Origin of the sequence: Nocardia suismassiliense (assembly GCF_900269665.1) — a bacterium.
GTDB classification, from domain to species: Bacteria; Actinomycetota; Actinomycetes; order Mycobacteriales; family Mycobacteriaceae; genus Nocardia; species Nocardia suismassiliense.
On the sequence record NZ_LT985361.1, the window covers coordinates 2,408,330 to 2,518,693 of the forward strand.

General features: G+C 66.7%; 118 protein-coding genes and 2 tRNA genes (1 of these 120 running past the window's edge). 68 read left to right on the plus strand and 52 right to left on the minus strand.

All coding sequences use genetic code 11. The features are described from left to right. Nucleotides 1-2: 2 nt before the first annotated feature. The 6 genes from DBO33_RS10725 to DBO33_RS10750 form a co-directional block, all read right to left on the minus strand. Complete coding sequence (locus DBO33_RS10725; protein WP_107654889.1) at nt 3-440, minus strand: ESX secretion-associated protein EspG; 438 nt, start codon at nt 438-440, stop codon at nt 3-5. A 156-nt stretch (nt 441-596) separates the two neighbouring features. Beyond that, the gene (locus DBO33_RS10730) at nt 597-1,808 is read right to left on the minus strand and encodes a hypothetical protein (RefSeq protein WP_107654890.1); all 1,212 of its coding nucleotides are present in this window, start codon (nt 1,806-1,808) and stop codon (nt 597-599) included. Beyond that, nucleotides 1,805-2,284 (minus strand): hypothetical protein, encoded by a 480-nt coding sequence (locus DBO33_RS10735; protein ID WP_234390777.1) that lies wholly within the window; start codon nt 2,282-2,284, stop codon nt 1,805-1,807. The genes DBO33_RS10730 and DBO33_RS10735 overlap by 4 nt, the downstream gene beginning before the upstream one ends. 39 nt (nt 2,285-2,323) lie before the next feature. Continuing rightward, nucleotides 2,324-2,905 carry a DUF3558 domain-containing protein gene (locus tag DBO33_RS10740; RefSeq protein ID WP_107654891.1) on the minus strand — a complete coding sequence of 194 codons (582 nt, stop codon included), beginning with the start codon at nt 2,903-2,905 and terminating at the stop codon, nt 2,324-2,326. 228 nt (nt 2,906-3,133) lie between these two features. After that, the gene (locus tag DBO33_RS10745; protein WP_107654892.1) at nt 3,134-3,340 is read right to left on the minus strand and encodes a DUF397 domain-containing protein; all 207 of its coding nucleotides are present in this window, start codon (nt 3,338-3,340) and stop codon (nt 3,134-3,136) included. Beyond that, the gene (locus DBO33_RS10750) at nt 3,337-4,272 is read right to left on the minus strand and encodes a helix-turn-helix domain-containing protein (RefSeq protein WP_234390778.1); all 936 of its coding nucleotides are present in this window, start codon (nt 4,270-4,272) and stop codon (nt 3,337-3,339) included. Before DBO33_RS10750 ends, DBO33_RS10745 begins: the two co-directional genes overlap by 4 nt. A 201-nt stretch (nt 4,273-4,473) precedes the next feature. Here DBO33_RS10750 and DBO33_RS10755 point away from each other — a divergent pair, with 201 nt between their 5' ends. From DBO33_RS10755 to DBO33_RS10780, 6 genes are all read left to right on the plus strand, one after another. Further along, nucleotides 4,474-4,932, plus strand: coding sequence for a DNA-directed RNA polymerase subunit beta (locus tag DBO33_RS10755; RefSeq protein ID WP_107654894.1), 459 nt, complete (start codon nt 4,474-4,476; stop codon nt 4,930-4,932). Between the two features lie 153 nt (nt 4,933-5,085). Beyond that, nucleotides 5,086-5,511, plus strand: coding sequence for a DUF4254 domain-containing protein (locus DBO33_RS10760; RefSeq protein WP_199856580.1), 426 nt, complete (start codon nt 5,086-5,088; stop codon nt 5,509-5,511). Between the two features lie 170 nt (nt 5,512-5,681). Beyond that, nucleotides 5,682-6,821 (plus strand): DUF3558 family protein, encoded by a 1,140-nt coding sequence (locus DBO33_RS10765; protein ID WP_159080202.1) that lies wholly within the window; start codon nt 5,682-5,684, stop codon nt 6,819-6,821. A gap of 185 nt (nt 6,822-7,006) precedes the next feature. Next, nucleotides 7,007-8,038 carry a heat-inducible transcriptional repressor HrcA gene (gene hrcA, locus DBO33_RS10770; RefSeq protein ID WP_107660156.1) on the plus strand — a complete coding sequence of 344 codons (1,032 nt, stop codon included), beginning with the start codon at nt 7,007-7,009 and terminating at the stop codon, nt 8,036-8,038. Nucleotides 8,039-8,179: 141 nt separating this feature from the next. Next, nucleotides 8,180-9,331 (plus strand): molecular chaperone DnaJ, encoded by a 1,152-nt coding sequence (gene dnaJ / locus DBO33_RS10775; protein ID WP_107654897.1) that lies wholly within the window; start codon nt 8,180-8,182, stop codon nt 9,329-9,331. Beyond that, nucleotides 9,332-10,072: a 16S rRNA (uracil(1498)-N(3))-methyltransferase gene (locus DBO33_RS10780; protein WP_107654898.1), complete on the plus strand. Its 741-nt coding sequence runs from the start codon at nt 9,332-9,334 to the stop codon at nt 10,070-10,072. A gap of 9 nt (nt 10,073-10,081) precedes the next feature. Here the strand turns inward: DBO33_RS10780 and DBO33_RS10785 are convergent, their stop codons facing one another. Next, complete coding sequence (locus DBO33_RS10785) at nt 10,082-11,299, minus strand: MFS transporter (protein WP_107654899.1); 1,218 nt, start codon at nt 11,297-11,299, stop codon at nt 10,082-10,084. Between the two features lie 141 nt (nt 11,300-11,440). Here DBO33_RS10785 and DBO33_RS10790 point away from each other — a divergent pair, with 141 nt between their 5' ends. The 6 genes from DBO33_RS10790 (at nt 11,441) to era (ending at nt 16,876) form a co-directional block, all read left to right on the plus strand. Beyond that, nucleotides 11,441-12,376, plus strand: a complete 936-nt coding sequence (locus DBO33_RS10790) for a LysR family transcriptional regulator (RefSeq protein WP_107654900.1) — start codon at nt 11,441-11,443, stop codon at nt 12,374-12,376. A gap of 129 nt (nt 12,377-12,505) precedes the next feature. Continuing rightward, the gene (locus tag DBO33_RS10795) at nt 12,506-13,597 is read left to right on the plus strand and encodes a PhoH family protein (RefSeq protein ID WP_407670608.1); all 1,092 of its coding nucleotides are present in this window, start codon (nt 12,506-12,508) and stop codon (nt 13,595-13,597) included. 85 nt (nt 13,598-13,682) lie between these two features. Next, nucleotides 13,683-14,237 carry an rRNA maturation RNase YbeY gene (gene ybeY, locus DBO33_RS10800; RefSeq protein WP_014982750.1) on the plus strand — a complete coding sequence of 185 codons (555 nt, stop codon included), beginning with the start codon at nt 13,683-13,685 and terminating at the stop codon, nt 14,235-14,237. Further along, the gene (locus DBO33_RS10805) at nt 14,234-15,592 is read left to right on the plus strand and encodes a hemolysin family protein (RefSeq protein WP_107654901.1); all 1,359 of its coding nucleotides are present in this window, start codon (nt 14,234-14,236) and stop codon (nt 15,590-15,592) included. Before ybeY ends, DBO33_RS10805 begins: the two co-directional genes overlap by 4 nt. After that, complete coding sequence (locus DBO33_RS10810) at nt 15,589-15,966, plus strand: cytidine/deoxycytidylate deaminase family protein (RefSeq protein WP_107654902.1); 378 nt, start codon at nt 15,589-15,591, stop codon at nt 15,964-15,966. The genes DBO33_RS10805 and DBO33_RS10810 overlap by 4 nt, the downstream gene beginning before the upstream one ends. Next, nucleotides 15,959-16,876, plus strand: a complete 918-nt coding sequence (gene era / locus DBO33_RS10815) for a GTPase Era (RefSeq protein WP_107654903.1) — start codon at nt 15,959-15,961, stop codon at nt 16,874-16,876. Before DBO33_RS10810 ends, era begins: the two co-directional genes overlap by 8 nt. A gap of 34 nt (nt 16,877-16,910) precedes the next feature. Here the strand turns inward: era and DBO33_RS10820 are convergent, their stop codons facing one another. After that, nucleotides 16,911-20,015, minus strand: coding sequence for an NACHT domain-containing protein (locus tag DBO33_RS10820; RefSeq protein WP_159080203.1), 3,105 nt, complete (start codon nt 20,013-20,015; stop codon nt 16,911-16,913). A gap of 335 nt (nt 20,016-20,350) precedes the next feature. Here DBO33_RS10820 and DBO33_RS10825 point away from each other — a divergent pair, with 335 nt between their 5' ends. Together DBO33_RS10825 and DBO33_RS10830 are read left to right on the plus strand one after the other, a co-directional pair. Continuing rightward, nucleotides 20,351-20,947 (plus strand): hypothetical protein, encoded by a 597-nt coding sequence (locus DBO33_RS10825; protein WP_107654905.1) that lies wholly within the window; start codon nt 20,351-20,353, stop codon nt 20,945-20,947. Continuing rightward, nucleotides 20,914-21,195, plus strand: coding sequence for a hypothetical protein (locus DBO33_RS10830; RefSeq protein WP_107654906.1), 282 nt, complete (start codon nt 20,914-20,916; stop codon nt 21,193-21,195). Before DBO33_RS10825 ends, DBO33_RS10830 begins: the two co-directional genes overlap by 34 nt. A gap of 306 nt (nt 21,196-21,501) precedes the next feature. On the opposite strand, the gene DBO33_RS10835 is transcribed toward DBO33_RS10830, so the two are convergent. Next, a complete protein-coding gene (locus DBO33_RS10835) occupies nt 21,502-22,947 on the minus strand; it encodes an amidase (RefSeq protein ID WP_107654907.1) in 1,446 nt (481 codons plus the stop codon). Between the two features lie 159 nt (nt 22,948-23,106). Between DBO33_RS10835 and DBO33_RS10840 the strand changes: the two genes are divergently transcribed. Beyond that, nucleotides 23,107-23,973, plus strand: coding sequence for an alpha/beta fold hydrolase (locus DBO33_RS10840; protein WP_107654908.1), 867 nt, complete (start codon nt 23,107-23,109; stop codon nt 23,971-23,973). Further along, nucleotides 23,960-24,559 (plus strand): TetR/AcrR family transcriptional regulator, encoded by a 600-nt coding sequence (locus tag DBO33_RS10845; protein WP_107654909.1) that lies wholly within the window; start codon nt 23,960-23,962, stop codon nt 24,557-24,559. Before DBO33_RS10840 ends, DBO33_RS10845 begins: the two co-directional genes overlap by 14 nt. A gap of 24 nt (nt 24,560-24,583) precedes the next feature. Here the strand turns inward: DBO33_RS10845 and DBO33_RS10850 are convergent, their stop codons facing one another. After that, the gene (locus DBO33_RS10850; protein ID WP_159080204.1) at nt 24,584-24,964 is read right to left on the minus strand and encodes an Aca2/YdiL-like domain-containing protein; all 381 of its coding nucleotides are present in this window, start codon (nt 24,962-24,964) and stop codon (nt 24,584-24,586) included. A 141-nt stretch (nt 24,965-25,105) separates the two neighbouring features. On the opposite strand from DBO33_RS10850, the gene recO reads away from it, so the two are divergent. Genes recO through DBO33_RS10865 form a run of 3 tightly spaced genes read left to right on the plus strand, consistent with a single transcriptional unit; the run spans nt 25,106 to nt 27,152 of the window. Next, nucleotides 25,106-25,858, plus strand: a complete 753-nt coding sequence (gene recO / locus DBO33_RS10855; protein WP_107654911.1) for a DNA repair protein RecO — start codon at nt 25,106-25,108, stop codon at nt 25,856-25,858. Nucleotides 25,859-25,908: 50 nt separating this feature from the next. After that, the gene (locus DBO33_RS10860) at nt 25,909-26,727 is read left to right on the plus strand and encodes an isoprenyl transferase (RefSeq protein ID WP_199856949.1); all 819 of its coding nucleotides are present in this window, start codon (nt 25,909-25,911) and stop codon (nt 26,725-26,727) included. Beyond that, entirely contained in the window at nt 26,724-27,152 is a 429-nt protein-coding gene (locus DBO33_RS10865) for a YbjN domain-containing protein (protein WP_107654913.1), read from the plus strand. The genes DBO33_RS10860 and DBO33_RS10865 overlap by 4 nt, the downstream gene beginning before the upstream one ends. Nucleotides 27,153-27,284: 132 nt before the next feature. Here the strand turns inward: DBO33_RS10865 and DBO33_RS10870 are convergent, their stop codons facing one another. Beyond that, nucleotides 27,285-27,710, minus strand: a complete 426-nt coding sequence (locus tag DBO33_RS10870; RefSeq protein ID WP_107654914.1) for a hypothetical protein — start codon at nt 27,708-27,710, stop codon at nt 27,285-27,287. A gap of 281 nt (nt 27,711-27,991) precedes the next feature. On the opposite strand from DBO33_RS10870, the gene DBO33_RS10875 reads away from it, so the two are divergent. Next, nucleotides 27,992-28,267 (plus strand): YggT family protein, encoded by a 276-nt coding sequence (locus DBO33_RS10875; RefSeq protein ID WP_107654915.1) that lies wholly within the window; start codon nt 27,992-27,994, stop codon nt 28,265-28,267. A 54-nt stretch (nt 28,268-28,321) separates the two neighbouring features. Here DBO33_RS10875 and DBO33_RS10880 read toward each other — a convergent pair whose 3' ends face one another. Further along, the gene (locus tag DBO33_RS10880) at nt 28,322-28,927 is read right to left on the minus strand and encodes a TetR/AcrR family transcriptional regulator (RefSeq protein ID WP_107654916.1); all 606 of its coding nucleotides are present in this window, start codon (nt 28,925-28,927) and stop codon (nt 28,322-28,324) included. 102 nt (nt 28,928-29,029) lie between these two features. Here DBO33_RS10880 and DBO33_RS10885 point away from each other — a divergent pair, with 102 nt between their 5' ends. Further along, the gene (locus DBO33_RS10885) at nt 29,030-30,004 is read left to right on the plus strand and encodes a YhgE/Pip domain-containing protein (protein WP_107654917.1); all 975 of its coding nucleotides are present in this window, start codon (nt 29,030-29,032) and stop codon (nt 30,002-30,004) included. Between the two features lie 93 nt (nt 30,005-30,097). Here the strand turns inward: DBO33_RS10885 and DBO33_RS10890 are convergent, their stop codons facing one another. The 3 genes from DBO33_RS10890 to DBO33_RS10900 form a co-directional block, all read right to left on the minus strand. After that, nucleotides 30,098-31,072: a hypothetical protein gene (locus tag DBO33_RS10890; protein WP_159080205.1), complete on the minus strand. Its 975-nt coding sequence runs from the start codon at nt 31,070-31,072 to the stop codon at nt 30,098-30,100. Between the two features lie 125 nt (nt 31,073-31,197). Continuing rightward, a complete protein-coding gene (locus DBO33_RS10895; protein WP_107654919.1) occupies nt 31,198-31,644 on the minus strand; it encodes a Fur family transcriptional regulator in 447 nt (148 codons plus the stop codon). 3 nt (nt 31,645-31,647) lie between these two features. Then, nucleotides 31,648-31,998 (minus strand): ArsR/SmtB family transcription factor, encoded by a 351-nt coding sequence (locus tag DBO33_RS10900; protein ID WP_107654920.1) that lies wholly within the window; start codon nt 31,996-31,998, stop codon nt 31,648-31,650. 223 nt (nt 31,999-32,221) lie between these two features. On the opposite strand from DBO33_RS10900, the gene DBO33_RS10905 reads away from it, so the two are divergent. Beyond that, nucleotides 32,222-33,613 carry a glycine--tRNA ligase gene (locus DBO33_RS10905; protein ID WP_107654921.1) on the plus strand — a complete coding sequence of 464 codons (1,392 nt, stop codon included), beginning with the start codon at nt 32,222-32,224 and terminating at the stop codon, nt 33,611-33,613. A gap of 85 nt (nt 33,614-33,698) precedes the next feature. Here the strand turns inward: DBO33_RS10905 and DBO33_RS10910 are convergent, their stop codons facing one another. Together DBO33_RS10910 and DBO33_RS10915 are read right to left on the minus strand one after the other, a co-directional pair. After that, nucleotides 33,699-34,151, minus strand: coding sequence for a DUF1707 SHOCT-like domain-containing protein (locus DBO33_RS10910; RefSeq protein ID WP_234390779.1), 453 nt, complete (start codon nt 34,149-34,151; stop codon nt 33,699-33,701). A 43-nt stretch (nt 34,152-34,194) separates the two neighbouring features. Then, the gene (locus tag DBO33_RS10915) at nt 34,195-34,920 is read right to left on the minus strand and encodes a DUF899 domain-containing protein (RefSeq protein ID WP_107654923.1); all 726 of its coding nucleotides are present in this window, start codon (nt 34,918-34,920) and stop codon (nt 34,195-34,197) included. A gap of 231 nt (nt 34,921-35,151) precedes the next feature. On the opposite strand from DBO33_RS10915, the gene DBO33_RS10920 reads away from it, so the two are divergent. Beyond that, nucleotides 35,152-36,072, plus strand: a complete 921-nt coding sequence (locus DBO33_RS10920; RefSeq protein ID WP_107654924.1) for an NADP-dependent oxidoreductase — start codon at nt 35,152-35,154, stop codon at nt 36,070-36,072. 9 nt (nt 36,073-36,081) lie between these two features. Here the strand turns inward: DBO33_RS10920 and DBO33_RS10925 are convergent, their stop codons facing one another. Next, nucleotides 36,082-36,690 carry a TenA family protein gene (locus DBO33_RS10925; protein ID WP_107654925.1) on the minus strand — a complete coding sequence of 203 codons (609 nt, stop codon included), beginning with the start codon at nt 36,688-36,690 and terminating at the stop codon, nt 36,082-36,084. Nucleotides 36,691-36,752: 62 nt separating this feature from the next. Between DBO33_RS10925 and DBO33_RS10930 the strand changes: the two genes are divergently transcribed. Beyond that, on the plus strand, nt 36,753-38,024 hold the full coding sequence (locus tag DBO33_RS10930) for a phthiocerol/phthiodiolone dimycocerosyl transferase family protein (protein WP_234390780.1): 1,272 nt from the start codon (nt 36,753-36,755) through the stop codon (nt 38,022-38,024). Nucleotides 38,025-38,177: 153 nt separating this feature from the next. After that, complete coding sequence (locus DBO33_RS10935; RefSeq protein WP_159080206.1) at nt 38,178-39,629, plus strand: molybdopterin-dependent oxidoreductase; 1,452 nt, start codon at nt 38,178-38,180, stop codon at nt 39,627-39,629. 21 nt (nt 39,630-39,650) lie between these two features. Here the strand turns inward: DBO33_RS10935 and DBO33_RS10940 are convergent, their stop codons facing one another. Continuing rightward, a complete protein-coding gene (locus DBO33_RS10940; protein ID WP_107654927.1) occupies nt 39,651-40,469 on the minus strand; it encodes a MerR family transcriptional regulator in 819 nt (272 codons plus the stop codon). A gap of 48 nt (nt 40,470-40,517) precedes the next feature. Next, nucleotides 40,518-42,497: a TPM domain-containing protein gene (locus DBO33_RS10945; RefSeq protein WP_107654928.1), complete on the minus strand. Its 1,980-nt coding sequence runs from the start codon at nt 42,495-42,497 to the stop codon at nt 40,518-40,520. 195 nt (nt 42,498-42,692) lie between these two features. Here DBO33_RS10945 and DBO33_RS10950 point away from each other — a divergent pair, with 195 nt between their 5' ends. The 4 genes from DBO33_RS10950 to dnaG all read left to right on the plus strand — a co-directional run bounded on the left by DBO33_RS10950 (nt 42,693) and on the right by dnaG (nt 47,592). After that, complete coding sequence (locus DBO33_RS10950; RefSeq protein ID WP_107660159.1) at nt 42,693-43,370, plus strand: MBL fold metallo-hydrolase; 678 nt, start codon at nt 42,693-42,695, stop codon at nt 43,368-43,370. A 63-nt stretch (nt 43,371-43,433) separates the two neighbouring features. Then, complete coding sequence (locus DBO33_RS10955; RefSeq protein ID WP_107654929.1) at nt 43,434-44,114, plus strand: YdcF family protein; 681 nt, start codon at nt 43,434-43,436, stop codon at nt 44,112-44,114. Continuing rightward, nucleotides 44,114-45,373, plus strand: a complete 1,260-nt coding sequence (locus DBO33_RS10960) for a deoxyguanosinetriphosphate triphosphohydrolase (RefSeq protein WP_107654930.1) — start codon at nt 44,114-44,116, stop codon at nt 45,371-45,373. Before DBO33_RS10955 ends, DBO33_RS10960 begins: the two co-directional genes overlap by 1 nt. A 293-nt stretch (nt 45,374-45,666) precedes the next feature. Next, on the plus strand, nt 45,667-47,592 hold the full coding sequence (gene dnaG / locus DBO33_RS10965; protein WP_107654931.1) for a DNA primase: 1,926 nt from the start codon (nt 45,667-45,669) through the stop codon (nt 47,590-47,592). An 86-nt stretch (nt 47,593-47,678) separates the two neighbouring features. Here dnaG and DBO33_RS10970 read toward each other — a convergent pair whose 3' ends face one another. The 3 genes from DBO33_RS10970 to DBO33_RS42675 form a co-directional block, all read right to left on the minus strand. After that, a complete protein-coding gene (locus tag DBO33_RS10970) occupies nt 47,679-48,089 on the minus strand; it encodes a hypothetical protein (protein ID WP_107654932.1) in 411 nt (136 codons plus the stop codon). 183 nt (nt 48,090-48,272) lie between these two features. Then, entirely contained in the window at nt 48,273-48,518 is a 246-nt protein-coding gene (locus DBO33_RS10975; protein ID WP_107654933.1) for a hypothetical protein, read from the minus strand. Between the two features lie 94 nt (nt 48,519-48,612). After that, a complete protein-coding gene (locus DBO33_RS42675; RefSeq protein WP_159080207.1) occupies nt 48,613-48,753 on the minus strand; it encodes a hypothetical protein in 141 nt (46 codons plus the stop codon). Nucleotides 48,754-48,933: 180 nt separating this feature from the next. On the opposite strand from DBO33_RS42675, the gene DBO33_RS10980 reads away from it, so the two are divergent. From DBO33_RS10980 to DBO33_RS10995, 4 genes are all read left to right on the plus strand, one after another. Then, nucleotides 48,934-49,830: an endonuclease/exonuclease/phosphatase family protein gene (locus DBO33_RS10980; RefSeq protein ID WP_159080208.1), complete on the plus strand. Its 897-nt coding sequence runs from the start codon at nt 48,934-48,936 to the stop codon at nt 49,828-49,830. A gap of 78 nt (nt 49,831-49,908) precedes the next feature. Next, nucleotides 49,909-49,981, plus strand: a tRNA-Asn gene (locus tag DBO33_RS10985). A gap of 302 nt (nt 49,982-50,283) precedes the next feature. Next, nucleotides 50,284-50,895, plus strand: a complete 612-nt coding sequence (locus tag DBO33_RS42680) for a hypothetical protein (RefSeq protein WP_159080209.1) — start codon at nt 50,284-50,286, stop codon at nt 50,893-50,895. Nucleotides 50,896-51,098: 203 nt separating this feature from the next. After that, on the plus strand, nt 51,099-51,569 hold the full coding sequence (locus DBO33_RS10995; RefSeq protein WP_107654936.1) for a GntR family transcriptional regulator: 471 nt from the start codon (nt 51,099-51,101) through the stop codon (nt 51,567-51,569). Between the two features lie 65 nt (nt 51,570-51,634). Here the strand turns inward: DBO33_RS10995 and DBO33_RS11000 are convergent, their stop codons facing one another. After that, complete coding sequence (locus tag DBO33_RS11000; protein ID WP_107654937.1) at nt 51,635-52,753, minus strand: MFS transporter; 1,119 nt, start codon at nt 52,751-52,753, stop codon at nt 51,635-51,637. 115 nt (nt 52,754-52,868) lie between these two features. On the opposite strand from DBO33_RS11000, the gene DBO33_RS11005 reads away from it, so the two are divergent. Then, nucleotides 52,869-53,603, plus strand: coding sequence for an AraC family transcriptional regulator (locus tag DBO33_RS11005; protein WP_107654938.1), 735 nt, complete (start codon nt 52,869-52,871; stop codon nt 53,601-53,603). A gap of 70 nt (nt 53,604-53,673) precedes the next feature. Here DBO33_RS11005 and DBO33_RS11010 read toward each other — a convergent pair whose 3' ends face one another. Continuing rightward, nucleotides 53,674-54,690 carry a crotonase/enoyl-CoA hydratase family protein gene (locus DBO33_RS11010; protein ID WP_107654939.1) on the minus strand — a complete coding sequence of 339 codons (1,017 nt, stop codon included), beginning with the start codon at nt 54,688-54,690 and terminating at the stop codon, nt 53,674-53,676. 87 nt (nt 54,691-54,777) lie between these two features. Here DBO33_RS11010 and DBO33_RS11015 point away from each other — a divergent pair, with 87 nt between their 5' ends. Further along, nucleotides 54,778-56,412, plus strand: a complete 1,635-nt coding sequence (locus DBO33_RS11015; protein ID WP_107654940.1) for an acyl-CoA dehydrogenase family protein — start codon at nt 54,778-54,780, stop codon at nt 56,410-56,412. Between the two features lie 16 nt (nt 56,413-56,428). Here DBO33_RS11015 and DBO33_RS11020 read toward each other — a convergent pair whose 3' ends face one another. The 3 genes from DBO33_RS11020 to DBO33_RS11030 form a co-directional block, all read right to left on the minus strand. Continuing rightward, nucleotides 56,429-57,154, minus strand: a complete 726-nt coding sequence (locus DBO33_RS11020; protein ID WP_107660160.1) for a PaaX family transcriptional regulator C-terminal domain-containing protein — start codon at nt 57,152-57,154, stop codon at nt 56,429-56,431. 167 nt (nt 57,155-57,321) lie between these two features. Beyond that, nucleotides 57,322-57,654, minus strand: coding sequence for a histone-like nucleoid-structuring protein Lsr2 (locus DBO33_RS11025; protein ID WP_040733052.1), 333 nt, complete (start codon nt 57,652-57,654; stop codon nt 57,322-57,324). A gap of 122 nt (nt 57,655-57,776) precedes the next feature. Further along, the gene (locus DBO33_RS11030; protein WP_107654941.1) at nt 57,777-58,649 is read right to left on the minus strand and encodes a LysR family transcriptional regulator ArgP; all 873 of its coding nucleotides are present in this window, start codon (nt 58,647-58,649) and stop codon (nt 57,777-57,779) included. 73 nt (nt 58,650-58,722) lie between these two features. Between DBO33_RS11030 and DBO33_RS11035 the strand changes: the two genes are divergently transcribed. Continuing rightward, nucleotides 58,723-59,355, plus strand: coding sequence for a LysE/ArgO family amino acid transporter (locus tag DBO33_RS11035; RefSeq protein WP_107654942.1), 633 nt, complete (start codon nt 58,723-58,725; stop codon nt 59,353-59,355). A 214-nt stretch (nt 59,356-59,569) separates the two neighbouring features. Further along, complete coding sequence (gene mbp1 / locus DBO33_RS11040) at nt 59,570-59,821, plus strand: microaggregate-binding protein 1 (protein ID WP_107654943.1); 252 nt, start codon at nt 59,570-59,572, stop codon at nt 59,819-59,821. Nucleotides 59,822-59,872: 51 nt separating this feature from the next. Here mbp1 and DBO33_RS11045 read toward each other — a convergent pair whose 3' ends face one another. Further along, nucleotides 59,873-60,901: an FAD-dependent oxidoreductase gene (locus DBO33_RS11045; protein ID WP_107654944.1), complete on the minus strand. Its 1,029-nt coding sequence runs from the start codon at nt 60,899-60,901 to the stop codon at nt 59,873-59,875. A 72-nt stretch (nt 60,902-60,973) separates the two neighbouring features. Continuing rightward, nucleotides 60,974-62,188, minus strand: coding sequence for a lipase family protein (locus tag DBO33_RS11050; protein ID WP_107660161.1), 1,215 nt, complete (start codon nt 62,186-62,188; stop codon nt 60,974-60,976). Nucleotides 62,189-62,424: 236 nt separating this feature from the next. Between DBO33_RS11050 and DBO33_RS11055 the strand changes: the two genes are divergently transcribed. Then, on the plus strand, nt 62,425-63,444 hold the full coding sequence (locus DBO33_RS11055) for a YdcF family protein (protein WP_234391348.1): 1,020 nt from the start codon (nt 62,425-62,427) through the stop codon (nt 63,442-63,444). Here DBO33_RS11055 and DBO33_RS11060 read toward each other — a convergent pair. Next, a complete protein-coding gene (locus DBO33_RS11060) occupies nt 63,432-64,193 on the minus strand; it encodes a glucose 1-dehydrogenase (RefSeq protein ID WP_107654946.1) in 762 nt (253 codons plus the stop codon). The genes DBO33_RS11055 and DBO33_RS11060 overlap by 13 nt on opposite strands. 242 nt (nt 64,194-64,435) lie before the next feature. Here DBO33_RS11060 and DBO33_RS11065 point away from each other — a divergent pair, with 242 nt between their 5' ends. Continuing rightward, the gene (locus DBO33_RS11065) at nt 64,436-65,332 is read left to right on the plus strand and encodes an alpha/beta fold hydrolase (RefSeq protein WP_107654947.1); all 897 of its coding nucleotides are present in this window, start codon (nt 64,436-64,438) and stop codon (nt 65,330-65,332) included. Nucleotides 65,333-65,386: 54 nt separating this feature from the next. On the opposite strand, the gene DBO33_RS11070 is transcribed toward DBO33_RS11065, so the two are convergent. Further along, nucleotides 65,387-66,778 carry a WS/DGAT/MGAT family O-acyltransferase gene (locus DBO33_RS11070; protein WP_107654948.1) on the minus strand — a complete coding sequence of 464 codons (1,392 nt, stop codon included), beginning with the start codon at nt 66,776-66,778 and terminating at the stop codon, nt 65,387-65,389. Nucleotides 66,779-67,028: 250 nt separating this feature from the next. Between DBO33_RS11070 and DBO33_RS11075 the strand changes: the two genes are divergently transcribed. Genes DBO33_RS11075 through DBO33_RS11085 form a run of 3 tightly spaced genes read left to right on the plus strand, consistent with a single transcriptional unit; the run spans nt 67,029 to nt 70,866 of the window. Further along, nucleotides 67,029-67,928 carry a metal-dependent hydrolase gene (locus DBO33_RS11075; RefSeq protein WP_107654949.1) on the plus strand — a complete coding sequence of 300 codons (900 nt, stop codon included), beginning with the start codon at nt 67,029-67,031 and terminating at the stop codon, nt 67,926-67,928. A gap of 22 nt (nt 67,929-67,950) precedes the next feature. Continuing rightward, nucleotides 67,951-69,057, plus strand: coding sequence for a PDR/VanB family oxidoreductase (locus tag DBO33_RS11080; protein ID WP_107654950.1), 1,107 nt, complete (start codon nt 67,951-67,953; stop codon nt 69,055-69,057). Between the two features lie 30 nt (nt 69,058-69,087). Further along, complete coding sequence (locus DBO33_RS11085) at nt 69,088-70,866, plus strand: SDR family oxidoreductase (protein WP_107654951.1); 1,779 nt, start codon at nt 69,088-69,090, stop codon at nt 70,864-70,866. Here the strand turns inward: DBO33_RS11085 and DBO33_RS11090 are convergent. Both DBO33_RS11090 and DBO33_RS43535 read right to left on the minus strand, forming a co-directional pair. Continuing rightward, nucleotides 70,863-71,378 (minus strand): glycine-rich domain-containing protein, encoded by a 516-nt coding sequence (locus tag DBO33_RS11090; protein ID WP_234390781.1) that lies wholly within the window; start codon nt 71,376-71,378, stop codon nt 70,863-70,865. The two genes, DBO33_RS11085 and DBO33_RS11090, sit on opposite strands and share 4 nt — an antisense overlap. Before the next feature lie 311 nt (nt 71,379-71,689). Next, nucleotides 71,690-71,872 carry a hypothetical protein gene (locus DBO33_RS43535; protein ID WP_199856581.1) on the minus strand — a complete coding sequence of 61 codons (183 nt, stop codon included), beginning with the start codon at nt 71,870-71,872 and terminating at the stop codon, nt 71,690-71,692. Between the two features lie 44 nt (nt 71,873-71,916). Between DBO33_RS43535 and DBO33_RS11100 the strand changes: the two genes are divergently transcribed. Together DBO33_RS11100 and DBO33_RS42685 are read left to right on the plus strand one after the other, a co-directional pair. Further along, a complete protein-coding gene (locus DBO33_RS11100) occupies nt 71,917-72,924 on the plus strand; it encodes a zinc-binding dehydrogenase (protein WP_107660163.1) in 1,008 nt (335 codons plus the stop codon). A 55-nt stretch (nt 72,925-72,979) separates the two neighbouring features. Beyond that, entirely contained in the window at nt 72,980-73,147 is a 168-nt protein-coding gene (locus DBO33_RS42685) for a hypothetical protein (RefSeq protein ID WP_159080210.1), read from the plus strand. Here the strand turns inward: DBO33_RS42685 and DBO33_RS11105 are convergent. Continuing rightward, nucleotides 73,135-73,575, minus strand: coding sequence for a nitroreductase family deazaflavin-dependent oxidoreductase (locus DBO33_RS11105; protein ID WP_107654953.1), 441 nt, complete (start codon nt 73,573-73,575; stop codon nt 73,135-73,137). The two genes, DBO33_RS42685 and DBO33_RS11105, sit on opposite strands and share 13 nt — an antisense overlap. 118 nt (nt 73,576-73,693) lie before the next feature. Between DBO33_RS11105 and DBO33_RS11110 the strand changes: the two genes are divergently transcribed. Next, nucleotides 73,694-73,767, plus strand: a tRNA-Ile gene (locus DBO33_RS11110). 372 nt (nt 73,768-74,139) lie between these two features. Next, nucleotides 74,140-74,385, plus strand: a complete 246-nt coding sequence (locus DBO33_RS11115) for a hypothetical protein (protein WP_159080211.1) — start codon at nt 74,140-74,142, stop codon at nt 74,383-74,385. A 52-nt stretch (nt 74,386-74,437) separates the two neighbouring features. Here the strand turns inward: DBO33_RS11115 and DBO33_RS42690 are convergent, their stop codons facing one another. Further along, on the minus strand, nt 74,438-75,127 hold the full coding sequence (locus DBO33_RS42690) for a hypothetical protein (RefSeq protein ID WP_159080212.1): 690 nt from the start codon (nt 75,125-75,127) through the stop codon (nt 74,438-74,440). Between the two features lie 723 nt (nt 75,128-75,850). Between DBO33_RS42690 and DBO33_RS11125 the strand changes: the two genes are divergently transcribed. Continuing rightward, entirely contained in the window at nt 75,851-77,044 is a 1,194-nt protein-coding gene (locus DBO33_RS11125) for a lipase family protein (protein ID WP_234390782.1), read from the plus strand. 3 nt (nt 77,045-77,047) lie between these two features. Here DBO33_RS11125 and DBO33_RS11130 read toward each other — a convergent pair whose 3' ends face one another. Next, nucleotides 77,048-77,488, minus strand: coding sequence for a hypothetical protein (locus DBO33_RS11130; RefSeq protein ID WP_107654957.1), 441 nt, complete (start codon nt 77,486-77,488; stop codon nt 77,048-77,050). A 145-nt stretch (nt 77,489-77,633) separates the two neighbouring features. Between DBO33_RS11130 and DBO33_RS11135 the strand changes: the two genes are divergently transcribed. Beyond that, on the plus strand, nt 77,634-78,197 hold the full coding sequence (locus DBO33_RS11135; protein ID WP_107654958.1) for a YdeI/OmpD-associated family protein: 564 nt from the start codon (nt 77,634-77,636) through the stop codon (nt 78,195-78,197). A 2-nt stretch (nt 78,198-78,199) separates the two neighbouring features. Here the strand turns inward: DBO33_RS11135 and DBO33_RS11140 are convergent, their stop codons facing one another. Then, on the minus strand, nt 78,200-78,844 hold the full coding sequence (locus DBO33_RS11140; protein WP_107654959.1) for an NAD(P)H-dependent oxidoreductase: 645 nt from the start codon (nt 78,842-78,844) through the stop codon (nt 78,200-78,202). A 50-nt stretch (nt 78,845-78,894) separates the two neighbouring features. Here DBO33_RS11140 and DBO33_RS11145 point away from each other — a divergent pair, with 50 nt between their 5' ends. Together DBO33_RS11145 and DBO33_RS11150 are read left to right on the plus strand one after the other, a co-directional pair. Beyond that, a complete protein-coding gene (locus tag DBO33_RS11145) occupies nt 78,895-79,251 on the plus strand; it encodes a MerR family transcriptional regulator (RefSeq protein ID WP_107654960.1) in 357 nt (118 codons plus the stop codon). 137 nt (nt 79,252-79,388) lie between these two features. Further along, nucleotides 79,389-79,895: a flavin reductase family protein gene (locus DBO33_RS11150; RefSeq protein WP_107654961.1), complete on the plus strand. Its 507-nt coding sequence runs from the start codon at nt 79,389-79,391 to the stop codon at nt 79,893-79,895. 3 nt (nt 79,896-79,898) lie between these two features. Here the strand turns inward: DBO33_RS11150 and DBO33_RS11155 are convergent, their stop codons facing one another. Both DBO33_RS11155 and DBO33_RS11160 read right to left on the minus strand, forming a co-directional pair. Then, nucleotides 79,899-80,738, minus strand: a complete 840-nt coding sequence (locus tag DBO33_RS11155; protein ID WP_107654962.1) for an RNA polymerase sigma factor SigF — start codon at nt 80,736-80,738, stop codon at nt 79,899-79,901. Continuing rightward, nucleotides 80,728-81,078 (minus strand): anti-sigma factor, encoded by a 351-nt coding sequence (locus DBO33_RS11160; protein ID WP_159080213.1) that lies wholly within the window; start codon nt 81,076-81,078, stop codon nt 80,728-80,730. Before DBO33_RS11160 ends, DBO33_RS11155 begins: the two co-directional genes overlap by 11 nt. A gap of 303 nt (nt 81,079-81,381) precedes the next feature. On the opposite strand from DBO33_RS11160, the gene DBO33_RS11165 reads away from it, so the two are divergent. The 3 genes from DBO33_RS11165 to DBO33_RS11175 all read left to right on the plus strand — a co-directional run bounded on the left by DBO33_RS11165 (nt 81,382) and on the right by DBO33_RS11175 (nt 83,744). Then, nucleotides 81,382-82,176, plus strand: coding sequence for a GAF and ANTAR domain-containing protein (locus DBO33_RS11165; protein ID WP_107654964.1), 795 nt, complete (start codon nt 81,382-81,384; stop codon nt 82,174-82,176). Next, nucleotides 82,173-82,958 carry an ANTAR domain-containing protein gene (locus tag DBO33_RS11170; RefSeq protein WP_159080214.1) on the plus strand — a complete coding sequence of 262 codons (786 nt, stop codon included), beginning with the start codon at nt 82,173-82,175 and terminating at the stop codon, nt 82,956-82,958. The genes DBO33_RS11165 and DBO33_RS11170 overlap by 4 nt, the downstream gene beginning before the upstream one ends. Nucleotides 82,959-83,060: 102 nt before the next feature. Next, nucleotides 83,061-83,744, plus strand: a complete 684-nt coding sequence (locus DBO33_RS11175; protein WP_107660164.1) for a PAS and ANTAR domain-containing protein — start codon at nt 83,061-83,063, stop codon at nt 83,742-83,744. A 3-nt stretch (nt 83,745-83,747) separates the two neighbouring features. Here DBO33_RS11175 and DBO33_RS11180 read toward each other — a convergent pair whose 3' ends face one another. Then, the gene (locus DBO33_RS11180; RefSeq protein WP_107660165.1) at nt 83,748-84,641 is read right to left on the minus strand and encodes an STAS domain-containing protein; all 894 of its coding nucleotides are present in this window, start codon (nt 84,639-84,641) and stop codon (nt 83,748-83,750) included. A 219-nt stretch (nt 84,642-84,860) separates the two neighbouring features. On the opposite strand from DBO33_RS11180, the gene DBO33_RS11185 reads away from it, so the two are divergent. Next, the gene (locus DBO33_RS11185) at nt 84,861-85,700 is read left to right on the plus strand and encodes an SDR family oxidoreductase (protein WP_107654966.1); all 840 of its coding nucleotides are present in this window, start codon (nt 84,861-84,863) and stop codon (nt 85,698-85,700) included. Nucleotides 85,701-85,778: 78 nt separating this feature from the next. On the opposite strand, the gene DBO33_RS11190 is transcribed toward DBO33_RS11185, so the two are convergent. From DBO33_RS11190 to DBO33_RS42695, 5 genes are read right to left on the minus strand one after another with little or no spacing between them, the layout of a single operon-like run. Further along, entirely contained in the window at nt 85,779-86,507 is a 729-nt protein-coding gene (locus DBO33_RS11190) for a GAF and ANTAR domain-containing protein (protein ID WP_107654967.1), read from the minus strand. A 15-nt stretch (nt 86,508-86,522) separates the two neighbouring features. Next, a complete protein-coding gene (locus DBO33_RS11195) occupies nt 86,523-87,410 on the minus strand; it encodes a GAF domain-containing protein (protein ID WP_107654968.1) in 888 nt (295 codons plus the stop codon). 35 nt (nt 87,411-87,445) lie between these two features. Continuing rightward, a complete protein-coding gene (locus DBO33_RS11200) occupies nt 87,446-89,356 on the minus strand; it encodes a CheR family methyltransferase (RefSeq protein ID WP_199856582.1) in 1,911 nt (636 codons plus the stop codon). Next, the gene (locus tag DBO33_RS11205; RefSeq protein ID WP_107654969.1) at nt 89,353-89,940 is read right to left on the minus strand and encodes a chemotaxis protein CheB; all 588 of its coding nucleotides are present in this window, start codon (nt 89,938-89,940) and stop codon (nt 89,353-89,355) included. Before DBO33_RS11205 ends, DBO33_RS11200 begins: the two co-directional genes overlap by 4 nt. Then, a complete protein-coding gene (locus tag DBO33_RS42695; protein ID WP_159080215.1) occupies nt 89,937-90,104 on the minus strand; it encodes a hypothetical protein in 168 nt (55 codons plus the stop codon). Before DBO33_RS42695 ends, DBO33_RS11205 begins: the two co-directional genes overlap by 4 nt. 222 nt (nt 90,105-90,326) lie before the next feature. Between DBO33_RS42695 and DBO33_RS11210 the strand changes: the two genes are divergently transcribed. After that, the gene (locus tag DBO33_RS11210) at nt 90,327-90,500 is read left to right on the plus strand and encodes a CsbD family protein (RefSeq protein ID WP_107654970.1); all 174 of its coding nucleotides are present in this window, start codon (nt 90,327-90,329) and stop codon (nt 90,498-90,500) included. An 89-nt stretch (nt 90,501-90,589) separates the two neighbouring features. Here the strand turns inward: DBO33_RS11210 and DBO33_RS11215 are convergent, their stop codons facing one another. Beyond that, complete coding sequence (locus tag DBO33_RS11215) at nt 90,590-91,009, minus strand: MarR family winged helix-turn-helix transcriptional regulator (protein ID WP_107654971.1); 420 nt, start codon at nt 91,007-91,009, stop codon at nt 90,590-90,592. Beyond that, on the minus strand, nt 90,999-92,375 hold the full coding sequence (locus tag DBO33_RS11220) for an MFS transporter (RefSeq protein ID WP_407670506.1): 1,377 nt from the start codon (nt 92,373-92,375) through the stop codon (nt 90,999-91,001). The genes DBO33_RS11215 and DBO33_RS11220 overlap by 11 nt, the downstream gene beginning before the upstream one ends. Nucleotides 92,376-92,456: 81 nt before the next feature. On the opposite strand from DBO33_RS11220, the gene DBO33_RS11225 reads away from it, so the two are divergent. After that, nucleotides 92,457-92,999 (plus strand): ATPase, encoded by a 543-nt coding sequence (locus DBO33_RS11225; protein WP_199856583.1) that lies wholly within the window; start codon nt 92,457-92,459, stop codon nt 92,997-92,999. A 50-nt stretch (nt 93,000-93,049) separates the two neighbouring features. Further along, entirely contained in the window at nt 93,050-94,306 is a 1,257-nt protein-coding gene (locus tag DBO33_RS11230) for a vWA domain-containing protein (RefSeq protein ID WP_107654972.1), read from the plus strand. Nucleotide 94,307: 1 nt separating this feature from the next. Here DBO33_RS11230 and DBO33_RS11235 read toward each other — a convergent pair whose 3' ends face one another. Next, nucleotides 94,308-94,826 (minus strand): PadR family transcriptional regulator, encoded by a 519-nt coding sequence (locus DBO33_RS11235; protein ID WP_107660169.1) that lies wholly within the window; start codon nt 94,824-94,826, stop codon nt 94,308-94,310. 98 nt (nt 94,827-94,924) lie between these two features. Here DBO33_RS11235 and DBO33_RS11240 point away from each other — a divergent pair, with 98 nt between their 5' ends. Together DBO33_RS11240 and DBO33_RS11245 are read left to right on the plus strand one after the other, a co-directional pair. Then, nucleotides 94,925-95,479 (plus strand): DUF3159 domain-containing protein, encoded by a 555-nt coding sequence (locus DBO33_RS11240; protein ID WP_107660170.1) that lies wholly within the window; start codon nt 94,925-94,927, stop codon nt 95,477-95,479. Between the two features lie 18 nt (nt 95,480-95,497). Next, the gene (locus DBO33_RS11245) at nt 95,498-96,802 is read left to right on the plus strand and encodes a carotenoid oxygenase family protein (protein ID WP_107654973.1); all 1,305 of its coding nucleotides are present in this window, start codon (nt 95,498-95,500) and stop codon (nt 96,800-96,802) included. Between the two features lie 27 nt (nt 96,803-96,829). Here the strand turns inward: DBO33_RS11245 and DBO33_RS11250 are convergent, their stop codons facing one another. Continuing rightward, nucleotides 96,830-97,108, minus strand: coding sequence for a hypothetical protein (locus DBO33_RS11250; protein WP_107654974.1), 279 nt, complete (start codon nt 97,106-97,108; stop codon nt 96,830-96,832). 228 nt (nt 97,109-97,336) lie between these two features. On the opposite strand from DBO33_RS11250, the gene DBO33_RS11255 reads away from it, so the two are divergent. The 6 genes from DBO33_RS11255 (at nt 97,337) to DBO33_RS11280 (ending at nt 103,831) form a co-directional block, all read left to right on the plus strand. Continuing rightward, nucleotides 97,337-97,630: a hypothetical protein gene (locus DBO33_RS11255; protein WP_107654975.1), complete on the plus strand. Its 294-nt coding sequence runs from the start codon at nt 97,337-97,339 to the stop codon at nt 97,628-97,630. An 80-nt stretch (nt 97,631-97,710) separates the two neighbouring features. Further along, nucleotides 97,711-99,102, plus strand: coding sequence for a DUF1254 domain-containing protein (locus tag DBO33_RS11260; RefSeq protein ID WP_107654976.1), 1,392 nt, complete (start codon nt 97,711-97,713; stop codon nt 99,100-99,102). Between the two features lie 224 nt (nt 99,103-99,326). Beyond that, the gene (locus tag DBO33_RS11265; RefSeq protein ID WP_107660171.1) at nt 99,327-100,589 is read left to right on the plus strand and encodes an epoxide hydrolase family protein; all 1,263 of its coding nucleotides are present in this window, start codon (nt 99,327-99,329) and stop codon (nt 100,587-100,589) included. Between the two features lies 1 nt (nt 100,590). Then, a complete protein-coding gene (locus DBO33_RS11270) occupies nt 100,591-101,730 on the plus strand; it encodes a winged helix DNA-binding domain-containing protein (protein WP_107654977.1) in 1,140 nt (379 codons plus the stop codon). Between the two features lie 118 nt (nt 101,731-101,848). After that, on the plus strand, nt 101,849-103,078 hold the full coding sequence (locus DBO33_RS11275; protein ID WP_107660172.1) for a cytochrome P450: 1,230 nt from the start codon (nt 101,849-101,851) through the stop codon (nt 103,076-103,078). A 27-nt stretch (nt 103,079-103,105) separates the two neighbouring features. Beyond that, complete coding sequence (locus tag DBO33_RS11280) at nt 103,106-103,831, plus strand: TetR/AcrR family transcriptional regulator (protein WP_107654978.1); 726 nt, start codon at nt 103,106-103,108, stop codon at nt 103,829-103,831. Between the two features lie 2 nt (nt 103,832-103,833). Here the strand turns inward: DBO33_RS11280 and DBO33_RS11285 are convergent, their stop codons facing one another. Next, on the minus strand, nt 103,834-105,645 hold the full coding sequence (locus DBO33_RS11285; RefSeq protein WP_107654979.1) for a TerD family protein: 1,812 nt from the start codon (nt 105,643-105,645) through the stop codon (nt 103,834-103,836). Between the two features lie 132 nt (nt 105,646-105,777). Then, on the minus strand, nt 105,778-108,015 hold the full coding sequence (pabB, locus tag DBO33_RS11290) for an aminodeoxychorismate synthase component I (RefSeq protein WP_107654980.1): 2,238 nt from the start codon (nt 108,013-108,015) through the stop codon (nt 105,778-105,780). Between the two features lie 80 nt (nt 108,016-108,095). On the opposite strand from pabB, the gene DBO33_RS11295 reads away from it, so the two are divergent. The 3 genes from DBO33_RS11295 to DBO33_RS11305 all read left to right on the plus strand — a co-directional run. After that, complete coding sequence (locus tag DBO33_RS11295; RefSeq protein ID WP_107654981.1) at nt 108,096-109,160, plus strand: phosphotransferase family protein; 1,065 nt, start codon at nt 108,096-108,098, stop codon at nt 109,158-109,160. Nucleotides 109,161-109,231: 71 nt separating this feature from the next. Beyond that, nucleotides 109,232-109,762, plus strand: coding sequence for a DinB family protein (locus DBO33_RS11300; protein ID WP_107654982.1), 531 nt, complete (start codon nt 109,232-109,234; stop codon nt 109,760-109,762). A 144-nt stretch (nt 109,763-109,906) separates the two neighbouring features. After that, nucleotides 109,907-110,364: the 5' portion of an NDMA-dependent alcohol dehydrogenase gene (locus tag DBO33_RS11305; protein ID WP_107654983.1), read on the plus strand. It continues 673 nt past the right edge of the window; only the first 458 of its 1,131 coding nucleotides appear in the window; it begins with the start codon at nt 109,907-109,909; its stop codon lies off the right edge, out of view.

Sequence of the window (110,364 nt, forward strand, 5' to 3'; positions counted from 1 at the left end):
CGTCAGATGGGAATAGGGGGCGGGGCGGGGAGGGCCTGGACGGTGCGTGCGGCAAGGCTTTCCGGGCGGAACATGCGGACGCGAATCGGGCCGTGCTCGGTAGCGGTGCCCGCCTGCATCAAGGTGACGGCGTGATAGGCGTTGCGGGCACCGATGATTCGGTACTCGCGTAGGTCATCTCGGCCGGTGCTCTTCTTGTGTTTGCTTGTGCCGCCGAGGATTTCGATCCGCACGTCGGACGTGCCCAAGGTATGCAGCGCTAGCTGGATCTCCTCCAGCTCGTCGGCGGTATAGCGGTCGCGGACGGCGTGCCGGTGTGCCGCGAACTCGTCACGCAATGCGAACCGGCTCGTGTAGCGCAGCGGGCCGGGGAACCGATCATGGGCATCGGAATACCAGAGTGCAGCGAAATCATCTGGTTCCCAAGTCCATTCAGTCATCTCGGTCCGATCTTCTCTGTGCTCGTTCTGTCGTGAGTGTCGTGAGCGGCCGCTCGCACCACCGAACTGCTCTCGGCGAGTACCGCCACGCGAACTGGACAAGGCGGCGACGAGACGCGAGGTTCCGCCGTCCCGTTCAGTGCGGTGTCGTGGGGTCTAAGTGGTGTTGTCGCCGCCGATTACGCCGCCGGGAATCGTTCTCGGGAGCTCGCCGAGCAGTTCGTCGGTGTTCTCCTGGGTGATCAGATAGTCGGGGATCTTGTGTTCGGAGTCGTCCTCGGACTGACCACCGCGCGCGCCCATGCCCGGAGCGCCCATGCCGGGGGTACCGCTCGCGCCACGGGTGGCGGCCGCGGCTGCTGCCGCCGGGGTGGACGTGGTGCCGGGAACGGCGGGACTGCCGGAGATGCTGCGGCCGGGTTGCGGGGTCTTCGAACTAGGCGAACCCGGACTGCTGGGGCTGCCGGTTCTGCTGGGACTGCCGGGACTACTCGGGGAGTAAGGCGTCCCGGTGCCCGTCGGCGCGGTCTTCGCCGGATCGGTGGAGCTGGGATTGCTCGGTGTCGGCGTGGTCGTCGGGTTGCTGCCGGCCGGTGTGGTCTGAGTGCCTGCCGGGTTCGTCGAGGCAGGTGTGGTCTGCTCAGCCTTCGGGTTGTCCGCCGACTTCGGGTCCTGGGTCGACGGCTCGTCCGGCTTGCCATCGCCATCTTTGTCGCCGGGAACGGTGGAGTTGTTCGAAGCCGGGTCGGTGGTAGTCGACGTGGGTTGGTTCGGCTGACCGCCGGTGCCGTCCTGGCTCTGGTACCCGCCGGGTGGCGGGGCAGGGATGTCGACGGCCTTGGTCGGACTGGTCGGCGTGGGTAGCACCGGAATCTTGCCGTCCATTTGGCTGAACGGTTGCACGTAGTGCTCGTTCATCGCGACCCGAGCCTTTTGCGTCTCTTCGTTCTGGTCGCGCTGCAGGTCCCAGCGGTGCGGTGGCCATGCCCACGAGGTCCATGTGACGACCACGGGATCCGGAATTGCCTTCTTGGTGTTGACAATTGCGGTGGCGGCGTCGCGGACACGGGTGTGCAACTCGGCCAGCGCGGGGGTCAACTGCTGGGCGTCAGTGGTGTAGCTCTGAATCGATTCCTTCGACTTGTCGGCAGCTGGGCCGGACCAAGCTTGGTCGATCGACTTCTGGATCGAGCGGGCGAAGGTTTCCACCCCCTGTTCCCAGAGTTGGTGCACCTGCCAGTACTTCTCCGCCTGATTGATTGCGTCGGTGGTATCGAGGGGCTCGAAGGCATCCTTGATGTCCGGGTGTTCCCAGCTGTCGGTGTGCTCGCCGCCGCCGGGGATTCGTGTCGGCTCGTATCCACTCATCGGCCGGTCCCATCAGGCAGCAGATAGGGACCAGCCGGCAGCTGAGCGGGCGGCCGCTGAGGCAGAGTTTCGTTCAGTCGATTGAACTCGCTGGCAAAGCTACTGTCTGCCTGCATCATTCGTTCCCTGACCACTCGATGGACTTCCTGAATGTCCTCGGCGATCTTGTAATGCATCTCCATGATCGCAAACACGCTGTTGCCGTCCTTGGCGCCGTTCGCCTTCTCCTTGAACCGTTCGACAAGCGTGCTTCCCGACACCATCTGTTGGTTTGTCTCGCCGAGACCCCACGTCGACTGCCTCGAGACGCCATCCATGATCCGTTGAATGTTCTGGATAGCGTCTTTGAAGTATTGGCAATCGCGGTCGATGTAGACGAAGTCTTCTGGCTTCAACTCGATGGCCAGTCGCCCCTCCCGCGCCTCGTTGAGGATGTTAGCCATCGGCCGCACCTGTGGATTGCCATCGTCGCTCATGTCGTTCCTTCCCTCCCAACGAGTCCGATCAAGGAGCGGTCATACAGTGGTAGGCATTGTGGGCACAACCTTCTCGGCCAATGCTCGGGTGAGTTGGCAGGTGTCGATACTGCCGGTGTTCTTGCGAGATGGCGGATTGCTCAGGTTGAACTCGAGGCTGCCACCTTTCATCTCCACGTTCAGCGTGCACGCGGCATCGGGATGGTCATCCACTTGCCGTGACTGGATTGCCCGACGGCCACTGACAGTAGATTCTCGGGCGTCACGGAAGTTCTTGTCGCGCACCATATCGACGGTGAGATTCGTCGTCTGGATTGTTGCCGCGTATCCATCCGTTTGGATCCAGGCGCAACCACGCCATTTGACTCCACCTGAGGCGTTGGAATCATCCTTGTCTTTGCCGCGAAGGTTCTCCGAGTCCAGCACAGTTTGCGGTATCGCTGTGCAGGGGTCGTAGCCGCCAGGTACGTTGGCAGTAAGCCCAGGTTTGGAGTCGGAAGGGGTGCTCCCGCTGCTTGTTGGAGTGTCGCCCCCACCGTTAGAGGGTCCACATCCCGCCAACACAAACACGGCACCAAGAACGAGACCGGACACCTTCCACGAGAGAAACCTGCTCGTCATCGGATCCTTCGCCCGCCGGTGCTCGAATCGATCGCGCGGGACCGGACCGGCTTCTCCGCCCCCCGCTTCAGCTCATGCTGACGCTACCGATGGGTCTACCTGCGTGCAAGCGAGTCGCGTCGCAGGTCGGCACCCGTCGGAGGCGGGTCGGTCAGTACTGCCCGAGGTCGGGCCCGGGACCTCGCACAGAGCGAAGTCCCGGCCCCAGCTCACATCCTCGGCACACCCTTACCGCAGATCGAACACTCCACCGGCAACACCGGCGATGAAGACCCCCCACTCACCGGAGCTGAAAACAAGCGCAGCCCCGTTCGGATTCTTCGAGTCACGAACGCCGACCTCTTCGCCGCCGAGAAAGGCGACCTCGACGCAGTCCTGACTGGGGCTGCTGTAACTGCTCTTGAACCAGCAGGCTGTCGACAGATCTGTTCTCACTTCGCGTACTCCTTCGCGATCTGGTGGATGAGCGTACGACTGCGGGACTCATCCAATGCAGAACGTCGCAAGTCGATACATGCCTGCTGATACTGCTGCACCTCGTCGGTCTTCTCGAGGTAGAGCGCTCCGGTGTGGCCCTGCAGGTAGACAACAGGCGGCTCGGTCAGATGTGCCGTTGGGTGCCTTGGGAATTCGAGCAGCACGAACGGCCCTACCGCCAAGCCGCCGTACGCCTCCGCACTGAGCGGAACCACCCGCACGCAGACGTTCGGCAGCTCGCCGACTCGAGCGAGATGGTGGAGCTGATCAATCATCACCTCCGGACCACTGATGGCCCGACGCAGGACGCATTCGTCCACGATGGCGTCGACGGTCAACGGATTTTCGGCTTCGGTCAGCCGCACCTTGCGCCGAGTGAACAGTTCGATCCGCTGTTCGACTTCCTCGGTGGGCATGGTGGGTGAATCCACCCCGATCATCGCCCGCCGATATTCTTCGGTCTGCAGCAACCCCGGCAGCAGCACCGTCTGATACGAAACAACCCTCTTCGCAGCCTCTTCCAACCCGACGAACAAATCGAAATGCTTCGGCACGGCATCCCCGAACGCATGCCACCATCCGATGCGATGCGATTCTTCCGCCAATCCGAGCAGCATCGTCGTCACGTCCTCGGGTGCACCGTGCACCTCGCACAACCGCTGGATGAACAACGGATTCAACCGCACGGGTTGCCCGGTCTCCATCCGCCACAGTGTTTGTTTGCCAACGCCTATCGCCAGGCGCGCGATTTCCGCGCTGACGCCTGAATTCTCCCGGAGTTCGCGCAGCTGACGTGCCAGCATGCGCCGAGGGAGGGTGGATCCGGTGGGGGTCACGGCAATTCCCTTTCGTAGCCTCACTATTGGCCAGGTATGCAACTGGAACCGCATGGACGGGAATCCTTGGAACCTTGCGAATTTTCCCCTGGTTCCACTACTGGGAACGTTCCCGCCGATCATTTCCGGTGCTCTACTGAACGCGCGCCCCGGTCCGTGTCATCGAATACTTGAAACCCTATCGGCGAGAGCGGGTTCAGGTCCACTCGGAACCGGGGGCACCAACCGATCGATCGAGGTGAATCGAGGTGCGATATGCATGACCCAACGTTCAGAGACACCCCTTTTTCGCGCTGTGCCTATTACCGCCGCACCTGCGGGCTACCCGCCGGAATCCAACCGGAAGCAGGCCGGATCATCGTCAAGGTCGGCCTGGTCGGCGCGATCACCATGCCCGCCCGGCTCGGCCAGCGCGTCCGGGACGACATGCTGTTCCGCGGCTGCCCGGTCGGCCCGATATTGGCCCATATCCGTTCCCGCCGTTGGACTTTCCTGTGTCGGCCCGACGTGCCCGATGACACCCGTCTCTTCACCGAACTATTCCGGCTCGACGTCGCCATCGTGCCGTTCGGCGGTGAGATCGCCCTTCCGTCCCCAGCGGATTCGCACACCCCGTCTCGGGCCTGGGTCGTGCTGCCGCGGGACACCTTCCGCCCGTCCTGCGCGGTCATCATCGACTACCTGCGCGCCTGCACCAAGAGGCCTGCCCGTTGACTGCGCAGCCCACGAAAATCCCAGCGCCCCAAACACACTGCGTGCGAACACCGCACCCATTGTTGGATCCTCACACCCCTTCTGTGAGCCGCACACGGTGCAGCTTCTACAAAGGGTGTGCAATACAGCCCACGCACCGGGGGAGGTAATCGCGTGAATGGTTCGTTGCCGACGAGAAGCCAAGTGCTGCGCGCATGCCGCGGCGAGCACACCGTCGACCATCCGTTGTTACGCGCGGTTCGGGAGTTGACCGCGCTGCACGAACACCGGCTGTCCATCCCGCACGAATCCGCCTGCCATATAGACGAATATCGTGCCCGGGAAGTCCGTGCCATTGATCGCTGGGTCACCGCGCACCTCCCCGTCGCACACGGCGGTGCCTATGTGCACACCGAAACCCTCGGCGCGATCCTCGATCGCCTCGCTCGGCTCACCGCGAGTGCCTACGCGTCCCTGGCCGGCGAATCCGAGTGGGAGCTCTGGTTCGCCTGGGAACGCCTCGCCGAACTAGCGGTCGGCTACGAGGACCTGATCACCGAACTGACTGCGGGCCGCCGCCGTCTGCCTACGGGGCGCTGATCATGAGTTTTGTTCGTGTGACGTGTTTTCCGACACTGATTAGGTCACGATTCACCGGGTATTCGAGAACCGATAAGGGAGCCGCCGCAATTGGGTTAACCTGCCGTGGATCGTTCGATAAGCCGAGGGAGTTGCCGTTGATCTCAGGCGGCAGACGGGGCTGGGCGGCCATGGCAGCACTGGCCACGGTCGTCCTCATGGTGTGCGCGTGCGGCACCATCTCCACCGAGGCGAAGGTGCGCCCCAGCGCCGAACCCACCGCCCCGAAAGCAGCGAAAGCGCAGGCGGGAACGCCGGGTTCGCAAGAACTGGCCGCCATCGCGCCCGGCACGGCCGACCTCATGGCACGCATCCGCGCCACCGATCCGTGCGCACTGCTGAATCGCGAATTCGCTGAGCGCTTAGGCCTTTTCCAGCGTTACGACCGCAGCCCCGGATTGGAACGTGGCGGCGGTTGGACCGGCTGCGGATTGATACTCGATGCCCCCGATGATGCTTATTATTCGTTCAATCTGGAACTGGACAAGCTCTACACCTCGTCTCAGCGGGCGGCGGACCGGACCGAGCAGGTCAACGGCCGCACCGTGTACCGCAGCGCGAGCAGCGACGACAGACCCGAGGCGTACGGCTGCGACTACCGAATCCCCGCCGGGGACACCGGATTCGCGCACCATCTGAGCGTCGCCAAGATGACCGGGCCGACGAAAACGCCGGTGCCATGGTCCCAGCCCTGCCAGTTCGTCAGGGAATACCTCGCCGCGACGATCGACGGCCTCACGGCTTTGCCGCCCCATGTCATCGACGAACCTGCCGGACGTTCACTGCGACAGCGCAACCCGTGCGGGGCCACCTCGCAGATCGCTGCCCAGTTCACCGGCTGGCAGCTGACCTCGGTCGGCTGGACCAAGGCCTACAAGTGCGCGATCACCCTCGTTCAGACCGGCGGCGCCCACCGCGCCACCGTCGAGGTCTCCTTCGATCAGAGCAACGAGCAGATGGTCAAGACCGGCGAGGTCAACCGCCTGCCCTCCGGCCTCGACGGGGGACAGGCCATCCAGTACGCGCGCCACACGAATGTCGAGGGACTTACCGGCACCGAACTCCGCACGGTCCAGTCCACCGATCCCACGCGGGAAAACTCCACCTGTGCAATCACCCTGAATTACCGCCGCGCCGACCCACCCACCGCCAGCAACGCGCACCTCCTGCGCGTCTCGGTCAACCTCGCCCCGGCCACCCCACCCTTCCCCTTCGATGCCTGCACCCAGGTCGTGCAAGTCGCGCCCACGGTCCTGCGCGCGATCCCGTGACCCGAACGCCCACCGGCTTCACCGCAGTTCAGCCCTCCACCGGTGGCGCGCAAGCGGCGATTCGGGTATAGGCAATTAGACTGGTTAACCAGACGGACCGGGATTCGCAGGAAGTTGTGCGATGTGCGGGTTCGCCGATGGCCTACGGCGGCGTACCCGAAGACGGAAGCGAGGAGGTGGGGCCGATGTCGAGCACCGAGGACAGGCGGTTCGAGGTCCTGCGCGCGATCGTCGCGGATTATGTCGCGACCAAGGAGCCGATCGGGTCGAAGAGCCTGGTGGAACGGCACAATCTGGGTGTCTCCAGTGCAACAGTGCGCAACGACATGGCGGTGTTGGAGGCCGAGGGCTACATCACGCAGCCACACACCAGTTCCGGGCGCATCCCCACCGACAAGGGCTACCGGCAGTTCGTGGATCGCATCGCCGAGGTGAAGCCGCTGTCCGGGGCGGAGCGACGGGCGATCATGGAGTTCCTGGAGTCGGGGGTCGACCTCGACGACGTGCTCCGTCGCGGCGTGCGACTGCTGGCCCAGCTGACCAGGCAGGTCGCGGTCGTCCAGTATCCGTCGGTGTCCGCGTCGACGGTGCGGCACATCGAAGTTGTCGCGTTGAATCCCGCGCGCCTGCTGCTCGTGGTGATCACCGACACCGGCCGCGTCGACCAGCGACTCGTCGAGCTCGGCGCGCTGATCAACGACGATGACCTGGCCGCACTGCGCGGCATGCTCGGCGGCGCGATGGACGGCAAGCGGCTGGCCGCGGCGTCGGCGGCGGTGGCCGAACTGCCCGAGCAGGCGCCGCCGCGGTTGCGCGATGTGCTGATCCGGGTGTCGACGGTGCTGGTGGAGACGCTGGTGGAGCATCCGGAGGAACGGCTGGTGCTCGGCGGCACTGCCAACCTGACCCGCAACGCTGCCGACTTCGGGTTCCCCGGCTCGCTGCGTGACGTGCTGGAGGCGCTGGAGGAGCAGGTCATCGTGCTCAAACTGCTGGCCGCCGCGCAGCAGCCCGGCACCGTGACGGTGCGCATCGGCGAGGAGACCCAGGTCGAGCAGATGCGCGGTACCTCGGTGGTGTCGACCGGCTACGGCACGTCGGGGGCGATCCTCGGCGGCATGGGTGTGCTCGGCCCCACTCGGATGGACTATCCGGGCACCATCGCCTCGGTCGCGGCCGTTGCCCGCTACATCGGTGAGGTCCTCGCCGAACGCTGACGGCTCCGATGCCGCTGATACGCTCGTAGTTCCGGCCGGATAAAGTTGAGTGCATCCGACTAATGCTGTCGATCAGCATGCGGTTGGAGCGGTGAAGCACCGTCGGCACTGTCGAGAACGACCAAGGACTAGAGAACTCAAGTGGCACGGGACTACTACGGACTGCTCGGCGTCGCGAAGAACGCGACCGACCAGGAGATCAAGCGCGCCTATCGCAAGCTGGCGCGGGAGCTCCATCCCGACATCAACCCCGATGAGACGGCGCAGGCCAGGTTCAAGGAAGTGTCTGCCGCCTACGAGGTGCTGTCGGATCCGGAGAAGCGACGCATCGTCGACCTCGGCGGCGACCCGCTGGAGTCCGGTGGTGGCGGTGGCGGGTTCTCGGGCGCCGGTTTCGGCGGCCTCGGGGACGTGTTCGAGGCGTTCTTCGGCGGCATGAACGCCTCGGGTGGCGCGCGCAAGCCGCGTGGCCGGGTGCAGCCCGGCGCGGACTCGCTGCTGCGGACCCGGCTCAGCCTGGCCGAATGCGCCGTCGGCGTGACCAAGCATCTCACCGTGGACACCGCGATCCTCTGCGACGTGTGCACCGGCGCGGGCACCAACGGCAAATCCAAGCCGGTGCGCTGCGAAACGTGTGGCGGCGCAGGCGAAGTGCAGTCCGTGCAGCGATCTTTCCTCGGCCAGGTGCTGACCTCGCGCCCCTGCCCGACCTGCCGCGGCGCCGGCGAGACCATCCCCGATCCGTGCCACAAGTGTGGCGGCGACGGCCGGGTGCGCGCCCGTCGCGAGATCGCCGCGCCGATCCCGGCCGGTGTCGCGAACGGCATGCGGGTGCGGCTCGCCGCGCAGGGCGAGGTGGGTCCCGGTGGCGGGCACGCCGGTGACCTGTACGTCGAGATCGTCGAGCAGCCGCACGACGTCTTCGTCCGCGACGGCGACGACCTGCACTGCACCATCCGCGTGCCGATGGTCGACGCCGCGCTGGGCACCACCGTGGTGATCGACACCATCCTGGACGGCCCCACCGAGCTGACCATCGCGCCGGGCACCCAGCCGGGCGAGGTCTCGGTGCTGCGCGGCCACGGCATGCCGCGGCTGCGGTCCGGCGCGCGTGGCGACCTGCTCGCGCACCTGGACATCGTGATCCCCGCCAAGCTGGACAGCAAGCAGACCGACCTGCTGCGCAAGTACAAGGGCATGCGCCCGAGCGAGCGCGCCGAGGTCATGTCCACCCAGTCCGAGCACAACAGCGGCCTGTTCGCCAGGCTGCGGGCCTCGTTCAGCGGACGATAATTGGCCGCGACGGTCTTCTACCTCGACGAGGTGCCCGAGCCGGGCGCCGTCGCCGTGCTCGACGGCCCGGAGGGCAGGCATGCCGCCACGGTGCGCCGCATCCGGGTCGGCGAGCCGATCACCCTGTCGGACGGGCGCGGCGTGCTCGCCGAATCGGAAGTCGTTGCGGCGCAGCGTGACCGGCTGGACCTGCGGGTTTTGAATCGTACTGTCGCGCAAGCTGTCTCGCCGCGCGTGACGGTCGTGCAAGCGCTACCGAAGTCGGACCGCTCGGAGCTGGCCGTCGAGCTGATGACCGAGGCGGGCGCCGACACCATCGTCCCGTGGCGGGCCGCCCGGTGCATCGCGAACTGGGAAGGCAAGGCGGGCAAGGCCGTTGACAAATGGCGCGCCGCCGCACGCTCGGCCGCCCGGCAATCTCGCCGCGCCTATATCCCCGAGGTCGCCGATCTGCATCGCACTCGCGACCTCCTCGAGCTGATCCGTAAAGCCAAGGCGGACGGTGCAATCGTCGCCGCGCTGCACGAATCCGGCGCAGGCCGTTTCACCGAACTCTCTTTCGCGGACGTGCCCGAAGTAGTGCTGATCGTCGGACCCGAAGGCGGCCTCGACAACTCCGAGCTGTCTGCACTGTCCGAGGCCGGCGCCGACCTCGTCCTGCTCGGCCCCACCGTGCTTCGCACCTCCACCGCGGCAGCCGTCGCCCTGGGTGCCCTCGGCGCCCTGACGCCTCGCTGGTAGCGAACGACATCAGGCCGCTGCACGGAGGTGCTGAGTCCGAAACGCCAAGGTGGACACCAGGATCAACGCCACCGTCAGCAGACCGGCAACGCACACGACCAGTCCCGCCCACCCGTGGTGGGTATAGGCGATACCCACGGCACCACCGACAACACCGCTGCCCACATAGAACGAGAACAGATACAGCGACGAAGCAGCGCCACGATTCCCGGACGCCAGCACGCCGACCCAAGCACTCGCTACCGTGTGCGCGCCGAAAAAGCCTGCCGTGCACAGGGCCATGCCGAGGATGAGAGTCACCAGGTTGTCGGGCACAGTCAAGACCAATCCCACGCCCATGAGCAGCACCGTGCCGGCGAGCACCCGATGACGGCCGACACGATCGGCGAGCCGCCCGGCAACCGTCGCGACCGCAGTGCCCGCGAAATAGAGCAGAAACACCAAACCCGCTACCGCATCGGGCAATTCGAACGGCGGCTGCGTCAGCCGGTAGCCGAGAAAGTTGTAGAGCGAGACGAAACCACCGACCAGCACCAGCGCCAGCGCGAACAGCGCGAGCAGCCCGCGATGGCGTAGCTGAAGGGCGAGATCGCCCAGCACAGTACGGATTCCGGCGGGCCGGGCGACGAAACCACGCGACGGCGGCAGACTACGGACGAACCACACCGTGCACACCGCGGCGGCTACCGAGATGACCGCCTCGGCCCAGCGCCAGGAGCCGAGACCGAGCACGAACCCCGGAATCACCCGCCCGACCAGCCCGCCCATGCTGGTACCCGCGATATAGACCCCCATCGCGGCCCCGAGCCCCGACGTGCCGATCTCCTCCGCGAGATAGGCCATCGCCACGGCAGGTACCCCGGCCAAGGTGAGCCCTTGCAGCGCTCGCCCGGTCAACAGCACCTCCAGCGACGGGCTGAACGGTAGCAACAGGCCGATCACCGCCGAACTGACCGCGGACGCCATCATCACGCGGGTGCGGCCGATCCGCGAGGACAGCGCGCTCACCGGAATGATCGCCAGCGCGAGAAACGCGGTGGTGAGCGAGACCGCAAGCGCCGCATGGGCCGGGGTCGCGCCGAAGGCGGCGGACAGGCTGGGCAGCAGGGCCTGTGCGCTGTACATCGTCGCGAAGGTGGCCAGCCCCGCCGCGAACAGCGCGGTGGTGATCCGCCGCTCGTGTGCCGTGCGGCCTGCGGCGGCGGGCCCGGTCTTCGTCGAGGTCATGGCTTTCAGGATCGCGAGCGAACCCTTCCGAAGGGAAATGAATAATAATGGTCGAGTTGATGCGCTGAGCGCATATAGGGAGAGCAGCCCATGCCGCTCTCGGCTGTGCTGTGACACGTGTCACCGGAAAGGGTGGGGCCCGTGCTGAGCGAAGACCTCGAATGGTTCATCACGCTCGCCGAACTGGAACGGGTCGGCGCGGCCGCCGAACGCCTGCACCTCGCCCAGCCGACCCTGTCCCGCATGCTCGGCAGACTGGAGCGCAGGCTCGGCGTAGAGCTGTTCGACCGCCGCGGCAAACGCATCATCCTCAACGAGTTCGGCCGCATCTATTACGAACAGGCACGCCGCGCGCAATCCGAACTCGACACCGCAGCCAAGTCCATCGCCGATCTGAACAGTCCCGCCAACGGTGTTGTGCGCCTGTCTTTTCTACATTCCTTCGGCGGCTGGCTCGTCCCGCAACTGGTCGGCGAATTCCGCCGCGGCTCGGCCAGAATCACTTTCGCATTGCGCCAAGGACCCGCCGAAATGGTGGCCACCGATGTGTTCGACGGAACCTCCGATCTCGGTATCGTCTCGCCGCGCCCGAGCGTGGCGGGCATCGGCTGGCGCGGCCTGCTGCGGCAGCGGCTCGCGCTGGCCGTGCCCGCCGATCACCGGCTGGCCGGCCGTAGGCAAGTACGCCTCGCCGAGGTCGCCGACGAGGACTTCATCGCCATGCATTCCGGCTACGGAATGCGCCGTATCGTCGACGAACTGTGTGCCGCAGCCGATCTTCGCCCGCGCATCGCCTTCGAGGCCAGTGATCTTGTCACCGTCGCGGGCCTGGTCGCCGCAGGTCTCGGCGTCGGGGTGCTGCCGGAGGAGGATCTCGGCCCGGCGAGCTCGGCCCGGGTGGCCGCCGCGAAGGTGGACGGACGGCTGGCCGGGCCGGTGCTGATCCCGCTGGCGGACGCGGGTGCCACCCGGGAGGTCGGTGTGGTGTGGTCGGCCGCGACGTCCGCGCCTGGGGCGGCGCGACGCTTTCGTGATTTCGCCGAGGGTTGGGCCGAGCGCCGCGGGGGAATCCCGTGAAGACCCGGTCCCTCCGTTAGCGGCTTATTCACTGGGCGGTGTCGGTGGGGCGCGTTAAACTTTCATCAACACAGCAGCACGTCGAGACCGGAAAGCAGGCTGTAGCCACTTTTGAGAACACAAGGCGAGATCGGCGACCCGACGACATCCGCAACAGGTATCGGCGCCGACGAAACCAGCTCGGGTCCCGCAGCACGCACCGTGCGTTCCAGTATCGAACTCGCTCCCGAATCCGTGTTCCCGTTCCTCGGTTCGGCCGACCAGAACCTGCGTGAACTCGAAGAGCTGCTCGACGCGGACATCCACGTCCGCGGCAACTCCGTCACTCTCACCGGCAAGGCGGCCGATGTCGCCCTCGCCGAGCGGGTGATCGAACAGCTCGTCGCGCTCACCGGCCGGAACCGCGTGGTGACCCCGGAAGCGGTGCGGCACACCGTGTCGATGCTCACCGAGGGCTCCTCCGAGTCCCCGGCCGAGGTGCTCAGCCTGGACATCCTGTCCCGGCGCGGCAAGACCGTGCGGCCCAAGACGCTGAACCAGAAGCGCTACGTCGACGCGATCGACGCCAACACCATCGTGTTCGGCATCGGCCCCGCGGGCACCGGCAAGACGTATCTGGCGATGGCCAAGGCCGTGCAGGCGTTGCAGACCAAGCAGGTCACCCGGATCATCCTCACCCGTCCCGCGGTGGAGGCGGGGGAGCGGCTCGGCTTCCTGCCCGGCACGCTCAACGAGAAGATCGACCCGTACCTGCGCCCGCTCTACGACGCGCTGCACGACATGATGGACCCCGAAGCCATTCCGAAGTTGATGGCGGCCGGTGTCATCGAGGTCGCGCCGCTGGCGTACATGCGTGGCCGCACGCTCAACGACTCGTTCATCGTGCTCGACGAGGCGCAGAACACCACGGCCGAGCAGATGAAGATGTTCCTCACCCGCCTCGGCTTCGGTTCGAAGATCGTGGTGACCGGCGACGTCAGCCAGGTCGACCTGCCGACCGGCGCGCGGTCCGGTCTGCGCGCGGCCAGCGAGATCCTCACCGACATCGACGACATCCACTTCTCGTACCTGACCAGCAGTGACGTGGTCCGGCACCGGCTGGTCGCGGACATCGTCGACGCCTACGACCGCGCCGAGTCGGAGACCAGGCCGCAGGTCGGCCCGCACTATCCGGGCAACCGGGCCCAGCGTCGCGCCGCCAGCCGCGGCGACCGGCGCTGAGCCGCGTGCTCGACCCCGTCCGGCTGACATCCCGCGACGCCGGGTGTCAGCCGGACGGCAGCATGCCGTGACATAGGCTGACCGGGTGAGTATCGAGATCGCCAACGAGTCGGGTATCGACGTACCCGAAGAAGATCTGGTCAGTGTCGCGCGCTTCGTGATCACCCGGATGGATGTGCACCCCGCCGCGGAACTGTCGATGGTGCTCGTCGATCTCGACACCATGGCAGACCTGCACATGCGCTGGATGGACCTACCCGGCCCGACCGACGTGATGTCCTTCCCGATGGACGAACTCGAGCCGGGCGGGCGCCCCGACAGCCCCGAACCGGGCCCGTCCATGCTCGGCGACATCGTGCTGTGCCCCGAGTTCGCCGCGGGCCAAGCCCGCAAGGCCGGCCACTCGCTCGACCACGAACTCGCGCTGCTCACCGTGCACGGCGTGCTCCACCTGCTCGGCTACGACCACGCCGAGCCGGAGGAGGAGAAGGAGATGTTCGCGCTGCAGGCCCGACTGCTCGAAGAGTGGTACGAGAGCCTGCGCGAAGCACAGCGGCGGGCCGAACTAGCCGCCCGCGACGCCAGGCTGCTGGGGAAGGCGGGCTTCACCACACCTGGTGACGCATTAGGACCCGCGTGAGTTCGCTGACCCTGATAACTTTTGCCGTCCTGCTCGTCCCGGTCGGCGGCGTATTCGCGGGCGTCGACTCGGCATTGAACACCATCTCGCCGGCCCGCGTCGACGATATGGTGCGGGCCGATCGGCCCGGCGCCGTACGGCTCAGCAAGATCGTCGCCGACCGCGCCCGCTACGTGAATCTCATGGTGCTGCTGCGCATTCTGTGCGAAATCGGCGCTACCGTGCTGCTCGCCGCAGCGTTGATCGCGGTCTGGGAAGACAATTGGGCGCTGCTGGTCACCGCCGCGGTGATGGTGCTGGTGTCCTATGTGGTGATCGGGGTCGGCCCCCGTACCCTCGGCCGCCAGCACGCCTACTCGATCGCCTTGGCCGCCGCACTGCCGTTGCAGTTCATCGGCGCGCTGCTCGGCCCGCTCAGCCGGGTGCTCATCCTGCTCGGTAACGCGATCACGCCGGGTAAGGGCTTCCGCAACGGCCCCTTCGCCTCCGAGATCGAGCTGCGCGAAGTGGTCGAGATGGCCAGCGAGCGCGGCGTGGTGGCCGACGACGAACGCCGAATGATCCAGTCCGTCTTCGAACTCGGCGACACCGCCGCCCGCGCGGTGATGGTGCCGCGTACCGAGATGGTCTGGATCGAAGCGGACAAGACTGCGGCACAGGCGATGTCGCTCGCGGTGCGATCCGGGCACTCGCGTATTCCGGTGATCGGCGAGAACGTCGACGACATCCTCGGCGTGGTGTACCTGAAAGACCTTGTGCCCTATGCGGAACGGAGTCGCAAGGTGCGGGTGCGCGACGTGATGCGCCCGGCCGTGTTCATGCCCGACTCCAAACCGCTGGACAGCCTGCTCGACGAGATGCAGCGCAGGCGCAACCACATGGCGCTGCTGGTCGACGAGTACGGCGGCATCGCCGGGCTGGTGACCATCGAAGACGTGCTCGAGGAGATCGTCGGCGAGATCGCCGACGAGTACGACACCGACGAGACGCCGCCCATCGAAGACCTCGGCGACGGCCGCTACCGGGTTTCGGCGCGCCTGCCGATCGAAGACCTCGGCGATCTGTACGGGCTCGACATCGAGGAAGAAGACGTCGACACGGTCGGCGGGTTGATGGCGCACGAGCTCGGCCGGGTGCCGCTGCCCGGGTCGAAGGTCGTGGTGCACGGGTTGATGTTGCGTGGCGAGGGCGGCGCGGACACCCGAGGGCGGGTGCGGGTGCACACCGTGGTGGTGCGCAAGGTGACGGACAAGGCGCAGAACGCCGACGGCGAACAGCCGAACGGCACACACAAGGGCAATGGATCGGATCGGGAAGTCCCGGCCGGTCGACACGAGGACGGAGACACCGAATGACCGAATTGGATCCCGAGGACAACAAGTTACTGGTGCTGGCGCGCGGCGCGCTGGGCCGCACCGGCGGCGCCAGCGGCGCGGCGATCCGCGACACCGACGGACGCACCTACGCGGCGGGCGAGGTGAGCCTGACGGCGCTGCGGCTGACCGCGCTGCAGTCGGCGGTCGCGGCCGCGATCTCCAGTGGCGCAGAGGGATTCGAGGCGGCCGTGGTGGTCGGCGGACGGTTGTCCGATTACGGGGTCACGGCGGTGCGCGAAGTGTCGCCCGAAGCCAAGATCATCTTCACCGACCGTGACGGTGCGGTATTCGAGATCGTCGACGACTCGCAGCTCGCCGTCGACGCGGAGTCGGCCGAGGTGCACGGTGGCTGACGGCCAGGGTAACGCCGAATTCCGTTCCGGCTTCGTCTGTTTCGTCGGCCGCCCGAACACCGGCAAGTCGACGCTGACCAATGCCCTGGTCGGCCAGAAGATCGCGATCACCTCCTCGCGCCCGCAGACCACCCGGCACACCATCCGCGGCATCGTGCACCGCGACCACGCCCAGCTCATCCTGGTCGACACCCCCGGCCTGCACCGCCCGCGCACCCTGCTCGGCCAGCGGCTGAACGACCTTGTGCGCGATACGTATTCGGAAGTCGACGTGATCACGCTGTGCGTGCCCGCCGACGAGAAGATCGGTCCCGGCGACAAGTGGATCGTGTCGCAGATCAAGCAGATGGCGCCCAAGACCACCGTGCTCGGCGTGGTCACCAAGATCGACAAGGTGAGCCGGGACCAGATCGCCGAACAACTGCTCGCGCTGTCGAAACTGCTCGGCCCCGACGCCGACGTGGTGCCGGTGTCTGCCGTCAAGGGCGAGCAGATCGAGGTGCTCGTAGACGTCATCGCCTCGAAAATGCCGGAGGGGCCTGCGTTCTACCCCGATGGTGAGCTCACCGACGAGCCGGAGGAGACCCTCATGGCCGAGCTCATTCGTGAGGCGGCGCTGGAAGGTGTCCGGGACGAACTGCCGCACTCGTTGGCGGTGGTGATCGAGGAGATCCTGCCGTACGAGGAGCGGGAGGACATGCTCGATGTGCATGCCATTTTGTATGTGGAGCGTCCCAGTCAGAAGTCGATCATCATCGGTAAGGGTGGGGCTCGGCTCAAAGAGGTCGGGACGAATGCTCGCCAGCAGATCGAGCATATTCTCGGGACGCGGATCTATTTGAACCTGCATGTGAAGGTCGCCAAGGATTGGCAGCGGGATCCGAAGCAGTTGGGGAAGCTGGGGTTCTAGGAGTCGGGCGACGACACGGTGCCGCCCTTCGGCATCACCGCTCCCGTCGTCGCCGCGGCATGGTCGTCACGATCAATCGCCGGGGTGCCTTCGGCTGTGGGATGGCGGCCAGATCGACCCTGCGGCCATCGATCCCGGCACAGTCCCGCAGCGAAATCGTCTCCAGCAGTGGGAAATCGCCGAAGGACGTGAGGTCATCCGGCAGTGTGACCGCAGCCAGCTCCAATGAGCGGAGCTGGGGCAGTGTGGCGGTCAGTGCGGGCAGCTCGTCGACGAGATCACAGTCGGCCAGCGTCAGCCGTTCGAGGTGCAACGCTCCGCCGACTGTGCTGAGTGCGGCGGGTGCGCCCTCGCCGCTGAGACTGAGCTCGCGCAGATCCACGAGGCAGGTCAGGTCGTATTCCGCCGGAACCGGCTCGAGGCCGAGCGATCGCAGCTGAACCGGTAGCGATGCCGTGGTCAACTGCGGCAGCGACTTCCAGCCCACCAGCTGAAGGCGGCGCAGGCCGGTGCATGCTGCCAGCCCGTCCAAGCCGGTGAGCACTGCCTGATGGTCATTGGTGGCCAGCACCAGCTCGCGGAGGTAGCCGAGGTCGCGCGCCGCGGCAAGCGCTCGCAGGTCGTTGGCTCCGGTCAGCCGGAACAACGAGAGAGAAGGGACTGCCGGTAGTCCGTCGGCTGCCAGTGTGCCGATGCTCGAAGGGAATTCGACGATCAAGGATCGAAGGTTGTCGAGCGCAACGGTGGGCTTCCACTGGCGCGGACGAAACAGCCAGAGATCGAGACCGGGCTCCGGCGGGAAGCTGGCGAGTACTTCATCGGCGTATTCGGTCGGGTCGTAGTAGTCCCAGGTGGCGATCAGCTCCTGCCGTATTTCTTCGCGCGTGTCCTCGGTGTAGCCGCCCAGCAACCGCAATGAGGCGGGGCCACCGATGAGTGCTGCCGTCCGCACCGTCGTCATCGCGCTCACGTCGGGAACGTCCTCGAGATTCTTCGGCAGATATCGCAGCAACGGCTCGCCGACCGCAACCAGCGAAGCGGCCTCGTCGAGGTCCTGCGGCGGGACGAGCCCGGCGATCGTCTCGTCCAGCCGCTGGGCCAGTTCGCCCGAGAGTGACTCGATCGTTTCCCAGCACGACGCGGCCAGCAGCCGCAGGTGTCGCTCGTTACGGTCGTCGTCGGTCGCGCGGTCGAGCAGGCCGGTGATCAGCTCCCCGCGCTGGCTGCTGTTGGCGTGGCCGGCCGCCATGATGACCGTGTCGTGCCATACGTCCAGGTGAGCGCGTCCGACGAGATTGCCGATGCGATCTTGCGCGGCGGCCTCCGCTGCCGCGAGGTATTCCTGAAAAGTTCGGTGCACGAAGTCGATTCGGCCGTCGGCAGGGGATCTCAGGATGCCCGATCGATTGAGCAGATAGTCCAATACGTCCCGCGGATCGACCTCCAGATGGCGCATCGACGCGATCTTCGTGGTCACATATTCTGCGGCCCTGTCGATGTCGACTTCGTTGAGATTGTTGTCCGACAAACGCCAGGCCAGATCGCGAAGCACGGTGACCTTGTCGGTCAAGCTGAGCGAAGCCCCCTGCGCACTGGGGATATGCCGCTCCGCATCGCGCCGCTGCACCAGGAGATCGACCGCGATCTGATACAGCTCCATGCGATTGCGCGGGAGCTGTCGCTTACGCCTCAGGTGCAGCGAGCAGAGCATCGCGGCAAGAAGCGGGTTGGCGGCCAACGCCTGCAGATGCGGGCGATCCCGGATACTGGCGATCAGGGCACGTTCGTAGTCGGGTAGTTCCGTCGGTGCGCACGGCAGACGCTGACCACTCTCGCCGACAGCTTGATGCCATTGGCGGATGAAGGCATTCAGGTCCGACTGCGTCATTCGTTCGAGCTCGACCGGTGTGAAATCGGTGCTTTCGAGCCAATCGTGTTGGGCAGCGGCCGGTCTGGAGGTAACGACCATTCTGGTCAGCGGGTAGGCGTTGAGTAGCAGATTGATCCACTGCCGGACCTTGTCGCGATCTGTGGGAACGAGTTCGTCCACGCCGTCGACCAGCAACAGGATCTGGCCGCTCGCCAGTTGACGATCGACCCAGGCCTCGGGCATGTGGCTCGTCAGCGGTCCCGCCGCGTCATCGAGCAGCTCATGCAGCTTGGGCAGCTCGCGAGCGGTGTAGCTGCGCAGCCTGAGCAGCACGGGAACCAGCCCATTCCAGGCGGCGAGGTCGCCGGTGAACGTCGCACGGGCGGCGGTGACCGCCAGCCAGCGCAGCAGCGTTGTCTTGCCCGATCCGGCTTCGCCACGGAGCAGGATTCGCAGCTTTCGGCTCAATGCGGCTTCGACTCGTCCGCCGCCGAGTCCTTGTTCGTCGGCCTGGCGCCTGTCACCGAACCACAAGTAATTCTGGCCGACCACTCGCAGACTGACATAAGCAACGGAAAGTTTTGTCCGCAAAGGCTGTTCGACCGCGAAGCTGAACAGCTCCACCTCGTCCAGGGTCCGGCTGATCAGCTCCAGATACTCGCGGCGAAAGGCCGCGTCCTGGTCGCTGCCGTCCGGTGCGTACAGCGAGCGCTTGGGCAGTCGTTCGAGGACCTGCTCGACCTCTGCGCCCAATCTGTCTACGCGCCTGAGCAACTCGGGCACTGCCCGCTCGACGAACACCGGCAGGTGCCGAACTATCTGGACATAACAGTCGCAACATTCCGCGACGAGCTGGTCGTACAACGCTGTTCCCGCCGCACTGAGCCAAGTCGGCGATTGCACGGTTTCGCGCATCCGCCGAGCCAGCTGCGCCGGATCGGCATTCGACGCGAAGATCGCGGCATCGGACAGATCGGCCTGCTCGAAAGTGTGCACCACCGCCTCGACGACCGCCGTGTGCTCACCCTCATCCATCCCGCGGAACTCATGGGCGAGCATGGGTTCGAGCCGCTCGGCCACCGCATCCGCGATCTGCTCGAACTGTCGCTTGACGCTGCGCTGCGGGCGAAAGCCAGGAATGTGGCGCCGAATCAGTTCGTCCATCTCGGAACGCCGTGCTTGGTCGCTTTGCTGTTTCGCCAGCAGCAACTGCGCCGCCCGCCCCACCAGCGCGGTACCGAGCCTGACCGCAACGAGTTCCGCGCTCATGTGCCCCCTGTCGCAAGGATGCGCTGTCCGATCCACCTCGTAGCCCTCGATGATGCCACCGCCATCCGACACCTCGAGCAAACTGCTGATAATCGGGCCAGGCCCGTTCTTTCGCCACCCAGACGGCAGACGATGGGCACACTGGCCACGACCGAATCGGCGGTCGGTCACCCGTCGCGCCGCTCGAGTGTTCGCGCACCACCCTTCCTAGGTTCGTTGGACGGACCGAAACGTGTCGCCCAGGCCGGTCGGCCGCCACTCTGGAGGCGTATTCCGCCGACGCGACAAGTCGGATGGCTCTATCCGTAAGTCATGTCAGATGGGGAGGATTCGTTATGGGCAATGTCAACGGGGATTCGACGGTCACCGATGTACCTGCCGTGGCCGGTGCGCACACGGCAGCCGGGACCGGTGTGCTGGGAACCAGCAGTACCGGATTCGGTGTTCGTGGCGATGGCCAGGGTCCAGGTGCCGGTGTCGTCGGGGTGAACAATTCAGCGGCCCCCGGTGGCAATGGTGGGTGGTTCGAAAGTGCTGAGGGGGAGGGGGTTCGGGGTTGGTCGAAGAATCCAAATCACGGTGCGGTGGTCGGGGTCAACACCGGCGGTGGCACCGCCGGATTCTTCGAAAGTGCTGAGGGGGAAGGTGTCCGGGGGTGGTCGAAGAACCGGAACCACGGCGCGGTGGTGGGCGTCAACACCGGCGGGGGTGATGCGGGGTTCTTCGAGGGCAATGTGTACGTCACCGGAAATGTCACGGTCAGAGGGGATCTCATGCTCGAAGGTGCGGACTACGCGGAGGCGTTGACCACGACCGACGAAACCGTGGCGGAGGGGCTGGTCGTCGTGCTCGGTGCGGACGGCGAAGTGCACCGTGCACCCGCGACTACGACACGGCCGTGGCAGGCATCGTCTCCGGCGCGGGCGGTGTGAAACCGGCCATCGTGCTCGACCGGCAGGACAACAGCGCGCATATCGCGCTGATGGGCAAGGTGTGGTGTGCGGCCGATGCCGACAGTGCACCTATCCGGCCCGGCGACCTGCTCACCACATCGGCGACACCCGGTCACTGCCGCCGAGTCACCGAGCCCGCGCGCGCATTCGGCGCGGTAATCGGCAAAGCGCTGACCTCGCTGTCCGACGGTCGCGGTTTCGTCCGAGTCCTCGTCAGCCCGCGCTGACGCGGCGGTGAATTTGTCACGGTCGTACTGCGCGAGCCGCCCCGAGAGAGGGTGCGGCTTTTGAATTCGACGGTAGGGCTACGCGGTGGAGCGCGAATCCGCTGGACCCGCGCTGCGCTGGCCTGCGGGGTGTTCTCACTTCGAGGGCGGAGGCGGGGGTGCGTCCGCAGTTAGACAGCCACCATGGTTTAGGCCGCGCCTGTGTGCTGCCATAGCATGGCCGGCGGTGGGCTTCAGCGAGATAGCCACCATGATGTCGGCCGCGCCTGGGCGCAGGTCATGGTCTGACCTGACCGGCGACAGGCTTCAGCGAGACAACCACCACGGGCTGGGGCGTTCGCGTTCCCAGTGCAACTCCGACTCCAGTTGCGCGGCAACTGAAATCAGTAGCGGCTCGGTGGCGGCCGTGCCCATAAGCTGGGCGCCGACCGGCAGTCCTGCCTCGGTGAACCCGGCGGGCACGTTCACGCTCGGCCAGCCGAGGACGTTCCACGGCCAGGTGTAGGGGCAGGCGGCCGTGATCAGGTTGTTGGTGGCGTGCACGCCGATGCCGTCGATGTCCTCGGCGCGCGGGGGAGGTGTCGCGGTGGTGGGCGCGAGGACGAGGTCGTAGTCGTGGAAGAAGCTGCCGATGCGCTTGTGTAGCAAGGGTTCTGCCTGGCGGGCGGCGAACAGGGCGGGTCCGTCGAGGATTCTGCCCAGCCGGGTATTGGCGATCGTGCGCGGATCCACTTGGGCGCCAGGGAATTTCCGATGGGCCGCTCGGATGCCGACCATCGATCGCGGCAGGAATGACGCGCCGATCAGCAAGCCGTAGTGCAGGTCTGCGACGGTGACGGTGTGACCGAGTTTGCGTAGGGTGTCGCCGATGCGTCGCACTGCCGCCGCTACCTCGGGGTCCAGTTTGGTCCTGGTCGCCGTGAACGGAGTACGTAGCGATAGCGCAATACGTAGCCTGCCGGGATCGCGGCCGACGGCTGCGCTTGCGGAAATCGGTGCGGGAGTGTGTAAATCGCCGTCGTGCGGTCCTGCGGCCACGTCGAGCAGCAGGGCAGCGTCGGCGACGGTGCGGGCCAGCGGTCCGTTGACGGTGAGTCCGTAGAACGCTTCGGCGTGCGGCCAGGTGGAGATCCGGCCACGCTGCGGTTTGATGCCGACGAGGTTGGTCCACGACGCGGGGATGCGGATGGAGCCTGCGCCGTCGGAACCCAGTGCGGCAGGGACCAATCCGGCCGCGACGGCCGCCGACGATCCGCCGGAGGAGCCGCCGGGTGTGTGGTCGGCCGACCACGGGTTGCGGGTGTAGCCGAAGGCGGCCGCGCTGGTGAAGGGCAGTTGTCCGAGCTCGCAGGTGTTGGTCTTGCCGACGATCACCGCGCCGGCCGCGCGTAACCGCCGAACCGATTCGGCGTCTTCGGTTTTCGGGGCGAAGCTGCCGCCGCAGCCGAACGCGGTTGGCTCACCGGCGATGTCGGTGTCGTCCTTCACCGCGACCGGCACACCCAGCAGCGGTAGCCGTTCGCCTGCCGCGAGGCGCCGGTCGGCGTCGGCCGCCTCGGCGAGCGCGCGCTCCCGGCGCACGATCCGAAACGCGTTGAGCGTCGATTGCGACGCCTCGATGCGATCGAGAACTGCGCCGACGGCGGCAACGGAGGTGATCGTGCCCTGCGCGAGGGCGGCGGCATGGTCGGCCAGTCCGAGGTCGCCGGTCTGCGTCTCGGAGGCGTGCCGGGTGGGGTCGGGCACCGTCATCGTGAGCTCCGTCTCGTCGTACTTGGAAAAACGGTATCGCGAACCTGGTCAAGCGACTAGTTCACCCTTTGGGTGAATTCCGCAGGACAAGGCTCCGACTATAGACATACATACGGAATGTATGTAAAGGTGATCCCACCGCAACGCTCTGGAGGAACGATGGGAATCAGCACCGAACTCGGCCCCACCCACGAGGTGGACCTGCCCGGCGGCCGCATCCGCTACCACGACACAGGCCAGGGCTCCCCGGTCGTTTTCGTCCACGGCCTGCTCGTCAACTCCGACCTCTGGCGCAACGTCGTCCCCGGCATCGCCGCCGCGGGCCACCGCTGCCTGACCCCCGACTGGCCGCTCGGCGCCCACCAGATCGCGATGCCCGATGCGGACCTCACCCCGTCCGGCGTCGCCGACCTCATCGCCGCCTTCCTCGAACGACTCGACCTGACCGACGTCACCGTGGTCGCCAATGACACCGGCGGCGCGATCACCCAGGTGCTGATGACCCGCCACCCGGCCAGGATCGCCCGCGTGGTGCTCGCCGCGGTCGACAGCTACGAGGGCTTCCTCCCGAAGCCGTTCGCACTGCTGTCCTGGCTGGCGAGGATCCCGGGTTCGATGCGCCCGGTCATCGAGTTGGCGCGCATCCGCGCGCTGCACCAGACGCCACTGGTATTCGGGATGGTCGCCAAGCGCCGGGTGCCGCCGGAGATCGCCGACTCCTATCTGGCGGGCCCACAGCAGTCCGGCGCCGTCCGTAAGGATTTGCGGCTGTTCCTGAAGAACGCGCACCGGCGCTACACGCTGGATGCCGCGTCCCGCTTCCCGTCGGTCGATATCCCGGTGCTGCTGGTGTGGGCGCGCGAGGACAAGATTTTCCCGATGTCGTACGCCGAACGCCTGGCCAGGGACCTGCCGCACGCGACATTGCGGGTCATCGACGACTCGTACACCTTCCTGCCGGAAGATCAGCCCGAGTTGCTCACCGAGTCGATTCTGGAGTTCACTCGGCTGCATGCCACGCCGTAGCCAGGAGGACCGCTCCCGCACCACCAGGGCCGCGCTCGAACAGGCCGGACGTCGCCTGTTCACCGAGCGCGGCTTCGCGGCCACCTCGGCGGAGGAACTCGTCACCGAGGCCGGGGTCACCCGCGGTGCGCTGCACCACCACTACGGCGACAAGCGCGGCCTGTTCCTCGCGGTGCTGGAACAGATCGAGGTGGAGACCACCGAAGAGATCGAAAAAGCCATCGGCGCAGTCGATCCCGACGATGTGATGGCCGGGATGGCCGTGGGCCTCAGCGTTTTTCTGGAGATCTGCCAGCGCCCCGCCATGCTGCGTATCGCGCTCACCGACGCGCCCGCGGTGATGGGCTGGCAGGCCTGGCGGGAATTCGAGAACCAGCACGGCCTCGGCATGATCACCGCGCAGTTGGAACGCGCCCGCGCCGCGGGTCTGATCGCCGACGCCCCCATTCAGGTTCTTGCCCAGTTATTGCTCAGCGCGCTCACCGAGTCGGCCTTGATCGTCGCGCACGCCGACGACCCGGACCGTGCCCGCGCCGAAGCCCAGCAGTCGGTGCTGCTGCTCATCTCCGGCATCGTGCGGACCTGAATCCGCTCGCGCGAAAGTCCCGTTCTACTCCACGAATTGCAGCTCTACCTGCGGTAATTCGACCATGACCCGGGCGCAGACGGCCCGATGCCAGGTGGCCGGATAGCGGGTGTCCGGCTCGTGCCTGCAGTAGTCGTCGTTGGTGCGATAGGTGTGCAGGCGCGGGGAGATCTCGCCGGCGCCGATGGCGTCGACCATCGCCTCGACGACCTGTTCGGTCTCGTCGGCGATCTCGGCCAGCTCGCGGGCCGCCGTGTCCGGGATCTGGAAGGCGCCCCGTTCCCACCGTTCCACGGTGCGTTCGGCGACGGCGAAGAGCCGGGCGCACCAGGGCACCGGCAGACCGAGTAGTTCGCGAGTGGCCCGGAACCCGGCGGCGGTTCCGGTACCAAGTAGGTCGTCCAAATCCGAAAACCCCTCCCCAGCAGTGCGGTAGAGAAAAAGAATAGGTCAGTGCGCCGAGCAGCATGGGGGATTCGTCGGGGAAGTGGCAGAGGTGGTGCCGCGCCTGCCGAAGGCTGTCGGGTCCTCGTGCGAGGATGAGGCGTGCGTTTGTATCGAGATGTGGCGGTGGTGGTACGCCAGCACAAGCTGGGCGAGGCGGACCGCATTGTCACGTTGCTGACGCGCCAGCACGGATTGGTGCGCGCCGTGGCCAAGGGGGTGCGCCGCACCAAATCGAGGTTCGGGGCCAGGCTGGAGCCGTTCGCCTACATCGACGTGCAGCTGCATCCGGGACGCACGCTGGACGTGGTGACCCAGGTGCACACCGTGGAGGCGTTCGCCGCCGACATCATCGACGACTACGGGCGCTACACCACGGCCTGCGCGGTGCTGGAAACCGCCGAACGGCTGGCAGGCGAGGAGCGCGCCCCGGCGCCGCGACTGCACGCGCTTACCGCGAGCGCGTTGCGCGCCATCGCCGCCAAGCAGCGGCCCCACGAGCTGATCCTGGACGCATTCCTGTTGCGCGCCATGGGTTTCGCGGGCTGGGCGCCCGCGCTGGACGAATGCGCCAAGTGCGCGACGCCGGGCCCGCATCGGGCGTTCCATGTCGCGGCCGGGGGAGCGGTGTGCGTGCACTGCCGTCCGCCGGGTGCGGCGACACCGGCCGCGGGGGTGCTCGATCTGCTCGTCGCGCTGCTGCGCGGGGAATGGGCCTACATCGAGACGGTGCCCGACGGGGTGTGCAGGCAGGCCAGCGGCCTGGTCGCCGCGCATCTGCAATGGCACCTGGAACGGCAGTTGCGGACGTTGCCGCTGATCGAGCGGTCGAGCCCGGTGCGTTCGCCCGCCTGATCCCCGGGTGGGCGGAGACCTTCACAAGGCCTCCACAACCATCAGGCAGGATAGGGGCCGTGATCCTCCGCCGAGACTCCTCCACCGCGACCAAGTCGGGCGCACCCCGCACTGTTCGTCCGCCCTCGCAGCACCCCTCGGGCGCGCGTCCGCCGGAAATTCCGGCCGTGCTGGTGCCCAAGCACGTCGCGCTGGTGATGGACGGCAACGGCCGGTGGGCACAGGAACGCGGACTGCCGCGCACCGCGGGCCACGAACGCGGCGAGGCCGTGCTGATGGACACCGTCGAGGGCTGCATCGAGATCGGCGTGAAGTGGCTCTCGGCCTACGCCTTCTCCACCGAGAACTGGCGGCGCAGCCCCGAGGAGGTGCGCTTCCTCATGGGCTTCAATCGCGACGTGATCCGGCGCCGCCGCGACGAGATGAACGAGATGGGCGTGCGGGTGCGCTGGGCCGGGCGGCGACCTCGGTTGTGGCGCAGCGTGATCAACGAACTCGAGGTCGCCGAGGAGCTGACCGAGGACAACACGGTGATGACCCTCACCATGTGCGTCAACTACGGTGGACGCGCCGAAATCGCCGACGCGGCAAGGGAAATCGCGCGTCGGGTGGCGGCGGGGGAGATCGACCCCGAGAAGGTCACCGAGGCGACGCTGGCGAAGTACATGGACGAGCCGGACATGCCGGACGTGGATTTGTTCCTGCGTCCCTCCGGCGAGTTCCGCAGCTCGAACTTCCTCATCTGGCAGTCCGCCTACGCCGAATACGTCTACCAGGACACCCTGTTTCCCGATTTCGACCGGCGCAACCTGTGGGCCGCGTGCCTCGAGTACGCTTCGCGGGACCGCCGCTTCGGCGGCACGAAATGAACGGCGGCGCGGACATGGAATCATCGGTGACCCCGGAACACGAACTGCAAGCCCGCGCAGGCGCCTGCCTGTCGCTCTACGACATCGACGTGCGCGTCGACCCCGAAGGCTCGATCGGTTTCGAGTACGAGGGCGCGCTGTGCTCGCTGCGCGCGGTGAGTCTCGCGCCCGGCTTGGACGTGCTCACGCTCACCTGCGTGCTCGCCTGGGACCGCCCGATCAAACCGCAGCTGCACAAGCGGGTGGCCGAGCGGAACAACGCGCTGCAGTTCGGTTCGCTCACCGTCATCGCGCACGACAAACTCGCCGACATCATCCTGCGTTACACCTTCCCCGCCGCCGGACTCGACGACCAAGCGCTGGCCACCATGCTGGTGCTCGTGCTGTCCGGTGCAGGTCGCGCCCGCCAGGGTCTGCTGCCCTGATCAACCGCGCCGCCTTCTCGGGCTCCCCGCCCGTTCGAGGTGCCAGTGCGCACGGAAATCGGCGATCGAATGGCTTCGCTTGCTTGCGCTTCCGGCACCGCGAACGAGATGAGGCGGCGGCGCGCTCCTCGATTACGGCAGCACGACGCAGGCGGGGCCGGCGTTGAGGCCGGTGCCGACGGTCACCGAGGTGAGGAAGTAGGTCTCACCCGCGATGTATTCGGCCGCCCAGATCTTGTGCTCACCCTTCTTGGCCGGGGTCCAGGTGGTGCTGGCCTTGCCGGACGCGTCCGCGACCGGACCGACCGGCTTGAACGTGTTGTCGGTCCGGTTTCCGTCGACCTCGTCGAGGAAGACCACCGCGACGCCCGGTCGTGCGGTCGCCGTGACCGTGTAGGAGCAGCCGGTGCCGTAGGAACCGGAGCTGCCGAAGCTCAGGCCCGGTGCGATATCGATGCGGGTGACCGCGGCGCCCGCGGTGGGGGCGGCGAGGGCGATCGCGGCGGTCAACGCGCCGAGCGTGGTGACGGTGGCGGCGGCTTTCTTCGAAACGGTCACTGCGGTTTTCCCTTTCGACGAACAGATTCATCCCATGAGGTTCCGACACTTACACAGGTGTAGTCCGCGATCAATGGCCTGGAACGGATCGCACTGCCGGTAGTTTCTGGGGGATGGGTCCGCCGGCGAACGAGTCGCTGCCGTTTCGGCCCTTGTCCACAGTGCTTGCCGGAACCGACCTGATAGTCGGCTGAGAACCCGGCAAACGCGACACTTTTGACCCCGTCCGCTGCGTTGAGACTGGTGAGAGGGCCAACGCGGCCACCACGAAGGAGTTGGACATGAGCCTCATCGGGACCCTGATCGGGTACGCCTTGACGGTGTTCATCGTGTTGCTGCTGGCTCGCATGGTGTTCGACTGGATGGCGGCACTCGGCAACAATCCGAGCTGGGCCAACCGCCCCCGCGAACTGGCGCACGCCGCGACCGAGCCCGTGATCGCACCTGTGCGGCGGGTGTTGAAGCCGATCCGCGCCGGCGGGATGGCGATCGACTTGGCGTTCACTGTCGTATTCATCGTGGCGCTGATCTTGCGCGGGATCGCGTTCAGCCTCTGACCCGTGACGACCTGCGCGGCCGCACTGACAGGGCAGAGGCTGACGCACTCTTTGTCAGGCGTCCGGGATCCCGTAGGGCAGTAGCGTGCGAATACCGCGGGCCAATGTTTGGGGATCGACATCCCCGATTATCAAGTGCTGCAAGATGAATCCGGGCAGCACGCCCATGATGGCGGTGGCTACCGCGTGGATGTCGGCGTCGGCGGGGATCCAGCCTGCGTCGCGCATGCGCTCGGTGTACTCGTACCAGCGGTCGCGGAGGCCGAGGATCGCCTCTTTCACATACTGCCCCGCATCGGGGTCGATGAGCGCCAGTGCCCACGCTTGGGGGGCCAGTCGCAGCGGGCCGTCTGGTCCGCTGTGCGCGACCATGTGCTGGGCGAGGGTGGCGACCAGCACGTCCGGCGTGGGTAGGGGATCGGCGCGGATCAGTTCGGTCATCCGTGCGCGCAGGGGGAGTGTGGTCTGGGTGGCCAGGACCGCGATGATGTCGTTCTTGCTCTTGAAGTAGCGGTACACCGCTCCGGCCGACAGCCCTGACTCGGCGAAGACGTCCTGCATGGAGGTCTCGTGGAAGCCTTTGCGCGCGAAGCAGAGGCGGGCCGCCTCGAGGATCTGCTGCCTGCGACGTTCCAAGTGTTCTTCGCTGACTCTGGGCATGCCTCCAAAGTAAAACGAACATCCGTTCTTGACAAGTCCGTGGCCGCGCGCGACGATATCCCCATCGAAAGAGAACGATCATTCGATTTACGGGAGAACGTCATGAATACCTTGCAGCGAGCGCTCGCCGTCGGCGTAGGTGCCGCCCTGCTCCAGGCCCTGATGCTGATCGCATTCGCCTGGCCCGCCGCCAATATCAACCCACGCGATCTGCCCATCGCCGTCACCGGTCCGCAGGCCGAGATGGTGCTGGGCCGGCTGGCCGAGCACAGCCCCGGCGCCTTCGACATCTCCCGACCGGCCGACGAGGCCGCCGCCCGCGCCGCCATCGCGGACCGCGAGGTCTACGGCGCGATCGTGACCGGCGACGGACCGCCGCGCGTACTGGTCGCCTCCGGCGCGAGTCCGATTGTCGCGCAACTACTCACGCAGGTCGGGCAGCAGATGTCCGGCGCCCCGGCGCCTCGGGTCTACGATGTGGTCGCCGCGGACTCCGATGACCCGCGCGGCACCGCGTTCGGCGCCATGGTGCTGCCGCTGGTGATGGCGGGCATCGCAGCGGGCGTACTGCTCAGCCTGGTGATCCCGACCGTCGCCGGAAAAGCGTTGGGGCTGCTCACCTTCGGCGTAGTCGGCGGTCTGCTGAGCATGGAGATCATCCACGGCTGGATGTCGGTGGTGCCGGGCTCCTACCTCGAACTGTCCGCCGTCGCCGCACTCGTCTCGTTCGCGGTCGCCGGTGCCGTCGTCGGACTCGCCACTGTAATCGGCCGAGCAGGCATCGGCATTGCCGCACTGACCATGCTGCTCATCGGCAACCCGTTCTCCGCCGCCACCTCGGCCCCCGAACTGCTCCCACAGCCGTGGGGCGCCATCGGCCAGTTCCTCCCGCCCGGCGCCGCCGCCTCCCTGCTCCGCTCCGTCGCCTTCTTCGACGGCGCAGGCGCCGCGAGTCCCCTTGCGATACTGCTGATCTGGTCCGTCGCCGCACTCGCGCTGCTGGGCATCGGCGCACTGCGCGGCCGGAGCACCGCCGAAACTCCCGCCCCGGCACCGGTTCCCGTCACCGCGAGCTGAGTAAGCCTGTACCGCCGAAAGCCACCTCCGTGCACGCAGGAGGTGGCTTTCGGCGGTTTGTGGTTGCCGACTTCGACGTCAGTCCGGTGACACTCAGTTCACGGTGAAGGCGAGGGTTGGTGCGGTGGCCGCGCCCTCTTCCTTCTGGCTGTTGTAGCTCAGCACGTAGGCACCGGTGGTGGGTGTCGGCAAGACGAACACGACGTAGTTCTTCGGGTTGTCGATGGTCTTGCCCGCGTCGAGCAACTCGTTGATCGGACTGCGGTCGTCGGCTACGACGGTTTTCCCGTCCGGTGTCTTCAGCGAGAAGTACTCGGTGAAGATGTTCGCCCCGCCTGCGGGAACCCCTTGTCCGCCAGTGATTTTGATGTGCAACGCGAGCTCGTTCTTACCGCGCTCATTCTTGGCGTAGCTCGGTTCGAGCTTGCCCCCGGTCACCTCGATCGTGGTGTGGCCCTGTACCAGGGTGCCGGTGATGGGCAACGTCTTCGGCTGCACGCTCTCGACTTTGCCTGCGGCGCTGAGCGGAATCTTGGTCTGGTTGTCCGAGGCCTGCCCGTAGACCACGGTCATCGTGTCGAGCAGGTGCTCGGCGTCCTTGGCGGACTTGACCGGCGTGGTCACCTTGCCGGTCGCCGATCCGCCGCCGGGCACCGTGGGGTTGTCCCAGCTCGCTCCGCCATCGACCTCGTCGTCGACCAGCAGGGAGGTGTTGTTGCCCATGGTCTTGTTGTCGAGCGTGGTGTTCTTGTAGGTGATGTCGATCAGCACCTTGGCGCCGCCGTATTCGTCGGGCACGAGGGTGGCCTTGTCGACGGTGATGGCGAAGCCGTCGAACCAGCCGGTCTTGCCGACCGCCCGAACCGTCGACTGCCCGCTCTTGCCGCCCGGCTGACCGTTGGCGACAACACTGCTGGTGGTGGCTACAGCCGAGGTCGGTGTCGCGATGCCTGCCTTGTCGTCGCATGCCGTCAGCACTAGCGCGGCCGCGCCGACCAGCGCGACCGTTCCTGCGGCGGTGCGGATTCGACGGTTACCCGCCGCAACCACAGATGGAATCGAGCGCACGCTGCCTCCCAGAAGATGTGCGAACCCAGCGTTCGACGCCCGGTTCAGTCCGGGCGTTCTCGGGCTCGCGTTGAAATCTGTCCGGGGAGGGGCGGTGTTAACCAGGGCTCGGTCCGCTGAGCGGACTACTCGACCGCCCGGCCGTCGCCATTGCCCGCGGTCGCGCAGGACCGGCAGGTGCCGAACACCTCCATGGTGTGGCTGACCTCGGTGAACCCGTGTTCGCGCGCGATGGCACCCGCCCACGCCTCCACGGTCGGGCCCTCGACCTCCACGGTGCGCCCGCAATGCCGGCACACCAGATGATGATGGTGTCCGGTAGAACACTGCCGATAGACCGATTCGCCGGTGTCGGTGCGCAGTACGTCGACCATGCCCGCGTCGGCCAGCGACTGCAGCGTGCGATAGACCGTGGTCAGGCCGATGCCCTCGCCGCGCTTGCGCAACTCGTCGTGCAGTTCCTGCGCGGAGCGGAACTCTTCGATATCACCGAGCAGTGCGGCGATCGCACTGCGCTGTCTGGTGCTGCGGATGCCGACCGGCTTCTGCGGAACGACAGTGTTCTCTGACACGAATTACCCTTCCTCGGCGTGCGCGACGGCGTCGACCACGATGTGCGCGAGGTGGTCGTCGACGAGTTCGTACAGCACCTCGCGACCGGACCGCTCGCCGTGCACGACGCCCGCGGACTTGAGGATGCGCAGATGCTGGCTCACCAGCGGTTGGGTCACCCCGAGCGCGTCGACCAATTCGTGCACACAGCGCGGTGACTCGCGCAGTTGCAGCACAATGGCGATGCGGACGGGTGCGGCCAGGGCTCGAAGTAACTCGCCTGCGTCCTCCAGGACGGTCCGCGCCGGGACCAGCGCGGGCGCGGGCGAGCGGTACGGGTTGTGTGGATGGGCGGCGGCGGTCTCGGCGGTCATGGCACCAACTCCTTATTGGAAAGCGATCCCATTTTGATATGCATAGTTGCGCATGTCAAACGGGCGCGCCGGGGCACTGCCATTTTCCGCGAAGCGTAGGAGGTTAGGTGTGCGGTGGAAAGTCGGTCAGGCAGGGCCGATAGTCTGTCTTCGTATCGTTGCGTACACGCAAAACAAGAGCCTGAACGCACAATCCGACTCGTAGTGGATGGAGAATTCTCGCGTGGCACCCAAGTCGAAGGTGGACACCGTTGCCAACCTCGCCAAGCGCCGGGGTCTGGTGTACCCGAGCGGTGAGATCTACGGAGGCACCAAGTCGGCATGGGACTACGGTCCGCTGGGTGTCGAGCTCAAGGAGAACATCAAGCGGCAGTGGTGGCGGTCCATGGTCACCAGCCGCGAGGACATCGTCGGCCTCGACTCGTCGGTGATCCTGCCGCGTCAGGTGTGGGTGGCCTCCGGCCACGTCGGTGTGTTCAACGATCCGCTGGTGGAGTGCTTGAACTGCCATCATCGTTTCCGGCAGGACCACCTGCAGGAGGCATACGCGCTCAAGCACAAGATCGACGACCCGGACACCGTCTCGATGGAACTGCTCGCGTGCCAGAACTGCGGCACCGTCGGCAAGTGGACCGAGCCGCGCGACTTCAACATGATGCTCAAGACCTACCTCGGCCCGATCGAGTCCGAGGACGGCATGCACTACCTGCGGCCCGAGACCGCGCAGGGCATCTTCGTCAACTTCGCCAACGTGATGACCACCGCGCGCAAGAAGCCGCCGTTCGGTATCGCCCAGATCGGCAAGAGCTTCCGCAACGAGATCACCCCCGGCAACTTCATCTTCCGCACCCGCGAGTTCGAGCAGATGGAGATGGAGTTCTTCGTCAAGCCGGGCGAGGACGCGGAGTGGCACAAGTACTGGATCGAGACCCGCTTCTCCTGGTACACCGATCTGGGCATCAACCCGGACAACCTGCGGCTCTACGAGCACCCGAAGGAAAAGCTGTCGCACTACTCGGCCGGCACCACCGACATCGAGTACCGCTTCGGCTTCCAGGGCAACGAGTGGGGTGAGCTCGAGGGCGTCGCGAACCGCACCGACTTCGATCTGAAGACGCACTCCGAGCACTCGGGCACCGAGCTCAGCTTCTTCGATCAGACCACCAACGAGCGCTACATCCCCTACGTCATCGAGCCCGCGGCCGGCCTGACCCGCTCGCTGATGGCGTTCCTGGTCGACGCCTACGCCGAGGACGAGGCGCCGAATGCCAAGGGCGGCGTGGACACTCGCACGGTGCTGCGCCTGGACCGCAGGCTGGCCCCGGTCAAGGCGGCCGTGCTGCCGTTGTCGCGCAACGCGGATCTGACGCCGAAGGCGAAAGACCTTGCGGCGCAACTGCGCCGGAACTGGAACGTCGAGTTCGACGACGCGGGCGCGATCGGCCGCCGCTACCGGCGCCAGGACGAGATCGGCACCCCGTTCTGCATCACCGTCGACTTCGACACGCTCGACGATCAGGCGGTGACCATCCGCGAGCGGGATTCGATGGCGCAGGAGCGGATCGCGCTGGACAAGGTCGAGGGGTACCTGGCGCAGCATCTGCTGGGGTCCTGAGGCTTTCGCGAGACTCGAACGAACGACCCGCACCGAATGATCGGTGCGGGTCGTTTGTCGTTGCGCCCCTCGTTGTCTCGGTGTTTCAGCGCCTCGGCGGGACAGGTGGCAGCGGCGGCATCGGTGGCGTCGGTGGTGGCTGCTGCGGTCCGGAACCATTGCCGCGCACGATGACTCCGATCGCCGTCGGGATGAGCAGTGCGCAACCCCACGGCACCGCCACCCAGAACGGCCAGAAGTCGCCCATGCCGGTGGCCGCCCAGATCAGCAGGCACAGCATGTTCACGAACACCCAGGGGGTCCACATGATGACGACCCACTGCGGCACCGGTTTCGCCTGCGCCGCGCGCGAACCGCGCTGCGCGGGCAGATCGGACAGCAACGGGGTCAGCTCGCCATAGGTCTTGGCGGCGTACACCTGTTGCAGCCGGTCGTCGTACTCGTGCAGGGTCAACCTGCCCTCGTCCATCGCCCAACGTAGTTGTTCGACGATTTTCTCGCGGTCGGCATCAGACGCCCGCACATTCTCCGCACCCACACTGGTCAGAGTAAGCGGTGTCGTTGGTCCGCGCCGTAATTGTTCAGTGGCAGGGCGCGGCACCGGTGCCGTAACTGTCGTGATGCATCGCCTCGCCGACGTGCCGCTGCCTGCCGAGCGGGGTGAAGTCCAGGTAGTTGTGAGTGCCGATGAGGACATCCCCGCCGCGAGCATAGGCCGAGTAGGTGTGGAAGACGGCGCCGTCGTCGTCGCGCCAGAAGATGCTGGTGCCAGGCTGTTCACCGTCGAGCTGGTAGGTAGTGCCGTTGGCTTCGATCTCCGCCCCGGTGCGGTAGTTGTACTCGACCGGGCGGACGGACTCGTCCATGGTGACGTGGTAGTCGTAGTTGAAATCGCTGCCGTACGAGGAGTACATCGGGAACTGCCAGCCCATCCGCTCGTGATACCGGCTGAGCGTGTCCCACGGGCCACGCGACACCGCGGCGAAGCTGGTGTCCTGGACATGCAGGTGCGCCAGATGCCCGACGTTGTCGAGCAATACCGCGCAGCTCGGGCAGCCCGCGTCCAGGTCCCACCGCCACATCATGTGGTAGACGATGAGCTGGCGGCGGTCCTCGAACAGGTCGCGCAGCGTGCGTTTTCCGGCAGGGCCTTCGAATACGTAGTCCTTGTCGACCGCGACCATCGGCAGCGCGCGGCGTTTCGCGGCGAGTTCGTCCTGTCGGCGCGTGTGCGCCTTCTCCTCGGCCAGCAGGCTCGTGCGCGCTGCCAGCCACTCGTCGCGGGTTGTCACGGCGGGACGGTTCATGGGGTTCTCCCTGGATTCGCAGAACAGTGGTCCATGTGTGTAGACCGGCTGCCGGAGCGCAACGAATCGGCCGACAGGGTGCGCGTGCGTTCAGTGGGCTTGACGACGCGGGTGCGCGCAGAGTCCCGGTGCGGAAACATGGATTTCGGGCGCGGGCCGAGGGGAATGAACCGGTCCTGGCGCGCGGTTGACGCTCGAAATGCCGTAAGTCACCCAGACGAGGAGCCGAGCATGGCAAGAGCGGTGCAGTTCGATCGATATGGCGGAATCGAAGAGTTGAAGGTGGTCGAGGTGCCGACGCCGACCGCCGGGCCGGGGCAGGTGGTGGTCGCGGTCGTCGCGGCAGGCATCAATCCGGGTGAGGCGTACATCCGCAGCGGGGTGTTCCGTGAGCAATGGCCCGCGACATTTCCGTCGGGCGAGGGAAGCGACTTCGCCGGGCGGATCGTCGAGGTCGGGGACAGCGTAGGCGGGGTCGAGGTCGGCGATGAGGTGCTCGGGTTCACCGAGAACCGGGCCAGCCACGCGACGCATGTGGTGGTGCCCGTAGACCAGGTGACGCCCAAGCCCGCCGGACTGGACTGGGACGTCGCGGGAGCCCTATATGTCGCGGGGACAACAGCTTTCGCGACGCTACGGGCGGTGGAGGCCAACGCGGGCGATACGGTCGTCGTGTCCGGCGCCGCGGGCGGTGTCGGCTCGATCGCCGTGCAGCTGCTGCGTGCGCGCGGGGCCGAGGTGATCGGTATCGCGAGCGCGGCCAACCATGACTGGCTGCGGAAGGTCGGGGTGACACCGGTCGCGTACGGCGACGGGCTGATCGAGCGTCTCCGGGCCGCCGCGCCGAAAGGTGTGGACGCGTTCATCGATACGTTCGGTGCCGACTATGTGGACATCGCCGTCGCACTCGGCGTGCCGATCGAGCGGATCGACACCATCATCAACTTTGCCGCCGTCGAGAAGTACGGCGTGAAAGGCGACGGCAATGCCGCTGCGGGCACCATTGATGTGCTGACCGAATTGGCGGATCTGGCCGCGGCGGGCACGCTCGAGGTGCCGATCGCCGGGGCCTATCCGCTCGACAAGGTGCAGGAGGCGTACCGGGAGCTGGAGCAGCGGCACACGCGCGGGAAGATCGTGCTGCGGCCCTGATTCGCTGCCTCAGGCGGGAACGTCCCAGAAGGCGAGTTCGTGCCGCATGCCCTCCAGGAACAGCTGCTCCGCCCGGGCGGTGTCGGCCCCCGCTTCATCGATCATCTGTGCGCAGCGTCGGGTGAGGTCGGCGAAGCCGGGGTCGGCGTAGGTGTCGACCCAGCGGCGGTAACGCGGTTCGGCGGGCGGGTTCTCGGCGAGGCGGGCACCCAGGGTGGAGTAGCCCCACATGCACGGATACAGGGCGGCGAGACCCTCGGCGTAATTGGCGGCCGAGTCGAGCAGGAACGCCGTATAGGCTTGGCAGGCAGGGCCTTTGGCGGCACCACCCAGGTCGGCGCCGAACTCCGCGGCCAGCGAGCGATGCAGTGCGAGTTCGTCGTGGTAGGTGGCGTGCGCCAGATCCACCAGATCGCCGAGGTGGGCTGCGGGAGCCTGCCAGGCCAGGCGACTGAAGACGCGCACGTAGTCGAGCAGGAAGAGATAGTCCTGCTCCAGCCAGGAACGGAAGATCGGCTCGGGCAGGTCGCCCTTGGCGATGCCCGCGACCGTCGGGTGGTCGAGCTGATGCTCGACCAGGGGGCGGCCGAGTTCTTCCAGATGCGCGGCGAGACTCATGCCTGCCAGTCTGGCGCATCCCGCGGTTTGCGCGTCCGCCGGTGTTGCCGCACGCTTGCGAGGTGTTGCGGGATGAGGATGCGGTGGTGCGCGTATTGGCACCGTCGGAACAGCGGTTTGTTCGGCACGGCACCTACACGGGCCGGTCGGTGTCGGTGACGGGGAAGCTCGATGCGGCGGCGTTGAAAGAGGCTTTCGCCGCATTACAGCTGGCGTATCCGGTGGTGCTCTGCCGGATACTGGAAGATGAGGCGGGGGCGGGTTATCTTCTGCGCCCGGGGGATTCGCATGTCGCGGCCTCGGTGGTCGAGGATGATGTGCGGACTGTGGGTTTGCCCGCTGCCGCGGTGGACCCGGCGACGCAGCTGGCCTATCTGGATGCGGTGGCGTCCGGTGGTGATCGGTGGCGGGTCACGCTGTACGCGCATCACAGCATCGCGGATGCTGGGCACTGCGTCGAACTGTTGTCGCGGTTTTGGGACTTCTACACCGATATCATCGAATCCACACCGATAAGTGTTGTGCCACAGGACTATCCGCAACCGTTGGAATGGCATCTGGCGCAACGTGGCATCGCTGCCGGGGAGGTGACCGGCTTCGAGGATGTGACGCGGCCGCTGCCGCCGGAAACGCAGGCTGTCCCGGTTGGTGAACCGGCTCCTGCTTCGCTGGCCAGGCCGACGCGTGTTCTGCTGGATGAGGCGATGACGGGGCGGATCGTCGGGCTCGGCCATCAACGGGGCGTCAGCGTCAACGGGTTGATCACCGCGGCGTTGCTGCGCGCGTATGCGTCCGAAAGTGCTGATGTCGCAGGTGGTTCGGCGCCATTGGGGTGTTTGTATCCGGTCGACATGCGCCCGCGACTCGATCCGCGGGTGGCACCGGCCGAGGGCACCAACATGGCCGGACTCGCGTCCTTCGCCGCAGACATCGACCTGTCGGAGAGTGTTCTCGAACTGGCCCAGCGGGTTTCGAAACGGCTCCGCGACGACCTGGCCGAAGGCGTTGTGCAACAGTCGGTGCTGCACTTTCCCGATTTCTTCGGTCCCAGCAGAATTCACTCTCTCGCCGGTCATGTCGCGATCACCAACACCGGTGCTGTGCCGCGCTTCCGAACGCCTGCGGGTCTTGTCTTCACCGACTACGAAATCGTCTATCTTTCCGCACACCCCCGTCCCTCGACCGGCGCATCCGCCGCGGTCACCTTCCTCGTCTACACCTTCCACGGACGCCTGGCCGTCGGCCTGCTCGGTGGCGGCGTCAACGCCGACCGGCTGCTCGCGGCGGTACGCAAAGAACTGACCGCGTTGGCCGCTGAGACGATCGAGGAGTAAGCCGGTGCGGCTGGGTGGTATGTCCAGCACGAATTCAGCTGGTCGCCGGGCGTCCACCTGGTCGGGCTGCGGGGGAAACCGGCTGGCCGATGGCGTTGGTCGGGCAGAATGCTGGGTGACAGCGGACGATAGGCGGAAGCGGGTGTGCCGGCGGTGGTGACAAACGGAGACCGGAAACGCGGCGGACGGGTTGCGGCGGCCGCGGTGGGCGTGGCGGCGTTGGGAGTCGGTGAGGCGATCGCGGCGACCAGGGGTGGCTCGCTGATCGACACGCTGGGGCGGGCGGCCATCGATGTCGCTCCGGTACCGGTCGTCGAGACCACGGTCGCGATGTCCGGCAGGCACGACAAGATCATTACCCGGTCCGGTATCGGTGCGGGGGTGATCGCGGCCGTCGTCGGGCTCGGTGCCTTGCCTGAACGGTTGCGCACACCCGCGGCCACCGCGCTAGGCGTGGGTGCGGGCGCGATGGCCATGCGGCTGCCGACGCGTTCGACGTCCGCTATTGCCGGTGCCGTGGCGGCTACCGGAGTGCTCGCCGCAGGTCTGCGCCGACGTCCGCGCGGCGTGCTCGGCACGCTGGCCTGGGCGGCGACCGGCGCCGGGATGTTCGCGGCCGCGCACACCTTGCAGCACGATCTGGACCGTAAGCACGACAACGAGATTCGCCGCATCGGCCCGATGGGTGCGCTGGGTGTGGTGCCGCAGGACGGACTCGAGGATGAGCCGGGGCTGTCGCCACTGGTCACCGCCGCGCGCCGGATGTATGTCGCCGACGTGAATCTGCGTGCGCCGCGGATCGATCCGAGCCACTGGCGGCTGTCGGTCAAAGGCAAAGTGGCGCACCCGCTGCGGTTGTCGCTGCACGAATTGGCCGAGGACGCGGTGGAATTCGACGCCGTCATGGTGTGTGTGCACAACCATGCCGGTGAAGGCCGCGCGGCCAACGGTCGCTGGTACGGGGTGCCGCTGTCGGATCTGCTGAAGCACGCCATTCCGGAGTCCGATGCCACTCGGCTGGTCACCAGGGCCGTGGACGGTTATTCGATCTCGCTGCCGATCGAGCCGCTACGTTCCGGGGAGTGGCCCGGCTATGTGGTGGTCGGCATGAACGGCGAACCACTCACCCCGGCACACGGTTTTCCGGCCCGCGTCTTCGTCCCCGGCCTCTACGGCCAGTACACCGGCGCGAAATGGCTTGGCGAACTGGAACTTACCGACGACAACCACGTCGACTACTGGTGGCGGCGCGGCTGGCCGTCCGGCCCGCTGTGGGTGACGCCGCAGGCCCGCATCGACGTGACCGCGCCGGGCCGGTCCGCCGCGGGCACCACCACGGTGGCCGGGGTCGCCTGGGCGCCGCCGCACGGTGTCGCGGGGGTGGAGGTGCGGGTCGGCGAAGGTGACTGGCGCCCAGCCGATCTCGGCGCCGAGCTCGCTCCGGCCGCGTGGCGCCGCTGGCGCACGACGGTGGAACTACCGCCGGGCGAGCACCGCGTGCAGGCCAGGACGATCAGCCGGTCCGGTGAGGTTCAGGAGGGGCGTCATCGCCCGCCGTTCCCCACCGGCCCGTCCGGATTCCATACGGTCACTGTTCAGGTCTGAGCCACAACCGAGGTCATGCGCCTACTTCGCGACGATGGGTTCCTGTAGTTCGGTGACCCAGCCGCTCGGGTCTTCGGTGTAGACCAGCGTCACCTCGCGGCTCGGGCCGCTCAGCCGGTAGCCGTTGTCCTCGACCCAGCGGCCCAGCGTCTGCCACGGTTCCAGCACCTCGTTCATGCTGCCGCGGTGGACGACCGTGGCGGCCTGCGGGATGGCGGGAAGATCGACGACGGTGAAATCGTAGGAGCCGCCGGGGTCGAGGTCGACCGGCATGGCGGCGTGCGCGAGTACCGACCCGTCTTCGCGTTCCTCGTAGTAGGCGAGGCCGTTACCGACGATCGGCACACCGGCCTTTTCCAGCCGAGCGCAGATGTCTTCGAACAGCCGGCCGATCACCGGCCCGATCGACGCGGGCTCGAAATCGGCAGCCACAGCGGATAATTCGGCGACTCGAACCGCAGGCAGGGACTTGATGATCACATCATGAACAGGCATGACGCCCTCTTTCTCGATGATGCGGAGCCTCGACTCGACCTGGAAGAGTCTGGCGCGATCGCCCGCGATGCGCTGCTCGAGCTCGGCCCGGCGCAGCGTGAGCATGCCGCGCAGTTCCGCGCCGCTCACCTGATCGTCCAGGATCTGACCGACCTGCTCCAGCGTGAAGCCGAGATCCTTCAGTGCGACAAGGCGATTGAGCCGGGCCAGCTGTCCGCCGGAGTAGAAGCGGTAGCCGTTGTGCTCGTCGACCCGATCCGGGCGCAGCAGCCCGATCGCGTCGTAGTGGCGCAGCATGCGTACCGACACCTGTCCGTGCCTGGCGAAGTCTCCGATGGTGAACATAACGACTCCTGGTCTATGACCTCACACGGTGTCAGGGTCAAGTGCAGGTCAGAATCGGCCGCCCTGGCTGATCCGCCGCGAACCCGACGAGCCGCCGTAGGAGCCCGTGCTCCAGCCACTCGAACCGGATCGGCGGCCACCGCTCGCCGCGCCGCGCAGCAGTCCGTCGATGAGGATGCCGCCGAGCACCGCCCCGGCGTGCGAGGAACCCGACATCGGCTGACGCGTTTCCCAGGCTTGCACGCTGGCCTGGGCGGCCTGCAGCGCGCGTCCGCCGAGATCGGCGGCGGCCTGGGCGCTGGTCAGGGCCCGTGCGGGATCGGTCGTGCTGAGCTGATGTGCCGCATCGAGATTGCGTTGCGCCTCGGACAGTCGGGTGCGGGCCTCGGCGTCGATGCCGCCGCGCCGGGTGGTGATGTAGTCCGAGGCGGCGCTCACCCTGGAGCCGGCCGCGGTCAGCGCCTGGTCGAGCCTGCGCCGTAGGTCCTCGGCGGCGAGTTTGCGGTCGGTGGCCGCCGCGATGGCGCGGTCCAGCTCACCGTCTGCGGCGACCGCGTCGTGGAAGGCGTCGAGCGGGTCGGCATTCGCGGTCGACTCGGCCTTGTCCAACGTGGTCTGCGCGCTGGCCGTCGCGGCGGCCAGGTCCGCGCCGCCGTAGCCGGAAAGCTCGGTGGCGGAGGCGATATCGCGGCGCAGCTCGTCCAGCACCGCGGGCAGGCCGTCGCGGGCCTGCTGGATATTGGCGGACGCGTTGTCGATGCCGTCGAGCAGGGTGCGCGCCTGACCGACCGCCGCCTCCGCCGAGCGGATCGCGGCGACCGCGCCACCCTGCTTGCCCACCGGCTGGGTGAGCGCCGCGCGGCCCGCGTCGATGTTCTGCTCCGCGAAGGTGATTCGTTCGCCGGCCATGGTCACGTTGTCGTGGATCGGGGCGAGGACGCTGGCCGGGTGCGCGGCGGTGAGCCGGGACAATTCGGTCTCGGCGGCGGGCACGCGGCTCTTCAGCTCGACCAGATCCCTTGTCAGCCCGTCCAATCGGTCGGCGGCGTTGATCAGCAGGTTGCGCATGGCGTCGAACTCGGCGACCTGGGAGTCGAGTTCGCGATCGGCGCGCCCGACGGTGCCGATCAGGTCGACCAGCAGCGTGCGCTGTTCGTCCGGGGTCTCCGGGATGTCGTCGTCGAGCCGCTGCCGGATCGAGAAGGCTTTGGCGGCCGCGGTTTTCGCGTGATCGAGGGCGGTCTGGAAGGGGAGGGCGGCGGTGGCGCCGAACTCACCGGTGGCCAGCTCCAGTTCCTCGGCGCTGGTGCGGATCGCGTTGTCGATCTCCACGAGCGCCTCCCGCGAGCGTGCGTGCAGCGCCTCCAGCGGAAGCGCGGCGAGGGCGGTGGTGTCGTCCGGATCCACCTGCCGTGCCGCCGCGAGTTCACTCTTCGCCCGGTCGCGGCGGCGCTTGCGGGAGAACAGCACCAGCCCGCCCACCACGAGCACCAGCAGCGCGGCGATGACGAGCAGGAAGCCGACGTTGACGCTGCCACCCTGTCTGGCTGTCTTCAGTCCGTCCGCCGTCTCGACGCCCGCATCGGCCCACCGGCCGTCGCGCAGCGCGGGCTCCACCTGGCGCGTCAGCAGGCTGTTCAACTCGGAATCGCTGACGCCACTGGGCAATTCACCGTAAAACCAGTACGCGCGATCCTTGGTGGCGACCGCGAGCAGCAGATCGCGGTTGCCGAACCCGGACTCCGCGGCCGTGCGCTGCGCCCACGCCTCCGGGCCGAGCCCGCCGAAATCGCGCACATAAACCACCCACAACCGGACCTGCTGATCGGCATACAGCTCGTTCACCGCCGACTGCACCCGATCGAACTGCCCGCCGTTCAGCGCCTGCGCCGAGTCGACGACATAGGTGTCCATCCGCAGCGGTGCCTCCGCCGACCCGGTCGGCGCACCCAGCAGCACGGCCCCGGCGACCAGCACGCCGAGCACCATCCGGGAGGTCCAGCGGGCAACACGATTCGGAAGCGGCATGGCACGAATCTATCGCGTGGTCCAGCCGTTGGGCCGCTGGTAAACGCCGCGACCGGAAGTTCCCGCCGCGTCGCATGATCAACGGCACATGGTGGTGAGGTCTACTCGCGAAATGCCGCCGCCATGTGCCGTTGATCATGAATACCCGGAGCTCGCGGATGGCAGGGGAGAGGAGTGGTCGATAGCATCGTCGGTGTGATCACCATCGATCGCCCGTATACCGGCCATGTTTCGCCGGGTGCCGATCCGCAGCAGCGGGACGTGCCGGGTGCCCGCATCCTCAAAATGTCCGTCGGCGGCATGGACAACAACTGTTATCTGGTGCAGTGCACGGCCACCGGCGCCGCGCTGCTCATCGATGCCGCGAACGATCCCGAGCGGGTCGAGGCGCTCGTCGACCACGTCGCGCCCGGCCAGATCGCCCTGATCGTGACGACGCATCAGCATCCGGACCACTGGCAGGCGCTGAAGCAGACGACGGCCGCGACCGGCGCCCCCACCGCCGCCCATCAACTCGACGCCGACCCGCTCCCGGTCCGCCCCGACCGGCTACTGGCCGACGGCGACCACCTCGCCATCGGGGACCTCACCGTCGAGGTCATCCACCTGCGCGGACACACTCCCGGCTCGGTGACCCTCGCCCTCACCGACGGCGCGGGCCAGGTCCACCTGTTCACCGGCGATTCGCTGTTCCCCGGCGGACTCGGCCGCACCAGCGGTCCGGCGGACTTCGACAGCCTCTACCACGACGTCACCACCAAACTCTTCGCCCGCTACCCCGACGACACCGTCGTCTACCCAGGCCACGGCGATGACACCACCCTCGGCACCGAGCGTCCGCACCTGTCCGAGTGGCGGGAACGCGGCTGGTAGATCAAGCGAAAAACGCGGGCGAAGCACACGTACTGGCAGACTTGGGGAGTGGATTCGCCAACGATGCGCGCTCGAGCCGATACGGTGCCCGACCCCGTGCCGCCGCGAGGTAAAGGCGCGGGGGTGCTGCGGTGGGTTCGGCGGCTGATCATCGGGTCGGTGTTGATGGGGCTGGTGCTGGTCGGCGGCACGGCGTTCCGGGTGTGGCAGGTGGCGCGCATCGATGACTACGCGACGGCCGACGCCATCGTGGTGCTCGGCGCCGCGCAATACTCCGGCACTCCCTCCTCGGTGTTCGAGGCGCGACTCGATCAGGCTTACCGGCTGTTCCGGCTCGGTGTGGCGCCGCGGGTGATCACCGTGGGCGGTAAGCAGGAGGGCGATCTGTACACCGAGGCGGCGTCCGGCAAGAACTATCTGCAATCGCGTGGGGTGCCGAGCGACAAGATCTTGGCCGTCGAGACCGGTTCGGACACCTTGCGCAGCGTCGAGGCGGTCGCGACGGCCATGCAGGCCCGCGACATGGGCTCCGCGGTCCTGGTGAGCGATCCGTGGCATTCGTTGCGCACCCGCACCATGGCCCGCGACGAGGGCTTGGACGCGTGGACCGCGCCGACCAGAACCGGGCCCGCGGTGTACACCCGTGAGTCGCAGGCGCACGGAATCGCCAGGGAGACAGGCGCTTTGCTCTGGTACCAGCTCACCCATTTCGCGGCGGACTTCCGATACACGGCAGGGCAGTAGTGGACGGTTACACCGAGCACGATTGCGAACGGCTGGTCGTCGAGCGCGCGAAAACCGCGGGACTCGGCCCGCCGCGCAGTGAATTCGAGACCGGTCATCGCACCGAGTTCGCCCGGGACCGGGCGAGAGTGCTGCACTCGGCGGCCTTGCGTCGCCTCGCCGACAAGACTCAGGTCATGGGCCCGCGCGATGGTGACACCCCCCGTACCCGGCTGACTCATTCGATCGAGGTCGCCCAGATCGGCCGCAGCATTGCCGACGGTCTCGGGTGTGATGCCGACCTGGTCGATCTGGCCGGGCTGGCGCACGACATCGGGCACCCGCCGTACGGGCACAACGGCGAGAAAGCTCTTGATGTCTTCGCCGACGCGCACGGTGGTTTCGAGGGCAACGCGCAGAACCTGCGCATTCTCACCCGTCTCGAACCCAAGGTGCTCGACGCCGACGGGGCGAGCGCGGGTCTCAACCTGACTCGTGCCGCGCTCGACGCCGCTCTCAAATACCCATGGGGCAGAACAGGTCCCGGCACCAAGTTCGGCGCTTACGACATCGACACCGACCGTCTGGACTGGGTACGCAAGGGCGCGCCTGAGCGCCGCCGCAGCCTGGAATGCCAGATCATGGACTGGTCCGACGATGTCGCGTATTCCGTGCACGACGTCGAAGACGGTGTGATCGCAGGCCGTATCGATCTGCGCGCGCTGGCCGACCCGATCGAGCAGGAGGCGCTGGCCAGCCTCGGTCGGCACAAGCATTACTCGCTGTCGGCGGACGAACTCGTCGCGGCGGCGCAGCGGCTTTCCGAGTTGCCGGTCGTCGCTGCGGGTACCGATTACGACGGCACGCTCGCGAGTTCGGTTGCGCTCAAACGGCTTACCAGTGAACTGGTCGGCCGGTTCGCCACTGCCGCGATCTCTGCCACTCGGGAGACCGCAGGCAGTACTGCACTCTCCCGGTACGGTGCGGACCTCGAGGTTCCGCAGGTGGTTGTCGCCGAGGTGGCGGTGTTGAAAACCGTGGCGCTTCGTTATGTCATGTCCGATCCCGATCACAGGCTTCGGCAAGAAGCTCAACGCGAGCGCATCCAAGCGGTCGCCGAGGGGCTGCTCCGCGAAGCGCCGCGCAGTCTCGAACCGCTGTTGCTGCCGTGGTGGGAGGCGGCCGACGACGACACCGCGCGGGTTCGGGTGATCGTGGACCAGATCGCGTCCTACACGGAGAGCAGGCTGGAGCGGGTGGCGGCGTCGCTGCGTCGCTGATCGGCACCATCGTCAGTGTGATGAGGATGGTGCGCCTCGCGGGAGACGGCTCGGTTCTTCGAGATGCCGCTGGTGTCCTCAGTCACTGCGTCGTGACGAGCGCGCTGCCTGCCCGGCCTCGGTCGGTGTGACGAGCATGACCTGGCGTTCGGCGGAGGAGCAGCAACTCGCGCCGCCGCGTCGGTCCGGTTCGGGTGCTACTGCCATCTATCTGCCAGGTCGCGTCGTCGGAGCGACTGTCGAGCCGGAGCCAAGGGTGAAGAAGCCACCCTTCGGCGGGTACGCTCACTGCCGTGGCCGGACGACTCCCAGATCGCGATATCGCGGCGATACGTGACCGCGTCCGCATCGAAGACATTGTGGGGGAATACGTCGCGCTGAAGCGCGCGGGCGCGGACTCCATGAAGGGGTTGTGCCCGTTTCACGACGAGAAGTCGCCGTCGTTTCATGTGCGCCCCAATCATGGCCTCTTCCACTGCTTCGGCTGCGGTGAGGGCGGTGACGTCTTCGCGTTCCTGCAGAAGATCGACCATGTCGGCTTCGTCGAAGCGGTCGAGCAGATGGCCGATCGGATCGGCTACCAGATCAACTACGAGGGTGGCGGCACCTCGGTGCAGCGCGACCGGGGCACCCGTTCCCGGTTGGTCGCCGCCAACGCCGCCGCGCACGAGTTCTACATGGCGCAGCTGCGCGAGCCGGAAGCCGAGACGGCGCGCAAGTTCCTCACCGACCGCAATTTCGATGCCGCCGCGGCCCAGCAGTTCGGCTGTGGTTACGCGCCCGCAGGCTGGGACACGCTGACCAAACATCTGCTGCGCAAGGGTTTCGAGTTCAAGGAGCTGGAGGGCGCGGGCCTGTCGAGGCAGGGCCAGCGCGGCCCGATCGACCGGTTCCACCGCCGGCTGCTCTGGCCGATCCGCAACCTCGGCGGCGACGTCATCGGGTTCGGCGCGCGCAAGCTCTTCGACGACGACACCATGCCGGGCAAGTACATCAACACCCCGGAAACGATCCTGTACAAGAAGTCCCAGGTGCTGTTCGGCCTCGATCTCGCCAAGCGCGACATCGCCAAGGGACATCAGGCCGTCGTGGTCGAGGGCTACACCGACGTGATGGCCATGCACCTGGCCGGCGTGAAAACCGCCGTCGCCTCCTGCGGTACCGCCTTCGGTGACGAGCATCTCGCGCTGCTGCGCAGGCTGCTGCTCGACGACAACTTCTGGCGCGGCGAGATCATCTACACCTTCGACGGTGACGCGGCGGGCCAGGCGGCGGCGCTGAAAGCCTTTGCGGGCGACCAGAAGCTGGCCGGGCAGACCTATATCGCGGTGGCGCCCGACGGGCAGGACCCGTGCGAGCTACGTCAGCAATCCGGTGACGGTGCCGTCCGCGACCTGGTGGCGCGGCGTACCCCGTTGTACGAGTTCGTGATTCGCGGGCTGCTCGCCGACCACAACCTGGACACCGCCGAGGGCCAGGTGGAGGCGTTGCGCCGGGCGATCCCGGTGGTCGCGCAGATCAAGGACAACGCGCTGCGCAAGGCGTACGCGACGAAGCTGGCCGGCTGGGTCGGCTGGGACGACATCCAGACCGTGGTCCGCCGGGTCGGTGACGAAGCCAAGCGCAACCGCACCGGCGGCGGCAGCACCGGCGGGCGACAGATGCCGCCCGCTCGGCAGGCCGAGGTGGTCGCCGAACATCCTGCAGCACGGCCCAATCCGAACGATCCGACGCTGATGCCGCAGCGGCAGGTGCTCGCCGCGGCCCTGCAGTATCCGGCGATGGCCGGTTCGGTATTCGACTCGCTGGAGGCCGACGCCTTCACCCATCCCGCCTATGCGGCGGTTCGGCTGCTGATCGCGGAAGTGGGCGGCACCTCGGCCGGGCTCGGCGGTGCGGAGTGGGTCAACGCGGTTGCGGACCGCACCGATGATCTGACCATGCGCGCGCTGCTGTCCGAGCTGGCCAACGAGCCGCTGCCGGTGAAGAACGCGGCCGGCATCCCACGTTTCGTCGCCGGTGTGCTGGCGCGCACGCAGGAGGCGTGGGTCGGGCGGCAGATCGCCGAGCTGAAGTCGAAGCTGCAGCGAGTGTCCTCCACCGAGCAGCCGGATGCGTACATGGCGCTGTTCGGGGACTTGGTGGCGCTGGAGCAGTACCGCAAGAGCCTGTTGACGCAGGCGATGGGCAACCACGACGACTTCGCTACCAGGGCTTGATAACCGGGGTCGCCGTAATGCTCGCCGAGAATCGGGCGGATGTGGCGTAGTCCCTCTCGACTGATCGGGATCCCACCACCGTCTGACTAGGACGCAGTGGTGGTGCCGGTTGGACGGGACTGCGGGGTGCGGGTTCGGATAAGCGCTGTCAAGAAGGCCGCTGTGAAGGCCACATGGATGACCAGGAAGATTCGGGCGAGGTCTCGTGCTTCCCCGGTCACTACGCCGTAGACGTCATTCGCGGCGACTACGCCGAATCCGATGAGATCGGCCATCAGGACGGCGTCGCGCATCTGCGAGGGTCCGGCGTTGCGGCACAACCAGTTCAGGACTGCGATGCCGAGGAACGGTGCGCCGAGCAGGCGCAGCAGTGCGACGAGTTCGGATGACGGGTCCTGCGGGACGGCGTCTACGCCGAAGCGGGTCGGGACGATCAGCAGGGCCATGCCGATGATCAGCAGGTAGATGGCGGCTGCGATCAGGAGGGATCTGAGCATGTGAACGGCTTCCTGTCCGAGCACGGGTTGTATCTGCCGCAGAGTATTTCAGAGCTGATGGCAGGTCGTGGGCAGAGTGCCGTACTACGGTGACCCCTGACCAAGCCAGCGCGGCCGGATCGCACCACGGATCGGCGGACTCACCTCAGCATTGGCGGCGACCGGTCACCCGATCGTGCGTCGTCAACGGCGCAGCTGGTCCTGCGGCACGAGGATGGTGGTGCGCTCGTCCAGCGGCTCCATCGGTTCCAGCCGAGGTTTCGTGCTGAGCTTGTCCGACAGCTTCTGCCTGCCGACGAGTACCAGCTTGCGGGTCACCGGGCTCTCCGAGAGCGCCCGGGTCGCCGCGCTGATCTGCTCGTAGCGAGCCCGCCCGGCCTTGCTGCCGAGTACATACCCGGCCGCCACGCCGATGATCAACCGCAGCATCTCGATGTGCTCCTCCCAGTTGCCTGTTCGCGGCTCTATCCTGCCCGACGGCCGGTGGCCCTGTCGATCCGGCTAGGACTGGGCGGGCAGATGCTCAGGCGGCGAGTTCCTCTCGCTTGGCCCGATGCTCATCGCACAGCTGTCGCTGGCCGCGGCGGATGTGCGCCGGATCCAGCAGTTGTTTGAAGGTCAGATTCTCGCGACGCCAGCAATCGCCGCATGCGAATTCGTTCATGACGGCCACCTCGTTCCTCTGCTCAGCGGGGTTGCCAAGGAGTTCCCAATTCACCACGCGCTCAGCGCTTTGTGTTCATTCTCGCCCCCGATAGCGGCCGTACCGTTACTTCCAGGTGAGAACGGCGGAACGCGAACCGTTTTCATGAACCTTTCATCTGCCGCGTCCATCGTTGCCGGTATGCCGCATGGAACCTTTCGAGACCTCACCCTCGCGTCGGCCGCCGCACTGCTCGCCGCTCTGCTGGTGGCCCCTCGACTGCTGCCCGAGACCGGCGGGTTTCGCCAGCTCGTCAGCAGTTTCCTGCCCTGGCTGATCGTCCCGACGCTGCTGCTCGCCCTTGTCGCCCTCTGCGCGGCCTCCAAGGTGGGCCTCATCGCCGTCACAGCACCGATCCTGGCCTGGACGGTCATCTTCGTCCCCGAACTCGTCGACCGCCCGCACGGCGAGCCGTCCCCCGACGCGTTACGTGTCGCCACCCAGAACCTCGGTGCAAGCGGCACAGCAGACGAATTGACCGACGCCGCAGTGATTTCGGTACAGGAACTCACCGACCGCAACCGAACAGCCGTAGCAGCGGCCCTGGACCCCCACCACCCCCACGTTGCGACCGTCGGCACCATCGGCCTCTGGAGCCGCTATCCCCTGTCCGACGTCGAACGCCTCGACCTAGGCCAAGGCTGGGCCCGCGCCCTACGCGCCACTCTCGAAACCCCCGCCGGCGACGTCACCGTCTACGCCGTCCACCTAGGCTCCATCCGCTTCAACGACACCGCCTCACGCAACCGCACCCTGCGCACCCTCACCGACCTCGTCCACCGCGACCCCGCCGACCGCCTCCTCGTCCTCGGCGACCTCAACACCGCCTCCACCGACCCCCAACTCTCCGCCCTGGCCCTGCACGACGTCCGCACCGGCCTCGGCTTCACCTGGCCCGCCGACTTCCCCCTAACCCGCCCCGACCACATCCTCACCCGCGGCTTCACCCCCCGCGCCGCCACCGTCCGCCACACCCCCGGCAGCGACCACCGCGCCGCCACCGCCACCCTCGACCCCACCCCACATGTCAGCAGGTAGCGACGCGATTTGGGCGGGCGCCCGCCCATACGCTAAAGTTTCTCCTCGGCCCGCCTAGCACAGACGGACCGAGGATAGTCCCCTATAGCTCAATTGGCAGAGCAGCCGACTGTTAATCGGCAGGTTTCTGGTTCGAGTCCAGATGGGGGAGCCTCTACGGCCCCTGACCAGGAGTTACGCACTCCGGTCAGGGGCCGAACTCGTATGGCGATATTTTGGTCAGCCGCCCGTTTGATGGAACCTATGCGCTAGTCGGTCGCCGAGAGCAGGCCGACGTTGTCGCTGCGGTCCGCGGGCACGGCCGTCTCGGCTCGACCTCCGGAGTCTCGAACCAGAAACCTGACGATTAACAGTCCCGGCTGCTCAGTTGAGGCAAGGGATCCGCCGCTGCAGATCATTCGAATCGTCTCCGTTGATCAGGGGATGGAAGACCCCCGCCGTATGTTTGACCGCATGCAGGAATCGGCATTCGTGGCCTGGCGCAATGCGCTTCAACAACTCACCGGGACTGAACGAGACGCTGAATCATGGCGGCACGCCCGTTACCGCTTCGCGCACAAACTCGGCCAAGCGCTGGCGGGGCCCGGAAGTCACGGAGAACCGCCGATGACTGGGCATGTCGTGTACGCGGTGTGGTTGAACTGGGGGTTGCTGTATGTCGGGCAGACCAGCAATGCCGAGCGGCGATTACGCGACCTGTCCGTTGGCGAGAGCCATCATCTGGGCAACACCTTCCCGCCCGAAATCTGGAAACGCGTCGTCGTGATCGCATGGCCGCAGCTTGCCGAAGCCGAGATCCCGATCCGTACATTTGGGCACAACGAAGTAGGTCTTGGATTGGAACATCGCCTTCAAGCAGTACTTCATCCATTAGCCAACGCGTCGCGCAGGACCGTCGAAGGTAACTGGCGGTCCGTGGACTGGGATAAGAGCCGATCAGTAGGTGCCCGCACGGGCAAGGAGATCGATGAACTGTTTGCTGCGGTGCAGAAGATCTGGAGCGATGCGTCGAACTCCTCGCTCTGTCGGGTCGTGCATCCTGCCGATCTGCTCGAGTCCGAGTAGCTGCGAGCCGAAAGGTCGCTGTGCGTAGCGGGTGTGACCGAGAAGCTGAGCCATTCCGACGCATTGTTAGCCACCACTGAACAAGCCGTTCCCCTCGCCGTCAGGAACCGTTGAAACGCAACAGGTTCCATCGGCGACCTCCGCGCGATCCGATTCTCCGCCGTACCCTCGAACGGAGCGACCGCAGATGAAGGGATCGACCGATGGCCGAACCGGCTTACGTCACCATCGCGGACGACTATGCGCGGCGGATCCGGAACAGAACCCTTGCCGGCGGGACGCAGCTGCCGAGTCATGCGGAACTGGCTGAGCGGCATGGGGTGTCGCGGTCGGTGATCCGGCAAGCCATTCAGCTGCTGGCCGCCCGGCAACTCGTGCGCACCGTGCCACGCCGCGGCACCTTCGTAATCGATCAACCGCCCGTAGCCCAACCGGAAAGCCCTGCGGTTGACGACGATGTCGATGAGATTCGCGCCGTGGCGCACCCGATCCGGCGAGCACAACTGGCCGCCAACCTGATCACCCACTACCAACTCCGCATCGCTGAGCTCTCCGGCATCCGCCAGACCGCCATCGAGGACGCTCATGACCACGGCATGAGCATCGCCGACATCGGCGAGCACCTCGGCCTGGCGAACGGCCGGATCGGCGGGCTGCCGCGGCTGGACGGCTAGCGGCCCGTTCGGCATGTACCGCTGATCTCGCGCGGCAAGAATCAGGCCGAGCTCTCGTGAAATTGTCAATCGCGATGGGTGGGTTGGGGGAGGAACAGGGCTAGGCCAACTGCGACGACAGGAACGAAACAAAGAGCAGTCAGGACTGCTTGTGGCCCTTGGTGATCGGCGAGGATGCCCAGCAGCGGCACGAACAGTCCGCCTGCGCTGACCGCTAGGCCGAGGGTGACGCCGGCGGCGGTGCCGGGGCGGTTCGGTAGGTAGTCCTGGCTCAGTTTGACGAGTACCGCGAAGGGGATGTTCACCGTGATGCCGGTGAGCGCGGCGAGGGCGAGGCCCAGCAGCGGGCTCGGCGTCAGACGTAACGCGATGAGTGCGGGAATGGCTGCGATGCTGCCGATTTGGATGGTGCGCAGCGTGCCGATGCGGTCGGCGAGGCGGCCACCCAGTAGTGTGCCGGCCACACCTCCGGCCATGAACGCTGTCAGGGCGGCGCCGCCGAGTGCGCGTGAGCCGCCGAGGGAGTTGATCCAATACAGCGCGAGGAAGGTGCTGAGACCGAAGGAGATGATGGCGCGGACGACGGCGACGGCGGTGAGCAGGAGGAACGGAATCCACCGGTCGTGGCCGACGGTGGCAGTCGGGTCGATCGAGCCGACGGCTTGCCGCAGTTGGTAGCGCCACAGCAGGAAACCCAGCAGAACCGCTGGGGGAATGAAGAATGCGGTGGCGCCGACGCCGTAGGAGACCAGCGCTGGTGTGGCAAGTGCGGGGGCCAAGAAGAATCCGACGCTGCCACCGGCGGCGAACAGACTCATAGCTGACGCGCTGTTGCCAGCGTCCCGGCGAGCGTCCCGGCCCGCCGACGGGTGGAACGCCGCAACGCCGATCCCCGAGAGCAGCAACAAGATCCACACCATGGGGTAGGTCGGTGCCAGCCCGGACAATCCGGCGCCGAGCCCGGCTACTGCCACCCCGGCGGGCGCAAGCCAGAGCAGCCGCCACCGATCGGCGAGCAAGCCGAGCACCGGCTGGGGGAGCGAACTCCCCAACGCCGCGGCTAGAGCGAGACCCGACGCGGCGACATAACTGTAGTTCCGCTCCAGTACGAAGAACGGAATACTCGCGGGCACCAACCCTTGATAGAAGTCGTCGACTGCGTGAGCGATCACCCAGTACCGCATGCGTTTCCATGCAGACCTCACCACCACAACATCTGTGCTCACCATGTCTCCTCCTGTGCCATCCGGCAGCCTATGGACGGCGGGCACCAGCAGGATTCCGATAAACTGCCTGATTATGTCGATCTTCCGCCAGGACACCACGGTGGCGAAGACGTTGACCGGCGGAGCACGCATCCATCGGCACCGGCATGCCGACCATCAGGTGGTCTATCCGAGCTCCGGTGTTGCCGAGGTCCGCACCGACGCGGGCAGCTGGATCGCCCCGGCGGACCGCGCGATCTGGATCCCCGCGGGCAGCTGGCACGAACACCACTTTTACGGCCCGACGCGCTTCCACACGGTGGGCTTTCCGCGTGAGCTGGCCCTCGACTGGACATCCCCGGCGGTGCTCGCGGCACTGCCGCTGGTCCGCGAGCTCATCATCACCTGCTCGACGGCTCAGGACCTGCCCGACGCCGAACTGATCCTGCTGCGCCAGGTCCTGCTCGATCAACTGCGCCGCAGCCCCGAACAGCCGCTGCGGCTGCCTGCCGCACGCGACGAGCGACTCCGAAAGGCGTGCGCGCTGGTCGAATCCGACCTCACCGAGGTGTGGACTCTGGCCGGCCTCGGCCGCCGGGTCGGTGCCGGCGAGCGAACGCTTACTCGCCTGTTCCGCACCGAATTCGCAATGACTTACCCGCAGTGGCGCACTCAGCTGCGCCTGCACCACGCCGTGCAACTACTCGCCGAGCAAGTCCCGGTCACCACAGTGGCGTATCGGTGCGGCTGGTCATCGGCCAGTGCGTTTATCGATGTCTACCGCCGCACTCTCGGCCACACCCCAGGCGCGAGCCGAGACTTGAGGTAAGCATCCGAAAGATGTTGCACTGCAAGCGAGTCCCGAGAGACCCGCTGCGTGCTCACATGCCGAAAGACCACTACTTCTCGAACTGCGCCCGCTTCCAGTCCCCGTACGGCTCGTCCCGCTCACGCACAGCCTCCCGGAAACCCTCAGTGGCCGAACGCAATTGAAAGGAGTAACCCTCACGAGTATGCCGAGAAATCCCGTCGAATACCGTGCTGATCATCCCCGAATTAGCCACGCCCTGGGCAAGCAACGCACTGTTGAGCGCCAACTTCGCCATCATCAGCTGATTGATCGGCATCCGCGCGATCCGTTCGAGCAACGCTTCGGTGCGCTCATCGAGTTCGTCGGCCGGAGCGGATTCGACTGCGAGCCCCCATTCCTCGGCCTGCTTACCGGACAAGCAGTCACCGGTGAACAGCAGCCGCTTGGCGCGCTGATCCCCGAGTCGGTGCGCCCACATCCCCGCAGCCGGAATGCCCCAAACCCGGGTAGGCGGATACCCGATCTTGGTGTCATCGGCACAAATGATCTGGTCGGCATAGAGCGCGATATCGGTACCGCCCGCGACGGCGAAGCCATGCAGTTTGGCGACGGTCGGCTTGTTGGCGTGCAGCAGACTGGCGAAGCCGCGGTTGAATCGGCTCATCATCGCGTAGTCGACCATGGGATCCCAAGTGCCCCAGGGATTGTGGTTGCGCGCCTGGACCATCGGATCCAGCACGGTTCCGGCGGTGGAGTCCGCGTCGTCGCCCTGGAATCCGCTCTCCGCGAAGAGCGATAGGTCGTATCCGCCACAGAAACCCTTGCCGCGCCCGGAAATCACCATCACATGGACCCGCGGGTCGAGGTCGGCGCGTTCGACCGCGTGCGCGAGCTCGATCGGGGTGTCGGAGGTGATGGCGTTGCCGTGCTCGGGCCGGTTGAAGGTTATCCGCGCGATCCGGCCGGTGACCTCGTAGGTGAGGGTGCGATAGCTGACGTCGGTGGGCGGCAGCTCGCGACCGGCCCATGGCGAATCGGGGGCCTCGGTGAGTCCCTCGTACCAGGCGGCCGGACGGGTCCCGGAATGATTCTCGAATTCTGACAAGAGGGTTTCCTGACTACATCGGCGCGAACAACTTCCCTTGATATTACATACTTGTGTCAATTGACGGAACACTGTAATACTGATTTCATGCCCACCCACGCGGTAACGAACCAAGTTCCTCCGCTCGTCGATTACGACGCCGCCGAGCAGCCGGTGCTGCTCGAGGCGCTGCACCGCGCGGGCGCCGAGCACGCGCTCGACGAGCTGCACGAGATCGGACGGCTGGCGGGCAGCGCCGAAGCCCTCGAGCTCGGTGACCTCGCCGAGACACACCAACCGGTACTGAAGACACACGATCGTTATGGCAACCGCGTCGACGAGGTCGTCTACGACCCGAGTTATCACCGATTGATGACCTACGCGGTCGGCTTCGGGTTGCACGGCGCGGTATGGGCAGACAGCCGACCGAATCCGCATTTGACCCGTGCTGCGAAATTGAGCGTGTGGGGCCCGGTCGACGCCGGGCACGGCTGCCCGATCTCGATGACCTACGCCGTGGTCCCGGCTTTGCGCGCAGCTCCCGAACTGGCCGCTCAGTACGAACCTTTGCTGTGCGCAAAGGAATACGACCCGGTCTTACGTGCGCCGCTGTCCAAGCGCGGGCTGATCGCCGGAATGTCGATGACGGAAAAGCAAGGCGGCTCGGACGTTCGGGCGAATACCACCGCCGCCACCCGGATGTCGGACGGCACCTACCGGATCACCGGTCACAAGTGGTTCACCTCCGCGCCGATGTCCGATGTGTTCCTGGTGCTCGCGCAGGCGCCGGGCGGGCTGTCCTGCTTCTTCGTCCCGCGCGTGCTGCCCGACGGCACCCGCAATACCTTTGCGCTGCAACGGCTCAAGGACAAGCTGGGCAACCACTCCAACGCCAGCAGCGAGGTCGAATACGACAACACCGTCGGCTGGCTGGTCGGCGACGAGGGCCGGGGTGTGCCGACGATCATCGAGATGGTCAACCTGACCCGCCTGGACTGCACCATCGGCACCGCCACCGCGATGCGCACCGGGGTCGCCGCGGCCGCGCACCATGCCGCGCACCGCAGCGCGTTCGGCGCGACGCTGGCCGATCAACCGCTGATGCGTAATGTGCTGGCCGATCTCGCGATCGAGGCGGAGGCGGCGACCACGGTCGCGCTGTGGCTGGCCGACCTCACCGATCGCGCGACGGCCGGCGAGGACGGCGCCGACCAGTTGCGCCGGATCTCGTTGGCGGTGAGCAAATACTATGTGTGCAAACGTGGCCCGATCCACGCCGCCGAAGCGCTGGAATGCCTGGGCGGCAACGGATATGTCGAAGAATCGCGGATGCCGCGGTTGTATCGGGAAGCCCCGTTGATGTCCGTCTGGGAAGGGTCGGGCAATGTCGCGGCACTCGACACTCTGCGTGCGATGGCCAAACAACCGGAAACCCTCGGCGCCTATTTCGACGAGGTCAAACGCGCGGCGGGCGCCGATGCGCACCTCGACGCCGCAATCACCCGGCTGGAGGGGCAATTCGGCGACTTCCACACCATCCAGCATCGCGCCCGCCGCATCGTCGGCGATATGGCGCAGGTACTGCAGGCGTCACTGCTTGTTCGCTTCGGTCATCCGGCCGTCGCGGATGCCTTCACCGTCAGCAGGCTCGGCGGTGAGCACGGCGATGTTTTCGGTACCTTGCCGACCGGTATCGACAGCGCGGCGATCATTCAGCGCGCCACGCCCAAGACGAGCCGCTGAAACCGGCCGCGAGTTTTCAAGCGTCCGATGTGACGAGCAGGTGTTCGGCGAATGCCATGAATTCGGTACGGAACGCCGCGTATTCGGCGCGCAGCGCCAACCCGGGCCAGTCGGCGGGGAGCAGCGGATCGGGCAGCAAGGGATCATCGAGAATATGCCGCACCGCCGCTGCCGCCACCTCGAACCGCTCGCGCAGCGACGACGAACTAGCGAACTCGCCCAGCAACCGCTGCGCGTCCTGCGCCCAAAGCCGTGGCGCGAAAAGGGTTTCCGCCAGCACGACCGGCGAATCCTCGGGCGCCGCTGTGAACACCGAAACCCGCCTGCCTGCCTCCGGCCCGAGAACGATCTCGATGTTCGCGGGCCGGGTCCACACACCTTCGCGTAATTCGCCGAGTTTGCGGGCGCGCATGGTATCTCGGAACGCGGTCCGCGCGGGCGCGTCGTCACCGACGGCCGTCACCACCGCCAGATACCATTCGCCGTCCCAAGCTTTCACGACGGGACTCACCGCCGCGTCCTGCCTGCGCTGGCGCTCGATCAAGCGATCCGAGAGCCGATATATGCCGTTCGCGCGTTCCAGATCACCCATGGCAACCATCCGGGTCAGCGCGACCCGCACGGCCGATTGCTGCAGGCCCAGTTCCTCGGCCACCGAAACGATCCAGCTGACCGGGGCTTCCGCCGGATGCGCGCCGAGCAACGCACTCAGAATCGCCGACCGAGCGGTCAGCTTTCGCATGCGCTTCGCCACACACCCCGTCCTCTCCGCGTCACGCTCGGCCGAACTCCGGCCGACGAACCCGAAATTCTACCGACGCGAGTGCCGGGACCGCCGTGCGACATCGCCGCCGGAACTCCCTTGAACTGGCGATGTGCTCCGGCCGAGGTCCGATTCCTCCGGTTTCGCTAGTTCGCGTTGTTATATGCCGCGACAATGTCGGCGGGGATCCGGCCGCGGGTCGATACGTTGTGCCCGTTCTTCCTGGCCCATTCCCGGATCGCCGCTGTTTGCTCGCGATCGGTCGCGGAAGTCGCTTTACCGCTGCCTTTGCGCTTCGCCCGTCCGGTCTTGCGCGCTTTTTCCGCCCAGGGCTCCAGGGTCACCCGCAGCTTGCCCGCGTTCTTGGTGGACAGATCGATCTCGTAGGCCACGCCATCGATCGAAAATTGAACTGTTTCATTCGCTTTCGACTTGCCGTCGTAGTCGTCGACCAGGGTGACGGTGACTTTCTTGGCCATGGGATGCGTCCTTTGCGTAGTCACGAGTAATTGCTCGAAATACTAATACCGTATCGCATCGAACTCGGCGAGGAGAAAAGTACTGTGCCGCACAACTGCACGATCATCGCCGGGTGCGCTACTCAGCGCAGCGATTCCGCCGCTGTCGCGGCTATCGAAGCGGCCACCGCGCTCAATGCCGGTGAGTCGAGCCGCCATTGCTGCCAGTACAGCGGGACATCGATGAATGCCGCGCCATCGATGGGCACCAGCTCGGTGGTAGGAAAATTGCGGGATTGCAGGTCCGGCAACATGCCCCAGCCCAATCCGAGCCGGACCGCCGCCAGGAAACCGGCCGAAGACGGAACGTAATGCCGCGGCGGATCGAGGGGTTGACGGCTGCGGCGGCGCAGGTGCCGGTCTTGCAGATCGTCTTTGCGATCGAATAGCACCACCGGTGCCGTCGCATAAGCCTTGGCGGTCGCGCCGTCGCCGAACCAGGTGCGCGCGAAGCGCGGTTCGGCCATCGGCCGGTAGCGCATCGCGCCGAGCCGTTCGACTTTGCAGCCCTGCACCGGTGCGGCGGTGGCGGTGATCGCCGCCATGACCGTGCCGTCACGGAGCAGCCGGGTGGTGTGTTCCTCGTCCTCGCGGTGGATGTCGAAACAGACGCCGGTCGGCGCGGCGGCCAGCGCGGGCAGCACCCAGGTTTCCAGTGAATCGGCATTGACCGCGATGGGCAGCCGGGCCGGCCGGTGCGCCTCGCCGAGTTCGCGGGCGGTGTCGACGGCGAGCAACTCGATCTGCCTGGCCAGCCGCAGCACCGCGAGCCCGGATTCGGTGGCGCGCACCGGTTTTGTGCGCTGTAGCAAGACACGGCCCGCCGCGTCCTCCAGCGCCTTGATTCGTTGGCTGATCGCGGACGGCGTGATCCGCAAGCTCTTCGCCGCGGCGTCGAAGGTGCCCTCGGTGACCGCCGCGTTCAACGCGCGGAGCTGATCCAACTGGAGATCCATGTTAAGGAATCGTAATGGTAGTGCAGAAACTTTAGTTTGCCTGGAGATAATGTGCTGCTTAGCGTCGATGAATATGAACGTTTCCTCGGCGGCCGTGGCGGCCCTTTCCGGTCTCGGCGTCGGACTCTCGCTGATCGTGGCCATCGGTGCGCAGAACGCGTTCGTGCTGCGCCAAGGCGTGCGCAGGCAGCACGTCTTCGCGGTGGTCGTGGTGTGCGCGCTGTCGGACGTCGTGCTGATCGCCGCGGGCGTCGCCGGATTCGGCGCGGTCGTGCACTCGGTGCCCGGGGTGCTCACGGTGGTTCGCTATGCGGGCGCCGTGTTCCTGCTCGGTTACGCCGCCCTCGCGGCCCGCCGGGCATTCGGGTCGGCGACGCTCGCCGCCGGATCGACCGGTGGGACGGTCGCTCTGGGTGCCACCGTCGCCACCTGTCTCGCCCTGACCTGGCTGAACCCGCACGTCTATCTGGACACTGTGGTGCTGCTGGGTTCCATTGCGAGTACCTACGCCGCCCCCGACCGATGGTTCCTCGGTGCGGGCGCGATGCTCGGCAGCATCGTCTGGTTCACCGCCCTGGGTTACGGCGCTCGTCTGCTCGGCCCGCTGTTCGCGCGTCCGGTCGCCTGGCGCGTGCTGGATTCCGTCATCGCCGTGGTGATGACGCTGCTGGCGGCAGGGCTGGTGCTGGCCGGGCCGTCGGCGTGACGTCGACCTTCGGGCGAACGAAATCCGGCGTGTCGCAGCCGAAACCCGAATGTTGCCGGCACGCGGCTTACGAGTGTTGTTCAGCGGCAACCCGGTTGGCTACCGCGTCGGCGTGACGCGAGACACAGCCCGCACCGTGTCCGTAACCGATTGGAGCCGAGAGGGCCGGGTATGCGGCGAATGACCGCCCACACCCCTAGTTGGAGGAGTAGTCATGACCAAGCACGACAGCGGACCGCGCGAGGCCGTCGAGGGCGTCGTCGAAGATGTCAAGGGCAAGGCCAAGGAAGCCGCGGGCATCGTTACCGGGAACGAAGGCCTGAAGAGCGAGGGCCGCGCCCAGCAGGATAAGGCCGAGTCCGAGCGTGAGGCCGCCAAGAAGGAAGCCGAGGCCGAGAAGGCCCGCGCCGAGGCCAACCTCGATGAGGCTCGGCAGAGCGCTTACGAGGGTGGCAAGGATTCCTAGTCGCAACGTTTCTTCGGCGGCGTGGGGACGGCCTATTCCCACGCCGCCGATTTATGTTGCGCTGCGGAACATTTGAGCGGCTGCGGCCCGCTCGGTGAGAATTTCTCGCCGACGCTCGGCCATGGCCGCGGCGGGTGAACGGCCACCGATGATGGCTTCGGCGAGTGCCGCCGCATCCTCGATGGCGTCGCGGGCGCCCACGCCCGCAGCCGGTGTGATCGCGTGGTCGGCATCGCCGCACAGGATCACCGGGGCCTGGGGTGCCCGCGCGTCGGCAAGCGGCACGGTGCGCGCATTGGAGACATGCACGGTGCCTGTGGCAGCCAGCATGGCTTCGACAAGTTCGGGAATCGCGGTGCTGCCGACCAGAATTGGTTCCGTCCACCGGTCGATCGGCTGAGACCCTACCTCGGCTACGGGGAGCGGTGCCCGGGTGAGGCGAGTGAACCACAGCGATACCTCGCTGTTCCAGAAGTGCCCGAAGGTACTGACGGGCCTGCCTTCGTCGTCCAGGCGACGGTGGAAGTGCAGCACGGACGGTTCGGTGCTCGGCTGGATCGGCCGGTCGGTGATGCCGTAAACGACGATCTGACCGGCATATTCGGCCGCGCGCTCGGGTTCGAGGCGCTGGCGCGCGAGCGAATCGATGCCGTCGGCGGCGATGATCACGTCATCGGACGGCAATAAATTCTTTCCGCTGAGCAGTGTCCCGTCGGCACTGTCCAGCTCGGTGACGGGAGTGTCGTAGTGGATGGCAGCCGTTGTGGCAGCGGCGAATTCGGTCAGTACTCGCATGAGGTCGGCGCGCAGGTACATCCGGCGACCGGCGCCGGCGCCGCCGCGCACCACCCTGGCCCGATCGGCCGCGCGCAGCTCGGCCAGCGGAGGAGACGCCGCATGCAGCCGGTCGACGTCGACGCCCAACCGCGCCAGGGCGGTATGTGCCCGAGCATCCAGTGCCAGAAAGGCTCCCGCACCGACGGCCGGTTGGCTTTCGTACACCGTGACGGGGTGGTTCGCGCGTGCCAGCGCGCCGGCCAGCAACGTGCCCGCGATGCCACCGCCGATGATCGTGACCATGCACCCACCTTAGGTCGCCCGATCCGGGTGCGGCGCAGTCTCGTACCCGGATCGAGCGAGCCGGCCAGGCGATCAGCAGTCGGTAGGCGCCGGTACGCCGCGCAACCGTTCGTCGAGCCACGCCATCGCAGCCGGTGCGCCGAGCACCGCGGTGGTCAGATGGTCCGGGCTCGGAATCAGCTCCGATTCGACCCGCACTCCCGCCGCACAGTACCGCCGCACCGTATTGTCGATCGACGCCACCGGAATCAGCACGTCCTCCCGCGAACGCCATTGGTAGATAGGCATTTTCGGCACACCCTCGTAGAGCTCCAGACTGTTCTCCTCGAGCACGGCTCGGGCGCTCGGATCCTCGGCCAGCGAGGTGGAGCTGGCCACGTCGAGGACGCTGCGGCCGGCCCCGGCCGCCAGGATTTCGTTGGTGCAGCCGTTGGCGATCTGGTCGCGGATCGCCAGGCCCGCAGCGTTCAGGCTGTCGCTGATCGGCAGTCGCGTCGGGTACTCCCGCTCCAGTCCGATGGCCGCGGCGAAGGCCAGCCCGAACGCCGGATGCCTGGAGTAGCCCAGGCCCTCGGTCATTTTCACCAGGTTCATCGGAACGCCACCCTCGGCCGCGCCGACGATCTCGAGTTCCGGGGCGTAGGTCGGCGCGAGCGCGGCCGCCCAGCCCGTCGCCATGCCGCCGCCGGAATAGCCGAACATCGCCACCGGGCTCTCGGCGACACCGAGTTCGGCGACCTGACGGGCCGCCCGGATGCCGTCCAGCGTGATCATTCCGCCCAGCTGGGCCGCCCCGTAGGCGCTGGTCGGCCCGAGATGGTCGGGCAGCGCCACCGACCAGCCGCGCAGCAGCACCGCGTTGAGGGCGGGCGCCTCGCGCACGGCGAGATTCGGATCGGCCGTGTAGAGCACCCGCGAGACAGCGCACTGGGCGCCGAGGCCGTTGATGATGTGCTGATAGGACAGCAGCGGCGCGCCCAGCACATGGTCGGGCGGGGTCAGCACGGTAGTGGTGGCCGCGATCGGGTGGCCCGCCGAATTGGTGGACCGGAACTTGACCATCGTGACAGTGGTGCCGGGAAAGCCGATCAACGGTGGCATCGGGCGCACACCGAGCACGTCGCCGGGTTTCGTGCGATCCAGGTCTGCGGGTGCGGCGTAGAAGGGATCCGGGTCCGGCACCGGGTAGATCGGTTGTGCCGCAGCGGTACCCGGCACGACGGCCACGTGGGCCACCGAAATCAACAGGGCGGCAACGGCGAGCGCGGGGCGGATGTGTGCAAGCATGGCGATGAGCGACTCCCATTCATCACGACATTCACGGGGATTGTTGGGCATGTGGAAAGTCGAATAATCCGAAATTCAGCCGTGAATAATCGCCCGGCCGGTGTTCGGACGAGCGACACGATATGGGAAAAAGGGAAAGGCGAGCGGGAGCCGCGCCGTGCGGGCTGGCCGACCCCGGGCCGGGCGTCCCGGCAGCGCCGCACGGTTGCCGGTCGGCCGGTTACGGTGGCCTGGTGATGCTGCTCGTGGTCGGCCTCGGTCTGTTGGGTGTGTTCTTACTGCGGTTCCGCAGCGATCGTCGGCGGCTGAGCAACGGCGTGTTTCTGCTGCTCGGGCTGGCCTTCGCCGGTGTGTGGCTGATCGGCTCCGGCGCCAAGGGTGACCTGCCGGTGGTGCTGGCCGGCCTGCTCCTGCTGTTGTCGCCGCTGCTCGTGCTGGTGCTCGCCGGTTTGCTGATGGTCAACGGCGGCCAGATGGTTCGCCGGGAAGGATTGCGTATCGCGAATCTGCTCCCGCTCGGACTCGGCGTCGCTCTGCTCGTGCCCTATGTGTGGCTCGCGGTGGCCATTTTCACCGGCGATATCTGGGTGGTCGTGATTTTGGCGTCGGTGACCATGGCGGTGAGCTACATCGGATTCCTGTTCGCCAGTTTCCTGCTGTATTCGCTGTTTTACGGGGCATTGCCCTACCGGCCCGGCATGGACGCGATCGTGGTGCACGGCTCCGGCCTGGTCGGCGCGCGGGTGCCGCCGCTGCTCGCCAGCCGCCTGGATCGGGCCATCGAGGTGTACCGCGCCGAGCTCGCGGCAGGCCGCAGGCCACTGCTGATCACCAGTGGCGGTAAGGGGTCCGACGAGTCCGTGTCGGAGGCCTCGGCGATGGCGAGCTACCTCGTCGACAACGGGGTGCCCGCCGACGCCGTTGTGCAGGAGGACCGTTCGACGACCACGCGGGAAAACCTGCTCTTCACCAAGCGGCTACTGGGCGAGCGCGGCGCATCCACCCGAATGGTGCTGGTGACCAGCAACTTTCACATCCTGCGCACGGCGATCCTGGCTCGCCGCCTCGAGCTCGACGCCGAGGTGACCGGTTCGCGGACGGCGTTCTACTACCTGCCCTCGGCGATTCTGCGCGAGTTCGCCGCGATCGTCGTGGCCTACAAGTGGGTCAATGTGCTCACCTGTGCCGCGCTGATGGCGCTGCCGGTGCTCGCGCTACTGCTCACCCGCGATATGCCGCACCACTACGGGGACTGAGGCAGGTCGTCGAACGGCTTGTGCGGAATACCGACGGTGAGCCCGCCATCGATGACGAATTCGGCGCCGGTCGAGTAGGAGGATTCGTCGCTGGCCAGGAAGGGGATCAGCGCGGCGACCTCGGACGGGTCGGCGGCGCGGCCCATCGGGATCTGCAGGAACTCCGCGGGGATGCCCTCGGTCATCGGCGTGGTGATCAAGCCGGGATGTACCGAGTTGACCCGAATATTGTGCTGCGCCAACTCGAGTGCCGTCGACTTGGTGAGGCCGCGGACGGCGAATTTGGTCGCCACGTAGCCGTGCAGGCCGATGCTGCCGCGCATGCCTTCGACGGAGGAGATATTGATGATCGAGCCGCCGCCCGCCTCGATCATGGCGGGGGTGGCGGCCTGCATACCGAGAAAGGTGCCGGTGAGGTTGATGTCGATGATTCGCTGCCATTCGGCCAGCTCGAAGTCGACGAGTAGGTTGCCGTTGGCGATGCCCGCGTTGTTCACCAGGACGTTGAGCGAGCCGAACCGCTGCACCGTCTCGGCGACCGCGCCCTGCCAGTCGCCCGGTTCGCGCACGTCGAGGTGCACGTAGGCGGCGGCGTCGCCCAATTCCTTGGCGACCGCGGCGCCTTCGTCGTCGAGCACGTCGCCCAGGACCACGCGGGCGTCCTCGGCCACCATGGCCTTGGCGTGCGCGGCGCCCATGCCGCGGGCGCCGCCGCTGATCAACGCCACTTTGCCGGTCAACCGCCCCATCGCGGCACCTCCGTCTCTCGTTCGTCCACGCCCAACGTACTAGAACAAGTTGCAGAAGTGCGCCGGATCGGGTGCTGGTCTCGCGTCCGATCGTGCCACATCGCGGCGCGGATCGGGGAAATGTGTTGCGAGCCTGGGTATTCGGGCCGGACTAGCCCAGGTAGCCCGCCGTCCTGCCGCGGCTGTGGCATCATCGTGTAGAACACGTTCTAATTCTGTCCGCGATCCGCGGGAGGCGCACGATGACGAACTCACGATCCGCAGCGGCGCTGCGCCGGTTCGCCAGGCGGGTACCCGACATCGCCGAGGTCCCCGGCGGGCGACTGGTCGAATTGCCGGGACGCGGCCGCACCTACGTGGTCGACATAGCCGGACCGGCGGGTGCGCCCACGCTGGTCCTGCTGCACGGCACCGGCTGCACCGCCTATCTGAACTGGTTTCCGGCGCTGGCCGCACTGGCCGAGCGGTACCGGGTGATCCTGTTCGACCAGCGCTGGCACGGCCGGGGGATCCGCTCCGAGCGGTTCTCGGTGGACGACTGCGCCGACGACGTCGCCGCCGTGCTCGACGCGCTCGACGTGCCACAGGCGATATGCGCGGGCTACTCGCTGGGTGGTGTGGTGAGTCTGGCTGCTGCACATCGGCATCCGGATCGAGTGAGTGGATTGGTGCTGTGCGCCACCCCGTATCGGTTCCAGGAGAAGTGGCGGGAGCGCGCCTTTCATCAGGCGTTCGGTGTGTTCGCCGCGGCGTTCGGGCCGTATTCGTTCCGGCGGATCGAGCAATTCGCCGGTCGGCTACCCGAGCTGCCCGAAATCGCCTGGGCGCCGGGCAGATTGGACCGCTGGGCGCTCACCGAATTGCGCAGTACCAGCGGCTGGGCGATCACCCAGGTGATCGGCGAGGTCGGACGGTTCGATGCGACCGAGTGGTTGCCGACGCTGAAAATGCCTACCGCGGTGGTCATCACCACGCGGGACCGGGCCATTCCGGTCTATCGGCAGTTGGAGATGGCGACCATGATCCCCGGGGCGAGCATTCATCTGATCAAGGCGGGGCACACGGCCTGTGTGCTGGAGGCCGAACTGTTCGTGCCCGCGTTGCTCGAAGCCTGCGGGGCGGTCGCCGCACGATTGTGAGGACGCGCCCGGCTCCTGTTCGGCGGCGATGACGAACAGGCGCCTAGTTGCTGGTCATCCCAGTTTTCGAGCGGCGGCGAGCAATTCGGCGACCACATCGGGGACCGCGTCGGCGAGCTCGGCGATATCGGGCACCAGCTCTTTGCAGGCGATGAAGCCGAAGTCCAGATCGTCGTTGTTCGATATCACCGTCACCGTGAGCCCGGCGCCGTGAAAGACCGGGCCGAACGGATACATCCCGTCCACCCGCACGCCGAGAAAGTAGAGCGGCATCGGCGGGCCCGGCACATTCGACACCACCAGGTTGTGCACCACCGGATGGTGCTCGGCCAGCTTCAGCGAGGAGTACACCCGCGCGGCGAGCTGAAAGGTGTTCGGCGGCGCGTACTTCGACCAGTCCTGGAGGAAGTCGGCGCCGATGAGGTCGTGTTCCGCCTTGGCGCTGCGGTTGTCCTCGGCCACTTGTCGCAGCCGTTGCACCGGGTCCGCGATGTCGGTGCCGAGGCGGGCGAACAGCGTGGACACCTTGTTGATACCCGCGGTGTGCCGCGAGGATTCGTGCACCGAGACCGGCACCGAGGCGACCAGTGAGCGGTCCGGCAGTTCGTCGTGCTTCTCCAGGTAGGTCCGCAGCACGCCCGCGACGATGGTCAGCACCACGTCGTTGATCTTCACCCCGAAGGCGGACTTGATCTCCTTGATGTCGCCCAGTTCCGCCTCGGTGAACGCGACCGCGCGATGCGGGGTGATGGCCAGGTTGAACGGCGTGCGCGGCGCGGAGAACGGTAACGCCATGCCCGCCTTGTCCTTCCGGCGGCGTTGCGCGAAACCGGCGACCATGCCGAGAGTTTTCGGCACCATGCCAACGATGCCCGCCTTAGTCGGGAACTTGACCACTGCCTTGGCCAGCAGTTGCCAATCGTTGGGGCTCGGTTCCGGTCGCCACTCCTCGGCGGGCGGCGTCTTGGCCGCATCCGGTGCCAGATCGCACAGGTGCATCATCATGTTCGTGCCGGTGATGCCGTCCACCGCGGCGTGATGGTATTTGCAGATCACCGCGACCTTGCCGTCGTCGAGGCCCTCCACCACCGACATCTCCCAGAGCGGGCGGTCACGGTCCATCGGCCGGCTGGCGATGTCGCCGACCAACTCGGCCAGCTCACGCCGGCCCGCGGGCGCGGCGATGCCGATGCGCCGGATGTGATAGTCCAGGTCGAAGTTCTGATCCTCGACCCAGACCGGGTGATCGAGATTGAACGGCACCTCGTAGACGCGGCGGCGCATCTGCGGAATGAGGGGCAGGCGCCTGCCTAGTTCGGCTTTGAATTTCTCGAAGGAATAGCCCCCTGAGCTGGGATCGAGGATCAGCAGCGCGCACACGTGCAGGTGCTGGGTCCCGGTTTCCAAGTACAGAAAGCTGGCATCCAATCCGGTTAGTCGTTCCATAGCGGAAGACTACTAGAACGCGTTCTAGTTTTGGCCGGAACGGGAGCGAGGTGACTCACAGTGCGGGGCTCTATTGTCAAGGGGGGTGGCGGTATTGGCGGGGTGGGTCCAGTCCGCGGCATGTCCGGATCCGAATGCCCTTCGAGGCGGCTGCAAATCTTCGTGTAACCCGTGGTTGCACGTATGTGTATGATGTTTGCTACAGCCATGCAGGAAGGCGCGCGACGACGCGGTCGTGAGAGGAGTACCGATGAAGCTACTTCGGCGGGGCCGACGGCCGGACACTGATCCGGGCGAGGTAGCACTGCACGCACGCAATGTGCAGTTCCAGTGGGCCGATACGCCGCTGCACTGGATGCCTGCCGAGCCGATCGCCTCGCACCTGATCAACTCGCTGAATCTGCTGCTGCCCGAGGGCGAGCGCATGTTCTGCGCCGCCTACACCGAGGCGCTGCCGTTCGTGAAAGACGACAAGCTGCGCGAGGCCATGCTCGGCTTCATCGGCCAGGAGTCCATGCACGCCGAGACACACGACAAGGTGCTCAACGAGGTGCTCGCCGCGCACGGCATCGACCCGGAACCCTATGTGCGCCAAGCCGAGTACCTGTTCCGCAAGACGCTCGGCCCGAAGGCCGCCGACGGCGTCGCACAGCGCCAGGTGATGGTGGAGCGGCTGGCGTTCATCGCCTGTCTGGAGCATTTCTTCGCCTACCTCGGCGACTGGGTGCTCAACGCCGACCTGGAGAAGTTCGGCGCCGACCCGCGGATCGCCGATCTGTTCCGCTGGCACGGCGCCGAGGAGGTCGAACACCGGCACGTCGCGCACGATGTCGCGGTCTACTTCGGCGCGGGTTATGTGCGGCGCGCGGCGATCATGACGCTCGTCTTCCCGATCTTCATCACGCTGGTGGTGCGCGGCACCAAATTCATGGTGCACCAAGACCCTTCGCTGCCCGACCTCGGCTACCCGCGGCTGATCAAGCGGGTGTTCGGCGCGATGTGGCGTGGGGCGCTGCCCGGCGTGCCGTCGCTGCTGTGGAGTGCGCTGTCGACCTTCAAGCCCGGCTACGACCCGGAGACGGTCGGTTCCACCGCGCAGGCGGTGGCATACCTGGCGAAATCGCCTGCCGCGCAGGCGATCGCGTCGTGATGGAATCGGGTGGGGTTCGAGCGTGACTGCGCGGCACATTCCTGAACAGTTGCCCGCCGACCTGTTCGGCAAGGGGGACCGCGACCGGGCGGTGCGGGTGCTCGACGCGGTCGCCTCTGCGCGACTGCGGTGGACGACGCTGATCAACCGGCGTGATCTCGCGCCGCGGGTGGACGATCACCGGCTGGCCCTGGTGGTGACGGAACGGCGGATCGAGGCATACGACCAGGACGTGGTGAGTCTGCGACTGGCCGCGCCGGATCGGCGGGAACTGCCGCCGTGGCGGCCCGGTGCCCACCTGGATCTCGAACTGCCCTCGGGCCGGTTGCGGCAGTACTCGCTGTGTGGCGATCCCGCCGACACCCGGGCGTATCGCGTTGCGGTGCGCCGCATTCCGGACGGCGGCGGCGGGTCGGTGGAGGTACACGACAACCTCCCGGTCGGTGCGCCGATCACGGTGCGCGGGCCGCGCAATGCCTTCCCCTTCGCCGTGCCCGGTCACGGATCACCGGCCGCCCGTTTGCATTTCATCGCCGGCGGGATCGGGATCACGCCGATCCTGCCGATGGCGCGGCTCGCGCAGCGGCTCGGCATCGAGTGGTCGATGGTGTACACCGGCCGCAGCCGCGACACCATCCCGTTCCTCGACGAGATCGCCGGGTTCGGTGACCGGGTCACCGTGCGCACCGACGACGAGCACGGCCTGCCCGACGCCGCCGCGTTGCTGCCCGGTGTCGCGGCCGATACGGCGGTCTACTGCTGCGGTCCGGCGCCGATGACCACGACCGTCGCCGCCGCCATCCGCGAAATGCCCTGGGTGGAACTGCATTCCGAGCGGTTCTCGCCACCGCCGATCGTGAACGGTGTGCCGTTCGAGATCGAATTCGCGTCCACCGGTGAAGTAGTCGAGGTGGCCGCGGATCGGTCCGTGCTGGACATCATCCTGACGACCCGGCCGGATCGTCCCTACTCCTGCCGTCAGGGCTTCTGCCGCACCTGCAAGGTCCGGGTGCTCGCAGGCGAACCGGAGCATCGGGAAACCGTGCTCACCCCGGCCGAACACGAGGCGGGCGACATGCTCGTCTGCGTATCCCGTTCGCCCGGTGGGCGACTGGTGCTCGATCTGTAACCACGACCTCTGGTCAGCAAGGAGAAACCGATGACGACCATCGAACCACCGGAGCTCGTGGCCGCCGAGCGGACGGTACGCAGCGGCGAATTCGAGCTCGCCGTCTACGAATACGGCGATCCGAGCGCGGAAACCGTGCTGCTGGTGCACGGCTGGCCAGACACCAATCACCTCTGGGACGCGGTGGTGCCGTTGCTGGCGCGTCGCTTCCATGTGGTCACCTACGACACCCGCGGGCACGGGCGCTCCACCCGCACCCGGCGCACCGAAGACTTCCGGCTCGACGTGCTCGCCGCGGACTTCTTCGCCGTCGCCGACGCGGTGAGCCCCGACCGGCCCGTGCATGTGCTCGCGCACGATTGGGGCTCGGTGCAGGTGTGGGAGGCGGTGTGCGAGCCGCAGGCGGCGGCGCGGGTCGCCTCGTTCACCTCGGTGTCCGGGCCGAACCTGGACCACATCGCGAACTGGATGCGCGCCAGGCTGTCCCGGCCCACCCCGCGCAACCTCTGGCAACCGTTCAGCCAGGTCTTGTCCTCGGCGTACACCTTCTTCTTCATGACACCGGGCCTGCCCAGGGCCGTCTTCGGACTGCTCGGCACCGAGCAGCGCTGGCAGCGAGTGGTCTCGATCATGAACGAGACGTCGCCGTCGAAGGTGATTCTCGGCCCGACGTTCCGGCAGGACATGGTCGACGGCCTGCTGATCTACCGGGCCAACATCGTGCAGCGCCTGCTCTCGCCGCGCGAGCGGCACACCGAGGTGCCGGTGCAGCTGATCGTCGCGGGTCGCGATGTCGCGGTCCGGCCGGCCGGGTTCGACGACGAACGTAAGTGGGTGCAGCGGCTGTGGCGCCGCGATGTGCCTGCCGGGCACTGGATGCCGTTCTCCCACCCCGAACTGCTGGCCACCGCGACCACCGAGCTGATCGATACGATCAACGGCGGCGCGGTCCCGCGCGGGCTGCGCCGGGCCGAAGTCGGCCGCAGCGCAAAGCCGTTCGAGGATCAGCTCGTGGTGATCACCGGCGGCGGCAGCGGTATCGGCCGCGAGACGGCGCTGTCCCTCGCGCGCCGCGGCGCCGAAATCGTGCTCTCCGACATCAATCTCGTCGCGGCCAAGGAGACGGCCGAGCTGATCGCCGCCGAACATGGTGTGGCACACGCCTATCAGCTCGACGTGTCCGATGCGGCAGCGGTGACGGCGCACGCCGAGACCGTGCTGGAAACCCATGGCGTGCCGGACATCCTGATCAACAACGCCGGAATCGGCCAGGCCGGTGGGTTCTTCGACACCTCGGCGGCGGAGTTCGACCGGGTCATGCGGATCAACCTCGGCGGCGTGGTGAACGGGTGCCGGGCCTTCGGCCCCGCGATGGCCGAGCGCGGCCTGGGCGGGCACATCGTCAACCTGTCCAGCATGGCGGCCTACAGTCCGCAGCAGGGGTTCAGCGCCTACTCCACCAGCAAGTCGGCGGTGTTCATGTTCTCCGACTGCCTGCGTGCGGAGCTGGCCGGTCGCGGCATCTCGGTGCACACCATCTGCCCCGGCATCGTGCACACCAATATCGTTGCCAACACGACCTTCTCGGGCGTCAGTGCGGAGGAGGAGAAGCGTAAGCAGGAGCGCTACGACAACCTCTACCGGATGCGGCGCTACGGTCCGGAGAAGGTGGCCGAGCAGATCGTGCGGGCCGTCGAGAAGGACCGCAGCATCGTCCCGGTCACCCCGGAGGCCCGGGTGCAGTACCACGTCAGCAGGCTCGCGCCCGCGATCGGCCGGTTCGTCGCGGCGCGGGTGAAGCTCACCTAAACGGCGGGCAGAGTGCGCAATTCGGCCTCGATGGCCGCGACGCGCGCGGCGTCGACGCCCCACGGGTGTTCGACGCCGACCCTGCTGTCAAGGTCCCACAGCACGCAGGACTCGCCCGGTTCGGCGGCCAGCGCCCAGGCCACCACGGTGCGGCCCAGCTGCTCGCCCATGGTGCCGTGCGAAACGTTCGGTGGCCCAGCGCCTTCCGGGAAGTGATGCAGGAAGCGGCCGTACGCGGCGGCGCAGAACGCGGCGTACCGCTCGGTGCAGAGGATGAACCCGTGCCACGCCTCGTCCACGGCGTGCGACGGCATGCCGATCACCTGTCCGTCGCGCATGGCCGCGCCGCAACAGCGCAACCACTGCCGCAGGCCGGTCTCCACCAGGTCGCGCGGCTGCCACGGGACGGTCTTGTAGACGGCCTCGGGCAACTCCAGCGCGGCGACGGCGGCGTTCACCGCACCGAGATCGATGGGGCGCTGCCGGGGTCTGCGGAAGCTGAAAGACGGCACAGTTCACTGTACGCAGGCGGGAGGGGCCGCTACGGTTCATGAATGGGTGGAGTTCTTACTTTCCTGATCGTGCTGATTGTCGTCGCGGCACCGTTCGTCGTCATCGGCTTGATCGCCCGGTCGAAGCGTGGCAACAGGCGCAATCCGCGCTACCGGAATCAGCGTGGTGATTCGCACCGGCGGCATAGCGGCGGTTCGGAGACCTACTGGGTGGCCGGTGCCGCCGGTATCGATGCCGGGTCGCCGAGCAGTTGTAGCGGCGGCGGCTGGTATCCGGAGTCCGGAGGCGGGCACCACCAGCACGGGGGAGGTCACCACGACAGCGGTGGCAGCAGCTGCGGCGGGGGTAGCAGCAGCAGTTGCAGCGGTGGAAGTAGCTCCAGCTGTGGTGGCGGGAGCAGCAGCAGTTGTGGTGGTGGCAGTTCGTGAATCGCTTTCGCGCTGAGCGAAACCGCCCGCGCACGGCTTGACCTCAATAACAGTTCAGGTTCCATGCTGATCCCTGTCGGACGAAACAGGAAAGCTATGGAGGTTGGTCGTGCGCGCTGTGCAGGTAGCGGAATTCGGTGGGCCCGAAGTACTTACGGTGCGTGAGGTGCCGGAGCCGGTGGCCGGGCCGGGCGAGGTGGTGGTGGATGTGGCCGCCGCCGACGTGATGTTCCTGGATGCCCGGTTGCGCGGCGGATGGGGTGGGGACTATTTCCAGCTGGCGACTCCTTACGTGCCCGGCGGCGCGGTAGCTGGCGTGGTCAGCGCGACCGGTGACGGTGTGGACGAGTCCTGGATCGGCAAGCGTGTCACCACCGCGACCGCGGCCAGCAAGATCGGCGGCGGTCAGCCGATCGGCGGCTACGCCGAAAAGGCGCTCGCCAGTGCGGCCACGCTGACCGTCGTGCCCGACGGGTTGAGCCTGGCGCAGGCCGTCGCGCTCGCACACGACGGGCAAACCGCGTTGGCAGTGTTCGACAAGGCTGCGATCCAGCCGGGGGAGTGGGTGCTGATCACCGCGGCAGGCGGTGGACTCGGCACTTTGCTGATCCAACTCGCGCGCGGGGCGGGCGCACGCGTGCTCGCCGCGGCGCGGGGCAGCGCCAAATTGGCGTTGGCCGAACGGCTCGGCGCCGACGTCGTGGTCGACTACGCCGAGGCGGGCTGGTCGGACAAGGCCAGGGCGGCGACCGGTGATGCGGGCGCGAATGTCGTGCTGGACGGCGCGGGGGGCGCACTGGGCGAAGCCGCCTTCGACGCCATCGCGGACAACGGGCGATTCCTCGGTTACGGCATGGCCGCAGGCGAATTCGCGGCGATCGACAGTGCGTCGGCGGCCGCCCGCGGCATCACCGTGACCGGTCTGCTCGATGTCACCGACGACGAGACCGATTGGCCGCGGCTGGCCGAACGCTCGCTCGCCGAGGCCGCGGCCGGGCGGCTGGAAGTGGTGATCGGCCAAACCTTTCCGCTCGACGAGGCCGAAAAGGCACACGCCGCCATCGAATCCAGGACGGCGGTGGGCCGCACCCTGCTGACCCTGGATTCCGCTGTCTGAGAGACCACCGAGCAAGCTATGGCGGGCACCCTGGCTCGGCGCTAGGGTGCCCTGCGTGGAGACTCTGATCGTTGTTGGTGTGGTCCTACTCGTGCTCGCTGTCGTGGTGGTTATCGTGCAAATAGCCAGCAGACCGCCGAAAGACGAAAGTCGATGGGACAGAGATGATCCCGATGACTACGACGGCCGCTGGGACGAGCGCGACGACGACTACCGGGACTGACCGGCCGGCGTCAGCACCACCACCGGAATCGGCCGCTTGGTCATCTTCTGGTAGTCGCTGTAGCGACCCTTGCTGATCTTGTCCATGATCGCGAACCGGCGCGCATAGTCCGAATTGTCCGGATATATGGGCCGCGCGACCACCGGCACCTTGCGCCGCCCGATCTGAATCTCACACTCCGGCTTGGCCTTGACATTCGCCAGCCACCCCGGCGGTCGCGGCGATCCACCGTTGGACGCCATCACCAGACAATCCGCCCCATCCCGTCCGTACGTCAGCGCCGACGTACGCGCCTGCCCCGTCTTGCGGCCCACCGTCCGCAACAACAGCGTCGGATTCCCGAACAACACCCGATGCCCCACCAAACCGCCACTGTTCTCGTACACCCACTGATGCACCTTCAGCACCTTCGCGAACACACTCGACATGGTCGACCCTCCACACGGTTGCCGGACGCCCCACCCTAACCGCCACCCCGGGTCCGAGTGGTGCTAGTCCCACCCCAGCCGGTAGCATCCCCCACGCCTGCGGTGCACCCGCAGAAGAGGGGCGGTAGCTCAGTCGGTTAGAGCCGTGGACTCATAATCCATTGGTCGCGGGTTCGAGCCCCGCCCGCCCCACATAACCTCTCTGACCAGGCTTTTTATCCCGGTCGGGAGGTGATTCGATGTGTTGTCGGGGCGGAGACCAACAAATTGGTGCGCAGTTGATCGCGTCCTGTCCGGAGTTCAAGGACGGGTGGTCCGCTTTGTCCGGTCGAGTGGGTACTGCGGTTCGCGTCAACGTTCAATAGAAGTCGGCGGCAAAAGCTTTGGCCTCCCCTCGGGTGGTCAGGGCATGCCTGCAGGCTCGCATCCGGTGTTCTCCGGACCGGAATATTGATAAAGCGGCGCTGACCTGCTGGTTCAGTGTGTGAACACCACTCCATGCTTGGCGGCAGGGATGTGCTTCCGGTGATGATTGCGGCGCCATCCGCGAGGCAACGGAGCCTGATGGTCGAGGCGCCGCCGGTGGAGGGGATCAGCGGCGTCCTCAGCTTTTCCGGGCCGGCGGCGGCAATCGAGGCGCGCTCCGACAGGGGGGAGCGTGGCGAGATCGCTTGTCGGGGTATGGACCACGGTCGTAGTCGACTGCTCATCGAGATCACCGGTGGGCAGGACGGCCCGGCGCCCGACCCGCCGACCGAAAAGCAGACGGCCACGTATCAGTGTCATTTCGAGCGCGGTAACGCCGAGTAATGATTCAGACCGCGGTCCCGAGAGTATCCATAGGTTGTCTAGCGTTGAGCGATCAAAGGTTCCAGATGGCGCCGGTGGACTGAATGGCGTTGGTGAAACTGGGGTCATCCTTACTGGGCGTCCAGGTCAATTGCATCCAGCCGAATTTCTGCATCTGGGTGCGGACGCACAAGAATGTGCCACTAGGCATTTTGTTCAATGGCACAGTGAGGATGTCGTAGTGCGCCGCCTCACAGGCGGAGTAGCTTGGATGCGAGTCTCCCGTAGTAGGGGCATGCGCGAAGCGGACACCATTCTCGGCCGAGAGGCCGAGCTTGCCATGCAGGGCATAGTGCGTTTGCGGACCCATCGGTACGCCCTTCCAGTCCAGGAATGACATGCCCCACCATTGAGGGTCCTCGAATTTGAAATGTGCGATGGCCGCACCGCCTTTCGACGGTGGATCCACGCCTGCGGGCGCAGCCGAAGATGCAGTGGATGTGGTGACGGGGACTCTGGTGGACGAAACGCCGATCGCGCCGGTCGGAGGTGCACTGGTTGTGCTTTCCGGGGTCGGCCTGAATTGTAGATATGCAACCACCACCGCAATGATCACGCCGATGATGCCAGCAATAGCACCGATCTTTTGCCAATTTGGGCCGCTGCCGCTGCCGCTGCCGCCGCTGTTCCCGTTGCCGCTGTTCCCGTTGCCGCTGATATTGATGTGGATGCCCCCGCCGGTGGGCGGTATGGGTGTCGACATACGCTGTGTTCCTTTGTGGATAGTCGCATCGTGCCATCAGCGCTGATGGATTTCCGCTGCCTGCCTCAGTGCAGCACTGGCTGTCTGGGCATCCTGAACGTTGGGGCGTCAATGCTGCGGCAGGAAACCTACATCGGCGGTGTGCGGTAAAGCAGAGCAAGCAGCGTGTTTTCGAATCCGCGGGCTGAGTAAACCGTGGAATCCAAGCAGTCCCCGATCCTACCGGCTGTCACGCCTGACACGACGTCGAGGTAGGCATCGAAATGTTCAGCTGACCAACTCAATTGAGTGTTGACACGGTGCCTGATCGATGAGCCGTTGAAGCCTTTAGCAGGCCTAGCAAACGACCGATCGGAATCAGTGCAGGCATATTTGGAGGAGCACTTCATGGACGTAATGACATTCGAGCGAGTGACCAAAGGAGCTGTCGTGGAACGAGCCGGTCATCCCGGGCGCCCATCCCCTACCGCGTCAGGCCAGCGCCGAATGCGGGCGGCCGACGCGATCGGCTGGCTGCGGCCTCACTTGCAGACGGCCGCTCTGGTAGACGAAGGCGGCTTCGCTATGCGACTTCCTTTCTGTGCGTCTGTGGTTCAACGTTGTCTGTGGCAGGTATGTCGGGCGGAGTTTGGGTACTTCCCGGGGAGACCTGCCTGTCGCGGCATTCGGTGGGGCCTCGACTTGGAGTTCCGGTAAATCCGAACTAGCAGGAGCGTTCGTGTGATGGCGACCCGATTCCGCAGTACGACAACACGATTGATTTGTTTGGCGTTGATGGTCGTCGGGATCGGCGGGGTGCCGTCGGCTGCGGCGGTGCCGGTGTATCCGGTGGGGGAGGCTGATGGGTTCTATGCGGCGCCGGGGGATCTCGCGGACTATGCCGCGGGGGATGTGGTGCGTAGTAGGCAGGTTGCCGCGGCCGGGTTTCCTGGGGTGGTGGTGTGGCAGCTGTTGTATCGGTCGGTGAACTCGGCGGGTGTTCCGGTTGCGGCGGTTACGACGGTGTTCGTGCCGGCGGGTGGGGGGAATCGGCCGCTGGTGTCGTATCAGCCGTTCGTGAACTCGTTGGGGGTGCGGTGTGCGCCGTCGCACAGTCTGTTCGACGGGACTATGCAGGAGGCGCCTGCCTTGAATCTGCTGTTGGCTCGGGGGTGGGCGGTTGCGGTGCCGGATCATCTCGGGCCGACGAGAGCGTATGGTGCGGCTCGGTTGGGCGGCATGCTCACCCTCGATGGGATTCGCGCGGTGCAGAGGTTCGGGCCTGCGGGGCTGGCCGCGAGTCCTGTTGGTATGGCTGGTTATTCGGGTGGTGGCATGGCCACTGGGTTCGCTGCCGCGCTGGCGCCGGAGTATGCGCCGGAACTGGCGATCGTCGGTGCCGCGCAGGGCGGCGTCCCGATGAACCTGGCCACGTTGGCTCGCGATGTCGGGTCGACGCCGAATCAGCTGTTCGGACTTGGTTTCGCAGCCGCTGTGGGATTGGAGCGGGAGTATCCCGATCGGGTGCGGCTGGAGCCGCGACTCAGCCCGGCGGGGCTGGCGTTGCGCGATCGGATAGCCAACGCTTGTGCAAACGAGATCATCGCTGCGGGTGCCAACCGCCGGCTGTCCGATGTGTTCACCGGCGGCGCCTTGGATGACGACCCGGCGACGGCACAGGTGTTGCGGGAGAACAGCATTCAAGACTTCGACGGTGTGCCGCGCGTACCCATCTACCTGTGGCACGGCACCGATGATGTGGTGTCTGCGCAGGCGGTTCGCGACGTGACGGGGCGGTACTGCCGCGCGGGTACGCCGGTGCGGCTGGACATGATTCCGGATGCTGATCACGGTGCCGCCATGCTGGCGGGCGCGCCCCGGGCGCTGGACTACCTGGCCGACCGCTTCGCCGGGCGTCCAGCTCCCAGTACCTGCTGACCGTTAGCCGGCGTTGCCCTTTTTCCTGATCTGCTTGGCGAGCTCCTGCTCGAACTGCTCGGGGGTGAACTTCATGTCGCCCTTGGGAAATTCCATACAACCGGCGGCCGTGACTTGGCCGGGGAGGGCGGCTGCGCCGGTCGGCTCCGCAGCAATAGCGAGTTTGCCGTCGGGTTTGACCCCGCACACGAAGTAGGTCCCCTTCTTCGCCGAATCGAGGATGAAGAAGAAGCCGGTGATCGCGCCTACCTTGGGCGCCTTGTTCGCCGCCGTGCATTTACCGGCTTCGACGGGAGCGAGATTCTCTCCGATCGCTTTTCCGGACGTGATCGTGGTGCACCGGTAGCTCGGCGACGTTTCGGCGGATGCGGTCGGGGCGACGGCCAGCAGGGTCGCAAAGGCGGCCGCACCGGTCGCGACGAGATGAGCGGGTCGATAGTGCACGGGGTGGTGACCTCGTTTCTGTGGGACGGCTCTGGCCTGGGTATTCGGACCCGAGCCGGTTCTGGATTGGTCACCTCCGGGCAGCGGTCAGAATGCGGTTGGAAAGTGCTCATTCAGTGAGCACTTAACTGCGGATGATGGATTCATGGAAAGCATCGACGCAGGTTCTCTTCGTTTCCCGGACGCGGCGCACTGGGAGTCGTGGCTGGCCGACCACCACGACGATTCGGCTGGCGTCTGGCTGCTGATCGCGAAGAAGGGTGCTGAGGGGATCACGATCGGTGAAGCCCTCGACGTCGCCCTGTGCTACGGCTGGATCGATAGCCATCGCAAGGGCTTCGACGACCAGCACTACTTGCAGCGGTACTCACCACGGCGGCCGAAAAGCCCATGGTCACAGGTGAACGTGGAGAAGGCCGAGGCGCTGATCGCCGCGGGCCGGATGCGCGCGGCCGGCCTGGCGGCGATCCGGGCGGCCGAGGCGGACGGGCGGTGGGCGGCCGCCTACCAGCGCCAGCGCGACGCGACCGTCCCTGCCGATCTGGCCGCCGCACTGGCCGGCGATGAGCGGGCACAGGCGCAATTCGAACTGCTGGACCGGACCCGGCAGTACGCCCTGTTTCTCCGGCTGATGAAGGCACGCACCCCGGCCGGTCGAGCCACGCAGCTCGACCAGATCGTCGCGTCACTCGTGCAAGCAAGCCAGTAGCGTCAGCCCACCACAAACTTCCGGTCGAACGCCGCTTGCGCACGCTGCGCCAAATCACCACCAAGCTTGTACCCCTGAGCCGCCAGCTCTTCATGAGCCTGCGGGTCAGTGGTCTCACTGCCATACAGAACTTCAACAGAGGCTCCGGGAATCTCGGAGTAACCAGCAATACCGTCCCGAAGCTGCAGCGTGATCGCGTCCTTGTACCCACGACGATCGAACGTCCCTTGGTTGATCCCCGCCAACGCGATGAAGTGCAGTTCTTTCACCGCACTAGGACCATCGGGGGAGGTGTTCTCATAGGCCCACCCACGGCTGAACACCCGATCGATCCACCCCTTGGCCAGCGCTGGCATCGACCACCAGTAGACCGGGAACAACAGCGCGACAACATCGGCCGACTCGATCAACTCCTGCTCCCGCCGCACATCGGCGGGCACCTCGCCGAGCAACCGGTGCACCGCGAGATCCGCAGCCCGGAACACCGGATCGAATCCCGAAGCCGTCAGATCATGCACGACAGTGGTGGTGCTTCCGTCCGCCTGGATACCCTGCTCGACCGCGCGGGCGATGGCCCAGGTGGCGGACTCGTGATCCGGGTGGGACACCACGAGCAGTACTTTCGGCTGACTGCGTTCGTTCGTCATACGGCCAAGGTAAAGTATGACACTAACGTCAATGTCAAGGAGAAGCTCAGGTGCGGATCAAAGATTTGAGCCAGCTCACCGGTGCGACCCCGCGGATGCTGCGCCACTACGAGAACGCCGGTGTCCTGACCCCCGAGCGCGATCCCAATGGGTACCGGCACTACCGCGAAGAGGACGTCAAGACGGTCAACGACATCCGGTGTCTGCTCGCTTCCGGCCTCTCGCTCACCGAAGCCGCCACTCTGATCCACATCGCGTGCACCGCCCCGCAGAGCGCCACCGACCAGGACCGCGACGATGTGCTGGCGCAACTCGACGAACGCACCCGGCAATTGGACGCGGGCATCGAACGACTGCTCGCGGAGAAGGCCAATCTACTCAAACTCCGCCAGGACCTCGGCCGCTGATCCCACTGCCCCGAAATCCATAGACCCTGCGCACCGCCGACTTCTCGTAGTGTGGTCTATGGACTGCCCACTTGCCGCGGTCCCGAGCCGCATCCGAACACGCGGCCCGGGCGGCGGCCGAGCCGAGCGCGAGGACCATGTCGGACAACGTCACCACAGATCGCTCCGGTTTCGACGCGGTGATCGCGGCCGCCGACTATCCGGTGTTCGTCGTGACCACCCGGGCCGATGGCCGCCAGGCCGGGTGCCTGGTCGGCTTCACCTCGCAGGTGAGCATCGAACCGCCGCGGTTTCTGGTCGGCATCTCCAAGACCAACTTCACCTTCGGCGTCGCGATGGCGGCCGAGCACTTGGCGGTGCACTTGCTCGGCCGCGAACAGTCCTCGCTGGCAGCACTTTTCGGTGCGGAGACCGGCGACGACATCAACAAGTTCGCGCACTGCAAGTGGCACCCCGGCCCGGCCGACGTGCCGATCCTGAGCGCCGCCGCGGGCTGGTTCACCGGCCGCATCCTCGAACGCCACGACCTGGGCGACCACGTCGGCATGCTCATCGAGCCGGAGGCCGCCTCGCCCCCGCCGGCGCACACCGACGCCCTGCGCTACAACGCCGTCGCCAGGCTGAAACCCGGTCACACGGCATAACCGTCAGGCAACGCAGACCGCGGGCTCCTCGTCCGAGGCCTGGGCGCGCAGCGTATTCAAGGTCTTGGACAGGATGCGCGAAACCTGCATCTGGGAGACGCCGAGTTGCTCGGCGATCTGCGCCTGCGTCATCGATTCGAAAAATCTCATGATCAATACCCGGCGCTCCCGCTCGGGCAGCGCGGCGATCAACGGCCGGACCGTCATCGACTGTTCCAACAGCTGATAGCACGGCTCCTCCGCGCCCAGTCCCGCGGCGAGCGGCATCGGCGTGGCCTCCCCGTCATCGCGCGTTACGGCATCGATCGAGTTGGTCTGGTAACCGTTCTTCGCGATCAACGCCTGGGTGACCTCGCCGACATCGAGGTCAAGTTCGGCGGCGATCTCCCTGGCGGTGGGTACCCGGCCGAGCCGGTTCGACAGCGTTTCGGTGGTGGGCCCGAGCAATTGCTGAATTTCCTTGAGCCGACGGGGAACTCGGACCGCCCAGGTGTGGTCCCGGAAGTGCCTGCGCACCTCGCCCATGATCGTCGGCACGGCGAACGAGAGGAACGAGCTACCCCGCGTGACGTCGAACCGGTCGACCGCGAGAATCAAACCGAGACTGGCGATCTGCTGCAGATCGTCGAAAGACTCACCGCGACCGGCGAACTTGCGCGCGATGTGCTCCGCCAGCGGCAGGCACAGCCGCATTACTTCCTCGCGCAACTCGTTTCGATGCGGATCGTCCGCGTCGAGCGTTGCCATCTTCTCGAACCACGGCTCGATATTGTCGTAGCTGTCGCCGCGGGATTGCGTACGTCGCGGTGCGTCGACCCGGTCCGCCGTGAAGTCACGCTGCATCGGATAACCCTCGCTCCCAACTGAATTCGATGGCCGTCGGATACCCTCCCGCCGCCGGCTCAAAAGGTTCCTTGATCAACTCGGCAGAATCGGTCAATACCTGCACCAACTGCCAGCTCAACGGGTCGCGGGTGATTTCGACATCGCGCGTGGTCGTCGCGCTGATTCGCGCGCGGATGCTGCGCCGGCTGTAGGTGAACGCGCACCGCAGCGTCGAGCCGGGCACGGCGTCGAGCATCAGTGCGGTAGCCGCCTCGCTCAGTACGAGCCGGATGTCCGGAATCGCATCGAGCGTGACCTCGGCCATCATGCACGTGGTGTCGGTGAGCGCCCGCAGCATGCCCAGCTCGTGCGGCTCAGCGGCCAGCTCGAAGACGACTCGGTGCGCGACCACGGATGTCTGGTGTGATGTAGATGTCCTGGAAGCCACCTTCATCATGTTCACCGCCTCCCATCGATTCACTGCGGCCATACCCGCGCCTTGCCGTACCAATCACCTCGGCAACTTCTCGGCGTGCACTGTGACCGGCGTTACCCGCATCGAGCGCGGCGCGCAACGGTTGTAGACGTTCTTTCGCGCGGTCGGTTCGGGATTCGGGGCCCGGCTGGAGTAGCGTCGAAGTCGGGGAGATAGGAGTCCGGGGTGGAGGGAGCGTCCGGCGGTTTCCAGGGTGAGCACCCTGAGGGCCCGAGCCGCGATGCCGCACGCGCGGCTGGTTCGCTGTTCACCGGAATCAGCACGCTGTGCTCGGCCGCGGTCCGCCTCAGTGGCGTCGACGGCGCCGCCCTCGCGGTGCTCAGCAACTCCACCCAGGCGCGCGAATTGGTCTATGCGACAGACGCGATCGCCCAGCAGATCGACGAATTGCAGTTCGTGGTCGGTGAGGGTCCGTGTGTCGATGCCTACCGAGCCGAACGCCACCAACTTTGGCCAGATTTGGCACTCGACGCGGTGGCCGCGCGGTGGCCGGCCTTCACCCCCGACGCCCTCGCACTAGGGGTGCGTGCGGCGTTCGCCTTTCCGGTGCCCGGCGTGCTGCGGCCGATCGGAGTGCTCGAGCTGTACCGCAACACGGTCGGTGTGCTGGCCGGCGCGGAACAGGAGTCCGCAGCGGCCTGCGCGGTCGCGGTCGGGCGCACCTTGCACGCGAACTGGGCCGAGCGGATCGACCTGGCAGGCAGCGTCGAAACCGCGCTCGACAACGCCGAATTGGACAACGAATCGACCATCGCCGACGGCGACTTCTCGCGGGCGGAGGTATTCAACGCCGCCGGGATGGTCGCGGTACAACTCGCGGTGCCGATCGGCCAAGGACTGGACCGGTTGCGCGCCTACTCCTACGCACAGCGCCGCTCCATCGCCGACGTGGCAGCCGATATTGTGTCCCGGCGGCTGTCGTTGCGGGATCAGCGCGACTCGACGGAGGGGCAGCAATGATGAACTCGGCCCGGGCACGGCTGGCGATCGCGGAACTGACCGCGACGCTGACCACCGATTTCGATGTCCCGACGCTGTTGCATTCGATAGCTGCGCACGCTCGTGACTGTTTCGACGCGGTGTCGGCGGTGGTGATCCTGCGCGATCCGCGCCAGCCCGCGGATGTGGTGAGCATTCAGATCGTCGCCGAGTCGCTGCGCGACGGCAGCTCGGCCGATCCGCGGCTGCATATCACCGGGCCGGGGCTGTCGAGTGCGCGCGACGGTGCGGTGGCGATGATCGCGGATCTCGACGCGGGCGACGACGCCAGCTGGCCGCAGTACCGCAGGCAGGCGCTGGCCGCCGGGCTGCGGTCCATGCGCGCGTTTCCGGTGGTCGCGTTGACGATGCCGCTCGGCTCGGTCGTGGTGCACCTCGACGAGCCGTGGGGAGTGGCCCGCCCCAACGACTTCGGCCAGATTCTGGCGGACATCACCGCGATCGCGCTGTCCACCGGGCGGGTGGACGGGCGCCGGGCCAGCACGGGTGAGACCGTGGAGGCGGTGCTGCACGGCACCACGGTGATCGCCGCGGCGGTCGGCGTGCTCGCCGAACATTTCGACCTCGATATCGCGGCGGCACGGCAACAGTTGGTGCGGCTCGCCCGTGCGCACGGCGTGACGCCCACCGCGCACGCGCAAGCCATCGTCGAAGCGCAGAACACGACGCCGTGGGACCCCGGTGCCACCGGGGTATTGCACGCCCCGCCGGAGCTGGCGCCGCCGCGGCACATCGACATCTGAGCGCACCGCTTCGAGGGCGGGAAGACGGCCGTGGTTCCGACACGAGCGACCGACCGCCGACACGACGTGAAAACCGCAGGTGAAGCGCATACTTACCGCGTGATGGAAACAGGCGCACCGGCCACCGAGGCGGCGACCGACGCGGTCGTCCAGGTGGTCGGCGGCGGTACCGCGCAGGCCACCGGAGCCTTCGAATTCTGGTTCGCCGATCAGCGGTGGCAATGGTCGGACGCGGTCGCGGCGATGCACGGGTACGCGCCGGGGACGGTGACGCCGACCACGGAACTGCTGCTGTCACACAAGCATCCGGAGGACCGCGCGCAAGTCGCCGAGGCGATCGCCAAGTCGCTGCGCAATGCCGAGCCGTTCTGCAGCCGCCACCGCATCATCGACACCGCCGGGGTCACCCGCCATGTGATCGTCTTCGGCGACACCATGACCGACGAGAACGGCAGGGTCGTCGGCACCAAGGGCCACTACATCGACCTGACCGACACCATCGATGAGCAGCGCCAGGAGTTGCTCGACGGTACGCTGCCCGAACTGTTCGAGGCGCGGGCCGTGATCGAACAGGCCAAGGGCGTGCTGATGCGGGTGTACCGGCTCAACGCCGAGCAGGCCTTCCGGGTGTTGCAGTGGCGGTCCCAGGAGACCAACGTCAAGCTGCGCACCCTGGCTACCAGGTTGATCGCCGAGTTGGACGCACTACCGCCGGCGCCGCCGCAGGTGCAGACCGCGTTCGACCACCTGTTGCTGACCTTGCACGAGCATTCCGGACCCGAGTGACCTTCAGGCTTCCGGTCGTCGGGTGGTGTCGGTGCGGCTGACCTCGTAGCCGAGCAGTCGTTCGGCCTCTTCGATACCGCCCTGGAGGTCGCCGACCGCGTTCATCTTGGACAGGTCCAAACCGATGGTGACCAGCGTCAGCGCGATCTCCGAGGACAGGCCGGTGATGATCACGTTCGCGCCCATCAGTCCGGACGCGTCGACGGTCTGTACCAGGTGGTTGGCCACGGTGGAGTCGATGGTCGGCACACCGGTGATGTCGATGACGACGACCTTCGCGCGGTTGGCCCGGATCGCGCGCAGCAGCTGCTCGGTGAGCTGACGGGCGCGCTGACCGTCGAGCACGCCGATGATCGGCAGGATGAGCAGCTGTTCACGCACCTGGAGTACGGGTGTGGACAGCTCGCGGATCGCCTCTTGCTGCTGGCGGATGATGCGTTCGCGTTCCTCGACGAAGGACACGCCCACGGTGTTGGCGATGCGGTTGGCGGCCGGTTCGTAGGCGTCGAGCACCGCGTTGAGCAGCTGGAAGTCGTTCTGGTACTTCTCGAACAGCGAGCGGGCCAGCACGTCGCGCAGCAGCAGCACGATGCCGAGGACCTCGTCGGTCTCGACACCGCGAGGAATGATGCGCTCGGACAGATCCCTGGCGTAGTCCTGCAGCGCCTCCACCGACCCCGTCTCCAGCACGGCGACGTAGTTGTCGTAGACGGAGGTGGCCTCGGAAAACATCTCGTCGGGCGTCATCGCGGTCAGTAACTGCGCCTCGGTGATGCGGCGCGCCCATTCCTCGCGCAGCACGGTGCGGTTCTGCCGGAGGTGCTCAACCAGCTCGGAAAGCAGACCCTCGCTGACACCGTTGCTGCTGGTGTCGGTCGCGAAAGCAGTAATCGACATCTCGGACAATGCCGCCTCCGGTCCATCCCACCGCGAATCGGACTCTCGCGTGCTCGAAAAACGCGGTGGCCAGCCCGCTGTTGGACCGTTCCACCGACCGCAGAATCGTATACCTATCGCGGCCGGCACAGCCATCGAAAGGAGGCGACGGAGGTTTCCGGGCGCGGCGACGGGATAACCGGTCTGCGTCCCATCCGAGCGCGCAGGAGGTTCTCCGCTATGGGTTTCCCCGAGCAACAGCAAGAAGTCCCTGGTATCCAGGCCCAGATGCAGCCGGTGCCGGACTGTGGCGAAAAGAGTTACCGCGGTTCCGGGAAGATGACCGGCAAAGCGGCCGTGATCACCGGCGCGGACAGCGGTATCGGCCGCGCGGTCGCGATCGCCTTCGCGCGCGAGGGCGCCGACGTGCTGATCTCCTATCTGAATGAAGACGAGGACGCGAAAGAGGTCGCACAGCTGGTCGAGGAAGCCGGTCGCAAGGCGGTGCTCATGCCGGGTGACCTGTCCGACCCGCAACACTGCCGAGCCGTGATCGACCGTGCCGCAGCGGAATTCGGCAAGATCGACGTGCTGGTCAGCAACGCCGCCTACCAAATGACGCACACCACCCTCGACGAGATCAGCGACGAGGAATTCGACTACACCTTCAAACTGAACGTCGGGGCCTACTTCTACCTGGTCAAGGCCGCATTGCCGCACATGCCGCCCGGCTCGTCGATCATCGGCAGCTCGTCGGTGAACTCGGATATGCCCAGCCCGACGCTCGCGCCGTATGCCGCGACCAAGGCCGCCATCGCCAACTTCTCGGCGAGCCTGGCGCAGTTGCTGGGGGAGAAGGGAATTCGGGTCAACAGCGTGGCCCCCGGCCCGATCTGGACGCCGTTGATCCCCGCGACGATGCCGCCGGAGAAGGTCAGCAAGTTCGGCGACGACACCCCGCTCGGCCGGGCCGGACAACCGGCCGAACTGGCGTCCAGCTATGTGCTGCTCGCCTCGGACGACGGTAGCTACATCTCCGGTGCCCGCGTCGCCGTCACCGGCGGCAGGCCGATCCTCTGACCGTCCGAACGCGTAAGCCGTCCGCCGTTCGCACGCTCCGGAATACCTTGGCGGAGTGTGCGAGCGGCGCCGCGACGGCTACGCTGGCTCGACGAAATGCGGTGCGCGGGGTTTACGGCCGCTGACCGTCTCGATGATCTGCGCGGCCAAGTCCGCGACGCGCACATTGTGCCGCTGCGACCTACCGCGCAGCACCTTGAAGGCCGCGTCACGGTCGCAGCGCCGTTCGGCCATCAGAATGCCGAGTGCCTGGTCGATGGTCGACCGTGAGGCGAGGGTTGCGCGTAGTTGTACCGTCAGCTCAGCCAGCCTTACCGTGTCGGCCTTGACCGCGAGCAGTACGCCGAGATGTTCGGCGGTCAGGGCGGCGGCTCGCCGGACCCGGGCGGTGAAGCTGTGCGGCTGGACGGCGTAGAGCGACAGTGCGCCGATGGCTTCGCCGTCCACCGAAAGTGGTTCGACATAGATGGATTCGATCCCGTAGGCCAGCATTCGTGCCGAATGGCCGCCCCAGCGCTGCTCCGTCGCGACATCGGGTACCGAAACATGGTGTGCGGTACTGATTGCCTCTAGGCCGGGGTCGTAACCCTCACTGCGCCGAGCTTCTTCGACGAGCATCGCGTGCGCTTCGCTCGAACCACCGAAGATGGTTCCGTGTTTACCGGTCAGTCGGACCTCCGCCATGGGCTGGTTCGGCAGCATCCGCGCAACGACATCGGCTATGGCGCACAGTGATTCGTTGATGTCGTCGCTTGTCAACAGCAGCGACGTCAACTCCGACATCCCCTGTGCCAGCTCCTCAGCCATGGAACACCTTGCCGGTCAACATAGTTGGTATCCGTCCTGCGAGATGCGGCGGGCGAGCTCGGACAGGGCGATGCCGTCGGCGTAGGCGCGTGCGCGCAACAGCGCGAGCGCGGCGTCGAGATCACAATGGCATTGCACGGCAACCATACCGATCGCCTGGTGGACAGCGGCAAGGTAGTCGGCATCGTCGAACAGGGTGCCTTGCGGCGCACCGTCGCCTGCCGTTCCGTGCGAAGCGAGCAGCACGGTGTTGGCGAGGGCGTCGGCTACCGTCTCGGCGGCAGGGGTGAGCTCGACCTGTAGCCCGGCTCGGCTGGTGAACGCGCACAGCGCGCCGAGCAGGCGGGAGGAGCGTAGGGGGACCGCGACCACGGACCGTACCCCGAGGTCGGTCAGTGCGGGGCCGTACTGTGGCCAGCGGCCTGCCAGGCCCGCATCGTGCGCCGCGACGAACTCGCGGCCGTCCAGCACGTCCCGGGCGGGACCCTCGCCGACCAGCAGTTCCAGATCGTGCGCCGCGCGGGCGGTGGCGTCCGATGCGGCGACCAGTAGTTCCTCGCCAGTCTCACCGAACAGGGTGACCGCGGCGTTGTCCATGCCGAGATGCTGGGCCACCGCCGCCATGAAGACCGGCCGCAGCGTGGCCCGATCGCTGGTACACCACCGCTGCAGGCGCAGCGCGTGTAACCGGTGCAGGCGCGCACACGCGAGATGCCGGGCCTCGATTCGCCGGTGCAACTCGGCCATTCGCTGCCGAAACGGTTGCATGGATTGCGGACGTTGAGTGGCCTGTGCCTCATATTTCGCGGCCACCGCCGCCGCCCGAGCGGCACGTTCGCGCTCGGCGCTGAATTCCTGCCACTCACGGGCGATTTCCTGGTGAGCGTCCGAATGCGACCGCACAGCACCAAGTCTACCGGATTGCGCTGGTAGACAGGTCAATCGGCCTGTTCGACGCCGGTGGGCGGCAGGACTTCTTCCAGGAGCAGCACCACGCCATCACGGGTGCCGGCCAGCGGCGAGCAGGTCACCGCGCAGATGATCGAGCGTCCGATCCGGTTGACGGCGGGGACCTCTACGGGGCTGTCACGGCGACCGGTTTTGAGGCAGCGTTGAATAGTTTCGTGCAGCAGCCGGGTCGGTAGGCCGAAGTCCAGCGCGAAGAACGCCTGCCGCTGCACCTCCTCGGCCCGCAGCCCCCACATCTCCTCGGCACCCCTGTTCCAGCTCCGGACCCGCAGCTGATCATCGATCACCACCACGCCCGCCGCGACGCTGGACAGCACGCCTTCGAGGAAGGTGCGAGTCTCGTTCAATTCATCGGTCCGGATCCGCATCTCCTCGTTCATGGTTTCGAGTTCTTCGTTACCCGACTGGAGTTCTTCGTTGGTGGTCTCCAGTTCCTCGTTGGTCGACTGGAGCTCTTCGTTGGTGGTCTCCAATTCCTCGATGCTGGATTGCAGTTCTTCGTTCGTGGTTTCGAGCTCCTCGTTGGTGGATTGCAGTTGCTCGTAGGCGGTCTCCAGTTCCTCCCGGCGCACCTTCACTTCCAGCGCGAGCCGGGTGGGCACCGTCGTATCCACGAAGTTGACCACTACCCCCGCGTCGGAGCCATCGCTGCCCCACAGTGGCTGGACATGCACATCGAAGTATTGAATTTCGGCTGGACTGATCTTGCGTTCCGCCGAACTCACCCTGACCGTGCGCCGTTCCGACCTGGCCTGCTGGATCAGTGATCTCAGTTCGACCGGGCGATAAGAGATTTCCAGTTCGCTCAGTGGCCTGCCGATATCGTGCGGCGTCACCCCGAATTGGCTGCGCAACTGACTATTGAGGATGCATACTTTGCCCTCGGCATCCACCCCGAGCACCCCGAGCGGGGCTGTCTCCAGCGCGAGCTCGCCCAGTTGGCGCTTCTTGGCCAAGCCCTGCACCTCCGAGCCGAGGTCGAGGTCGAGGCGGGTATGGTTCGGCAGCCGCGGCGGTCGCACCTGGCCGGCCCGGCGGCGAAAAATGCGCTGGCGCATGTTCATCACGCCGAACAGTTCGCCCTCGGCGAGCAGCAATTCCGCCTTGCCGAGAAACAGGAGGCCGCCCTCCCGCAGCGCGAAGCGGAACCGGTCGAGTATCTGCGATTGTGCCTCGGCATTGAAGTACATCAACGTGTTTCGGCAGACGAGCAGATCGAGGCGAGAGATGGGCGCGTCGCGGGTGATGTCGTGCCTGCCGAAAATCACGCGGCGGCGCAGATCCGAACGGAAGGCGAACTTGTCGCCGATCGGCTCGAAATACCGGTCGCGCAGCTCACCGGACAGTTGCGCGAGCGCCTTCGCCGGATAGACGCCGGTGCGTGCGTCGCGCAGTGCTTCCTCGTCGACGTCGGTGCCGTACAGCTTCACGCGCCGCGTGCACTCCTCGATGCCGAGCACCTCGGCGAACGCGATCATCAGCGAGTAAGTCTCCTCGCCGCTGGAACAGCCCGCGCTCCAGATCCGGGTCTCGCTGTCCGGCTCGGTATTCGCGAGCAACTCCGGCAGCATCTCGCGCTGCAGGTAGTGCCAGGCATCGAGGTCACGGAAGAAGCTGGTGACATTGATCAGGATGGTGTTGAACAGGTATCGGAATTCTTCCGCGTTGCTCTCCAGCAGGTCGCGATATGCCACGTAGTCGGCGACGTCGACGTCCTGCATGCGCTTGCGAATACGCCTGCTCAGCGTGGAGCGCTTGTAGCCGGTGAAATCGAATCCGCGTGAATCGCGGATGAACAGCAGCAATTCCTCCAGCGCCGGGTCGACGGCGTCGGGCTCGTCGCCCGGTACCGTCATGACCTCCTCGTTCGATTCGGTCATGATGCGCTGTCCAGCACCAGGCCCCGGATGACGCCGGCGATCTCGTCCAGTGGCACAACGAGATCCACGTCGCCGGTCGCCACCGCGGCGCCCGGCATGCCTTTGAATTCCGCTTCCGCCGGATCCTGCACGACGACCGTGCCGCCACGGGACTTGACCGCGCTCACTCCGGTCGCGCCGTCGCTGCCGGAGCCGGTGAGCACACAGGCGATAGCGCGCGAACCATATTCGCCCGCAACCGATTCGAAGAGCAGGTCGGCCGAGGGGCGAACGAAGTGCACGAGCTCACTGCCGGACAATGCGAGGACCCCTTGCTGTTCTACCAACAGGTGATGGTTCGGCGGTGCGATGTAGACGTTTCCCGGCTCGGCGGTTTCCCCTGCCGTCGCCAGCTTCACGCGCAATTCCGTTCGGCGCGAAAGCAATTCGGCCAGCACGGTCTTGTGCCGTGGGTCGAGGTGCTGCACGACCAGGACCGGGACCGGCAACGTGGCAGGCAGGGCGCCGAGCACCTTGAAGAGCGCGGTGATACCGCCGGCCGAGGAGGCGATGGCGACGACAGCGTACGGATCATCCGTAGTCATGGTCGCGCCGGCCAGCCGTGGAGTGCACCGGACCAGGGTAGCGCCGCGCCACGGAACCGCCCGGTGACCGTCGCCCGACCGGCGCGGCGGCGCGGTGCGGCCAGGAGATCGACGATCGCGGCGCGCGGCGCGCCGGTGTCGAACAGGTTTTGGACCAGGGTCATGATTCCTCCGGGTTCGGTCGCCGGCACGGGGAGCCGCGCTTCGGGACTCGGGGAATTCCACTGCGAATTTTACGCCTGACGCCCAGCTCGTGGGCCTGAGCGAGGTTACTCGTGAGTACTGTGACCGCCTGCACGTGTTTGCCCCGGCGCAGGCGGGTTATCCGCCACACGACCGGCCCGATAAAGGCATGGTCGGTCGGACCCGACGAAAGGGGTTAGACAATGAGCACAGCTGACAAGGCCCAGAACAAAGCTGACGACCTCGCCGGTAAGGCGAAGGAAAAGTTCGGCGAGGCCACTGACGACCAGGACCTGAAGAACGAGGGCAAGGGCGATCAGATCAAGTCCAACCTCAAGGACGCGGGCGAGAAGGTCAAGGACGCCTTCCGCAGCTGATCAGTCTTCGGTTCACCGTCGAGCGGGTGCGCGCCCCATCGGGCGCCGCCCGCTCGGCCGCGTGTGGGGGCGGGCGGGAAACCCTCGACTCAGTGTTCGATCTTGCTGAGGATGTCGCGCAAGGTCCGTAGATCGTCGGGGGGTAGGGCGGCGACCGAGTCCGGTGCGGGATCCGGTGTCGCCAGGGCCTGTGCGAGTACGGCGCGGCCGGCCATGGTGATGGAGACCAGTTTCTGGCGCCGGTTGGTGGGATCGACCTCGCGGACGACGTAACCCAACTCTTCGAGCTGATTGACCGCGACCGTGGCGGCGGGGGCGTCGATGGCCGCCGCGTACGCCAGCTCCTTGACCGTCATCGGCCCGTTCCGCAGCCGACGCAGCACTCGAATACGGCCGAACGACAAACCCGTTCGCTCGCTCGCGGCCCGCCGCCACGGGTCGCGCGAGTACATCACGAGGCGGGTGAGCATCGCCCATACCTCGTCGGGGTTCGGGGCGTCATCCGGCATGGGTGGGCACTTTCTGTTCCAGCAGTGGGGCCACGCGGTCACTGGAGCGCTTGGCCCACGGGGTGTTCGCGGCTATGCCGAGTATGGCGACACCGGCGGTCAGCACCGCGATCACCCACCACAGCCCCGCTCCGGTCAGCGCGCCGCACAGGGCGACACCGATGCTGGTGCCGACCTGACGGCTGGTCGAGGCGACCGAGGAGGCGGCGCCCGCCCGATCCAGCGGCATGCCGCTGACCGCCGTGGTGGTGATCGGCGCGTTGACCATGCCGAAACCGATTCCGAAGATCGCGAACACGATCACCAGCGCCCACACCGGGGTCTGCGGGTCGAGCGTGGTGAGCAGCACGGCGGCGACCGTCATCGCCACACCCGCCGCGATCAGTGACGGCCGGGTGCCGTACCGGCCGACGAGCCGCCCGGACAGCGGCGAGAAGATCACCACTGCGACCGCCATCGCCAGATACAGCAGACCGGTGTGCACGGCCGAATAGTGCCGCACCGTCTGCAGATACAGCGAGTTGCTGAACAGGAACGCGCCGAGCGCGGCGAAGGAGAAGACGGCGATCACCGTCGCCGAACTGAACGGCACACTGCGGAAGAAGCGCAGATCGATGAAGGGGTCGACGCGGCGCGACTCGTAGAAGACGAACGCCGCCAGCGCGATCGCCGAGACCACGAAGATCGCCGGCTGCCGCTCGATCAGCCCGAAGACCGTGGCGAACAGGAATATCACCGCCAGCACCTGACCGATCGGGTCGATGCCGCGCACCGTCGCCGACTTCGATTCCGGCACAAAGACAGTGGTGAGTACCAGCGCGAGCGCGCAGATCGGCAGATTGATCCAGAACACCGACTGCCAGCCGAGGGTATCGATCAGCACGCCGCCGACGGTCGGGCCCAGCGCCATCGAGATACCGACCACCGCGCCCCAAACTCCCACCGCGCGTGCACGTTCCACCCGTCCGGTGAACACCGTGGTGATGATCGACATCGCCACCGGGTTGAGCATCGAGCCGCCGATCGCCTGCACGAACCGGGCCGCGATCAACACCTCGATGGACGGGGCGAGACTGCACAGCAGCGAGCCGAGCGCGAAGGCGATCAAGCCGATGCGGAACACCCTGCGCCGCCCGAACCGGTCCGCCGCCGCGCCGGCCAGCATCAGCAGGCTGGCCAGGGTGAGCGTGTAGACGTCGACGATCCACTGCAACCGGGACAACGGTGCGTCCAGATCGGCCTTGATGGTCGGGATCGCGACGTTCACGATCGTCGCGTCCATCGACACGATCAGCAGGCTCAGGCAGCAGGTGGCCAGCACGAGCGTCTTGCGCCGCGCGGTCATCTCCTCAACAGTTGTGATCACACAATGATTGTGTAGTCACAACTGTTCCGAACGCAAGGGCTGTGAGCGGCGTCGCAGCGCAGAGGTTGGCATGCTGGGCAGGTGATCTCGGAGACGGAAGCGCTGTTCCTCGGCGGACGTTCGGGTGTCGGCAAGAGCCGGGTCGGCCTCGCGGTGCACGCACTGCTGTCCGGCGCCAAGGTGCGACACGCGCTGATCGAGGGCGACAACCTCGACCTGGCCTACCCGCCGACCTGGGAACACGGCCTCGCCGAACAGAACCTGGCAGCGATGTGGCAGAACTACCGCGCCCTCGGCTACCGCCGACTCGTCTATACCAATACCGCGTCCGTGCTGCCGGAGGTCATGGGCGAGCTCTCGGCCGCGATGGGCGATACCCCCACCCTCACCGCAGTGCTGCTGACCTGCGACGACCACACCGCCCGAGCCCGGCTCGCGCACCGCGAGAACGGCATCGAACTGTCCAGGCACATCGAACGCAGCATCGCCATGTCCCGCGAACTCTCCGCCGCGGTGCCCGACTGGGTGCACGTCGTCGACACGACCGAGCGCACCCCGGAGGACATCGCGGCCGCGGTCGTCGCGTTGACCGGCTGGCGGACCGGTCAGCCGGCAGCGACATAGCCGCTGGCCTACCCTGACTACGGTTCGTCGGTGTGATGTAGGGAGTCTCGGTGGGTGCTGCGCTTGTCAAGGGGGAGAACGGGTCGCTGGCGCAGTCGCGGGTGGTGGTGTCGGTGCGGAGTGCGGCGGCCATCGAGGTGTCGGCATTGCTGGTGACGGCGGCGGGCACCGTGCGGTCGGACGCGGACTTCGTATTCTTCAATCAACCCACCGCGCCCGGTGTGCTCTTGGCGGCTGCGGCGCTGGAGGTTTCGTTCGCCGATTTACCTGCCGAGATCGAGCAGCTCCGGGTGGTGATCACGCTGGACGAACCGGGCGCTGCCTTCGGCGAGTTCGCCGCGCCGGTGGCTACGGTGGCCGATCCGTCCGGAAATGTGTTGTACGAGTACCGGATCGATGGTCTCGGCAGTGAGTCCGTGGTCATCGCGCTCGAGCTGTACCGGCGCGGCGCCGAGTGGAAGGTCCGGGCAGTGGGGCAGGGGTATGCGGGTGGATTCGCGGAGCTCGTCACCGATCATGGTGTGCAGGTGGACGATGCGCCCGCGTCGGCCGAATTGCCCTCCGCCGCAACGGAGCTCGAAGTGCGCACGGTTCCGGGCGAGGCGGCTCTCTCGTTCGAGAAGCGCGGGCAACTGGATATGCGCAAGCGCGCGGTCGCCAAGGTGCTGGTCGACCAGGGCGCCTGGGGAATTCGCGCCCGCGTCGTACTGGTGATCGACAAGACCGGCAGCATGCAGAAGCAATACCGCAATCAGGTGGTGCACCGGGTGGTGCAGCGGATGATCCCGGTGGCGACCCAGTTGGACGACAACGGCGCGCTGGAGGCGTACCTGTACGCCCTGTCGTTCGCCAAGCTGCCCGACATCACCGTCGCGCAGGCCGACGAGTGGGCGCAGACCTACCTGCACCTCGGCGGCACCCACGCGGGCATCGACTATGACCGAATCGGTGGCCGCAACGACGAATTGCCGGTGATGCGCGACATCATGGCCTCGCTGCGTCCCGGCGACGGGCCGACGCTCGTCCTGTTCTTCACCGATGGCGGTTTCGCGAACAAGCGTGACATCAGCGCGCTCATGCGCGAAGCCGCGCAGCTGCCTGCCTTCTGGCAGTTCATCGGCCTCGGCCGGGCCAACTACGGCCTGCTCCGCTCGCTGGACGAGCTGACCGGCCGGATCGTCGACAACGCAGGCTTTTTCGCGCTCGACGACATCGATCGGGTCGACGACGGCGAGTTGTACGCGCGGCTGCTGGGCGAGTTTCCGGCGTGGTTGCGGGCGGCCAGAAATGCGGGCGTCCTGCGCTGAATCAGCGCTCGGGCATCTGCTTCTTCGCCCACTCGGCCCACTCCCTGTTCATCGCGAAGTAGCGTTCGCCCCATTCCAGCGCGATGCGGCCGTTTCTGGAGAAGTCGTTGTCCTCCCAGTCGATCGACTCTTTGAGCGCCAGCAGGTCGGCATGGCTTCGCTCGGCCCAGGTCTCGACGTCGGTCAGGTACGCCTCGGCTCGGTCGCGCGGTATGACGCCGAGGAAGAAGACGCGGAGCAGCAGCTCGTTGCGGTTGGCCTGCTTCGGCGCGGTCTCGGTGAGCCAGTGTCGTAGCGCAGCCAGGCCTGCCTCGGTGATGGTGTATTCCTTGCGGCCGCGCGGACCTTCATCCGACACATTGATCAGCTCGGCGTCGGCGAGCTTGGTGAGCTCGGTATAGATCTGGCTCTGCGTCGCGGTCCAGATGTTGGCCAGCGAGTTCTTGAACCGATAGATCAGGTCGTAACCGCTGGCAGGGCGGTCGGCCAGCAGGCCGAGCACGGCGTACCGAAGGCTCATGCCGGTCACTCTACATTCCATCCTTGACAGGTCGGATTCGCAGCATCTAGTTTCGACATGTCAAAACTGGAATGTCGAGCGGCGAGGAGCTATCGGTCATGTCGTATCTGCGGACGTTCGCCCCCTGGATCGTCTATGCCGTGGTCCCCGCCGCGTACTGGCAGTGGGCCGCGCTGGGCGCGCTGCTGCTGTCGCTGTTCGAGGTGACCAGGCAACTGCGGGCGGGTCGCACCCTCGACGCCTTGATCATCGATCTGGGATCGCTGATCTTCTTCGCGGCGTTGACGGTGCTCGCCTTCGCCGATCCGGCTACCGCGCTGCACCCCTACAGCCCGGCACTGTCCTCCGGCGTGCTCGCGCTCATCGCGGGCATCTCGCTGGCAGTGCGTAAACCCTTCACCCTCGGCATCGCGAAACAAACCGCCCCGCAAGAACTCTGGGACCACCCCGGGTTCATCCGCACGGCCTACGTGCTCACCGCGGTGTGGGCGGCGAGTTTCACCATCGGCTGCGTCGTGCTGACGGCGCTCGCGCATGCCGGGTCGACGCCGCGGCTCATCGCGCAGGTGCTGGCCTTCGTGGTGCCCGCGGTATTCACGATGCGCTACGTCGCCTACGTCCAGTCCAAGGCACCAGTCGCCGCTCGACTCTGATCAGATCGGTTGTCTCCCATGACCACTTCCGTGCCCCACCTCACCGGCAACTACGCACCCGTCACCGACGAGCTCACCACATACGACCTGCCGGTTACCGGACAGCTTCCGCCCGAGCTCACCGGCTGGTATCTGCGCAACGGCCCGAATCCACAGGCGGCCACCTCGCACCACTGGTTCGCCGGTGACGGCATGGTGCACGGCGTACGGATCGAGAACGGCCGGGCGGTCTCCTACCGCAATCGCTGGGTCCGCACCACAACTTTCACCGACGACGCGCGCATCTACGACGAGTTCGGCAACCACGATTTGACCGCCGGTGTCGCCAACACCCACGTCGTCCGGCACGCGGGCCGCACGCTGGCGCTGGTCGAGTCGTCGCTTCCGTACGAACTGACCAGCGACCTGGACACCGTCGGTGCCTACGATTTCGACGGCAGGCTGGGCACCGCGATGACCGCGCACCCCAAGACCTGCCCGGTCACCGGCGAGCTGCACTTCTTCGGCTACGAACTCACCACCCCGCCCTTCTTGACTTACCACCGTGCCGATGCCGACGGCAATCTGCTGCTCAGCCGTGCGATCGAGGTGCCGGCCCCGACGATGCAGCACGACTTCAACCTCACCGCCGAGCACGTCGTATTCATGGATCTACCGGTCGTTTTCGACCTGGCGGAGGCGGTCGCCCGCACGGGCATGCCGTTCCGCTGGAGCGACAGTTACCAGGCGCGCCTCGGTGTGCTCCGGCGCGACGATCCGCATGGCGAGGTGCGCTGGTTCCCGATCGAGCCCTGTTATGTCTTCCACACGCTCAACGCCTACGACGAGCCGGGCAAGATCGTGCTGTATGTGATGCGCTATCCGCAGTTGTGGCGCAGCGAAACGCACACTTTCGACAAGTCGACCCTCTGGCGGTGGACCATCGATCTCGCCGCGGGCACCGTCGCCGAGGAGCAGCTCGACGATCGGGTCGCCGAATTCCCGCGGGTGGACGATCGTCTGGTCGGGTCGAACGCGCGGTTCGGTCATACCGCGGTGGCCGATGAGTCCGGTGCGCTACTGCGCTACGACCTGCACACCGGCAGCAGCACGGCGCACGAGTTCGGCCCGGGCCGGATCCCCGGCGAGGCGGTGTTCGCGCCCGCCGACGAGAACCCGGGCGGCGACGGCTATCTCATGACCTTCGTCTACGACGCCGCGACCGACCGCAGCGATCTGACCATCCTGGACGCCACCGACCTGGCCGCGGCACCGGTCGCCACCATCCACCTGCCGCAGCGGGTCCCGTTCGGGTTCCACGGAAGTTGGTTGGCGGACCGGTAGTTCAGGGCGTAGGGGAGCGGGCGGGGGTCAGCCGATGACGGCGTTCATGATGGTGCCCGCGCTGGTGGCGACGACACCACCGATCATGGCCCCCGCCACCATCTTCGGGGAATCGAGGCCGCCGCCGGTCCACTTCTCCCACGCGAACTTGCCGCCCGCGTAAATGATGGCGACGATGCCGGCCAGGAGAACGAACCAGGTGAAGTAGCGGACCAGTTGAAGGAACTTGTCGGAGACCGGCGGAGCCTCGGGGCTGGGGTTGCCGATCTGAGCAAGCAGTGTGTCGTGCACGGCGAGCAGGATCATCGTGGTCAGCTCATTCTGGATTCGGGACAGGGCAGGATTCGCTGTCTGCGATGGTATCGGTTTGTTCGCTGCAATGCAGTCGGGTCGGTGCGCTGGAGTGAAGTTCGCCGTACCAGGGCACTTGCCGGGGTTGCTGAAGCTCGGGATGATGGGTGGAGCGGGGGTTGAACAACTTTCGCGCGGCAGCTCGGCGGCACCAAAGTTGTAGTGGAGCGTAGGGAGTAGACGGTGAGCATCATTCTGGCGTCGGTCGGGGAGACTTTCACGACATTGGCGCAGGTCAGCAACCCGACCCCGGAAGCGCCGCCCTTGTCGGACAAGCTCTTACAGATGGTTCGCTACCTCACCTGGTTCGCGCTGCTGTCGGGGATCCTGGCCATCATCTTCGCGGGCGGCAAGTTCGCCTGGGAGAAGTGGCAGGGCGGCGCGTTGCAGTCGCCGAAGATGATCGCGGGAGCCATGATCGGCGGTGTCGTCGCCACCAGCGCGGGCACCATCATGAACGCGGTGCTGGGCACCTGAGCCGCTAGCGGCAAACATTTAGCTATACTCCTGCGCGATCGCTGGCCATGTCCGACCGGATCGGAAGCAGGGGAAAACCTATGGGCGAGGGCGGACTGTCGCGTCGGAGCGTGCTCGGGTTGGCGGCGACTGTGGCGGCGGGGTTGTCGGCGTGCGGCCGGTCCGACGACGCGTCCTCGGGGCCTGACACCGTTGCGCCCAGTGCCGCCGAGTCGATCGCCAAGGACGCCTACATCTTCGGCTTTCCGCTGGTCCTGATGGACGTCACCAGGGCGGCGGCCGAGGCGTCCACGCCGGCCAATCGGTTCCAGCACGCCGCCGCGCTGCCGACTCCCGCGCGGCGAGATGTGGTGCGGCTCAACCTGGATACGCTGTACTCGGTCGCGTGGCTCGATCTGCGGGCCGAGCCGATCGTATTGCGGGTGCCCGCCATGGACGGCGGCCGATACTGGCTGATGCAGCTGCTCGACGCGTGGACGAACACCGTGCACAACCCGAGCAGCGTTCGGCCGCAGGCGAAGCCGGGATCATCGGGCACCTATGCCATCGTCGGGCCGAACTGGTCCGGCACCCTGCCCGACGATGTCACGCCGCTGCTCGTGCCGACGCCCACGGTGTGGTTGATCGGCCGGATCCAGGTGAACGGTCCGTCCGACCTGCCTGCCGTGCACGCGATTCAGCAACAGTTGCAACTGATACCGCTGAGCGACTGGACGGCGCGCCGCCCGATCGCGCCGCTTCCCCCTGTGCCCCAAGCGGATTCGGCGCCACCCGCGAAGCAGGTCGCCGAGATGGATGCGCGGACCTTCTTCGATCGAATGTGCGCGGTACTGGCAACCAACCCGCCCGCACCCGACGACGCCCCCGCGATGAAACGCTTCGCCACGATCGGGATCACGCCGGGCGGCAAGGTCATCGGACTCACCGACCAGGAACTGTCCTCGGCGGTGGACACCGCGCGACAGCAGATCCCGGTCTACCTCGATCCGAAAGCGGTGCACGAGAACGGCTGGACCTTCGATCCCGCCATCGGCACCTACGGCACCAACTATCTACAGCGTGCCGCCATCGCGTGGAAAGGGCTCGGCGCCAACCTGGCCGAGGACGCCATCTATCCGACACTGTTCGCCACGGCGGACAGTGCAGGCCGGTTCCGCCTGCACTTCCCGGCGGGGCAGACGCCGCCGGTCGACGCGTTCTGGTCGCTGACCGCCTACGACGCCGACAGCTATCTGATGTCCAACCCCGCCGGGATCTACGCGATCGGTCATCAAATCCCGGTGGTGCCCAACCCGGACGGCTCCGTCGATCTCGCGGTCCAGCACGCAGACCCGGGTCCTAGTGTCCCGGTGGGCAACTGGTTACCCATACCGGAATCGGGACCGTTCTCCCTCACCATGCGGCTGTATGCCCCGAAAGCCGAAGCGATCCAAGGACGTTGGCAGCCACCACCGCTGCTGCCGGTGGCTTGAGGTCCCGCTCCGGCGAGTGCCGAGCCGACGTATCAGGACGAGGTGCCCGGGATCGAGCCCGGACAACCGTTCGACACCGACCGTTATCCGCTGGTCGGCTAGCTATCCCGAACGAGACGAACGCCGTCCGTGCGCATCCGGTGCGCGGGCGGCGTTTTAGTCTGCCAAAGTGCTCCTTGGGGTTAGGAACGAACCTGTCCTAAGCGCTCAATACCGTTGTGTTCATGACAAACACCCCGGAGAGCGTCCGCCCCTTCCGCATCGAGATCCCGCAGGCTCAGCTCGAAGACCTGCATGCGCGGCTGGCGAACACCCGCTGGCCCGCCGAATTGCCGGGCGTGGGCTGGAGCCGAGGCGTACCGGTCGATTACTTGAAAGACCTCGCCGAGTACTGGCGCACCGAATTCGACTGGCGGGCACAGGAATCGCTGCTGAATGGGCATCCGCAGTTCAGCACCGAGGTGGACGGGCAGCACCTCCACTTCCTGCACGTCCGCTCGCCCGAACCGGACGCGACGCCCTTGCTGCTGGTGCACGGCTGGCCGGGCGGGGTGACCGACTTCCTCGATGTGATCGGCCCGCTGTCGGATCCGCGCTCGCACGGCGGCGATCCGGCCGACGCCTTCCATCTGGTGATTCCGTCGCTGCCCGGCTTTGGCTTCTCGATTCCACTGGCCGGGCCCGGCATGAACGCGGCGAAGATGGCGGCGGTGTTCGCGAAGCTGATGGCCAGGCTGGGCTACGACCGCTACGGGGTGCACGGCTACGACACCGGCTCGTGGGTCGCGCCGCAGGTCGGTCGGCAGGATCCGGAGCGGGTTGCCGGCGTTCACGTCAACGGGATGATCGCTTTTCCGATGGGCATCGAAGGGGAGATGGACGGGCTCAGCGATGTCGAGCAACAGCGCTGGCAGCGCATGCAGAACTTCAATGACGCGTATCTGCAATGCAATTCGAAGCGGCCGCAGACGGTGGCGTTCGGGCTGAACGATTCCCCGGTCGGTCAGCTGGCCTGGATGGTGGAGATGTTCAAGGAGCTGACCATGCCCGAGGATGGTCTGCCCGAGGACGCCATCGATTGGGACCGCATGCTGCTCGACGTTTCGCTGTACTGGCTGACCGGCACCGCGAGTTCAGCGGCGCAGATCTACTACGAGGAGATCTCCGCCAACGACTGGAGTTCCGCCGACTGGTCTACAGAGGGAGTCGAACCATCGGAAGGTGGCTGGGGCACTGACCAAGAGTCCGAAGGCGAGTGGGCCGCCGGACAGGGCGATGACAGCGCGGACTGGACGACCGCAGCCCGCTCGACGGTGCCGACCGGCGTACTCGTCTCCGCCCACGACGTGACCATTCGCCGCTGGGCCGAGCGCGATCATCACATCGTGCACTGGACCGAACTCGGTCACGGCGGACATTTTCTCGCCATGGAGGAACCGCAGGCCGTAATAGATGACCTGCGGGTCTTCTTCCGGAAGCTCGCCTGAGATGGCCGCCCGCGAGCCGCTGCGGCGAACCCGGTCCGACGTGCTGAGCTCGCGGGCTCTCAACCGCGCCCTGCTCGAACGCCAACTACTGCTGCGGCGGACGGACCTTTCCGTCGCAGCAGCAGTCGAGCAGGTGCTCGGCCTCAACGCACAGGATCCGAACCTGCCGTACCTGGCGCTGTGGAACAGACTGTCCGACTTCACCATCGGCGACCTCACCGCCGCGATCGAGGATCGCACCCTGGTGCGCTCCACGATGATGCGAGCCACCCAGCACCTGATGTCGGTGCCGGATTTCCGGCTGGTCCGGCCGATGCTGGCGCCGTTGCTACTTCGGGTGCAGCGCAACGCGTTCGGGCGCCGCACCGAAGGTATCGACCTCGATGCGCTGGTCGCCGACGCCACCGCGCTACTGTGCGATGGACAGGTGCTGACCAGGCCAGAACTGGGCAGACTGCTGGCAGAGCAACGGCCCGGCGCGGACCCGTCCGCCCTCGGATGGACGGCGCAATACCTGGTGCCGGTCGTACATCCGGCACCGAGCGGCACCTGGAACGTCCGCGGCGCAACGCCTTTCGCCGGCACCGAGTGGATCGCAATGCCCTCGGCGGCAACGGATGCAGACCGGCGGCAGCTGGTCCGGCGCTACCTCGCGGCTTTCGGGCCTGCCACCGCCGCCGACGCGCGGGCCTGGTCGGGAGTCGGCGGGCTACGTGACGTGTTCGAGCAGCTGCGACCCGAATTGCGCTGCTACACCGATGAACTCGGCAGGAAACTGTTCGACCTCCCGGACGCACCGCGACCGGACGCGGACTTACCCGCTCCGGTGCGGTTGCTACCGGAGTTCGACGCGACCTTGCTCGCCCATGCCGATCGGACCCGGATCATGACCAAAGAGGTGCGCGCCCAAGTCTGCATCGGCGCGGGCGTCGCCGCAACGGTGCTCGTCGACGGCACGGTCGCCGCGATCTGGACGCGCACCCGGATCGACGACACCGAGGTACTGACTGTCCGCCCGCTGCGTCCACTGGCCGCGACGGACCGCGCCGCGATCGAAGCCGAGGCGCATAACCTCCTGGCCTTCGCGACGCCGGCGGGCACCGACCACGACGTTCGGCTGCTGCCGTACCGAATCAAGTAAACGGGTTTTACTAAACACTGTTCACAAACCCCGGTTCTGTGGTTCCATCATCTCTGGAACGTGTTCCACACAATGTCGTGAGGTCTGCAGCCCAGACCGGTAGGAGTTAACCGTGACCGTGACCACGCCCTCGATTCCCGCGGGATTCGACTTCACCGACCCCGACGTGCTCGCCTGTCGACTTCCCGTGCAGGAGTTCGCCGAGCTGCGCCGCACCGCGCCCGTGTGGTGGTGCGCGCAGTCCGGCCGGGCCAGCGGCTTCGACGACGGCGGCTACTGGGTGGTCTCCAAACTCGACCACATCAAGGAGATCTCGAAGCATCCGGAGCTGTTCTCCTCGCACGAGAACGGTTCCATCATCCGCTTCAACGAGGACGTCACCCCCGAGCAGATCGGCATGCTCAGCGACATGCTGCTGATCAACCTCGATCCGCCCAAGCACACCAAGGTGCGGCGCATCATCTCCAAGGGCTTCACGCCGCGCGCGATCGAGAACCTGCGCGCCGCGCTCACCGAGCGGGCGGCCAAGATCGTGCACGAGGCGAAGAAATCCGGCGGCGGCGACTTCGTCGAGCAGGTCGCCTGCGAACTGCCGTTGCAGGCGATCGCCGAGCTGATCGGCATCCCGCAGGAAGACCGCAAGAAGATCTTCGACTGGTCCAACCAGATGATCTCCTACGACGACCCGGAATTCGAGGGTGATCACCAGGTCGCGACGGCGGAGGTGATGGGCTACGCCTGGAACATGGCCGAGGACCGCCGCAAGTGCCCGGCCGACGACATCGTCACCCAGTTGGTCAACGCCGACATCGACGGCGAGGGCCTGGCCTCCGACGAGTTCGCCTTCTTCGTCATCCTGCTCTCGGTGGCGGGCAACGAGACCACCCGCAACTCGATCACGCACGGCATGAAGGCGTTCGTGGACAACCCGGACCAGTGGGAGCTGTACAAGGCGCAGCGCCCGCGCACCGCGCCGGACGAGATCGTGCGCTGGGCCACCCCGGTGAATGCCTTCCAGCGCACCGCGACCCAGGATCTGGAGCTCGGCGGCCAGCAGATCAAGAAGGGCCAGCGGCTCGGACTGTTCTACGGCTCGGCCAACTTCGACGAGGAGGCGTTCCGGGATCCGTTCAGCTTCGACGTGCTGCGTAATCCCAACCCGCACGTCGGTTTCGGCGGCACCGGCACCCACTACTGCGTCGGCGCCAACCTGGCCCGGCTGCAGATCGACCTGATGTTCAACGCCATCGCCGACGCCATGCCGAACCTGCGCCAGGTCGCCGAACCGGTGCGGCTGCGTTCAGGCTGGCTGAACGGAATTAAGCGATGGGATGTCGAATATGCCTGAACTGGCCGAATACGCTTGAATGACAGGATGAGTAACCCCAAACCCCGGGGCCGCTCGCCGATCGTGACCGACGCCGAGATCCGGCGGGTGGCCAGGACGCTGCTTGTCGAACAGGGACAAGCCGCGGTGAGCCTGCGCGCGATCGCGCGTGCGCTGGGTATCACCGCCCCCGCGCTGTACCGGTACTACGGGTCGCTGGACGACCTGCTGGAGCGGCTGCGCCTGGACTTCTGCGCCGATCTCGCCGACGAGCTGTCCGCCGAGATCGCGGCGCTGCCCGACGACGGCGTGGTCCAGTTCTTCGCCATCTGCAAGGGATTTCGACGCTGGGCGCTGGCGCACACCAGGGAGTTCACCCTGGTGTTCGCCTCGCCCGGCGGCGGCGAGGCCCGCGCCCTGCGCCGCTTCTCCGAACCGTTCGGGCGGATCTTCCTCGCCGCGGGGGGCGGGCTGCTGGCCGGCTACGCCATCGTGACGCCGCCGACCGACGTCATCCCGCCGGAGCTGCGGGAGGACCTGGTGCACTTCCAGACCGAGCTGCTCGCGGCGCTGTCGGAGACCGGGCAGAAGTTCCCGGCGGAGAAGCTCGATCTGGGCGTGATGTATCTGATGATCCAGATGTGGGCCCGCCTGTACGGCCACGTCACGCTCGAGGTCTTCGGCAACTACCCGATTCCGCTGTCCAACCCGGAAATCCTGTTCGACGCCATGCTGGTCGACCTCGGCCGCACCGCAGGCCTGCTCACCGACTGAGTTCAGATGCGGGCGCCTTTGGCGCGGTTGCAGGCTCGGCACAGGATCTGCAGGTTGGTGGCGCTGGTGGCGCCGCCGCGGCTGAGCGGGATGATGTGGTCGAACTCCAAGTAGTGGCTGTCGCCGCATTCGACGCACTTGCCGCCGTCGCGTTGCCACACTTCGGCTTTCACCTCCTGCGGGATGCTGCGGGTGTCGCGTTGGCCGGGGGTGAGGATCAGCCGTTTGGCCACCCGTAGCGCGCCCTCCAGCGCGGCCGCGACGTAGTCCGGGTCGGCGACGGTGAAGGTGGCGCCGCCGCGCGACGACGTGGCCGCGAGCACCACAGTGTCCTGCTCGGCATGTACGGAAACCACACGGGTCCACGGCAATTCGGTGCCGGTGCCGTGGCCGACGAAGCGCAGCTTCTTGTTGCTGACGATCATCCGGCCCTCGGTGAGCCGCGGCCCGCGAGCCAGTTGGCGGACGTGCACCGCGGGTAGATCCAGATGCACCTTCTCCTCGGGATCCAGGTGCAGGCCGGGGGTTCGCATCACCGGTAGATCGCCGCCGCGCAGCCGGGACAGCGTGCGCCCCCGATGCATTCGCCGCCGCAGGTCCTCGACCAGCGGTCCGGTCAGCGCCAGTTCGGTGACGGCGTGCTCGAACGCCGCCAACTCGTCGTGCTCGACCTCGCCGTCGGCGAAGGTGAAGGTGACCAACCGCTCCACGTAGCTCAGCGCCACGTCGCGCAGGGCTTCACGGCCCGCCTGCTCCTCGATGCGCTGATAACGCAGCGACGCCCACAGCGACGCCCACTCGGGGCCGCGCGGGCCATGACCGGTGAGCACCCGCCACGCCTGGGTGTGCCAGTGCGTGAGGAACTCCTCGATCTCGGCCGCGCAGAACTGGCACGGTGCGAGCCCGCCGAACAGCTTGCGGCGCCGCAGGTTTGCGCACCGCGTGCAGTGCCGGTCGCTCGGCTGGTGGCGCCCGTGGGTGGCGGTGGTCCACTCGGTCCCGTCCCACCAGCGCAGGCGCGCCGGGTCCTCGGGATCCGGATGCCAGTCGGCGAGTTCGGGGTTCGGTGGCGGGGCGGGCGCGGGTGGCGGGTCGGCGAGGCGCCGGGCCAGGTCGACCGGTCGTGCGTAAGGCGAGCGGGCGGGTGGCTGGTCTAGTAGATCCGTCTGCCGCATGCGTGGATTCGTCGGAGCTTGCGCCGCGTCGAGCGAGTCCGTGGGGATGCGCTCCAACGCCGGGGAGGTCGGTTCTGCCGAGGGGTTGCCAGCACCGAACGGGTTCGCCGGGTGCGTGGTTCGCCGTTCGTCGCCCGGATCATCGACGCTGACACCGAACTCGGTGACCAGCCCGGCCAGGCCGGTGGACCAGCCCTGGGCGATGGCACGGAACCGCCACTGACCGTCCCTGCGATAGAACTCGCCGAACATCAACGCGGTGACTGGATCGGGATCCTCGATCGCGAACTCCGTCATCGGCCCGTGCGCGTCGTGGATGGTGAGGGTCAGACCGGTGATGTCACCGAAGGTGCCCTCGTCGAGCGACCCCGCGAGCACGATCCGGTCCACGTCAGCCTCGGTGCGCGGCAGCGAAACGCTCAGCCGGGCGGTCTGCGGCGCAGGCTCCTGATCCAGCGTCACCGCCTGGGAGACATGCCGGGGGGCGTTGTAGAACACCAGATCCCGATCGGTGCGCACCGTCCCGGATTCGCCGAGCAAAAGGGCATGCGCGTCTACCACATGCGCCGACCGCCACCAAACAACCACGGCAAGAAGGGATGTCGGTACCGCTGCATTAGCGCCTCTGCTGAGTTTCATCGTGCTCGAACTATGCCACGACCCTCCGACACGCCGACTCCGCCGACCCCTGCACTCGGCGGGCCGTAGGCCGTATCCAGGGGTTCTTCCCCGCCCTCGACGGGGTTTTCGGGTCGGCTCGGAAAAATTTGCTCAGCGGCTGACGCGGTCGGTCGCCGCGCGCAGGGTGGCGGCAGCCTTCAACACCATCTCGTGGTACTCGTCCTCGGCGTCGGAGTCGAGCACGATGGCGCCGCCCGCCCCGATCCGCCAGTGTCCGTCGTAGCGCACGGCGGTCCGGATCACAATGTTGAGATCGGCGGTGCCGCCGAGCCCGAGGAACCCGATGGTGCCCGAATAGATGCCGCGCGCTTCGGTTTCCAGCTCGTCGATGATCTCCATGGTGCGCAGCTTCGGCGCACCGGTCATCGAGCCGCCCGGGAAACACGCGCGCAGGCAGTCGATCACACCGACGCCAGGGCGCAGCGTGCCGCGCACGGTGGAAACCAGTTGGTGCATGGTCATATACGACTCGATGGCCATCAGCTTCGGCACGTGCACGCTGCCGATCTCGCAGACCCGGCCGAGGTCGTTGCGCAACAGGTCGACGATCATCAGGTTCTCGGCCCTGGTTTTCGGGCTGTCGGCCAGTTCGCGGGCCAGCCGCTCGTCCTCGGCCGGGCTGGCGCCGCGCGGGGCGGTGCCCTTGATCGGCTTGCTCTCCACCGTGTGGCTGCGGTCGATCTTCAGGAAGCGTTCCGGTGACGAGCAGGCGACCTCGAGATCGTCGAACCGCAGATACGCCGCGTACGGGGCCGGGTTGCAGCGGCGCAGCGTGCGATAGAAGTCGAGGCCGTCGTTCTCGGCGGCGGGCACGGTGGCACCGTCGGTGAGGCAGATTTCGTAGGACTCGCCCGCGAGCAGCCGCTCCCGGCAGACCGCGATGTCGGCGAGGTAGCGCTCGCGGCCGCGGGTCAGCAGCGGTTCGACGGTGTCGCCGTCCGACGGCACGTCGAGCGTGGGTGGATTCGCCCAGGTCGGCAGGGTTTCCAGGGTTTCGCCGGTGTCGCGCAGCCAGTCGGCGCCCGCGCGCAGCGAGTCCGCGGTCGAATCCGTCAGGGAGAGCAGGTGGGTGCGGCCGCCGACGTGATCGACCACCACGATCCGGTCGGCGAAGATCCATTGCGCGTCCGGCGTCGGTGCCCGATGGGCGGCCTGGCCGCCACAATCGGCCTTCACCTCATAGCCCAGGTATCCGACGTACCCGCCCGCGAAATCGAAAGGCAGATCGGGGAGTTCGAGCCTGCGCAGCCGCAATTCGGCGGCCAGATAGTCGAGCACGCCACCGGCGACGACGCGGCGATGGCCATCGGAGGACTCGACGGTCACCTCCCCCGTGCCGACCCGGTAGCGCACCACCTCCGCCAGCGGTCCGCTCGCGTCCCCCAGGAAGGAGAACCGGTCCAGGCCCGGCTCGACGTGCTCGCTGTCGAGCCAGAATGCGGTGGGGGAGTTGCCGTACAGCCGCACGAACGCGCTTTCGGTATCGATCGCGCGCTCGAGCACAGCGTGCTGGAGTTGCCAGTGCCGGGGCGGGCCGCCGTAGCGATCCAGGATGCCGGGTCGCGCCGGTACCGCGGCGAGATCACTGCCGCCGAATTGCTGCACCAGAGCCGGGAACTGCTCATGGGCCAGGGTGGATTGTGCTGTCTCCGAGAGTATTCGGGTGGCGCTGGGTGGCGGAAGGGTGACGGGTCGCAGCCGCATCGTCACGGGCTCAGTGCGCCCACCAGTGGTCCGCCCGGTGGCCGTAGCCCGGTGTGCTGCAGTCAGTTTCGCGAAATTTCGCAGCAGCGCGGCACCGAATTCACTGGCGATCGACTCGGGATGGAACTGCACGCCCCACTGCGGCTGACTGCGATGACGCACCCCCATGATCTCCCCGTCGGCGGCCACCGCGGTGACCTCCAGGCTGTCCGGCAGCGGCCGCTGGGCGCTCAGCGAGTGGTAGCGCACTGCGGTGAAACCCTGGGGGAGCCCGGCGAACAGGTCGCGGTCGTCGTGTTCGATCCGGTCGAGGTATCCGTGCCGAGCGGCCGGCGCGGCGGCGACGATCCCGCCCGCGGCGACCACGATGCCCTGATGGCCGAGGCACACGCCGAGCAACGGCAGATCCGTCGCCTCGATCACCGCCGCCGAGATGCCGACATCGCGGGCGACGTCCGGGCGACCCGGTCCCGGCGAGATGACGATGTTGTCGAAGCGGGCCAGTTCCAGCTCGCCGGCCTCGTCGTTGCGCACGACAGTCGGCTCGATGCCGTTCACCTCGCTGATCAGCTGATACAGGTTATAGGTGAACGAGTCGTAATTGTCGATCAACAACGTGCGCATGGTGCCCGAAACCCTACGCCGCCCAGGTTGCGGCCAACTGTTGTCATATGCCGTCAGTTCGGCTCGGCCCGTGGTGCACAATGTTGGACATGTCTGTTGCGCAACCCGTCGGCGTGGACCGCGAACTCGTCGACTTCGCCCTCGTCGGCAAGTGGATGGATGAGCAGGGCCTGCCCGCAGGCGAATTCGAGGATGTGACCTCGCTCGGCGGCGGCACGCAGAACGTGATGCTGCGGTTCGGCCGCGGTGGCCGGGATTACGTGCTGCGCCGCGGCCCGAAGCATCTGCGCGCGAAGAGCAACGAGGTGATCCGGCGCGAGGCCCGGCTGCTCGGCGCGATCAACGGCACCGACGTGCGCGCGCCCCGAGTGATCGCCGCCTGCCCGGACGACTCTGTGATCGGTGCGGTGTTCTATCTGATGGAGCCGATCGACGGCTTCAATCCGGCCAACGAGCTGCCCGAGTTGCACGCGGGCGACCCTGCCGTGCGCAAGGAGATGGGTCTGTCCGCGGTCGAGGCGATCGCGCGGCTCGGCGCGCTGGACTATCAGGCCCTCGGGCTGTCCGACTACGGCAAGCCCGACGGCTTCCTGGAACGCCAGGTGCCGCGCTGGCTCGGGGAACTCGAGTCGTACTCGGCCAACGAGGGTTACCCCGGCCCGGAGATTCCCGGTGTCGAGCGGACCGGCGAGTGGCTGGACCGCAACCGCCCCGCGCAGTGGACCCCGGGCATCCTGCACGGCGACTGTCATCTGGCGAACATGATGTTCGCCTTCGACGGCCCGCAGGTCGCGGCCATGGTCGACTGGGAGATGTCCACCATCGGCGACCCGCTGCTCGATCTGGGCTGGCAGATCGCCACCCGGCCGGAACCGGGCACCACCGGCGCCGCGCTGGTCGGCAAGCTCGGCGCCGCGGGCGGGCTGCCGACTCCGGACGAGATGGTGGCCCACTACGGGCAATTCTCCGATCGCGATCTCAGCGCCGTGCCCTGGTACACCGTGCTCGCCTGCTTCAAGCTCGGCATCGTGCTGGAGGGCACGCATGCCCGCGCGTTCGCGGGCAAGGCGCCCAAGCAGGTCGGCGATTTCCTGCACGCCATCACGCTGGAGCTGTTCGAGCGCGCGCATCGCCTGATGGAGTGATTGTCGGGATGTTGCCGACAGTTGGCTGAATATCTATGGTTGACGATATTCAGCCAATATATGTTTGGCGCATGCCGATCGTTCCTGATGTGAAGAACTGGACCTGGGTGGTCGAACGTGCTTGTCCCGACTGTGGTTTCGACCCCGACGCGATCAGCTACGAGGATGTGCCTGCGTTGGTGCGCGAGAGTGCGGCGCGGTTCGCCGAGGTGCTCGACCGTCCCGATGTGCGGGTGCGCCCGGACGACGCCACGTGGTCCCCGCTCGAGTACGGCGCGCATGTGCGCGACGTGTGCCGGCTCTTCGATACTCGCCTCAATTTGATGCTGCTCGGCGCGGCCGACGGCACGGTGCCGCGGTTCGAGAACTGGGATCAGGACGCGACTGCCGTGGCCGACCGCTATGACAAGCAGGACCCGGCGCAGGTCTCCGCCGAACTGGCCGTGGCAGCCGAGGCGGTCGCGCGCTCCTTCGAGTCCGTGCCGCCCGCCGCGCGCGAGCTGCGGGGTGAGCGCAGTGACGGCGCTGTCTTCACGGTGGAGTCGTTCGCGCGCTACTTCATCCACGATCTGGTCCATCACGTGCACGACGTGCGCTGCTGAAATCGTCGCAGGACTAGAACGTGTTCCGAAGCCTCGACCAACGGTCCCGCTGAAATTTCGACCCGACACTAGAACGCGTTCCACTTTTCTCGTAGTGTGGGTGCAGTCACATATAAGCACGTGCATGCGAGAGGGTCGACAGGAATGAAGACGAAGGGCGCGATCCTGTGGGGGATCGACCAACCGTGGTCGGTAGAAGAGATCGAGGTCGGCGATCCGGTCTCCGGTGAGGTGCAGATCCGGCTGGAGACAGCGGGCATGTGTCATTCGGACCATCACATCGTGACCGGCGCGACGCCGATGCCCGCCTACCCGGTGATGGGCGGGCACGAGGGCGCGGGCGTGATCACCAAGCTCGGGCCCAACTGCCCCGCCGACCTGCAGGTGGGCGACCACGTCATCCTGTCGTTCATCCCCGCCTGCGGGCGCTGTCCGTCCTGCGTGAGCGGCAATATGGCGCTGTGCGATCTGGGGGCCGGCCTGCTGATGGGTCAGGCGATCAGTGACGGCACCTACCGGATCCAGGCGCGTGGCGAGAACGTCATCCCGATGTGCCTGCTCGGCACCTTCGCGCCGTACATGACGGTGCACCACACCTCGGT

Excerpts from the sequence above, each read along its gene's own strand:
- DBO33_RS11170 (WP_159080214.1), top strand. The coding sequence starts at position 82,173 with ATGATGAACTCGGCCCGGGCACGGCTGGCGATCGCGGAACTGACCGCG.
- DBO33_RS10825 (WP_107654905.1), top strand. The coding sequence starts at position 20,351 with ATGGGCAATGTCAACGGGGATTCGACGGTCACCGATGTACCTGCCGTG.
- DBO33_RS11125 (WP_234390782.1), top strand. The coding sequence starts at position 75,851 with ATGGCGACCCGATTCCGCAGTACGACAACACGATTGATTTGTTTGGCG.
- DBO33_RS11105 (WP_107654953.1), bottom strand. The coding sequence starts at position 73,575 with ATGTCGAGTGTGTTCGCGAAGGTGCTGAAGGTGCATCAGTGGGTGTAC.
- DBO33_RS10810 (WP_107654902.1), top strand. The coding sequence starts at position 15,589 with ATGACCGAATTGGATCCCGAGGACAACAAGTTACTGGTGCTGGCGCGC.
- DBO33_RS11065 (WP_107654947.1), top strand. The coding sequence starts at position 64,436 with ATGACGAACTCACGATCCGCAGCGGCGCTGCGCCGGTTCGCCAGGCGG.
- DBO33_RS10840 (WP_107654908.1), top strand. The coding sequence starts at position 23,107 with ATGGGAATCAGCACCGAACTCGGCCCCACCCACGAGGTGGACCTGCCC.
- DBO33_RS11270 (WP_107654977.1), top strand. The coding sequence starts at position 100,591 with ATGGCCGCCCGCGAGCCGCTGCGGCGAACCCGGTCCGACGTGCTGAGC.
- DBO33_RS11265 (WP_107660171.1), top strand. The coding sequence starts at position 99,327 with ATGACAAACACCCCGGAGAGCGTCCGCCCCTTCCGCATCGAGATCCCG.
- DBO33_RS11180 (WP_107660165.1), bottom strand. The coding sequence starts at position 84,641 with ATGTCGATTACTGCTTTCGCGACCGACACCAGCAGCAACGGTGTCAGC.
- DBO33_RS10765 (WP_159080202.1), top strand. The coding sequence starts at position 5,682 with ATGGCAGCACTGGCCACGGTCGTCCTCATGGTGTGCGCGTGCGGCACC.
- DBO33_RS11015 (WP_107654940.1), top strand. The coding sequence starts at position 54,778 with ATGCCCACCCACGCGGTAACGAACCAAGTTCCTCCGCTCGTCGATTAC.
- DBO33_RS11135 (WP_107654958.1), top strand. The coding sequence starts at position 77,634 with ATGGAAAGCATCGACGCAGGTTCTCTTCGTTTCCCGGACGCGGCGCAC.
- DBO33_RS11140 (WP_107654959.1), bottom strand. The coding sequence starts at position 78,844 with ATGACGAACGAACGCAGTCAGCCGAAAGTACTGCTCGTGGTGTCCCAC.
- DBO33_RS11020 (WP_107660160.1), bottom strand. The coding sequence starts at position 57,154 with ATGCGAAAGCTGACCGCTCGGTCGGCGATTCTGAGTGCGTTGCTCGGC.
- DBO33_RS11000 (WP_107654937.1), bottom strand. The coding sequence starts at position 52,753 with ATGCGGTACTGGGTGATCGCTCACGCAGTCGACGACTTCTATCAAGGG.
- DBO33_RS10995 (WP_107654936.1), top strand. The coding sequence starts at position 51,099 with ATGGCCGAACCGGCTTACGTCACCATCGCGGACGACTATGCGCGGCGG.
- DBO33_RS11235 (WP_107660169.1), bottom strand. The coding sequence starts at position 94,826 with ATGAGCCTTCGGTACGCCGTGCTCGGCCTGCTGGCCGACCGCCCTGCC.
- mbp1 (WP_107654943.1), top strand. The coding sequence starts at position 59,570 with ATGACCAAGCACGACAGCGGACCGCGCGAGGCCGTCGAGGGCGTCGTC.
- hrcA (WP_107660156.1), top strand. The coding sequence starts at position 7,007 with ATGTCGAGCACCGAGGACAGGCGGTTCGAGGTCCTGCGCGCGATCGTC.
- DBO33_RS42675 (WP_159080207.1), bottom strand. The coding sequence starts at position 48,753 with ATGAACGAATTCGCATGCGGCGATTGCTGGCGTCGCGAGAATCTGACC.
- DBO33_RS11190 (WP_107654967.1), bottom strand. The coding sequence starts at position 86,507 with ATGGCTGAGGAGCTGGCACAGGGGATGTCGGAGTTGACGTCGCTGCTG.
- DBO33_RS11025 (WP_040733052.1), bottom strand. The coding sequence starts at position 57,654 with ATGGCCAAGAAAGTCACCGTCACCCTGGTCGACGACTACGACGGCAAG.
- DBO33_RS42680 (WP_159080209.1), top strand. The coding sequence starts at position 50,284 with ATGCAGGAATCGGCATTCGTGGCCTGGCGCAATGCGCTTCAACAACTC.
- DBO33_RS11285 (WP_107654979.1), bottom strand. The coding sequence starts at position 105,645 with ATGAAACTCAGCAGAGGCGCTAATGCAGCGGTACCGACATCCCTTCTT.
- DBO33_RS11240 (WP_107660170.1), top strand. The coding sequence starts at position 94,925 with ATGTCGTATCTGCGGACGTTCGCCCCCTGGATCGTCTATGCCGTGGTC.
- DBO33_RS10735 (WP_234390777.1), bottom strand. The coding sequence starts at position 2,284 with ATGAGCGACGATGGCAATCCACAGGTGCGGCCGATGGCTAACATCCTC.
- DBO33_RS10785 (WP_107654899.1), bottom strand. The coding sequence starts at position 11,299 with ATGACCTCGACGAAGACCGGGCCCGCCGCCGCAGGCCGCACGGCACAC.
- DBO33_RS10835 (WP_107654907.1), bottom strand. The coding sequence starts at position 22,947 with ATGACGGTGCCCGACCCCACCCGGCACGCCTCCGAGACGCAGACCGGC.
- DBO33_RS11280 (WP_107654978.1), top strand. The coding sequence starts at position 103,106 with ATGAGTAACCCCAAACCCCGGGGCCGCTCGCCGATCGTGACCGACGCC.
- DBO33_RS11050 (WP_107660161.1), bottom strand. The coding sequence starts at position 62,188 with ATGCTTGCACACATCCGCCCCGCGCTCGCCGTTGCCGCCCTGTTGATT.
- DBO33_RS42695 (WP_159080215.1), bottom strand. The coding sequence starts at position 90,104 with ATGACCCTGGTCCAAAACCTGTTCGACACCGGCGCGCCGCGCGCCGCG.
- DBO33_RS11200 (WP_199856582.1), bottom strand. The coding sequence starts at position 89,356 with ATGACCGAATCGAACGAGGAGGTCATGACGGTACCGGGCGACGAGCCC.
- DBO33_RS11260 (WP_107654976.1), top strand. The coding sequence starts at position 97,711 with ATGGGCGAGGGCGGACTGTCGCGTCGGAGCGTGCTCGGGTTGGCGGCG.
- DBO33_RS10865 (WP_107654913.1), top strand. The coding sequence starts at position 26,724 with ATGAACGGCGGCGCGGACATGGAATCATCGGTGACCCCGGAACACGAA.
- DBO33_RS43535 (WP_199856581.1), bottom strand. The coding sequence starts at position 71,872 with ATGGAACCTGAACTGTTATTGAGGTCAAGCCGTGCGCGGGCGGTTTCG.
- DBO33_RS10955 (WP_107654929.1), top strand. The coding sequence starts at position 43,434 with ATGCGCGCTCGAGCCGATACGGTGCCCGACCCCGTGCCGCCGCGAGGT.
- DBO33_RS11060 (WP_107654946.1), bottom strand. The coding sequence starts at position 64,193 with ATGGGGCGGTTGACCGGCAAAGTGGCGTTGATCAGCGGCGGCGCCCGC.
- DBO33_RS11070 (WP_107654948.1), bottom strand. The coding sequence starts at position 66,778 with ATGGAACGACTAACCGGATTGGATGCCAGCTTTCTGTACTTGGAAACC.
- DBO33_RS10880 (WP_107654916.1), bottom strand. The coding sequence starts at position 28,927 with ATGCCCAGAGTCAGCGAAGAACACTTGGAACGTCGCAGGCAGCAGATC.
- DBO33_RS11175 (WP_107660164.1), top strand. The coding sequence starts at position 83,061 with ATGGAAACAGGCGCACCGGCCACCGAGGCGGCGACCGACGCGGTCGTC.
- DBO33_RS11160 (WP_159080213.1), bottom strand. The coding sequence starts at position 81,078 with ATGCTGCGGGCGCTCACCGACACCACGTGCATGATGGCCGAGGTCACG.
- DBO33_RS11075 (WP_107654949.1), top strand. The coding sequence starts at position 67,029 with ATGAAGCTACTTCGGCGGGGCCGACGGCCGGACACTGATCCGGGCGAG.
- DBO33_RS10875 (WP_107654915.1), top strand. The coding sequence starts at position 27,992 with ATGAGCCTCATCGGGACCCTGATCGGGTACGCCTTGACGGTGTTCATC.
- DBO33_RS10920 (WP_107654924.1), top strand. The coding sequence starts at position 35,152 with ATGGCAAGAGCGGTGCAGTTCGATCGATATGGCGGAATCGAAGAGTTG.
- DBO33_RS11155 (WP_107654962.1), bottom strand. The coding sequence starts at position 80,738 with ATGCAGCGTGACTTCACGGCGGACCGGGTCGACGCACCGCGACGTACG.
- DBO33_RS10885 (WP_107654917.1), top strand. The coding sequence starts at position 29,030 with ATGAATACCTTGCAGCGAGCGCTCGCCGTCGGCGTAGGTGCCGCCCTG.
- DBO33_RS11295 (WP_107654981.1), top strand. The coding sequence starts at position 108,096 with ATGTTGGACATGTCTGTTGCGCAACCCGTCGGCGTGGACCGCGAACTC.
- DBO33_RS11150 (WP_107654961.1), top strand. The coding sequence starts at position 79,389 with ATGTCGGACAACGTCACCACAGATCGCTCCGGTTTCGACGCGGTGATC.
- DBO33_RS10845 (WP_107654909.1), top strand. The coding sequence starts at position 23,960 with ATGCCACGCCGTAGCCAGGAGGACCGCTCCCGCACCACCAGGGCCGCG.
- DBO33_RS10945 (WP_107654928.1), bottom strand. The coding sequence starts at position 42,497 with ATGCCGCTTCCGAATCGTGTTGCCCGCTGGACCTCCCGGATGGTGCTC.
- DBO33_RS10730 (WP_107654890.1), bottom strand. The coding sequence starts at position 1,808 with ATGAGTGGATACGAGCCGACACGAATCCCCGGCGGCGGCGAGCACACC.
- DBO33_RS11055 (WP_234391348.1), top strand. The coding sequence starts at position 62,425 with ATGCTGCTCGTGGTCGGCCTCGGTCTGTTGGGTGTGTTCTTACTGCGG.
- DBO33_RS11245 (WP_107654973.1), top strand. The coding sequence starts at position 95,498 with ATGACCACTTCCGTGCCCCACCTCACCGGCAACTACGCACCCGTCACC.
- DBO33_RS10975 (WP_107654933.1), bottom strand. The coding sequence starts at position 48,518 with ATGCTGCGGTTGATCATCGGCGTGGCGGCCGGGTATGTACTCGGCAGC.
- DBO33_RS10980 (WP_159080208.1), top strand. The coding sequence starts at position 48,934 with ATGCCGCATGGAACCTTTCGAGACCTCACCCTCGCGTCGGCCGCCGCA.
- DBO33_RS11215 (WP_107654971.1), bottom strand. The coding sequence starts at position 91,009 with ATGCCGGATGACGCCCCGAACCCCGACGAGGTATGGGCGATGCTCACC.
- DBO33_RS10900 (WP_107654920.1), bottom strand. The coding sequence starts at position 31,998 with ATGACCGCCGAGACCGCCGCCGCCCATCCACACAACCCGTACCGCTCG.
- DBO33_RS11115 (WP_159080211.1), top strand. The coding sequence starts at position 74,140 with ATGGTCGAGGCGCCGCCGGTGGAGGGGATCAGCGGCGTCCTCAGCTTT.
- DBO33_RS10750 (WP_234390778.1), bottom strand. The coding sequence starts at position 4,272 with ATGCGGTTCCAGTTGCATACCTGGCCAATAGTGAGGCTACGAAAGGGA.
- DBO33_RS10740 (WP_107654891.1), bottom strand. The coding sequence starts at position 2,905 with ATGACGAGCAGGTTTCTCTCGTGGAAGGTGTCCGGTCTCGTTCTTGGT.
- DBO33_RS11250 (WP_107654974.1), bottom strand. The coding sequence starts at position 97,108 with ATGATCCTGCTCGCCGTGCACGACACACTGCTTGCTCAGATCGGCAAC.
- DBO33_RS10755 (WP_107654894.1), top strand. The coding sequence starts at position 4,474 with ATGCATGACCCAACGTTCAGAGACACCCCTTTTTCGCGCTGTGCCTAT.
- DBO33_RS11210 (WP_107654970.1), top strand. The coding sequence starts at position 90,327 with ATGAGCACAGCTGACAAGGCCCAGAACAAAGCTGACGACCTCGCCGGT.
- DBO33_RS10970 (WP_107654932.1), bottom strand. The coding sequence starts at position 48,089 with ATGCTCAGATCCCTCCTGATCGCAGCCGCCATCTACCTGCTGATCATC.
- DBO33_RS11185 (WP_107654966.1), top strand. The coding sequence starts at position 84,861 with ATGGGTTTCCCCGAGCAACAGCAAGAAGTCCCTGGTATCCAGGCCCAG.
- DBO33_RS10915 (WP_107654923.1), bottom strand. The coding sequence starts at position 34,920 with ATGAACCGTCCCGCCGTGACAACCCGCGACGAGTGGCTGGCAGCGCGC.
- DBO33_RS11035 (WP_107654942.1), top strand. The coding sequence starts at position 58,723 with ATGAACGTTTCCTCGGCGGCCGTGGCGGCCCTTTCCGGTCTCGGCGTC.
- DBO33_RS11005 (WP_107654938.1), top strand. The coding sequence starts at position 52,869 with ATGTCGATCTTCCGCCAGGACACCACGGTGGCGAAGACGTTGACCGGC.
- DBO33_RS10820 (WP_159080203.1), bottom strand. The coding sequence starts at position 20,015 with ATGAGCGCGGAACTCGTTGCGGTCAGGCTCGGTACCGCGCTGGTGGGG.
- DBO33_RS11085 (WP_107654951.1), top strand. The coding sequence starts at position 69,088 with ATGACGACCATCGAACCACCGGAGCTCGTGGCCGCCGAGCGGACGGTA.
- DBO33_RS42690 (WP_159080212.1), bottom strand. The coding sequence starts at position 75,127 with ATGTCGACACCCATACCGCCCACCGGCGGGGGCATCCACATCAATATC.
- DBO33_RS11205 (WP_107654969.1), bottom strand. The coding sequence starts at position 89,940 with ATGACTACGGATGATCCGTACGCTGTCGTCGCCATCGCCTCCTCGGCC.
- DBO33_RS11045 (WP_107654944.1), bottom strand. The coding sequence starts at position 60,901 with ATGGTCACGATCATCGGCGGTGGCATCGCGGGCACGTTGCTGGCCGGC.
- DBO33_RS10925 (WP_107654925.1), bottom strand. The coding sequence starts at position 36,690 with ATGAGTCTCGCCGCGCATCTGGAAGAACTCGGCCGCCCCCTGGTCGAG.
- DBO33_RS11030 (WP_107654941.1), bottom strand. The coding sequence starts at position 58,649 with ATGGATCTCCAGTTGGATCAGCTCCGCGCGTTGAACGCGGCGGTCACC.
- DBO33_RS10940 (WP_107654927.1), bottom strand. The coding sequence starts at position 40,469 with ATGTTCACCATCGGAGACTTCGCCAGGCACGGACAGGTGTCGGTACGC.
- pabB (WP_107654980.1), bottom strand. The coding sequence starts at position 108,015 with ATGCGCACGTTGTTGATCGACAATTACGACTCGTTCACCTATAACCTG.
- DBO33_RS11300 (WP_107654982.1), top strand. The coding sequence starts at position 109,232 with ATGCCGATCGTTCCTGATGTGAAGAACTGGACCTGGGTGGTCGAACGT.
- DBO33_RS10725 (WP_107654889.1), bottom strand. The coding sequence starts at position 440 with ATGACTGAATGGACTTGGGAACCAGATGATTTCGCTGCACTCTGGTAT.